Raw genomic sequence first — 115,343 nt, 5'->3', positions numbered from 1 at the left:
GTCAGAGGGCAGACATGATCAATAAGCTACGTCGTATTTTCGCAGAAATCAGTATTGACATGCTCGACCCTGACCTGGTTATCATGGATGAGTTTCAACGCTTCAATTCGTTGCTTGAACAAGGCGATGACGAGCAATCCATGCTGGCCAACAAATTCTTTGACAACAAGCGTTCCAATACGAAGATTCTGTTGCTTTCCGCTACGCCCTACAAACCTTATTCCACCCTTGAAGAGTTAAATACAAATGGGAATGATGAGCACTATCAGGACTTTATGAAAGTAATGGATTTCCTATATGCCACAAATGATAAAATGGACCGGTTCAAATTGATATGGCACACATATTCTGCTGCACTCAAACGTACAAATGTGGTTGATTTAACACCGCTTGTGGTAACCAAGAATGAAGCAGAAGAAGCACTGTATGGGGTGATGTGCCGCACGGAACGGTTTAACAGTGGCATTATAGACGATTCCCGTGTATGTGACGTACAGGTCGTGCCGGAAGATATCCTTTCTTTTGCAGAGGGGCAGTATCTGATGGATTGTCTAAATCAAGAAAATACGAAAGTGCGCTTAGGTAATCTCCCCATGGAATACGTCAAATCTTCACCCTATTTGTTGTCCTTTATGGATAAATACGAACTGAAGAAACGAATTGCTTCGGCATTACAACACTCAGACGTAAAAAGATATGGAAAAATGGACGCATTGCTTCTATCGAAGTATATCATCAATAATTATCGTCCCATTCCTGCTGCTAATGGAAAATTAAAGTATCTCCACGACCTCGTATTTGGTACACGTCACGAGAAGAAAACACAGTTGTTGCTTTGGGTTCCTGCCTCTAATCCATACTATAAAGCCGGAGGTGTATTTGAGAGTAACGAAGCTCGCAACTTCTCCAAGATTATTCTATTCTCTTCATGGGAAATGGTACCGAGAATGATTTCCATCATGATGTCATATTATTCGGAGTTATATACTTTGGGAGAGTTAAAGAAGGTAGAAGCAGAGATACGCTATACTTCTCAAAAGAAGAACCGTTATGGCGAAAATCGTTTAAGAGCCGACGGATTATTAGAGTATCCTTGCCAAACCCTATCCGGTCTTTTCTCTCCTACCACATTTTATGGAGAGAAACTTTCCTCAATCCGGAAAATCATAAAACAGAGAATTCAAGAAGAATTTGCACAGAATACTATCATAAGTAGTATTCCACAACAAGGGCGAAACAACGCCAAACTTATTCTTACTCTCATGAAAATACTGGATGGAAAGCCAGTGGAAGATTTGAACGACTTGTATGTGCCTTCAAATGCATTGGATGTGATGACAGATATTGCCATCGCTTCACCGGCTGTATGTGCTTATCGGCAATCCGGCAATGAAGAAGATGCCCAAATGGTGGCTAAAGCAATCGTCTCAGTATTCAACAAGCCTGAAAGTGCAGCTGTGATAGACCTGATGTATAACAAAAAGAGCGATGATGATTATTACGAATCAGTTCTTGATTACTGTGTGGTAGGTAACCTGCAGGCCGTACTTGATGAATATGCCCACATGACACAAACAAAGATGTTGGGACATACTATTACGGAGGCTATTATTGGCACAAGCAATCTTAGCATAGATACAACCGATTCATTGGGAATGGAAGAAAAGAAACAACTTATGCGTTGTCATTTTGCTATTCCATTCATTGATAAAACGGTCACTGACAAATCTGTCGCTCGTACCACTAATATTCGTAAGGCTTTCAATTCTCCTTTCCGTCCGTTCCTGCTTTCAACAACATCAATAGGTCAGGAAGGCCTTGATTTTCATTGGTATGCCAGAAAGATTGTTCACTGGAATCTACCCTCAAATCCTGTAGATCTAGAACAACGGGAAGGTCGTATCAACCGATTTAAGTGTCTGGCTATTCGCAGAAATGTGGTAAAATTGTATGGCAGTGAAACTTATCATACTTGGGATGAACTGTTTTCTCTGGCTTATTCGAATTTGAAAGGTACACATTCGGATATTGTTCCTTATTGGTGCCTTCCTGTGGCAGAACTGACGGAAGAACAACGGGCAAAATTGGAATACATTGAGCGTATTGTTCCGCTTTATCCACTCAGTCGTGACCGATATAAATACGAACGTCTTATCAAGGTGCTTGCCTTGTATCGTATGACACTGGGGCAGCCACGCCAGGAAGAATTGTTGAACCTTTTGAAAAATATGCATCTTTCGGATGAACAGCTCAAAAAACTGACAATTGATTTGTGTCCATATAATAAAAAAAGTGATTGATTATGGTAAATTCTAAGTTTTAGTAATGAAAAAGTAATATTAATTCATCTTGTCAGTTGGATTGTATTACAGGAAAATCCGCTCTGTTGGTACCGATATAGATTTTCAGGTAATGTGCCTCAAGATTTATTGCAAACGGGAACAGAGAAAATTTGCCAAATCGCATAAAATATTGTTGATTTGGCAAATCATAACCCATTTCGAATCTACTATTTCACCTGCTCTATATCCTGCCATTCTGCAATAGAGACAATCACTTGATATTGCTCCTTGGTCAGCACCGAGTTAGAATCGACCGAACATTCGTATTCCCACGGCAGTTCGTAGACAGAGCCTTCTTCCTGATAGCCCATATAATTATGATAGGAATCGGGAACAAGCCGTACATAATCCTCTTCGAGCAGGATTCTCAGGAGTTTCTCTGCGTCATATATCAGCAGTGGTGTCCCGGCCTTATACAAGGCTGTGGCCACTTCGATGGCCAATCCGGCATTGGCAGAATAACTGTTGGAAACAACAATTTTCCATCCCTGTTGCCGGTCGTGTGAGGCAAAGATATTCAAACGCGAAAGGCCCAGTTCTCCGTAATGGTCAGTTGCGAACCGCATGAAATCCTCCTGACTGTCAATGTCGTACATTTTCGTCACATCCACGAACTTCTTCCGCTTGTAATAGACCACATCACGCAGTTCTTCTGGAACATCCTGCGGATCTGTATGAATACGTCCCCTGAGTCCCCGCTTCTGGTGATAAGCCTCATACACCTCATTGGCAATGCGGTAATATGTGCAATACCTTCGGATGGACATGGTTTCAAAAAGAGGGGCAGAATGCCCGTGCACCGAGTCCTCCAATGCCTTGATGGCCGTTTCCCTATCTTCCACCTCAATTTTGAATTTCGGCACTATGCGATTAAAATCCTTCTGTGCAATCCGTCCTATACGCTGCTGGTACGGAAGGTTATGCGCCACGTAATCGTTGAACCCGTCGGGATTTGCGACAATGACATCAATCATCCGTTCCAGATAATCAAAGAGGCGGGTTAGATTCTCCCTGCACCACGTATCATCTGGCCCTGCATCCGTACACTTAGGGCAATTCGTAATGATAAAACGGGTATGCTTCCGGTCCGTAACACGGATTGACCGGGAATCCCCGTATCGACTTGAAGCGACATGAAACCATCTAGTCTCCACCGGGTTGAATGCAAGCCAATCAGCAAGGAACGCTTCTCGACTGTCATATTCCCCTGAAGTGATCAATTCCTCGGTATACCCCCACTCTTCCGGCGTAGGCCGTGGCACTTCGATATGGAATCCCCGGTACTCATCGTCGCCCATTGCGACCAGCCGCTCGAAACGATGTTGAATTTCAACCAACCGTTCAAACATATCGCCGCCAACGACAATCTCCCATTGACGACTTTCACCTAACGCCTCCAAATACGAGGCATTCAAGCCGACCTCCTTCGCTAAATCAGCAAGGAGCCTTCTGTCTATGATCTTTCTTTCGTTCATTTCTGTATGTCCATTAAATTTCAATAAACCTAGCTGGGTCAAATCCGTTCATCAGGTGTTCATCCTCAAAAACATATCCCATCTGGTTGCAGGCAATTCATTATTTTTCAAGTATCTGCTGTTTTCCTGGAACTTCATGTACAGATCACTCATGTATTGTATCTTAATCTTACTGTTCTCCTTTCTTTGAATGCTCAATCTGTTTCCCTATGATTGTCTTCACCTGCGCAAATGAAACCGGAGTGAAATCGTTGTTGTCCACTCCGACATCATATTGTGTCGGAAGAAGCATACTCAGTCGAGAAGCATCCTTTCCGGTATTGTTCCTACGGGTATGAACGTGTCCGAATAGCTGCCATGTGTCATCATATGAGCCGCCATAGCAGAGGAACGGACAGTGATTCAGATAAATCTTCTGTTTATCCACCTCGATATACATCTGCATCGTTATCTGCTCGAAGTATTTCGTGTAATTCTGCCTCAGGTTCTTGATGTCGTGGTTGCCGGAAATAAGGTATATTTTCCCGTTCAGCCTGCTCAGTACGTTTACCCATTCGGCAGAACCGCCCAGACAGAAATCACCCAGGTGGAACACGATATCCTCCAGACCGACCACTCGATTCCAGTTGGCAATAATCGTTTCATTCATGTGCGATACATCCTTGAAAGGCCTGTTGCAGAACCTGATGATATTGGTGTGGTTGAAGTGGGTGTCGGATGTAAAGAACACCCTGCTTCCGTCAAATTTATAATTCATAATCTTTTCATTCATGCGCATCACTGCGCGGTTAATAATACGTTACAATTCAGCCCGTGGACGGAATTGACGGAGAAGAGCACATCGTGTGAACGTCACCAACAGGCATCAAATAAACTGCAAGCCGAATGCAGATCCGGTTATTGTCCGGAATATGCTGAGGCGCAGCGTTTATTGTAAATCAAAGATCTAAAACAAAAACCGTCGAAAAGTTTGGTAAGGACTCTCCGACGGTTTTCATTTATCATTTCAGCGGGATACCAGCATCATCGTATCCCCGATGTTCTATCAGACGTTCGTCGGAAAATGTCTCCAAAAGTATAGAATGCTCCAATGCCCGAAGTATGGACACACGACAATCTCTCAAGGCATTTTATGCCTCGATCCAATACGATGTTCCAGTTGTTCATTCTTCTTTGCAGCATTGTAAGCTTTATGTTTTTATTCAATTGGCGGCGCAAAATTACGGATTTTCTTGAGGAGCAGCAAATTTCTTTAGAGAAAAGCCGATATAAAGCAAACTGTAGAGCCCATAGTGCAAAAGTGCAAACGTATATTTTGTTTTCGTTACCCTTTTACTGGGAAAGTTCAAAGTATCGCTCCTGAGTGCTAACTTCGGTGATGGTTTAGAGCTTTACATTTTTTCAAGCGAATAATACCTGTTATCTCACACTTTTTCCAACGAATCAGACTCCATTTTACACCTTTTCATCAAAATTGAGACTTGAAATCAGCAACACGCAAAAGATGTTTGAGAAGATCCTGCCGAATATGATATTCTTCTGATTGGTACGACGAATTATAGGTTACAGCGACTTTTCTTAATCTCTGTATTCATGTATGTTCGTAAGTTCAATTACTTATTAGGTAAACTTTTGATTTCTTTTAATATTTTTAAAACAATGTCTATAGGTACGGTATCTTTGTGCTCTTCATTTATTATCGACTCTTCGTTATATTTTCTTGTTTTTTCTCCTAAGGATAAATGATTATTCAACAATTTGTCAATTGCAGAATTAATTCGTTTCATAGACTCATCAATGTTTATTGATAATGAATTAAGAGATAACAATAAGCCTTCGATATACTCAATTTCGTGTATATGTTTAGCTAAAATAACTAATTGCCTCTGAGCTCTATTTAATTGAGATATAAAAACCCATAATAATGCGCCAGAGATAGGTATTGGATGTATTAACATCAAGTAATTTTTCCAGTCAGGGAAAGAATTTTCTGTACAAAATTTAGAACAAATAATATATTCTATGAATGCTACAAATAAAATGGTAATTCCTATTAATATCAAATATCCATAAAATAATTTGTTTAAACGGGCATGTTCATCTTTTATTGGCTTAAGATATTTTTTGAGTTCTGTAAAGGTTGATTTGATTTTCCTGTTCCATTCTTCTATTGCATTTTCTTGCTTTTTCTTCTCGTCTAATTCTTTCTGGAAATTATGTATTTGCTGGTTTGCAAATTGTAGCTGGAGTTCTTTTTCTTGAATTCGCTTTTCCTGAATTTGCTTTTCTTCCCGACTTTTCCCTTGAAGATTTTTGTTTTCCGTTAATATTATATTTAAAGCTTTTTCCAGCTCTTCTTTTTGTTTTTGAATCTCTTCAATTTGTTGTTTATAATAGGATTCTGAATTATAACTGGAAATTTTGTCGATATAGGAACAATCTTGTAGCTTTTTTCTAATTTGCCAAACTCTCATCTGAAGTTCTTCTAATAACTTTTGAACTTTCAGATGAAAATTTTCAGTTCTCTTAGCTTGAGGCATTTCAGATAAATGCATTAGTTGAGAACGAATTTCATAAAAATCGTCCGTTATTATATTATACAACAAATCTATTTTAGATGTTGTTATTAAATCACTTAAGTGAAATATCTGATTTCTAATTGAATGCAAATCTTTTATTAGTTGGGGATCATACATATCATCAAAAATATCAGATGATATTAGTCCTATTATGTCATCGATTATATGAAGTTTTTCTTCTACTTCCATATACATCTTTTTAACTTGTCCCATATTATTTGAATTTCTTGTGCAAAAATACGAAAGATCTTTTTTTATAGCTATAATGAAATCGGCATTTTTCTGTTTCTCCATCGGTAATTCCTCTCCCTTATGCACTCTCCATCTTAGGTGGCCATTTTTTACGGTTCAATGCCTATGTGACTTTTGAACTTTTTGCTATGAAAATTAGGTTTCATAGCAAAATAACATTCCGTTTTTCCGATAGTCGAAAAAATATTTTATCGGAGAAATTTACAAACAAGTCCACTCCTTTCCCGTAACAAACATGCCTACATGAAACGAAAACGGAAGAAACAAAAAAGTCACATTTGCGAGAAAAAGAAAAATAAGTTCAGTGAAATTTCAAGTTCAGTGCCACTCAAATCTGCAAAAAATTACAATAAACACAAAATTGTACCAGCATGTAAAAGTAGACACGGAAAAAATTTATCAGTTAAACATTTTTGCCAAAGTAGACAATCACAATATTTTTGTTTGATTTTACAAAAGTGGGCATATTTTCAATTCATGATTGGATAGTACTTTAAACGTTCTCTCTGTACAAACTTAGGTTCTGTGCTCAGTTCTCTTTTTTCAAACTTCTCTTTACTTTTGATTTCGCCTTTATTTATTATAGCGTTTTCTGTAGTTTGATAGAGTGTCATATACGATTGCGAAGCAAGGCCGTCGTTCATTATAAAACTTGACACAGCCTTCCATAGCTTTCTAGAACTCTTCTCTGCATTTTCTATTCCCAAGCGATTATCAATTCTTTATTACTTAGCCATTCATAGCCTCATTCACGGGATTGTGGGTGGGCTTTTTTCTACCCTTGACATTGAACGGATCACGTTCGTTTCTTTTATCAGTTCATTATATGCCATTAATGCATGGACGGAGCCTAGGTCAGCGTGCATCACAACTTGTTTTGAAGTTCCTTTCAACAGGGATATGAAATCATGAAGTCCGTCGATTTACTGCTCTTTTGTACCCCCTTCTCTCGGTCCCCTTATAAGTTAGAATATCCTTGGTAATAAAAGTCTATATAAAATATACCATATCTTGAAGGCCATCATGGCTGTCACAATGACCTGCCATAGCCTGTTTACCATCTCCTAGGTTGGGGATATGTGGGAACTTTTTCTTTACCTTATGTGGCCTATAATGCTCCTGATGTTTTGTCTCAGACTTGATCTCAAGAAAATGAAGCACTTTGTAGGCATAATTGTCACTGATGTCCATGTACTCGTTTATCTTGATTATGCCACTGTCCACCTATATCCATGCGTCCGGTGGATTTCATGGATCCTCCTCACCAATGTGATTAGCTTGACGAAACTCTGTTCTTCCACTTATAAGATCCTGCATAGCTTGCACTCATTATGTTGCATATTTCTTGATTGAATAGTCTCTAGGTAGCAATTCCACTACTTCGAACTCTTCTCCCTAAAAAGAATACACTTCTGTTCCCCAGCTCCTTTCATTTGAACGACATAGTTTTTTTGCTGTTCTTCTCTATACGCAGTTGCAATATCTCCTGATTGTAGGCCTCATATCTAAATCATTCGATATTTATTTGTATTTCTTCAAATACTTGACGTTCTTTGTATATAAATTATTCGAGCAAATAATTTATAGTTAATTTAAGATTATATTATCAAGATGCAAATGATGAAAAAAATAAATATTTCAAAGCTGACATCAAGAGAGTTCGTGTTGGGTGTATTACGCATTTTACCAAACTGTGAAATAACATTAAGAAAAACTTTAGAAGATGAATTTTATGTGCTCAATAATCGTTGTACTGTTAATACGGATAAAAAAATCGTAGCATTGTCATCTAATGAAAATATGGTTGACTTCTTTGGTAAAGGAATTACGATACAAGCCGTGGTAGGTGTTAATGGTAGTGGTAAATCTTCATTATTTGAGTTAATTTATAGAATTATCAATAATCTTAGCTGCTTGTTAAATAGAGGAAAGAGGAGGAAAGCTTCTGAACAATTGTATTATATTGACGGATTATGGGCAGAATTATATATAGTGATAGATGGGGTACTTTTTTGTATTGCATGTCATGGAGATAATGTTTGCATTAAAAGAAAAGATGAAGAAATAGTCAATATCAACGCTTTTAAAAACGATGAACCAAGTAAAGATACGGTATTGTTGTCGGATATTATAAAATGGGCAAAAGAATGTTTATTCTACACAATTGTATCAAACTATTCAATACAAGCATTTAATGCTCAAGATTATGAATGTGAGCCGTGTTTTTTAATAGATGGTAAAAGAAAGAGACAAAAAATAGAGGATAAAATATGGATTAATAGTCTGTTTCATAAGAATGATGGATATTTGACACCGATTGTGTTAAATCCATACAGGGATAATGGCCATATTGATATGAATAAAGAACATTGGTTAACTCTTTATCGTCTATCATCTGCAATGATATATGCAGAAAAGCATAATAAAGAATTTATGAAGGATTATAAACTTCACAATATATATTACACATATTCTGATAGCTTCCTAAAGGATAAATATGTAAATACATATGATGTAAAGGATGAGATTTATTGGAATTATAAACCTGGGGGAAATATTCAGCCAGATTATGGAACAATAATTCTTAGTGAATATCAAGTTGTAAATAAATTGAATTATAATGATCCTATTCAGCATGCTGCTGCGATGTATCTTATATATAAGACATATGCTATTGCTAATGCTTATCCAAATTATGATGAATTCTCTAGTATTGGTCAATTAAAGAACTTTAATACTCCAACAAATTCTGAAACTGCCGATTTAACAAATCGGCTGGTAAAAAAAATACGAAAAGATAAATCTCATATATCTTTGAAGGTGCGTCAGATGCTACATTTTATTGATTCATTTACTGCAAAAAGATTGGATACTCAATCATTACAATTAGATAAAATTACATATTATGATTATGTGGGTGCTGTTGCAATTAACCGTAAATTAAACTCAATGAGTGAAATACAGGAATATCTTCCACCGTCATTATTTCGAATAGATATAACTTTAGACAAATACGAAAATAATAAAAAAAAGAACGCAGAGCCCATATCTATTAACAGACTTAGTTCTGGAGAACGTCAGTATCTATATACATTTAGTACTTATATTTATCATATTTTGAATTTACTTAGCATACAAGATAGTCATAGAGTACGTTATCGTCGAATGAGTTTAATATTTGATGAAGTTGAAATATGCTTTCATCCAGAGTTTCAACGTAGATTTATCGATGAACTACTAGGGTATATTAAGAGGCTGGGTATGAATCGTCATGCAACATTTTGTATTACAATTGCGACTCATTCTCCTTTCATATTATCAGATATACCACAGAGTAATATTTTATATTTAGATAATGGTAAAACAGCAGATTTTTCTGAGTTTAAAAATCCTTTTGCAGCAAATATCTGTGATGTGTTATTTCAAAGTTTCTTTTTAAAGAATGGGTTTACTGGTGAGTATGCTAGGAAGAAAGTAAATAATTTATTGAAATATTTACATGAACCGCATAAACGAATTTCCAAAAATAAAAGTAATGAGATAAATTTTTTAAAAAGAATAATAGGAGACCCTTTTATAAATATGCATATTGAACAATTAATGTCTCTAAACCATGAGAAAGATAATTATTGATGATAATATTAGAGGATTTGCTAATAAATACCTTAAAGAAATGGAGAATGAATGTCCAAATGTTATTAAAGATTTGGAAAATCTAAGAGATAATGTGATTAAATATAATCCTGGAATTGACAAAAAAATAATAGAGAATTATATTAATGAAATCATTTCAGACTATCCCAATCTTTTAATAACAGAACCTAAAGACTGGAATTTTAAAAAATATAATAAGATTCTTGGAGTTAATTCAGATATTCTAATAACAGAAGTTAAATATAACACTAAAAGAAAAGTTTCTGCGGGTAAACCTATAGAATATCGATCTGCTAAACTTTATGATAGAATTATGTTTTGTTTAAGATATGAAAAAGCTAGAACTATATTAGGTGAAATCCATCAAGAAATGGGATTAAAAGCATGTATTTATTGTAATACACAACCTGCAAGAAGTGCAAATAGAAATGTTTTCTATGAAATGGATCATTTGAAACCACAAAGTAAATATCCATTTTTAGGAACATGCTTCTATAATCTTCAACCATCGGATGGTTCTTGTAATAAAAGAAAATCTGATAACCCTTGTGATTTTCAACTTTATATTAATGATTCAAAAGAAGAATTATCTCCATTTAGGTTTTTACCGCGGATAACTGGTATTGAGCCTAATACAAAATGTATCGAAATAAAATTTGTTGGAAAAAATGGGAACACAACCACAGAGAGTAAACAATATAATACTACATTTCATTTAGAAGACTTATATGCTGCATACAAAGATGTGGTCGATGATATTTATTGGCAAAATTACAAAATGTGTGGAAGTATGGTTGCTGCATATAAGGCAACATTTGGACATGATGTAACAAGAGCTGAACTTACAAAACATTTATTACATTGTCCTTACGATGAATCAAAAATTCATGAAGATGTTTTACGAAAGCTAAAAGTTGATACAATGAAGCAACTTGATGATGCAGGTTTATTATTAAAAGATTAATGAAAACATAGTAAATTGAGAACAAATTCTTTGATCATATAATAAAATAATTATTGATTATACTTATCAAATGACATTTATAAAGACAAAAATTATTTATAAACGTCCATTATAGTATTCAATCAGAGTAAAATGAAGCTTGATAAGGTAAAATCAGCTTTATCTTTGTCATACACTATAAGACGTAACCTAAAGTGTTTCAACTAAAGAAATTATTAACTACTTTAATTATTAGCAATTTACTTGTTCAAGGCACAAGAGATTGAAAGCTTTAGTACCCCTATCCAGTAAGGATGGGGTATTGGTGCTACTGTTAGTGAATCTGCAAAATAGTGTCTAGGTAGGTTAAATTGGCAAGAGAGGTATACGTTAGTTCTACAAATGCTGAAGCGACCATATGAGCAAGCAGGTTGGTATTAATGCGTGGAGTGCATATCCTCCTAATTTTTGGGGAACTTTCGACTCTAAGATTATCTGAAAACGCAAAATATTCTTATATATTCTCTTGCTAATCGAATCACAATAAGCAAATAACATATGAGATATCCTTGCCGAATTATTCTACAAGTTGTCATACCTTTACTTTATACCCATATCCATAAATACGTTCGATTATTTTTGCAAACACAAGTAATTTTTTGAAGCCCCGCCTTTTAAATCACAAACTATTGACAATCAACAAATACTATATCGCGTTAATTTAACAGATAAATTGATATATAGACAGAGGATTCCGTATGAGAAAAATAGGCATTTTTAAACTTTAAAAAGCACTTTTAATTTATAGAAGCAGATTTATGATTGAGAGGGGGCATTGAAATACACCATATTCAAAGAAATGAGAAGGACTGGCTCATCAATCATTTTCCTAGTGGGCCTACAGATTCTGATTTTGTACTTTTGCATGTTGTAGGAAAAGAAGCCACATTCTGGATCAATGGAGAGTATGCGCATGAAAAACTGGAATAAAGATTTAAGTGGCGATGGAAATACATAATCTTCTGGATATCAAACCAAGCTCCGAACTACGTGAATGGCTGATGCAGAAACATAAAACGGAAAAAGAATGCTGGGTGATTGTCAAGTTTGGAAGGCTAACAGACGATAAGACTTTCTGGTATATTGATGCCGTAGAAGAAGCCCTATGCTTCGGCTGGATAGACAGTACCACAAAGAAAATAGCAGACGGAGTGACAGCCCAGAAACTTTGTCCCAGGAAACCACGAAGCAACTGGTCGGAACTGAACAAGGAAATATGCCGCAGAATGGAACGCATGGGACTGATGCTGGAAGAGCTGTTCTGCCGGATATGTCACCTGATGGTTTCAATATTGATAAGGATATACTGCAAAGACTGCAGTCCGATCCGGTAGTGTGGAACAATTTCTGTCAATTTCCCGATTTATATAAGAGAATCAGAATTGATACGATTCAAATAAAACGGAAAGATCCAGATACTTACGAAAGTCGGTTGGTCAAATTCATTGAGAATACGCAGAAAGGATTGCTTTATGGAGAATGGAATGACAATGGGAGACTATTAAAATACTGAATAATATTAATATATCACTATTTTTTTACTACCTTTGCTCTCCATTTTAGAAGAAAAACGATTGTTCAACAATATGAAATGGCAAGTTTGCATATAGCTGTGCATAACAGATAGCATTCTCAATTTAAGTTATTTAGACATACAGGCTTCAGATTATAAGTCTGTATGATCTTTTGCCATTATATCAATTCACATTACAGACAAGTAACATCAGCAGCTCACTGAGCTTGCTGTATTTAAACATGTTGAACAATGAACTATACATACAGAAACATTTGGCTCATCAACTTTCCTGTCATGATGAGCATCCTTATCGAACAGCTTATAAATATAACCGATGCTATCTTCCTGGGGCATGTCGGTGAAATAGAATTGGGAGCATCGGCACTTGCCGGAATATGGTATCTGGCCATTTATATGCTCGGCTTCGGATTCAGTCTGGGGCTGCAGGTTGTCATTGCACGGCGTAATGGTGAGCGGAACTATTATGAAACTGGCAAGACTTTCTTTCAGGGACTGCTTTTCCTGTCAGTTCTGGCGATTCTGCTGTGCATCATTTCGAAAATATTTTCCCCCATTGTTCTGGGCAGACTGATTGCCTCGGAGGAAGTATATGCTGCAGTCATCGATTATCTAGACTGGCGCATCTGGGGATTGCTGTTTTCCTTCCCATTCCTTGCATTGCGCTCTTTCCTTGTCGGTACCACACTTACAAAGCCGTTGAACAAGGCCGCACTTGCTGCCGTAATGGTCAATATACCTTGCAACTGGCTATTCATATTCCATTTTGACATGGGTATTGCCGGAGCTGCAATGGCATCGTCTTTTGCTGAATTATGCTCATTGGCAATACTGTCAGTCCATATTTTACGGAAAATGGACCGGCAAGCCTATGGCCTGAAATGGCAATTCGACAGGAAAATATTGCATCATGTCTGCCGTGTTTCTAACTGGAGCATGTTCAACCAGTTCATCGGCGTAGCCTCCTGGTTTGCCTTCTTCGTGGCAGTCGAACATCTGGGTGAGATGGAACTGGCGGCTACAAATGTCATACGCAGCATATCCACCCTGTTTTTCGTCATTGTCAATTCGCTGGCGGCAACCACGGGTTCATTGGTGGGCAATCTGCTGGGAGCAGGACAAAAGAATCTGGTTTTACCGTTATGCAACAGGGTTATCCGTATGGGATACGCCGTGGGAGGCCCGCTGATTATCCTTTCCATCATCTGCTTCAATCCGATTTTCAGCATTTATTCCGGAAACGGGGATCTGATGCGGACAGCTCATCTGCCGTTTGTAGTAGCCCTGCTGAATTACGTTTTCGCCCTGCCCGGTTATGTATACATGAATGCCGTAACCGGAACAGGTGCCACACGTACGACTTTCATCTTTCAGGCTGCAACTATCATAGCCTATCAGATTTATTTATGGTCTGTGAGCTGTTTCAGCACATCCCTTTCCGTATACTGGACAGCTGAATATCTGTACGTGATATTGTTGGGGGTGTTGTCGGTTATCTATCTCAAGAACAAGGGATATTGAATATTCCTATCTGTTCTGTAACTTTTTGGGAGGCAGTATTATCAGACTGGATGATTGCATGTGCCTTGATTATTTCTACACTTTTCCATTTAAATAATCCTTTTGATTACACCCTTTTTTCTTCTATTTGTGTAGAAGTGACTATATAATTTATTCCGCAAAAGATTTAGAAAAAACGTTGGAATACGAAGTTTATCAACTAAATTTGCAATAACATACTCACCCCGCTTCCCACAGGAACAGCGCGCTCAGGGTGAGTCTTTTATTTTATCTATTGGTATAGTGACGTTGTTAGTTACTTTTTATGAATTTAGTTGATGGTTTAGAGTTTTACACTTTTTCAAGCGAATAAATCGGATTCGTCACACTTTTTCAAGCGAATGAGACTTCATTTGTACACTTTTCCATCAAAATTGAGGTTTGAAATCTACACTTTTCCATGAAATCATCAACTTCACTTTATCCCCATAATATATGCGTTGAAAATCTTTTCTCTATCTATTTAAGCCTTCCATTTGTTAATTCACCTTTCAACATTTCATATACATAAGCTGAACTTTCAATATAGAGCCCCGTAGATTCATCAGAGAGTTTTGCAAAGGTTTCTGAGTTATAGAATTCTTTGAGAGCAGTTGGCAAATCGCATCCGTTATCTTCCATAAGATAAGCTATTATATCTTTGGTAATACCTTCTACCAGATATTGCATTCGTTTATTCATAATCTGTGCAAGTATTTAATGGCTTTTGCCGAATGAAACAAATATTGTGATGAAACTTTTTTGTATTTTAGGCCATTCACAAGCATTTGCAAATCAATAATTCCATCATCAAAATTACGGAACAAGGTCGCAATGGTATCATCGGCGACAGGGCCTATGACAATGTCAAAACTATGTGTCGGTTGCAAGTTTTTCCTGCTACGATTAGCCATAACGAACAAGGCCCAGTCTTCACTTGGCTCTTCAAATATCTTGACTGAAAGAGTATCCAAGGCTGTTTCGTCAAATTCGAACTCTGTAACTATTGGCTCTCCACCATAAATAGCAGATGTACGCCTAGCCATTTGTTTCGCCTGTTCCTTAATCTCTGTCAGATAAAAACCTTGTCCAAAATCCTTATAAGGTTTGCATTTTGACAGATCTATCTGATCAATTACTATATTCGAACCATGGTATAGTTTCATCGAATACCTCCTCCATTATTTAGACAAACTTGTGTAAGATCTTGAACACAGTCATCAAATGAAAGTAAATGCTCTGCATCGTAATGCTCTGTAATAAAATCAATACCTTTAAAGCGTATCAAATAATTACTCGCTTCACGGACAGAAAGATGGTGACTCTTGGCAAATTCACTAATAGCAGAAACAATATATGCTATCACGTTTTTATTAATCTTTTGCTCATTTTTCAAAACAACAGAAGCCGACATACCAAGAGCATCTAGTACTCTTGTAACAGTCTTTATTGTGAGTCCCTTCCCACTCTCTATTTTAGAAATTTGGGCTTTCCCGACTCCTACACGTTCACCTAGTTCTTCCTGGGTAAGCCCTTTGCGAAGACGCTCGTTACGAATCATCGGACCTATATTTTCCAAGCTATTTGCCATATGATATAATATTTATACGTCAACAAATATACAGCAAAGTTTCCAAAATAGGAAACAATCATTAATAAATTGTGTTCTACCTTTACTTTATCCCCGTATTCATATATACGTTCATTAAAGTAAAGTCAAAATAAGGGAAGAAAAGAGATGGCTGCGCCATGAAAATGTTTTCAGTCATTTTTCTCTTTTGGCTGCAAATTTTATAAACAATCCGGTTGTAAAGGTCAGTCCCAAACGGCCAGTCCAATCAAGCACCAAACACCTCACTTGGACCCCGAAAATATCCGTGAATCCATCCTCGATTTTGCAGCCCGTTTAGGCGAAATAAACCCCGACATGCCCTATCTTTGCAGACGGGGTCTGTCGGGGTCCAAAAAGGCTGTTTTTGCCTCTTTCCCCTCTGTTCGGAGAGAGTCGATGAAAAAAAACGTTAAATCTTCGATTTTTCGCAAAAAAACAAGTAAATTTTTGAGTAGTTTACCTTTTAAGATGTAAACCACTGATAATCAATGAGAATATGATGATGCATCGGACAAATTAAATATTATAATCAAAACTGCAACAAATTAGAGCCAACCATAATGAAGTCGCTTATTTTCAGCGACTTTTTTTATTTACCAAAAACCTGCTATAATAAGCAGACAAAAAGAGGAATTATCCGAACTGTAAACCACTCATGTAAAGTGATAAAAGGCTGATAAATGTCGGAGGCTACAATCGACGTCGTCGATTGTAGAGTTGCCGTTGTTGGCGGTACAGCCGACGATGTCAAATATACAGCCGACAGCGTCGGCTGAAACAAACGAATAAAAACATGAATCTATGTTCGTATAAAGAATGTCTTTCTCAATCTGAAAAAAGAATGAGACCGTCTCACTTTAGCATCCAGGCTTATAAAAACAGATTGTCAAGAACCCAAGAGAGTACATTCCATTTTGACACACTTCATATCCCACTGCTGAAACTATGTTATAATAAAAATATTATGCCCATCTCTTATAGATCAATAGAAGCAAATCTCTTCAGCAGATCTCTGTCAAAGTAACGCTTTATGATTTCCAAACTTTTCTTTTGTAATCAATACAATTTTCATATCATATAATATTGAAAATAGATAGCTTTTATTATTTTTGCAATAAATTACACAAGAACTATTATTGTACACCTATAACAATACCTAAATGACGAAGAATTCCTACCTGATACCATTCTTTCTAATAATGGCAGCAGTCGTTATCCAATTCTGTGCAGGAAACTTTCCGTTTCATTTTTTTGAATTTCCATTGAATGTTATTCTTGGAGCAATATGGGTTTATTCCATTTATGTGCTCGTTCACGACAATAACAGCGAAAGCAATATATCAAAAGTCATTGTATCTCCCAAAACCACAGCCTTCAGCCTGTTTCTGTTTATTTGCGGTACCTTAGTCATAGGTCTGTTTCCGCAGATGTCTGCAGTAGATGCGGAAAACGAAAGCGGACTATTGGGACGACTTGGATTCTACAATTTCATGTCATCATGGATTTTCGTATCAATACTTTTCATTCTGCTTTCACATCTTGCAGCCATAACCATCAGAGGATTTAAGTCAAGAAAAAAGAAAAGATGGAGATTCCTTCTCAACCATGCTGGAGTATGGATTGCGTTGTTCGGAGGATTCATGGGCAGCAGCGACATTGTGACAGCCAGAATACCAGTATTCTTCGAAAGCGAGAACAATGAGGCACAAACAATGGAAGGCCAGCATTTCTATCTTGACTATAATATGCAGTTAATTGATTTCCATGTCGAACACTATCAGAATGGAATGCCAAAAAGTTATGTCGCAGAAGTAAAGATTTCCGACAGAGAAAACGGAAAATCATCACAAGTAAGTCTGGAGGTAAACCATCCGTATGAATATAATCTGGGCGAAGATATTTATCTCGTAAGTTATGACACACGCTCGGACAAACCACAATACTGTATTCTGCAAATAGTACGCCAGCCTTGGAAATATGTACAGCTGATAGGTATAATAATGACAATAGCTGGAGCTATCGGTATGTTTATCGGAGGACCTCAAAAAAAGACTTCAAAAGAATAATCATAAACCTCAATAATATAAATAAAGATGACAATAAACTGGGACATATTTTATATATTCACCATTGCCTCTGTAATCTTGTGGATTATCAGTGCTGCAACTTCGGCTACAAGGAATGGAATATCAAAAATAGCCGTAACCACCAGTTTGGCAGGCAGTATTGTTTTTCTGGTATTTATCGTAGGGCTATGGATATATCTGCAGAGACCTCCGCTCCGAACCATGGGTGAAACCAGACTATGGTACTCACTTTTCATGGGTATATCAGGACTAATCACATATTTAAGATGGAAATACCGATGGATACTTTCATTCTCTACTCTGCTATCGACTGTGTTCTGTATAATCAACATCCTGAAACCCGAAATACACGACCAGTCACTGATGCCAGCCCTGCAAAGCATTTGGTTTATTCCGCACGTCACTGTATATATGTTCTCATACTCCGTACTTGGCTGTGCATTTATAATAGGGTGTATCGGGCTGAAAAAGCATAAGGAAATATATACAACTACTGCCGACAAGCTGGTATATACCGGAACTGCTTTCCTCACAATAGGAATGCTGACGGGAGCAATATGGGCTAAGGATGCCTGGGGCAACTACTGGAGTTGGGACCCTAAGGAAACTTGGGCTGCCATTACATGGACTGTATATCTGCTGTATATACACATACGCCTGCAGAAAACATACAAGAGCAAGAAACTGCTGTATGGATTGCTCATAGCAGGATTTATATCGCTCCAGATGTGCTGGTACGGAGTAAACTATCTTCCGGCAGCACAAAAGAGTGTACATCTTTATAACAGAGAATAATTAAGAATAGGAAACTAACATTTAAAATTTGAGATTATGAAGAAAAAATTTATCTTGGTAGCATTACTGATTGCAGCAGGTGCTGTAACAGTTTACCGCCTTGTAAACCAAGCTCCTTCTGAATCGCTTGCAGCCAACGAGAGAATGCTTGCAATACTTACCGACGGAGGATGTATGGAATGTCACTCGGCTACCCCGAAACTTCCATTCTATGCCAATTTCCCTGTAGCAGGCAAGTTGGTGAAGGAAGACATCGAGAAAGGCTACAGAGAGTTTGACGTTGAGCCTATGATGACAGCTCTGAAAAACGGTGAAAAAATAAGTGAAGTAGATTTGGCAAAAGTAGAAAAGGTAATCAAAGATGGAACTATGCCATTGGCAAAGTATTACCTCATACACTGGGGGTCATCAATGACTGCCAAGAAAACAGAAATTTCCCTTGACTGGATTAAGAACTACAGAGCACAGGCATATCCTAACCTTCTTGCAGCCGCAGAGTTTGCAAACGAGCCTGTACGTCCTATCCACGACTCTATTCCTGTTGACATCCGCAAGGTTATCCTTGGAGACATGCTGTTCCATGACACACGTCTCTCTGCAGACAATACCGTATCGTGCGCTACATGCCATTCGCTGAATACTGCCGGTGTAGACAACAAGCAGTTTTCTGTAGGTATAAAGGAACAGGTAGGTGGTGTAAATGCTCCTACAGTATTCAATGCTCACTATAATTTTGTCCAGTTCTGGGACGGACGTGCAGCAACACTGGCAGCACAGGCTGGTGGTCCTCCACTCAATCCTATCGAAATGGGACATAAATCTTTCGATGATATCTGTAAGGTTCTTTCCGAAGACAAGGCATTCGAAAAAGTATTCATGGAAGTATATCCTGAAGGATTTACAGAGGCTACAATTACTGATGCTATTCAGGAGTTCGAACGCACACTGATTACTCCTAACTCTAGATTCGACAAATATCTGAAGGGAGACAAAAATATACTTACAGCTGAAGAAATAAACGGTTATGACTTGTTCAAGAAATATAACTGTGCTACATGCCACGTTGGAGAAAATCTTGGAGGACAATCATACGAACTGATGGGTATGAGAGCAGACTACTTCGGGGACAGAGGTACTGAGATAACATTCGAAGATCACGGCCGTAACAAGGAAACTAAAACCGAGCGTGATATGCACAGATTCAAAGTTCCTGGACTTAGAAACATCGAGCTGACAGGTCCCTATTACCACGATGGAACAAAGAAGACACTTGAAGAAGCCGTAATCGACATGGCTAAGTATGAAGTTGGTGTCAACCTTACTGAAAGCGAAACTGCCGATATCGTTAAGTTCCTCAAGACTCTGACTAACGACAATCTGTAATTTTGCATTGATCTTAGATGCAATCTTCTGAAAGAAGTACTGCTTCTAAATAACCATTTCAATTACTGAAAAATAAATTATTTATAACAGTTCAGCAAAGTTAACTTGCTGAACTGTTTGTTTTTGTAGCTGGTTATTTTGATAAATAAAGCATCTGTTAGTTAACGAAATAACGAACAAAGAATTTACATACTGAGAACATATCCCGATATATTGAAAATCTGCAACTAGTGAAAATTGCCGACATTGGGTAAGGTTATTATAAAAGACTTCAGACAAGATTCACACGATTTTTTATAGTTTTGCAGACTAATTCTAATCAAAACTATATACCCATGTGTCAAAAGACAAGAAAAAACAAACTCATCACCATATCTGCATGGATTGCCGCTCACATCACCTTCGTTGTGGTGCTGGTAACAATCCTAGCACTCTTTTTCCCTTCCTCGTTTACCTGGATAGGAACTTCGGCCATTACTCCGATGCTGGGTGTTGTAATGTTCGGTATGGGACTCACACTCCGTCCTTCCGACTTCAGACCAGTTTTGCAACACCCCAAAGACATCCTTGTAGGCGAACTGGCACAATTCCTCATCATGCCCTCCCTAGCATGGTTAATCTGCCAATTGTTGTCATTACCAGCAGAGCTCGCTCTCGGAGTGATTCTCGTAGGATGTTGTCCGGGAGGAACGGCAAGCAATGTCATCTGCTATCTGGCTAAAGGCGATGTACCCCTTAGTGTAGCGATGACCGGAGTTTCTACACTCCTGGCTCCCATACTCACCCCTGCCCTTGTCTGGATGCTTGCCGGAGAGTCGGTGGAAGTAGACATAGCAGGTATGTTTTTAAGTATCGTACAAGTAGTAATTATCCCTATTGTATTGGGTGTTGCCGCCAATCATTACTTCAGACAGACCACTCAACGGATAGTACCATTACTACCTATGATTTCCACTCTGTCTATTGCATTCATCATCGGTATCATTGTAGCGCATAACTCTGCCAGTATCCTTTCGTGTAGTCTGATTGTGGGCATAGCAGTTATTCTCCACAATGTATTCGGACTGACATTAGGCTATGCTCTCGCTACCCTAAGTGGAAGTGAACCATCCAAACGCTCGGCCATCTCCATTGAGGTAGGCATGCAAAACTCTGGCTTGGCTACATCACTTGCTGCTACACACTTTGCCATGTTCCCTTTGGCAGCCGTACCCGGAGCCATGTTTTCGGTATGGCATAACTTTTCAGGAAGTATCGCAGCACAGATTTTCAGAAAACAATCCGACAAAGAAGAAAAAAATAAAGAAGCCTGACACATAACCCCTACAAACAAAACATATCACATTGAAATATGCATGATAAGAACATAAAATAAAAAATGCGACCCAAACTATTTTTGAGCCGCATTTTTTATTATCTCAAATTACGATTATTCAGCTTTTCCAAAAAGGATGTCTTCTCCCTGAACAAATGTAATATCACGCGGAATACCCGCTCCGTTAATTTTATCAAGATCGGCCTGAAGTTCTGGAGTAATTCCACCATTCTCTTCTCTGTACTTCTTGGCAAATTCCACATTACCATCTCCTTGTGTCTGAAGAATCAATGCAGCCCAGCTATTCATTGCTTCTTTTGCCTTTTCAAAATTAATGACATACTGACCTTTGGCATCACGTGCAAATGCACCTGCTTTTTCCATGTAGTTAAAGCACATCATATTAGCCTTACCATGCGAAGAAGCTGCACCAAATCGAACCGAACGCAAGATACCCGCAATATAAGTAGCCATTGCGTCTTCGGCCGTAATATTTGTAATTTCACCCATTTCTATCAGCTTGGTCACCATAAACAAGCCCAAGATATCAGCCTTTGCTTCTTCCCATGAAGTCTTTTCCGTACCCATTACCGCATCTACACTTTCATTGGTACGAATAGTCTGTTTCACACCCAGTCCATGTGCCACTTCGTGGAAAGTCACATTCCAGAAAAATGCATCAAAGTTGAGATACTTCTGTTGTTCGGGAGTAACGACAAGTTGTCCGATAGGCAAGAGAATCTTATCGAATTTTGCTTTCATAGAGTTTCTCAATTGCAAACGGCGTGTACCTTTCAATGCGTGCACTCTTTCATCGTTTGGCAGATTAATGGCAATCGTCTTGCTTCCCGCATTACAATCACCAGCATAATACACCGCATCATACACGTTCAGGTCTGACGATGTACCCGGTACAAATGTTTTATATTCCGGCGGGCAAGGCAACTCTTTTTGAAGAGCCGGAAGCATCGCTACAAACTTGGCAAGGTCTTTGCTTCTGGCTTCATCCTTCAGCAAAATAAACGACTCGTACGATGCTTTGGTTTCACGGAACATATCATCGTAAGTTTCAATAGGTCCTGTCACAAAATCAATCTTGCTATCCTTCATGTCCATCCATGCCAGATCACTCTCCAGATAATCATCCGTCTTAAATGCTTCGATTCGCTTTTCAAGGTAATTCTTTAAACCCGGATCTTCTGCCAGTAAAACCCCCTTTTCCAATAAGGAACAGATACGTTCTATTTCCGGAGCATACTCTTCATGATACCATACACTCTTCAAAGAACCATCTTCATTGCGGCGGATTACGGTATACCATGAGTCTTTATTTGCATCTTCAAACGCGTTAAACTCCGCTTCGGTAATATCGTGAGGATAATAGTTGCACACATCCAGTTTTTCGCCATACCCATCCAGGAAAGGTTTGTTGTTATCCAGACGGTCCCACGCTCCATACTGAATCATGGCAAACTCTTTTGCATAGCTATCGGTAAGAGTGTCAAGCTTACTCTTGTCGCCAAAAGTCTGCTTCCAGAAAAGATCATCAGTAATCTTTCCCACCTGGAAGAATATTCTTACCAGTTCTTTCTCCTTGTCACTCAAATTGTTTACAAGATCCGATTTCAATTCTACAGAGGCATACTCCTCAACTTTTGCTTTCATCGGCGATTCCTTTTGCTGGCTTCCACACGAGAACAAAGTAGAAGCCGCTACGGTAACTCCCAGCAATGTAGCCGAAAGGTTAGTCATTCTTTTTCTCATACTCTATTGATTGTTTTGTTTGTTTGCGAAGATACGAAAACTCCCAAACATCTCAGCCATTAAATAATCTGGTTTTTTAAATGATTATACAAGAAAGGATATCATGGTGCCTGTTTTATTTCATACCACACATCAATATATTCCATTTTATTTATTATCTTGCATTAAAAAGTAAACGTAAGCATGAAAAACAAATCCTTACACTCCTGCCCCGAACTGATTGACTACATCAATGAAACGGGTTTCCTGCCCTTGCTAAGCATGGGCATTGCCGGATGGTCGGCCGAAGAAGTCGTGGACGAAGACTGCCAATACACTCGTTTGCCCGACGGCGGATGGGAATGGCCACTTTGGGAATGGAAAGGCGCCATCCTGCAAGAGAGTGGATGCGCATACGGCAAATTCTTCAAGGACAAAGCCGCATTCATCAGCCGCGAGTGGTGGCCCGACTTCTGCAATTACCGGCGGAGCATTTTTCCTTATCCGGAAGCAGGAAGCATTGAAGAAAGTATTCTTAACATTCTGAAAGGCGAAGGCAGCCTGATTACCCGAGAGCTACGTGCAGCATGTGGATTTACCGGACCAAAGATGCGGAGCCGCTTCGATGCTTATCTCACCCGACTGGAAATGGGCGGCTATATCGTGACGGAAAATTTTATCTATCCCCGCGACCGCCACGGACGAGAGTACGGCTGGGGTTGGTCACTACTCACCACGCCCGAACGTCTCTTTGGACGGGAGGCCTGCCACCCCGACCGCAATCCACAGGAATCACGCGAACGGATACTAGCCCAGTTCCGGAAAATACTACCGTATGAATCAGAAAAAACATACGCAACCCTGCTAAAATAAATCTAAAGAAACATCGTCAGCAACGGAATACTCAGCACAGAAAGTAAAGTGGTAAGGAAGGTACCTTCTGCCATGATGACCTCCCCTTTCTGATACTGGATACAGAACAAAGTACCATACGAAGCCACGGGCATAGCCGCCAGCACGACATTGATATTGGCAATGGTCTCATCTACCCGACAAAGGCGTGAGAGGTACAGAATAAGGAGTGGTACCAGCATCAGGCGCAGAAACGACATCAGGTAGATAGCCGTATTGCCGAACATCCGGCGAATAGGAACCTGAGCAATAGATGAGCCAATGATAAGCAAAGCTGCAGGCACGGTGACATTCCCCAATAGAATAAACGGAGTACTAATGACACGAGGAGGTACCCACCCTGTTACGACAATCAGAATAGAAAGATACGAAGCTATCATAGCCGGGCAATAGAGAGTACGCCAATCAAAGCGCATTTTCCCCTGACCGTCTGAAATAAAGAGAGTTCCAAACACAAATATCAGTAAAGTGCTTGGAAAATTAAGGATACTGGCATAAAATACTGCATTGGCTCCAAAAATAGAAGCAACAATAGGATATCCGATAAAGCCCACATTACCAAATGCCAGCATAAAACTATAAATACCACGATCGGACGATTTGACAGGTAAATAGCGCGGAAGCAAAAAGGCGGCTCCAATGAGAATGACATAGGTAGCAAAACCTACCACAAGTAAGGGTAGAATCAATCCTCTGTCAGGAAGTGTGTCGTCCATCACCGATGAAAGTATCAGACTAGGACACGTCACGTTGATGACCAGTCCAGAAAGTTTGCGGTCGAAATCCGCATCCATCATTTTCTTCTTACTCAAATAATAGCCGATGATTACCAGAATAAACAGAATAATCATCTGAGTAACGATTGCATCCATTGTATTCTTCTTACCTTAAAAAAAGTTGTGCAAAGATACAGATTATCATATTTGAGTGAGCATATTTCTACAGGCTTTCTTCTGAAAACTTCACATTTTCTTCTACGATTATCGAAACCATTTGTCTGCTTTTAGTACATTTGCATTGTTTTTTATAAATCAGATACAAGGCTATTTCTTTCGGGAGGTAGCCTTGCCTATGTCGAACAACCGAAAGCAGAAAACAATGGAAACATTTTATAATGTAGTATCTGGAAATCAGCTTGTATTGGTGGATTTCTTTGCCACTTGGTGCCAACCCTGTAAAATGATGCACCCGATTTTGAAACAAGTTAAAGATATACTGGGAGAACGCATCCAAATTATCAAGATTGATGTAGATACACACAACACATTGTCTCAAAAGTATCAGATTCAGTCCGTCCCTACCCTAATGTTATTTCGCAGGGGTGAAGTGCTTTGGAGAACCAGCGGCGTAATACAAAAGGCAGAGTTGCTGAGTACAATTGATCCTTTTCTGAGATAATCCATAAGCCAAAACATTTGGGAAGAATCTCCCGGACACACATACGTTTGTCATTTAATAATTAATTTTGCATCTTAAACACATAACATCTACCATCACATGAAGAAACTAAGCAAGAATGCCATTATCGGCTATCCGGCAGGAATTATCACCGGCATTACATACGGGTTGAATCCCTTGTTTGCGGTTCCGTTGATGAAAAACGGTGCTGCTACAGAGTCCATACTTTTCTTCCGCTACTCTTTTGCGGTAATACTTTTAGGACTGTTTCTGATACTCCGTAAACAAAGTTTTCAAGTTTCCGGAAAGCAGATTGGTGTGTTGTTTGCCCTCGGCTTACTTTACACTGCAAGCAGTATTTTCCTTTTCGATGCATACGAATACATCGCCTCCGGACTGGCCACCACACTGGTTTTCCTTTACCCTGTTCTTGTGGCCATCATCATGGTGTTTCTGAGGGTCGTCCCCTCATGGCCGGTATGGCTTGCCATTGCCGCTACCTTTGGTGGAGTACTTATCATGACACAAAGCGACGGTTCACAAACCATCAATCCCATCGGTGTATTACTTTCAATTGCCTCGGCACTGGTGTACGCACTTTTCATCGTCATCATCAACCGTAGCAAGGTCATTGCCGGCATATCCAATTCCTTGCTCACCTTTTATGCCCTTACGGTAGGAGCAATTGTATTTCTCGGGAAAATCTTCTGTTCCGATACCGCAATAACCGCTGGAATCACTACCGGAGCAGACTGGCTCAACCTCGTAGGACTTGCTCTTCTGCCCACCATTGTTTCTACGGCTACACTTGCCATCGCTTCGCGCAACATCGGAGCCACCAAAGCTTCGGTACTTGGCGTATTCGAACCCATTACGGCCATCGTGGTCGGAACAGTTATGTTTGGCGAACCACTCACCACAAACATCATTGTGGGAATCTCCATTGCCATAGTGGCCGTTACATTTATGATTACCGTGACCAAACGATAAGATATATAGCAAACGGATACATGAGAGACTTTGCAGCTATCGATTTCGAAACCGCCAACAACCAGCGCTCATCGGTCTGTTCCGTTGGCGTAGTTGTAGTGCGCAACGGTGAGATAACAGATACTTTTTACTCCCTGATCAACCCGGAGCCAAACTATTACAATTACTGGTGCTCAAAGGTACACGGACTCACCCGTGAAGATACCGAAGATGCACCGGTATTTCCCCATGTATGGAGACAGATTGAACCGATTATCGAGGGAGTCCCACTCGTGGCACACAACCGCCCTTTCGATGAGAGTTGCCTGAAGGCGGTCTTCCGGGTCTATCAGATGGACTATCCCGACTACACGTTTTACGATACTCTGTGCGTAGCCCGCAAAGTATTCCCTACACTCCCCAATCACCAGTTGCATACCGTAGCCGCGGCCTGCGGATACCGCCTGGGAAATCATCACCACGCTCTGGCCGATGCCGAAGCTTGCGCGTGGATAGCAAGAGAAATTCTGTAAATGCAGATAGTCTTTTGAAGTACAATGTAATCTATACAAAAAGCCAACCCATTCGTAATTATAAAAACGAATCGGTTGGCTGATTTTTATTTATAGTTCTAAGCCGGAGCTATTATTCTACAACTTGTTCCAGTGAAATCCCCAATGCTTTAGCTACACCCTTACCATAATTTTCATCGGCTTTCAGACAATTCTTAATATGACGGATTTTAATCATATCCGGAATATCTCCCATTGCACGAGCTGTATTTCCGAAGAGAGCCTCCTGTTGCTCAGGACTCATCAAACGGAACAAATCACCGGCCTGTGAATAATAGTCCGAATCATCTTCCCGATAGTCCCACTGGTAAGCCGCTCCATCGAGTTCCAAAGGCGGTTCCTTATACTCGCTCTGTTGTTGCCACTCGCCAAAGCTATTAGGCTCGTATCCCAATGTAGAACCGTGATTGCCATCTACACGCATCTGTCCGTCGCGGTGATACATATTAAGGAAAGGACAACGGCTACGGTTTACCGGAATCTGGTGGTGATTTACACCCAGACGATAGCGCTGAGTATCACCATATGAGAAAAGTCGGCCTTGCAACATACGGTCGGGCGAGAAGCTGATACCAGGCACTACATTAGCCGGATTAAAGGCTGCCTGCTCTACATCGGCAAAATAATTCTCCGGATTACGATTCAGTTCCAGAACTCCCACTTCAATCAGCGGATATTGTTTTTGCGACCAGACCTTGGTCAAGTCGAACGGATTAAACGGACAATTAGCAGCCTGCTCTTCCGTCATCAGCTGGATATACATTGTCCATCGTGGGAAATCACCCCGCTCGATGCTTTCGTACAAATCACGCTGATGGCTCTCGCGGTCTTTTGCGATGATAGCTTCTGCCTCCTGATCGGTAAGGTTCTTGATGCCCTGCTGGGTATGCAAATGGAATTTTACCCATACCCGTTCGCCACGTGCATTAATCAACGAGAAAGTATGGCTACCATACCCATGCATATGACGATAAGAAGCCGGAATACCACGGTCGCTCATGGTAATAGTTACCTGATGCAAGGCTTCCGGGAGCGAAGTCCAGAAATCCCAGTTATTAAGCGGACTACGCATATTGGTACGCGGGTCGCGCTTAACGGCATGATTCAAGTCGGGAAATTTCAGAGGATCGCGCAAAAAGAAGACCGGTGTATTGTTGCCTACCAAATCCCAATTGCCTTCTTCTGTATAAAACTTAATGGCAAAGCCACGGATATCGCGCTCTGCATCGGCCGCGCCACGCTCTCCGGCTACCGTAGAAAAACGGACAAACACTTCCGTTTCCTTACCAATAGCAGAAAATATAGCGGCTTTGGTATATGCCGTAATATCATTAGTTACCGTAAACTTACCAAAAGCTCCAGAACCTTTGGCATGCATACGACGTTCGGGAATCACTTCACGGTCGAAATGAGCCAGTTTTTCCAGGAACCATACATCCTGTAAAAGCATCGGGCCTCGCCGACCTGCGGTTGCTACATTCTGATTGTCGGCAACCGGTGCGCCAGAAGCGCTTGTAAGTTTTTTATTCTCCATAACTACAACATTTTTAATAATTACTGAATAGATGAAATATTTATGAAACCATCCAGCCGTTTTTTATCCGCATCGGTCAAAAAACCGGTTTTCGATTTCAGATAAGGTACTTTCTGTTTACTCTGTATACCCAAAACTTTTTTCATTTTACGGAAAAGGCTGCCAGTCCGGATTTTATAAGTTGTAAAAAGAAGCGTATGCTCTGCAGGTACTCGCCCTGCTATTTTCCGGCTAAAAGTCTTCCAACGCTCATGTGGATGCTGACCCACGACAAACCATCCGCATGTCCAGCATCCCGAAATCAGATAGTCCGTTTCATTGAGCCGTTCCGAATCATAATCCGTAATAGCACTTAAACTGACGTTCAGTCCTTTCGACCAAAGATACATGGCTATTTCGCGGGCATAACCGGCTGTTTTTCCTTTATGGCTATAATATAAAACAACGGCTCGTTTTCCTTTTGTATGTATAGATTGAGTGCTCATTATGTTTTTATTTCATGATCTAAAAACATAACGAAGAAAAACAGAAGTCGGTTCATTTGAAAAAATCTTTTTTTCCGATAAGACTAATCGATAAAAACGATAAGTCAAACTCCCCAAAGAAAGTACGACTCTCCCTGTCAGTAACTTTTATTCCGTATATCGAGTGTCACATCCATGTAGGTCCGTTTCCCTTCAATGTAATCGGCATATAGGGTTTCCGCATCCTTTCCCTTCAGGATGTGACATTTTCCACACGACTCACAATCGTGCAAACATTTCCATGCCTCGATTACAAATGCCTGACGTTCTTCTTTGGTAGACTGATCAATTTTAGGAGGTATCATAAGATTCTATTTTAGAATAAGGGAATATACAAAGTTATCATTTTCTACGGAATAACATTCCATTAGCAGAAAGGTTCAAACGGTATAAAGACATCATCTGACAATGGAGTATATCCAACGACGCCGGACGTAAATTCAACGGCGTTGATGATGGAAACGGCGTCGCCGACCGCATAGCCGACAACGCCGTTTCAAAATCCATTCACGAAACAAAAGGACGTTTTCCAGTTCTCACTCTCATTCCGCTTCTTTTACGACCACTACCCGACTATTGGGCAGATCGGGAATGTAGATACAACCGTCCATCACGGAAATATCTGCCGGTCCTACCAGAGGTTGTGCCAGGTCTACATCAAGAGCCTTCATCTCACGGGTAGCCAAATCAACTCTGCAGATTTGAGCCGGAGCCCAGTTCGTCAAATAAATAGCCTTACCATCCGAAGCCAGTGCCAGTCCGTCGTATTGTCCCGGAGTTTCCACCCACTTCTCCGGCAAAGGATTCTTCATATCGGCTACACGATATACCACATTCCGGTCGGTCGTATTCCCATCGGCAGGATAAGAAGCCACGTAAAGCGCACCTTTGTACAACAACAGGCCGTTGGGTCCCGGTACAGAAAGCCATACCTCGGGAGTTCCCGGCTGAGACGGACGAGTTATGTCTACACGGAAAATGGTATCCGTATTCGTTACAGAAATATACAGATAGTTTCCGTCCACCACCAGATCGTTGGCAAAAAGATGACCTTCGGGCAACTGGATTGTATAAGGCTCTGCACTCTTGTCTTTCAGGTTATAGACCATCACCTTATTCACATCACATACATAGAGAAAGCCTTCGTGCACCCACATACCTTTGGGAGCCGACAAATGTCCGTCGGCCGCTATCAGCACCAGGTTCTTTCCGTCTTTGTGCCACACGATGTATCCTTTTCCTTCGCTATTGAGCGGATTGAGCTGCTCTGTACCAAAGTTAGCTATCAGCATGCCTCCTTCGTAAGGATAAGTGCTTTCGCAATAGCGTATGCCGTCTGTTACCTCTTTTGTTACACTCTGTGCCGATATCGTAAATACCGATATACCGGCAAAAATCATACTCAACAAAGTTTTCATCATTTATTCAGATTTTAGAAATTGATTCGTATCACCTTATCGGTTCATTTATTTTGTGAGGCAAAAATAGAAAGGAGAAAAGAATAATACTATATTTGCAAAACACTATATTTCGATGATATTCATCGATAAAACCGATTGATAAAAGGATGGAATTACGACAATTGAAATACTTTGAGAAAGCCTACGAGTATCAGAATTTCTCGGAGGCATCGCGCCTGTTGTTTATCTCGCAGAGTACACTCTCGCAACAAATCAAGCAACTTGAAGAAGAGCTGGATATTTTGCTATTCGACCGCATCGGAAAGCGGGTAGTACCCACCGAAGCGGGCAAAGCCTTCCTGCCCTATGCCAGAAAAGCCATACAGGATGCAGAAAGCGGAAAACAAATCATCAAAGATTTAAAGGGACTGGAAACGGGAGAGCTGCACATCGGTGCCACGTATAGTCTGAGTACCCTGCTTACCGATGCCCTGATGGCATTTACACAGGCTCATCCCAAGATAAAGATAAACATTACATTTGCTACTTCGGACGAACTCCTGGCACAACTGGCAGAAGGCCGCATGGATTGTGTACTTTCTTTTCTTCCGGAAAAACTGGATGGCAACTTCGATACATTACCCCTGTTTTCCTCCGGTCTGTACTTCATCGCCCACCGGTCGCACCCGCTGGCTTCCATCTCATCCATCACACTGAACAAATTGTCGCAAACCCCTCTTATTCTTCCTGCCAGAGGATTTGCCACACGGCAGAAAATTGAAGAAATTTGCATCAACAAGAAACTCCATCTGCACATCGGCATGGAGGTGAACGACGTACAGACCATCATCCGCCTGCTCGAAGGAGGCAAATGGGCTACCATACTGACCGAAGCCGCCGTACACGAGGAACCTGATTTGGTAAAAATCCCTATTCTATCGGTCGAACGGCTTGCCACGCAAGGCTTTCTTTTCTGGCCGCAGGGCGTCTACCGGAAGAAATCTACACTGGCTTTTGCCAAATTTCTCCAACAGGTTATCGCTCCACATAAACACTGATTATAACCTTACCATTCTATGAATTGATTATGAAAATCGTAATAGCTACCGATTCTTTTAAAGGATGTCTTACTTCGGAAGAGGTAGAAAGCACCCTTGCACAAGCATTAAGCGGAGAAGACACAGAAGTGCTCACCCTGCCCATGTCCGACGGAGGCGAAGGAATGCTCGAAGCATTTGTTTCGGCTCTGCACGGAAGCATTGTAGAAACAGAAGTGCACAATCCGCTCATGCAATGCATCTCTGCCCCTTATGGGATTGCCCCCGACGGTACGGCCGTGATAGAAAGTGCCAGAGCCTGCGGACTGACTCTGATGAAAGAAGACGAACGGAATCCGCTCGTGGCTACCACCTACGGAGTAGGCGAACTCATTGCCGATGCCCTCTGCCGGGGATGCCGCACGTTTATCATAGGTCTGGGCGGAAGCGGAACGAGCGATGCCGGAAAGGGTATGTTGCAGGCACTGGCCGACCGCTTCACCGAGAGCAAGAGCATCGACGAACTGCCCTCAAGCCGCATACCCGCATGCCGTTTTCTCCTGGCCAGCGATGTACGCAATCCGCTTTACGGAGAAAATGGAGCAGCCTTTGTGTTTGGTCCTCAAAAGGGAGCCACTCCCCAGATGGTAGAACAGCTCGACCGGCAGGCACGGCTCTTTGCCCGCCACTCGGCCGCACAACTCGGAAGAGATGCCTCGCAAGTAGCGGGTGCCGGAGCGGCAGGAGGTTTGGGCTATGCCTTCATACAGTACTTCCGGGCAGAAGTAAAATCGGGAGCCGACCTCTTGCTTCGTCTCATCCACTTCGACGAAACAATAAGCAATGCCGACCTTATTATCACCGGCGAAGGACGTGCCGACCGGCAGACACTCATGGGCAAGTTGCCGGAACGTATTCTGAGAAGCGCACAGAAGCAGCACATCCCCGTCTGGCTGGTAGCCGGACAAACCAGCGATACGGAATCACTCCTCAGAGCAGGGTTTGCCCGTGCCGACGGTATTACTCCTGCATACATGCCTATCGAAGAGGCTATGCGCCCCGAAACTGCCCGAAAAAACCTGCAAGCATGGGTCAGCCGGATAAAGCACAGGCTCCCCGCTTTGTGCAGGAAGCCTTATCAGGGGTAGTGGTACTTATTCTTCGCCTGCTTACGGAAAGACAATTAGCTTCTAAAAAATGAGAAAAAAGTGATAAATTTGCACAGAAACCAAATCATCATTAAAAATGGGAAAACAGGAATACATACAGGCCAACAAAGAATGGCTGGCTGCCAAGGCTAAAGAAGAAGGTGTAATGGCTCTGCCAAAAGGGATTTTTTATAAGGTACTGGCTTCGGGAGCAAACGACGGAAAGCATCCTACTCCGCGAAGCATCGTGACCGCACATTATACCGGACGTACCATCAACGGAAAGAAATTCGACAGCAGCCGCGGAGGAACACCCATCGCCTTCCGCCTGAGCGACCTGATAGAGGGATGGATTATCGCCATGCAACGCATGTGTGTGGGCGACAAATGGGAGGTGTACATCCCGGCAGAAATGGGCTACGGGAAATTCTCGCAACCGGGCATTCCGGGAGGGTCTACCCTGATTTTCGAAATCGAGCTGCTGGGCATCGCATAATGTACAGGGCGTGTGCGCACACAAGGAAACTGCCTTAGCGCACACGAAGTTCCCAGAAAGCTACGGCCGAAGCGGCGGCTACATTGAGTGAATCTACTCCGTGGAACATGGGGATGCGTACCACATAATCGGCTCCCTCGATGGCCTGTGCAGGAAGTCCATCGCCCTCGGTTCCCAAGACCAGTGCCAGACGAGGCTCGGCTTTCAGTGCCGGATGGTCGAGCGATACGGAGCGCTGAGTGAGTGCCAGAGCAGCCGTGCGGAATCCTGCCTCTTTAAGGCTCTGGAAAGGATGCTCGCTCCACGCCCAGGGCACCAGAAACACCGAACCCATCGACACACGTACGGCACGACGGTTCAAGGGGTCGCACGAATCGGGCGTGAGCAGAATACCGTCTACACCCAGTGCGGCGGCAGAGCGGAAAATGGCTCCGATGTTGGTCGTATCGGTCACTCCATGAATCACGGCTACACGGCGTGCATCGCGACATACCTCGGCGGCCGTAAGAGGAGCCGGACGACGCATGGCACAAAGCACACCGCGCGTCAGGGTATACCCCGTGAGCCGGGCAAGAAGTTCGCGTTCGCCCGTATATACAGGCAAGTGTGGCATACGTGCCACCAGGTCGGCCGCATCGCCCGCAATATGTTTCCGCTCGCAAAGTAGAGCCACGGGTTCGTAACCGGCATCAAGCGCCACACGAATCACCTTAGGACTCTCGGCAATGAATATTCCGCGAAGCGGGTCGATACGGTTGCGCAACTGAGCTTCGGTAAGCGTACTGAACACTTCTACTCCGGGATGACGGAGCGATTCTATTTCGATAACTGGCATAATTCTTTTCTTTTTCCGCCTTCAAAGATAGTGAAAGGCGAGTGCAGAGGCAAACGGAAAACAAAGTTTTCAAAGTTTGACCTATGCCGAGCCGACTCCTATCTTATCTGTTTTCTCCACATGCTTCAGCTGGCTCAAGATGCCTGTCTACATAACTCCGGAAACGCTCCAGCCCCTCGATAAGCGAAGCACGGGGACAAGCAATATTCCAGCGCATAAAGTCTTCTCCCTCTTCTCCATACATAGTACCGGCATTGAGATGTAAGCTGACTTCCCGAATCAGATGTTCTTCTAAATGAGCAGACGAAACACCCAACTTCCGGCAATCCATCCATACCAGATAAGTTCCTTCCAGCTTCATCAGAGGAAAAAGAGGCAGGAAGGTGGCACAAAACCGTTTCATGCATTGATAATTTTCCCACAGGTAGTCCGTCAGCTGGCAGAGCCACTCCTCGCCTTCCCGATATGCCGCCAGAGTTGCTACTACACCAAAAGGATTTACATCACATACTTCATTGATGTTGATGGCACGATCTATTTTTCTGCGTACATCCTCATTCTGTGCTACAATAGTAGCTATCTGCAATCCGGCTATATTAAAAGCCTTGCTGGGAGAAAAACACGTCACAGAATGCCGGGCAAATTCATCGGACAAAGAAGCAAAAGGTGTGTAGACGTGTCCGGGATACACCAGTTCGCCGTGTATTTCATCGGACACAACGGTTACTCCATGCCGAATGCAGATTGTACCTATACGTTCCAGTTCCTCTTTTGTCCACACACGTCCCACAGGGTTGTGCGGATTGCAAAGAACCATCAGTTTGGCTCCGGTCACTTTCCGCTCCAGGTCTTCGAAATCTATGCGATAAGTGTCACACTCTCTTACCAGGGAACTGGTGACACACTCACACCCGTTATTGCGGATTGAAGAAAAGAAGCAGTTATATACCGGAGTCTGTACTACAACCTTATCGCCCGGAACGGTCAGAGCCTTGATTACCGCCGACAAAGCCGGTACCACCCCCGAAGTATAAATCATCCATTCGCAAGGTATCTTCCATCCGTGTCTCCGTCCGAACCAGTCCGACACGGCTTCATAGTATGCCTCAGGAACACGGGTATACCCGAAGATTCCGTGTGCAACCCGTTCCTGCAAAGCCTGTACAATAGCAGGTGCGGTACGGAAATCCATATCGGCTACCCACATAGGCAACACTTCTTCACCGTTTTCTCCATCCCATTTATAAGAGCAGGTATTACGGCGGGAAATTATCTCATCAAAATCGTACTTCATATTCAATCATCAAAACAGGTTTGTCCGTCCCAAAGTTTCAGTTCACAAGAAGCAGGTTCCTTGATGTGCTCATCGAGAATAATCTCTCCGTAACTCTCGGCGGTGATGCATCCGGACAACGGATTTTTTACCCCGCCAATGGCTCCGCGAATGGTAGCCTGAACACTGCTGTATTCGAAAGCACGATCGCATTCCGGTCCAAAAGTACAGTTCTCCAGTACCAGATTATGAGCATAACAAAGTGGCTGTTCGCCGGTAATATGGCAATTTACCAGACGCAGGTTCCGTGAATGCCATCCTAAATACTCTCCATTCAGCTCGGAATCATAAATGGTCACATTCTCCACCTCCCAAAACGCATCTTTGGTGGTAATCCGTGCATGATGAATCTCTGCATTTTTTACGTATTGAAACACATACTTGCTATCGCTCTCCAATCCGTCGACATATATCTCATTGCTAAACATAAACGGATACGTACCGCCGTGTAGCTTCAAGTCTTTGATACGGATGTTCCGGCAACGCCAGAATACTTCATCGGCATCGTTTATTTCTACATTTTCTATCTCTATATCCGACATCTCACGAAACATCTTCGGCGCATCAATGCGGGTATCTTTCATGACAAGATGATCGGAATACCACAGGGCAGAGCGTCCGCCAACATCGAAAAAACAATTCTCGATGCTAAAGCCATGTACATGCCAGAAAGGATAGTTTCCTTCAAAACGGCAATTAGTAGCCCGGATATTGCTACATTCTTTTATAGCCGACTCTCCTGCACGGATTATTACATGATCCAGGTGGAGATTGTGCGAAGCAAACAGAGGACGTTCTCCTCCAAATTCAGTATTTTTTATCAATTCCATATGCGTTGCCATTTAATTGTTTTTCAACTCAAAAGTTACTTCTACATCGTTATATCCTACCGTCGTTTCCAATCCTTCTGCCTGATCTATTTTCCCTAAACGGGTATAGGAATAAGGAGAAGAAAGACGATCGTAAAATAAAACAACCGTATTGTTTCCCCACAAAAGTAAATCACCCGCATAAATGGTACCCGGGCGATAGGAATCTACCGGCAACGAGTAGGGCAAGGTGTAATATTTCTCATTACCGTTCATTTCGGTCATCGTAACCGTCATAGGAAGACGGGATACAAAGGCGCGTGCCGTTTCATTGTCTTCCAGGGTAGCAGAGAAAACCTTCTCTCCTATCCGAATCTGTATCGTTCTGTTCATTTTATCTTCTTCATTATTGGGATTATTATAATCTTCATTCCCTTCTCCACTTTCTGAAGGAGGTAGCGGTTGTTTTTCTTCCATATACCCCCTCTCATCGGGGCTGCACGACATCATACCAATCATGGCCACAAAAAGCAAAGTCCACATACAGTACCATCCTATCTTCATGTGTAAAATAGTTTTACAAATTACATTTATTTATTTTTTATCCACCGGTTACCACAGAGCCGGCATAAGAAAATACCTCCCCGGAAACAGAGCTCCACACACATCGCAATCCATACTCCCTTCAGCCCCATCGACGGAGCAAGTAGAGCGGCCAACGAAAGACGTACGGCCCAAATACTAAAGAAGTTCATCAGGCAGGGAACAAGTGTATCGGCAACTCCTACAAACACACCATAAGATACAATGGAAGCGGCAAACATGGGTTCTGCAAAGGCTTCAATGCGAAGTGCCATGACTCCTAATTCGCGGACTTCGGGTACGGGAGTCATGAGTCCGATAATGTGGGGAGCCCATACATACATGGCTACTCCCATTATCCCCATAACCGCCATTCCCAATCCTACCGTAATGAAAGCAAACCGACGTGTCAAAGCGAACCGTCCGGCTCCATAGCTCTGCCCTGCCAATGTGGTAGCGGCATCAGCTATCCCATAACCAGGCATATAACAAAGGCTCTCGGCGGTTATGGCAAACGAGTTGGCGGCAATGGCAAAGATACCCAGCGGAGCAACTATGACGGTAGTCATTATTTGGGCTCCGCAAATCACGATATGCTCCAGCCCCATGGGCAACCCGATATGGAGTGCTTTCTTTACGACTTCCATTTTAGGGAGAAAACTTCCACTCTCCGACGTAAGGCGTAACACTGAAGAACGGACAAAAAGATACCATCCCATATATCCCGTAGCAAATGTTTCGGCTAAGGCTGTACCCAATGCTGCTCCTGCTACACCCAGGTCTGCACCCGGAACAAACACAGATATCGTACCTATCTGTATCTCCCTCGAAGGAAATATCAGAAAGAAGTTCAATATGATATCGGCCACACACATCCACACTCCTGTCTGGCTGGGTACACGCATATTACCACTACACCGGAGCATTCCTCCCGCCAGAAAATTCATCTGAAGCACCGGCAAAAAAAGAGAAAAGACAAGAAAATAAAGTGATGCATCGTGCCGTATCGATTCTTCTCCTCCGAGCCATCGGGGAAGTACTCCACTTAAAGCAACTCCAACAAGGGCTAAAAGAATGGAAAAAAAGAGTGCAGCTCCTATGCCTTGCCTCAATACGGCACGGGCTTCTTTCAAATTGCCGCTTCCTATCTGATGAGCAACTTGTACAGAGAAGGCCATACCCATAGCTGTACAAAGTCCCCAGAATAGCCAGGTAGTAGTAGAGACTAATCCGATAGAGGCAGAAGCACCGGCACCCAGACTTCCCACCATCGCGGCATCAATATATTGCATCAGGATATAGGATAACTGGGCTACGATGGCAGGAATACTCAACCTTACTACCAAACGAATCTGTCCGGATCGGGTGATCGCTTTCCCCTCACGTATCAACGCAAGAAGTTCTTCGGTCTTTTCGGTTCCTTTCATTCGTTCATCAGTCTACAGACCGCACCACCTTTGCCGGCACTCCTGCCACCACCGTTCGGGGAGGTACATCTTTCGTCACCACGGCACCGGCCGCTACAATGGCACCTTCGCCTATCGTTACCCCTTGAAGAATAGTGGCATTCGAGCCAATCCATACATTCTTTTCTACCACAATAGGAGCCGGAAACATAGCGGCGCGGTGCTCGGGACGGAAATCGTGGTTCAGTGTAGCAAATACCACATTATGTCCCACCAGGCAACCATCGCCCAGTGTTATCCCACCATGGTCCTGGAAATGACATCCGGCATTCACAAACACATTCCGGCCTACACGGATATTCTTTCCGAAATCGGTATAAAACGGAGGAAACACGCGGAACGTATCGTCTACAGGATGTCCCGTGAGCTGGGAGAATAATACACGAAGCTCCTCCTGTGTATGGTAAGTGTAGTTCATCTGGCAGGTAATACGGCGTGCCTCGTCGTTCACTTCATTCATCAGCCGGTAAATCTCGGGAGTGTCGAGCGGACGGCGTGCCTTGACATGTTGCAAAAAATCGTCGAGTGTCATCTTATAATTATTTTAAATGTTCACGATAAAAAGCCGTTATCTCTCCGAAAGGAATCTTTTCCAGATTATCGTACAAATCGGTATGGCTGGCACCGGGCACGATAAGCAAGCGCTTATTCGCTCCTTTCAGCTTCTTGAAGGCATCTTCGCCAAAGTAGCGTGAGTGGGCCTTTTCTCCATGCACCACAAGTACGGCACTCTGAATCTCGTCGCTATACATCAGGATAGGCATATTGAGGAAAGAAAGCGAAGAGGTTTTGTTCCATCCGCCGTTCGAGTTGAGCGAGCGGGCATGATAGCCGCGCGGAGTCTTGTAATAAGCATAATAATCTTTTACAAATTGAGGAGCATCATCGGGCAGAGGATCAATTACACCTCCGGCCAGGGCATAGGTTCCGTTTCTGTAATCTTCCGTACGCTGGGCATTCAATTGTTTCCGAAGTTCCTGACGTGCATCGGCATCCATCGCATCGAAATACCCCCGGGCCGTTACCCGCGTCATGTCGTACATGGTAGAAGCCACCGTAGCCTTGATACGGGTATCGATAGCCGCCGCATTGAGAGCAAAACCTCCCCATCCGCAGATGCCCAGAATACCGATTCTCTCTGCATCGGCTTCGGGACAGGTAGAAAGATAGTCTACCGCCGCACAGAAGTCTTCTGTGTTGATGTCGGGCGAAGCTACATAGCGGGGTTCACCTCCACTCTCGCCGGTAAACGAGGGATCGAAGGCAAGCGTGAGAAAGCCCTGTTCTGCCAGCGTCTGCGCATAGAGTCCGCTACATTGTTCTTTTACCGCTCCGAAAGGACCACTCACGGCAATGGCGGGCAATTTCCCTTCTGCCTGCTTCGGAATATACAGGTCGGCGGCCAGCGTAATGCCGTAGCGGTTATGAAAGGTTACCTTTCTATGATCTACACGGTTGCTTTTCGGGAATGTCTTATCCCATTCTTCTGTAAGAGTCAGTTTTTGTTCCATCATACTATCTTTATTTAATCCGTTTGTCTGGGCACACATTTTTGTGGTTCCCCACAGGCACAGTACAGCTACCATGCCCCATTTTTTCCATCCCTGTTTCATACTAGAATCTGTTTTTGGTTCGGATACAAAGTTCCGAAGAAGAAGAAGAATAAACTATACCTCGTTTACGGATTGTATTACCCAAATTACAGAAGGCTACTTACAATGACTACAAACATTGATAAAAACGTTTCCGCATGTATTACAAACCGTAATATGGGTAGGCAGAGTTCGGAAGAGAATCGCTAACTTTGCAAATAAAGAACGAATAAAAATATTTCACGCCATGAACACAAGTGACATCATCAACCTGAAAAGTATAGACCAATACAACCGTTTGTACGGACTGGAAACGCTACATCCGCTTGTGGCCGTAGTCGACTTAAAAAACGCAACTACATATCCTACTCATTTTACTCTAAACTATGGCGTATATGCCTTGTTTCTGAAACAAACCCGTTGTGGCGATTTACGTTACGGACGCCAGCCGTACGACTATCAGGAGGGTACCGTAACGAGCTTTGCTCCCGGACAAGTAGTGGAAGTGAAAATGGAAGAAGGAACACGTCCGTTGGCCCAGGGACTGCTTTTTCATCCCGATCTGATTCGGGGGACTTCACTGGGCAGGGAAATCAAACGGTATTCATTCTTTTCTTATGCCTCGAACGAAGCGCTCCACCTTTCGGACGAAGAAAAGCAGATTTATCTGGATTGCCTGTCCAACATACAAGCAGAGCTCCAACATCCTATCGACAAACATAGCCGACGACTCATTGTGCGCAACATCGAACTGCTTCTGGACTATTGCATGCGTTTCTATGAACGCCAGTTCATTACCCGTGCTACGGCCAACAAAGATGTGCTGACAAAATTCGAAGAGGAACTTGACTGGTATTTCCAAAGCCAATTGCCACAAGAGCAAGGACTCCCTACGGTAAAATATTTTGCCGACCGTGCTTGTCTCTCTCCCAATTATTTCGGTGATCTGGTAAAAAAAGAAACCGGACGTACCGCACAGGAATATATTCAGGATAAACTGATCAATATTGCCAAAGAAGAAATCTTGTCTCAAACACGAAATGTAAGTGAAATAGCCTATCGTCTGGGCTTTCAGTATCCCCAGCACTTTACACGGATTTTCAAGAAACGGGTAGGATGTACACCGGGAGAATATCGTAGTCAACATTCAGCATAGAAACAATCAGGAAATGGTAAAAGAATCTCACATAATCGATTTAAAAACCGTATGCGAATGTAACCAGTGTATGGGGTGTAAAACCTGGCATCCACAAGTAAGCCTGGTCAATCTTGAAAATTCTTCATGGGGAGAAAGAATCGTAAAGTTTGAGTTTTATACCATTCTGCTAATAGAATCTGCTTCAGAGCAATCAGCCGGTTTAGGACACACAGAATATGATTACTCCAATGCTACAATGATTTTCCTCTCTCCAGGAGAAGTTTTCCGTCTGAGTGAGTCGGAAAACTCACCCACAAAAGGATACTTACTGGCATTTCACCCTGATTTATTGAAATGTACGCCGCTACAGAATCAACTTTACCAGTATTCTTTTTTCAATTACCGGAAAGAGGAAGCTCTCCATTTGTCGGCACGGGAAACCGAAAAAATTTTATGCTGCTTTGAAAATATAGAGGATGAATTACACCATTCGGTCGATACCCATACGGCTACCCTCTTGTCCGGACACATCAAACTTCTTCTCGATTATTGTACACGTTATTACGAACGGCAATTCATCACCCGGGAAGACATCCATAAAAAGTTATTGGAAAGAGTTAAGAAAACAATTGACAATTACATTCGCTCCGGACAATTAAAAAAAGGTCTGTTTCCTTCTGTAGAAAGCATTGCCGATACACTGGGATTGTCGGCAAACTATTTCACCGATCTTCTGCAATTTGAGACAGGATATACTCCCGAAGAGTTTTTCCAGCTCCAACGTATACAAGCCGCACGTCGCATGCTACTTTGCTCCGAATATACAACGGCCGAAGTATCACACTGGCTGGGTTATCCCAGCGTGCAATACTTCAGCCTTCTTTTTAAGAAACTCACAGGATTCGCTCCCTGCGAATATTGTCACTCACAAAATTAAGGTTTCAGTCCTTGTCTTCTTTCTGAATTTATTTTCTGGCATCTAGTGCGGCATAAGCCTCCTCGTCTACCGGCTCCAACCACTCATTGGAGGTTTCTTCTCCGGGCACTTCAATAGCCAGATGGGCAAACCAGCCGTCTTTTGTGGCTCCATGCCAGTGTTTTACTCCCACAGGGATATTGACCACATCACCCGGTTGAAGCAGACGAGCCTCTTTCCCCCACTCCTGATACCATCCGTTTCCGGCTATGCAAATAAGAATCTGTCCACCTCCTTTTGCGGCATGATGAATATGCCAGTTATTACGGCATCCCGGCTCAAAAGAAACATTGTATATTCCTACTTGTGTGGTAGACAAAGGAGCCAAATAGCTCTGTCCGATAAAGTAGCGCGCAAAGGCATCATTGGGTGCACCAAGCGGGAAAAGCATTTCCTGCTCGAAAGCTTCTTTCGAATCTGAAGGCTCTTTTTCTTCTTTCCATACCTCTTTAGCCTGGCGGAAAGCCGCCCATGCCTTGGGCCATCCGGCATAAAATCCAATCTGAGTCAATATTTCGGCTATCTCGGTACGGGTGATACCATTCTTCTTGGCCGTCTGAAGATGATAAGTAAGTGAAGAATCTGTAATACCCGAACTGATCAAAGCCGTCAGGGTGACCATACTCCGGTCGCGTAAGCCAAGTTTATCGGTCCGGCTCCATACTTCTCCAAAGAGTACATCATCGTTCAGTTCTGCAAACTTAGGCGCAAAATCGCCCAATTGTTCTCTGCCGGCGGTCTGCCGGACTTGAGTCTGTGCTTTTACCATATTGAATGAAATAAATGTAATGAATATCAGTAAACTTGTTCTCATATTATTCTTTGTCTTTCTTACATGAACTATTTGTATATCTCAACCATACTACTCCTTTATCAAGTACTTGCGCTCCTAATAAACTGAACCCTTTAGGATAATCAGTCGTGAGCCCTTCCTTCGTCATGAATAAGGTTTGTGTATCTCTTGCCCCATCAGCGGCAGGTGCAATAACGATACTTAATTCGTCACACTACCCGGCCTGGATAAACGACCAGTTAAGTACACCGCCACCCCCCAACATCAACATATCAATATCAAACAAAGTCTTCAATTTAGTAAGGAGCAGTTCATAATTCAATCCATTCTCATCACCTGCAATCAGATACGAAATACCTAATTTACGAAGAAATGCTCTGTAAGCCGGACTCGACTGAGTACCAAGAACCTCTATTACCTCGGCTGTAGTTTCCTCATAGGTCAGAGTGTGCGATTTCCATCCTAACTTCCCAGAAAGATCAATAGATACATAATACATATTACTTTTACGCGCTATAAAGTCCCCTTCTGGAACATCATGTACCAGTTCATCCAGTGCAGGAGGATTATAGAATGTAAAATTATCGTCAGTTGTCACACGGCCGGACAACCATCCCTGATGAGAATAATGACGATGAGGTCCAAATGCAATCTCATAAAACTCTCGAATTGCATTCTCTCCTTCAGGAATCTCCATATACTTTCCCATGATTTTACCGTCAAGCGAAGTTAGCATATGGCAAAAAATATAAGGTCTTTCCATGATTTGAAATAATTGATAATTTACTTTTCAAAAGTAGCTTTTTCCATCTCGAGCATGCATACCCGCAACACGGATAAAACTACCTTTTTTACTTGTATTTTTTTTAAGTTAGGGGACAAGGTGTGAGTTTGCTCTTGCCCGTGACAAACGTGACAAATGACAATATAAGTTTTTGAGTTTTTAAGTTTGTGAGTTTAGGTTCTCAGTTCTTGAGTTTGATTTTGAGTTGATTGATTACACTCCCAAAACTTACAAACTAAAAACTCAAGCCCACCCACTAAAAACTTAAAAACTTAAAACTTAAAATCAAACTTTTTCCTACTTTTGCATAAACCTAAAAACTCAAACCCACAAACTTAAAAACTCAAAAACTCACAAACTCAAAAACTTAAATGATACATTTTGACACAGACTATATGGCAGGAGCACATCCGGAAGTGATGAAGCGTCTGGTAGAAACCAATCTGGAGCAGACAACCGGATACGGAAGTGATGCGTATACGCAACGGGCGAAAGAAAAGATACGTGAGGCTTGTGCACAAAACGAAGCCGCGGTGTATTTTCTGGTAGGAGGCACACAGACCAACGCTACCGTGATAGACGGCTTACTCAGACATCACGAAGGAGTACTGGCTACGGAAACGGCACACATCAACGTACACGAGTCGGGTGCTATCGAAGCTACAGGGCACAAGGTCCTTACCCTGCCTTCGCACGACGGGAAAATAAAAGCAGAGGAAGTAGATAAATACATCACGGATTTTTATCGTGACGAAACTTACGAACACATGGTGGCTCCGGGAATGGTGTATATTTCGCATCCTACCGAACTGGGCACACTCTATACCCTCGACGAACTGGAAGCATTGAGCCAAGTATGCCGCAAGGCACAGATACCGCTCTATATGGACGGAGCACGACTGGGATACGGACTGGCGGCCGAAAATACCGATGTAACGCTTAAGGATATTGCCCGGCTTTGCGATGTGTTCTACATCGGAGGAACCAAAGTGGGTGCGCTCTTTGGCGAAGCGGTGGTAGCTCCTCGTGCGCAACAGCTTCCGCACTTCTTCCCCCTGGTGAAACAACACGGAGCCTTATTGGCAAAAGGCCGTCTGCTGGGTATCCAGTTTGAAACGCTCTTTACAGACGGGCTTTACGAACGCATCGGAGCACATGCCGTACGCCTTGCCCTGAAGTTGAAAAAGGCTTTCGTGGAAAAGGGATACAAACTTCCTATCGACTCGCCTACCAACCAGCAGTTCGTCTGCCTGCCCAACGAAGAGATGGACCGGCTTTTGTCTCACGCGACCTTCGAACTATGGGGACCGCGTGGAGAAACGGAAACGATGGTACGCTTCGTTACGAGCTGGGCTACACGCGAAGAGGATGTCGATGCCTTTATACGCTTACTATAACCTCTCCAAATAGCAATGCCCGCCGGAAAGGAACCGACTTCCTCCTCCAGCGGGCTGCTATACACAGAACATATTCATGCGAATCAATTTCCACTCACCTGATAGCAATCTTCTTCCGTGCTTTCCGGTTCTGCCTCTTCAATTTTAAATTTATATACAGTGACACCAATACCATATTTTATTTCATCGTCACTGAGTATCATCGATCCGCCGCTTTGGATACACATTCTCACCCCCATGCCGTCGTTGGCCGTCAGGAGATAAGTACCGGCATGCTTTTGTGCATTGACCGTATACCACAAGCCGTTCTGTCCATATTGCACTTCCACATAACTTCCTTCTGTATCATAATCCCACGAAATAAGATATTTGTCAGTACTTCCCCGATGAAATGTAAACACACAAGCCGACTCATCGTAAGCTACGTACGGAAGTGAAGTCACTTCTTCGGCATAGAAATTGAGAGGAATACGACTTACAGAGTCGGTCGACCAGATATTAGCAATTGAATATTCGGTATAGGTCTCTCCCAAATGTTTCTTGCCCATAGGATAATACTCTATTTCTTCTTCGCTACACGATACCAGACACAGAGCCACTATAGCTCCTATGCCCCATCCTTTCTTCCAGTTCATTTTCATTCGCAACAGGTTTCAGAAGAATCGGGGTGAAAGGAAGGTCGTTCATCTTCGCCCGGATGGAAGCCGGAAGGCTTCTTCCCCTTTACAGGCGGCTCGGGTTTCAGAGTGAGCCATATATCATATTGTTCATCGGTAAGAATCTTACGCATCTTTTTCGTTCTCTTCTTTATCCGTTCGGCTTCTTTTTCCGCTCGTTCTTCATCGCCGGTCGGAGGAGGCATCGGAGGGCGTTCTCCCTTGAACCCTTCTCCAAAGCCACCAGGGTGTCCGCCTCCGGCAGGAGGATATCCTCCTCCCATCGGAGGTAATGGACGCTCTGTTCGCATAGACATATATCCTATCCCCTGCTCCAACCTATCTCTCTCTTCTTTTAATAGGAGTTTATAAATTTTCTTATACTGCTTTTTACTAAGATGCAACACTTTATCCAACTCGTCTACCCGTTTGCGGGCGGCCTTTTCCGGATTGGGAATTTCTTTAAAGGATGTTTTTTTCTCCTGAGGTTCATCGTAACGTACATCGCCCGTAGAATACCCGGGAATACTCATCCACATTACCCCACACAAAGCCCATATGGTTCGCTTCATCGTTCTCATATTCTGTCTATTTTGTTTGAGGGCAAATGTAAAAAGGAGAAAAACAATCCGAAAATAGAATCAGTAAACGCCTCTATTCTATCGGCCAATGCTGAATATCATCAGACTTAATCCGGTAAAAGCGTTTTTTTATAAAACTGAAAATAAAAGTGGTTGGTCTGTAAAATCAGCCCATTGGCCGATTTTAGTTGCAACACCGCTCATTGTATTTCTATTTTTGTTTCCGAAAAACAATTGTATGTCATGATGAAAAGCCAACACAAGCATCTTTTATTAGAACAAATTATTTACGCCTTCATATGGATTTTAATTTTAGGAACTCCATTCGTAAACTTTTTACTCAACGAGAAGACCTTTCATCCCAATGAATTATGGAAGGAAGTATCGGGCGTATGGCTCATTATGTGTCCGTTCTTCCTGTTATTTCTCATTCACAATTATTTATTAATTCCCCGTCTTCTTCTGAAGAAATATTACATGGGATACATTGTATCACTCGTTTTTACAATCGGGTTCTTGTTTGTTGTTTTACCGGAAGGCTTCAAAGTATTCTCTCCTAATCCCGACATCCAAGAGCACAATATATCCTTGAAGAAATCAACTCCTCAAATCCGCTCTTATTGTGATTATCCCCCTCCACTTACCCACAAAAGAAGTGAAATGCATCCGGCTCCACTCATACGCCCTCCCTTTCTGCTTATTCACATCATTGTAGCAATTCTATTGGTGGGATTCAACCTTACGATCCGGTTATTTCTCAAATCACTACATGATGAGGAGATATTAAAAGAGCTCGAGCACCAGCATCTGGAATCAGAGCTCCAGTATCTGAAGTATCAGCTTAATCCGCACTTTTTCATGAATACCTTGAATAATATTCATGCACTGGTAGACATCGACGGAGAAAAAGCAAAGCAGACCATTCTCGAATTGTCAAAGCTGATGCGTTATGTGCTGTACGAAGCCAACAAAAGCCGTATCTCGCTGGAACGGGAGATTCAGTTTCTCGAAAACTACATCGCCCTGATGCGGTTAAGATATACAGAACAGCTCACTATAAAGACCAATTTTCCAGTGATTGTTCCCGATATCCAGATTCCACCTTTGCTTTTTATCACTTTGTTGGAAAATGCATTCAAACATGGAGTCAGCTATCAGGAAAGCTCGTATATCGAAGTGAGTATTACCCGTACCGACGAGGGAATTGCCTTTGCATGCCACAATAGCAAGCATACCTGTACAGCCCACGAACATCACGGTATCGGGATAGAGAATATAAAGAAACGCTTGCATCTGCTTTATGGAAACAATTATACGTTTACCCTTACGGAAGATGCATCCTCGTATCATGTTTTACTTATCATACCTCCACTATCATGAAATGTCTGATTATCGACGATGAGCCTTTGGCTCTTGCTCAACTGGAAGGATACATCGACCGTATTCCTTTTCTTACCCGAACGGCTTCCTGCCAGAATGCCATCCAGGCTTCGGAAGTACTGGCACATTCACAGGTAGATCTTATTTTTGCCGATATCAATATGCCCGATATGAATGGAGTGGACTTTATACGTTCGCTGGTTCATCCGCCTATGGTGATTTTTACTACGGCTTATACCGAATATGCCATCGAAGGTTTCCGCCTCAATGCCATCGACTATCTGACCAAACCGTTCGGATTTGCCGAGTGTCTGAAAGCAGCTGAAAAGGCACGCAAAATCTATGAGATGAACCATAACTCGCCTAAAGAAGAAGAGGAAGGGCAAACTTTATTCGTGAAAAGCGAATACAAGATGGTGCGCATAGAGAAAGAAAAAATTCTGTATATAGAAGGAATGAGCGAGTATGTATGTATCTATCTGGAAGACCGCCCCAAACCGGTCATCACTCTGAACAGCTTACAAAAACTTTCTTCATTGCTGCCCTCGCATTTCATGAGGGTACACCGGTCGTACATCGTAAATCTGAAAAAGATAAGGGAGATTTCACGCTTCCGCATTTTGTTCGGCAAAGACGTGTATATACCGATAAGCGAAAACTACAGGGAGCAGTTTATGGAGTATATCCATAGTCAAGGTTTACTCTGACGGCTAAATGCTTTTTCTCGGGAAATGCGTATCTTTGCCATACCGAAACCATTTATAACGCTTTATGGAAAAAGAACACGAAACGCATACCTGTGTAGATTGCGGTACACAGAATTGTAAATATAAAGACCGTACGTATCCGGATTTCTGCCTTACCACAAACCTGAAGGAGGAAGACCGCCAATGGGCACTGGAGCGCTACGAGGAGGGAGATAACCGGCGCATCATGATAGCGAGTGCCGAAGTGGAATACGAAGGATATTGCCAATGGACGCGCGTGCAGGAAATCATGGAGTTTGCCCGCAAAATAGGTGCCCGCCGTATCGGAATTGCCAATTGCATCGGCCTGATAAACGAGGCGCGTATCTTTGCACGGATTCTGAGAGCAAACGGCTTTGAGGCGTACTCGGTGATATGCAAAGTGGCCGGACAAGCCAAATCGTCGGTAGGAATTCCTGCCAAGTGCGAAGAGATTGGAGCCGCCATGTGCAATCCTATCCTCCAGGCACGTCTGCTCAACGAAGCGAAGACGGATTTGAATGTAGTCATCGGTCTGTGTGTAGGCCACGATAGCTTGTTTTACAAGTACTCCGATGCATATGTCACCACACTGGTCACCAAAGACCGGGTAACGGGAAACAATCCCGTGGCGGCGCTGTATACGGCTCAATCGTATTACCGGAAGAAGTTCTTCGAGGGGAAAAACACATCAAAAGAATAATATAAAAAAACTTCAAAATAAAGCGAACTTAAAAAATAGAGAAAAACTGTTTCGCTTTATTTTGAAGGTCCTCAGCAAAAGGTTGTCTGCTCTAAATAAAAACTTCACCTTCCCCGTTATGTTTACTTTTAAAAAGATTCAGTTTTCTATTCCAGTCATCAATAGTAAAACGGTGCATATCTGTTTCCTCATTGAACAATAAATCCAAAATATAACGAGGCTTTTTTCCTCCCACCATCATACTTACAATACACGAAGAACAATAAACTACTACATTCTCGCAAGGCATTTCATTTGCTCTCTTCCGCATTAAATCCTCTACCTTAGAAGTATCTATCTTACCATAGAAAGTCTGACCACAACATTTGGAATGTGAGCAAGTGGCCTGCGGCTCAACGATACGAATATTCATACGCTCCAGCAATAAACGAATGGCTTGATGAACATCCGGTCTTTTACGGGCATAGCAAGTATCCTGAATACTCATTGTCATACCACCATAATCCGGAAAAGGAAAATCATTGCTCCGGGCTATATCGGAAAGGAGAAACTCTACCGTATATCCCCGTTTCTCATACACATCCATACAAGCCACACACGGAGTAAGAATCCGGGTATCGGGCGAAATATCAGGTTTTTGAAAACAACAGGTATAAAAAGATTCAGGTCTACCGTATCGGGTTTCAAGAAACTGTATCAGTTTATCAGCTAAATATGGTTTGTACGACATCAGCGCACAACCTGGAACATAAAGATTATTCATATAACGTAATACCATAGAGGCTATCCCAAATCATTTTGAGATAACCTCTATTTTAAGAAGTAATAAATGTGATTATTTTATTTTTTCTGTCATATCGAAATCAAAGAATAAAGGAACAAAGCCTTCGATTTCTGCCATATCTGTATCCTTACTACCTATAAGAATTTCTCTCACAATAAATTTGAAATTCAGATTCATTGATTCAACTATATAAGAATCGTTTGTACCAGTAGCCTCTATTTTTACTCTAACCAGCAATGGAGTTATTTCACCTTCGTTACCGATAGGAATATTAACTGAGAGGTCCAAAGGCTTAGGGTCCAACGTCAGACTAACAAGATCTTTCTGTTCAGACAATTCAGGTTCATAACCAATTTTATAATTGATCTTTCCGACAAGTTCAACTATTTCATTGGCAGTCTCTTCATCCTTGACAATAGAAAGTACAATATCCTTTATAGGAAAATCATCAAAAATTATTGTATCATTCTCTACTTTTGCCGTAATGGTAAGCCCTTCATTACCCTCTTCCTTTTCTATAGGAGTCATAAGAACATTGCCAGTAAAGTCTCCCCACACTACATCGGTAGTAATTTCTTCAGGAGGATTTAGCATGCCGTTATTATCATCATTATCACATGAAATCATTCCAAACGAAGCCACTGCAATCAGCAGTAATGAATAAATGTTTTTTAAAGTTCTCATATACGATAAAATTTAATATTAACAATTTTACAAGAACCAGTTCTTTTGGAATTCCACATAGAAAATGAATAAAATCAGCTTATACTGCATCCCAAATATAAAAATCACCAATTACTATGAATCTTTTCGCGAATATATTTATTATATATTTGCTTAACTATATCCATTTCTCCATCAGAAAATGCCGGCAATTCTGAAGCTCTCGCATTAGCCTCTATCTGTTCTGGAGAACTTGCACCTGGTATCACAGTACTCACTTCAGGGTACATCAAAATATAACGAAGAGCTCTTGATGCCAAATCTTCAGTAGCAAGCAGTCTTTTCAATTCACGAGCTGCTTCGATACCAATGTTAAAGTCTACACCCGAAAATGTTTCTCCTTTATCGAAAAAATCTCCGTTTCTATTGTATGAACGGTGATCTTTATCACTAAATATAGTAGATTCAGTATATTTGCCAGTCAGCAGCCCACTGGCAAGAGGAACGCGTACTATAATCCCCACATTGCGTTCTTTCGCTTTTGCGAATAAGTTCTCGGACGGTTTTAATCTGAACATATTGAAAATGATTTCAATAGCAGAAATATTATAGTTCAAAGCGGTCAATGCTTCATCAACACGCTCAACACTTACCCCATAATGGCTTATGTCACCTTGCTTTCTAAGTTTATCCAAACATGAAAAAAGCTCCTCATTATGATACACTTCAGAAGGTGGACAATGTAGCAATACCATATCCAGCTTATCTACATTCATGTTACGAATGGAATCATGTATAAATCCAGTAATATTCTTTTCATTATAAGCGGAAGCGATATGAGGGTTCAATTTACGACCACATTTGGTAACTACAAATATTTTATCTTTTTTGGTCTTAAGAAATTTACCAATAATATTTTCACTCATACCATCCTGATAGATGTCAGCAGTGTCAATTAAATTAACTCCATTATCATAAGCAGACTCAAGTGTATCTAAAGCTACTTTTTCATTAAATATTTCACCCCATTTAGAACCAAGCTGCCATGTACCAAGTGAAATTTCACTTGCTTTAAATCCAGTATTTCCAAAATCTCTATAATTCATATAAAACCTATTAAAGTGATAAACCTATATTTTTAATCTGTTGCATCAAACCATCTTGTCGCTCAATATCATCTGGATTATAGGCAGAGACCGGTATATATTTGGTAAAATTCCAGTTCAGATATTTTGCTATTGAATTGAACTGCTTGCCAATAAGCTCATATTGAACATCATCTAAGGAATTGGCACCACATGCCACTACAAGCATTCTTTTAGGAGACTCTGACAGCAATGAATTAACTGCATAAAACTTGTCTATAAAAAGTTTCATCTGAGCAGAAATTCCCCAATAATAAACAGGAGTACCCAATACTACAATATCCGAATCAACAAGAAACTGTAACAATTTATTACTGTCATCTTTCTGTGTACAATAACCTCCTTTTTTATGGCAGGCGTCACAATTTCTACAACCCGATATGAAATAATCGTATAAATTAAAACTACTTACTTCATAAGAGGAATTCAGTGAATGAGCAATCAAACTAAGAGCTCTCCAGGTATTTCCTTTTCTGGGACTACCATTTACAATCATTACTTTCATACGAATATTTTTTTGCAAAAATAGATTATGCTACAATCGGATACAATACATGAAAAAAGAATCATATACTGATAAAATTTTCATATATTGATTACCAATACAATTAAAAGTCTTAATTTTGCAGCCTACCAAATTTCATTTAAGGTATGTACAAGCGTAAAACTCCTTTAGACCTATCCTGCGGCATTCGTATCACTATGGAAGTAATGGGTTCCAAATGGAAACCATGTCTTATAGATGCATTAAGAGATGAACCTAAAAGACCCAGCCAGTTACATAAAGAAATATCTGAAGCCACCTCACGTGTATTGGATCATGATATACGGGAACTGGAAATACATGGTATCGTAAAAAAGAAGATATTTGCTGAACTACCGCCACATAGTGAATATTCATTAACTGAATTAGGTAAAAGTTTATTACCTATAATAGACAGTATGGAAGAATGGGGAGAGAAGCACAGAGGTATTTTGGAAGATATCATATAAGATCAACTTGATCATAACAAGAACTTCAATACCTCTTTTTATATCCCCAAAGTTCTTATAAATTCATTGTTTTTCATTGAGTTTAACACATAAATCTACTCCTACCGGATAATGGTCTGAAAGAAAATCATTATCTTCTCCATTATATACAAAAGCATCCACAACGCTCGAAACAAGTGTTGGAGTAACAAAAATATAGTCCAATCGTTCTCCTATCCGTTTACGGACCGTATCTTTTCTGGAAAGATACATTAAAACAGGAGTCGGAAAAGAGACTCTTTCGGAAACATCGGTAAACTTTTGACAAACATCTATAAGAGGGTATGAAAGGAAACGGGATATAACAGAATAGTCAAAATGCCCGTCTAATAAATTAGGACTGTCCTTACCACCATATTTCATCAATAAATCGGTTGAAGTCATCTCCATATAATCCGCATCAAACGGAGAATGAGCGTTCATATCTCCCATCAGCAGACAGGTATCCAATTGGTGTTCTTTGATGTACGTCGTAATTGTCTCAGCCTCCAACCTACGCTGATTGGTATTATTAGGATTCAAATGTGTCACCAGCACATCAAACCCATATGTCTTTACATGAAGCAAGCCATGTCCGCAATTTTCCAGCATCTTTTTTTTCACATCAATCGGTTTCTTCGAAGTAATCCCTACCGGATAACCATTTTCCTTTACAATCACGGCATACGGATGCCCCCATTGTTTTGCCAAAGCAGACAAACTTTCTTGTGTAAAGCCACACAATTCTTGCAAGGCCAGAATTTCCGGATCTTGTTGCCTGATCCAATCTACAAACCGATTCTGACGATCGATATCTTTTCCCCAGTCAAATCCATTAAATATATTATAAGAAATAATTCGCACCTTCTCGTATCCCGATTCCCAATGACGTTCGTATTTCTCATTCAACACATTCTGAGCTCTTAAAAAAGAAGAACTAAATATCATAATATAAATAATAGAAAACAAAAATTTCCCCATAGCTGCTATATCTTTAAAACTATACCTGATAATGGAATTTACTTCAGTGCACGTCCGTCGGAAAAAGCCTTTCCTACTTTCTCGCCCATTGCCCGATAGTCGTGACGGATGGGATCGTACAGAATAGGATTGAGCTTTGCTACATCAATCTTTCCGTCCTCGCCCAGGATATGCTCGTCGGCCGAGATGTTCACGATACGTCCTACCAGATAGCAGGTTTCCGCATCGTACGATACCAGCTCACACTCCAGTGTCATAGGCAATTCTTCGATAACCGGAGCATGGACAAACTCCGACTTCACTACATGAAAGCCCGCCTTTGCCAATTTATCTGGCTCGTCGTTGCCCGATACGATACCCACATAGTCGCATGCCACATGCTGCTCTACGGTGCCCATACTCACGGTAAATGCTTTTGTAGAGAGAATATTCTGTGTGGTTTTATGCTCTTCGGCCAGGCAGATTCCTACCATATTGTCTGTATAAATTCCTCCCCATGCCGCGTTCATGGCATTGGGTTTTCCTTCTGCATCGTATGCCGCTACGATAAATACCGGCATCGGATACAGCCATGTTTTTGTTCCAAAATTCTTTCTCATATTCTTTGTCTTTATCGAATGAATGGGTTTATTTGTTTTTTTCAGAAGTCTGGTCTACAAAGATGAGCTTCGAGGTATCGTATCCCCGGCGCGCTATCTTGTCTGTCCACTCACGAAGCACCGCTTCGGGCATCACCGGCTCACGGCTCATCAGCCACAAGTAATCGTCGCTACTGCTTCCTACCAGCACATAGCGGTAATCTTCGTCTATGTCGAGTACATAATAGTCGGCATAAAACCATAGAAAGAACGATACCTTGAGTTTGCCCGGCTCGGAAGGATCGGGCAGTTTCCCACGTCCTTTGGCCTGCTTTCGTTCTCCGTTTTTCAGCCCTTCGTTCAACACCTGTATCTTTCCGTCATCAAGCAGGGTATATGTAGCGGTAACGTGTGTCATTCCCCGCTCAAACCGATGGTCGTAACGTGCAATCTCATACCACGTTCCCATGAAACGCTCCAAGTCTAACGACGATACTACACGATGGTCTGCCTTTCCGGTTTCGGCTTCGCTCCGGCAAGCCCCCAAACTTATACACATGCACAAGAACATCAATAACTTTTTCATCGCATTTCCTCCTTATTTAGGCCCTTCTATTGCAATCTTAATCACTCCATCCAGCCGATTCTCAAAGATACGGTATGCCTCTTCTATTTCCCCGAGCGGAAAACGGTGAGTGATGAGAGGAGTCGTATCAATCTCTCCTCCGGCTATGAGACGAAGTATCTCGTCGCAATCGCATCCGTCTACCCCACCGGTCTTGAACGTCAGGTTCTTGCCATACATCTCCGGCAAAGGAAGTATCTGAGGGGCATCGTAAAGTGCTACCACGGTAACAATGGCATTGGGACGGGCACACTCCCAGGCCAGACGGAAGGTATCATCGGTTCCGGCAACTTCCATCACCACATCGGCTCCTCCATGGGCACTGTGCGCCAGTACCGCTTCTTTGCACTCGTCGGGATGTACCACCCATACGTCGGGATAATGCTCGCGCACAAAGCGGGCACGTTCTTCCGATTTTTCGCATACGATGATGCGGCGCGGACGCTTCCATCTCACACACAAAAGGGTACAGATGCCCGTAGGACCAGCTCCAATAATCAGCACCGTATCGTCGGGGGTGATTTCCGAAATACGGGTTGCCCAGAAGCCTGTGGCCAGAATATCGCCTACGAACAAAGCCTGCTCGTCGGTCACACCATCGGGAATACGGCTCAGCCCCTGATTGGCATGAGGAACCCGCACGTATTCGGCCTGTCCTCCGTCGATACGGCATCCCAACGCCCATCCTCCGTCAGGGTCTTCACAATTGTTGACATAGCCGTGCCGGCAAAAGAAACACTCTCCGCAAAACGTCTCTACGTTGACCGCTACCCGGTCGCCCGGTTTTACCGAAGTGACTTCCTCGCCTACCTGCTCTACTACTCCCACCATTTCATGGCCTACGGTAATACCGGGTACAGCCCGGGGTACGCTACCATGCTTGATGTGCAAATCGCTGGTACAAATACTGCTCAGCGTGACGCGTACCAGTGCATCGTGCGAAGTTTCTATACAAGGAACCGGTTTTTCACGCAACTCGAAACGGCCTTTTTCTACATAAGTATACGCTAACATAAGCTATTTCTGTTTTTCAAGATTCTGCCTTCTATCCTCATAGGCATCCTCCCACAAAGATAAAAGATTCCCCGATTCGGCCGATAAAAATTACCTGATATTTTACCTTTCTTCCTTCTATTCCGCGAAGAGCCGACACTCTTTCTGCAATCTGCCGAGAAAGTCTCCGCCATCGGAAGAAATCTATATCCGACGACGTCGTACGTAAATACGACGTCGATGTTTAGAGAGCCGGCGACGTGGGCCATACAGACTACGACGACGATTATAGTATTGTTTTAGAACCGGATTCCCATGAAATACTATCTTTGCAAAAGAAATAATATTCAAACAGACATGAACCATTCCGACCTTCTGAAAAGACTAAGCGAAAGAATACACGAAAACGATATCCGGGAAATAATATCCCTGCTCTCGCTCCAGGAAAACGAGAGTGGAATACATGCGCTATACACATGGGTCTATCATACCGACCTCCGTGTATCGGCCAATGCCGCATGGATACTCACCCATCTTGATGCCTGCCATACCCCATGGCTTTACTCCAGACAAAAGGAGCTGATAGAGGAAGCCATGCAGACTACAAATACCGGGAAACGCCGTTTGATACTTACTATTCTGCTCGAACAACCTTTTGATAAAGAGGAAATAAACGGCACTTTCCTCGAGTTTTGCTTGAAGCATATGATTTCGGTACAGGAGTCTATCGGAGTAAAATCACTCTGCATGAAACTGGCCTATAAGCAATGCGTTCATTTCCCGGAATTGCTGGAGGAACTACGCATGCATCTGGAAGTCATGGAACCGGATCTTTTGTCGCCCGGCTTAAAGGTGGCAAGAAAAAAAATACTGAACCACATCAGCCGGAGCGCCAGGCACTCCTGACCGAATGGTTCAGTATCGTTCTATCGGGTAAGCAGTCCATCAGAAGAGCCTGTCCGGATTCTTCTCTGCCTGCCATTGTTCTATCGACATGCTATAAAGCCATGAAGTCTTCTCTTCCTTACGCTCTACAAAGTACACAAACGAAATATCGTTTTCTACGATATGAATGTTGTCGTTCGGCGTTACCACCAGAAGCTGGAGATGAAGCTGCTTGCACAAGTTTATCAGATAGCGTGCCTTGTCTTCGTCCTGCGCCTTGAAAGCCTCATCGATGGCAATAAAGCGGAAGGAATTTTCCTGCATTCCACTTTTGGTAAGCCCGAACTGATAAGCGATGGCAGAACCCAATATGGTATAAGTGAGCTGTGCCTTCTCTCCTCCCGAGAGGTGCCCCATGTTTTCGTAAGTAGTTTCCTTGAGCTTGGTTTCACGGTTGAACTCCTCTGCCTTGTACGAGAACCAGGAACGGACATCCATCACCCTCTTGCGCCAATCCTCGTCTTCCAAACGCGACATCAAGGGCTCTATATGGTCGCGGAAATGAATCTTCCGTCCGTCTACCGTAGCATTCATCTGCTGGATATTGGGCATAGCCTCATCCATAAGCTTACGGAACTCGCGCGCCTCCTCGTGAGCCCGACTTTGTGCCACAAGCTGGATATAAGTGACCGGACGCGAACGGTAATCAATGCCCTGCAACGATTCGTTGAGCATCTTGATATTCTCGTCGATGGCATCTTTCCAGTGCATGAAAAACATACGGAACTCGCCCACCTTGTCTATCAGTGTCTTTTGCAGGTAGTTGTCGAATTGCTTTTCGTACTTGGGCAAGTTCTCCTTCTGAAGACGTGCCAGTAAGTGCCGGTATTCCTCTATCAGCTCGATGTGTTCGGCTTCGGGCAAAGCGTCTACATCCGAGCGCCAGTCCTTGAACTTCTCCGTAATGTACTCCGACGGATACTTGAAGGTGCGTATGTGGTTCTTAGCCTCATCTTCGAACTCCCGTTTTCCGTTGGCCAGCTTCCCTCTCTCGCGGTCGTTGCGGTTCATGAACGAGGTATACTCCTGCTTCAGCTTTTCGTAGGTACAATCCTTCAAGTCTTTGTAAGCCTGTTCAAAGTCGGTAAGCATCATCGAGCGGAGCGAAGCAATGCGCTTCTGTGCCTCCTCCATATCGGTCTGAGTCTCTTCTATCTTCCGTTCTACACCGAAAATCTGCTTCAGTTTATGGGCAATATCTTCCTTGGATATCTTCTGGAGCGCATTTTTCACCTCTTCCAATTGCTTCTGTAAAGCCTGGATGGTGTTGTTGTTCTGTTCCAGTTCGGTCTTGTTTGCTTGTTTCTCCTGAAGACGAAACGCATACTCTTTCCAGTCGAGCGCATCGTAGTCGGCAAAAGCGTCGACCAGCTTCTTGCTCAAATCGTAGATATATTGCACTTTCTGACGCTCGGCACCGATGGTATTTATCTGCGAAAGGAGTTCGATGTCTTTCTCCTGGAGTTTTTTCACCTCGTGCTGAAGAAGCGCAATCTTCTCCTGATTGTCCCAGCCCAAAATGTAATTTTCCTTACGGGCAACGTGTGCACGGTCGTCTTTCTCGTGTCTCTCGTGCGAGAACTTCACCAGTCCTTCGCGCGTCACCGCCTTCTCGGTATAGCGTTCGAATTCCTCCAATGAGCCTACGCAGGAATAATTATACTTTTCGAAGATGGTATCGCGAATCCAGTCTTCGTACACGGAGTCGGAACGTATTTCTATCTTGTCTAAAACCCGGTTTTCTGTGTCCGCAAACGTATCGATACCCGCCAGCGAATTATACGTACGATAGCGGTAATACGTGATACGTCCGTTCAGATTGGTTTCATTGATAAACTGGTTCACCTGATGGTAGTATTCTTCGGGAACGAGCAGATGCAAGGCAAAATGATGAAGAATCTTTTCGATGGCACCTTCCCATTTCAGATGGTCTTCGGATACCCGAATCAACTCGCCGATGAAAGGAATTTCCTTTTTGGTAGCTCCCGTATGCGCCAGAATCAGGTCGCGTATTTCCGATTCGCGCACAGGAATGTTGTTCTTGTTCTTCTTCAAAGCCTCGATGGTAGCCAGATGGCTTTCTATCTCTGCTCCGATGGCATTGCGTTCGTTTTCCAGCGACACGGCCTCGCGGATATGGTTTTCTATCTCGCCGGAGAGTTGTTCAAGGCGTTTTTCCGTCTCCTCACGTTGCTTCCGGAACGTATCTTTCTCGGGGTTGGCCACAAGCGATAATTGGGAAGCCACCTCGTTGTACTCGTCCATCTTGCGCATACGTTCGTCGCGAAGTTCTCCCAAGTGAAGAATCTCCTGCTCCATCTCCTTTACTTTGCGTCCCACCTCGTCGTTTTCAATGGAAAGAGCCAGCGTACGTTCTTCCGCTTTCAGACGCTCTTCCTCCTGACGGAGCTTATCTTCTTCCTTGTGCAAGAGTTTCTTTTCCTTCTGAGCCTGGTCGATACGCGCTTCACCCAGTTCGATGGTTTTCCGCGCAAACCAGTATTCAGCCGTTTCCCGGTCTACTCCAAGTTGCTTGATACGATCTGTAGCCTCCTGTATCTTCCCCGCCAGTTCGGCAATAGGGGTAAGCATGGCAATCTGCTCGCGTGCCTTCTCGATATTGGTCTTGGCATCCATGAGCGTCTTGAAGCTATCTTTCAGCATGATGTATTGCGACTCGGCATTCTGCTCTTCGAGCATATTGGTTCGGATAAAGTCATCCAGGTCGTCGAGTACCTTTACACCCACAATCTGGTTGAACAATCCCAGCGCCTTGACGGAGCGCATTCCGAAAAGCTGAGTCATACGTTCGGCATAGCCCACCGGTCCTTCGAAAAACTCCACCATATTCCGGCTTCCCTTGTATGCACTCTCCAGACGGCGGCGCCATACTCCCTTGCCGTCGAAAGGCTGGAAATCACGCTTAATCTCGAGTGCACAATGTGCCAGTCCGAAGGTACGGCGCAATTCTCCACCAGAAAACCATCGTACCTGGAAAATCGTCACTACACGCTGCTCCGTATTGGTAAACGTAGCAAGCAGCACGGAGTAAGCCGACTGGTCGCGCAGGGCCTGTGTAGTGGCACCCTTCTCTCCCTCGCGCTGGATGTTTCCATAATGCCCCAGCACGTAGGTTTCCTCCGTACGGTTTCCTTTCTTCTCTACCCCCGACGACTGGTTGTAAAACCGGTCCTTCTTGGCCGGCACCATGAGGGTGAGCAAGGCATCGATAATGGTACTCTTTCCCGAAGCGTTGGCTCCGGTAAGCAGGGCATTGTTTCCCTGGGGTTCCATGCGGAAAATCTTCTCGTGAAAGGTTCCCCAGTTGTATATCTCCATATATTGCAAACGGAATCCCGATGCATCGGAACCGGTACTAAACAGACTCAACATATTCCTGAAGTTTATTCTTAAAATCCTGTAGTTTATCCAATGTTACTTTCTCCTTGATAATGCGGTGTATCTGATACGTATCTACATTATCGCGCTTGATGACCTTGAGATAGCCCAGACTCACGATGCGGTTGATGTACGAATCGATTTCGTTGAGCAACTTTACGCGGTTGAAGCGTTCGGGAAGGAACATTTCGATGCGTTCCTTCAGCTCGTCGGCACTCACAAACCGCTCTGTAGCGTAAAGCTCGTCGATGTTGCTATCGAACTCCTCCAGCATCTGACGCAGGATAATGAGAATCACCGATACTTCGAAGCCCAGCTGCTGGCGGGCAATGAGTCCGATGGTCTTTCCCTCGTCGTCTACTATCTGCTTGATATAAGCAAAACCTTCATCGCGCTTGATGATGAGTTCCAGCCCGATGTGCGACAGGTATTTCTGAATCTCCGTCTGATAGTTCAGGATATTCTCCCACAAGGCCTTATCGGTACACTCCACCGGTCCTTTCAGCAATCGTACTACCACTCGGCCGTAGGGAGCTATAATTGTATCTAAGTTCATCGTAATATAATAATTTCGGGTATGACAATTGATTTCTGTTGTTCCGCATTGAAAAGGATGGTCTGCGTACGCTCCGGATGAATATGATGACGGAACTTCCGTACCACACTGATGTATCCGAAGAGTTCGGACAAGCCTTTCTCCAGTCCTCCGTTTTCTTCAATTACTTCCGACAGGGAGATTTGCTTACGGCGCTTCAGTGCACCGGCAATCCTCAATCGGAGTACCTCACGGTCTATCGTACGATTTGCAAACAGGCTTTCGGCATGTTGTGCCTCGGCTATATCTCCTTCGGCTACCTCCAGCACCTTGTCGTAGGTTATCTCTACGGCTTTTTCCAGAGTAAGTTTTCGTTCGATAGGAAGTGCAATCTCCGGTTCTGTCTCCAGTTCAATGGAGATATCCGGCCTTATGTTCTTTGCGGCCAGTTGCAACAAGAGTGCCTGAATATCCTGAGTCACTCTTTGGGATGCCATAATCTGCGATTTTCCACTCTCACAAATAATACGGCTCAGTTTTTCGGCCATCTTGTCGTTGGCCTGATACACCTTCTTCCCGCTATTGTACAGGTATCCCTTCATATTGCGCAGGAACAAGTCTTCCTGGCGGATTTGTTTCGAATCAATCGAACTGTACAAATCGTTTACCATCTCGTCCCACTTCTCCTGCAAGGAAGGTGTCATAAGAAACTCCCAAAAGGCATAGAAACTCTTTCCTTGCGAACTATGCTGGAGATTCTCGAGTGCATCGAAGGTAAAACCAAGAATCTCTCCTTTCGACACATCTCCTTCGGCATGTTTCTGATAAATGGATTTGGTAATGGCCTTGAAGTTATCTTCCACCTCCTTAAAGTCGGACAACAACTCCTTTGCCGTCTGGGTAATGTAGCGGAAACGGGGCAAAACCTGATACTCTTCGTACACCACGGCACTCTCTCCGGCCTGGATACTCTGAATCTGATGTTCGATTTCCATCTTCTTCTGTTCCAGCATACGGATTCGTTCCGAAGCATCTTCGTTGGTAAATTCCACCAGTTCCTTGATCTGTCCGAAGAGGTTCATGAATTTCGACTCTGTACCTACAAACTCTTCCCGTTTCAGACTGATAAGCCAGTCGATGGCTTTGCTGGTATACGAGGACAGTTCATAGAACACTTCTCCACTCTCCTCCTGATAATTGCGAAGAAAACCTTTGTCGGTCCATCGCTGGATATATTTGTATGCTTTTTCCTCATACGAATCGAATACGGAAATATCGTTTTCTTCGTCGTTCTCCAGATTAGCCGAAGTAAGATAGTCTACCAGATTGCGGCGTAACACCTCGTAAGACACCGGCTCGCGGTGACGATAGAAAGTCTTGTAAAGAAATAAAACTATAATCTCCCTGTTTCTTTGCTTGAGAAGCTCCACACTTGGAGAGTTATTCAATATATCGGATAATAAATTTTCTTCTGACACCATACATTTGTTCAAAATGGGGCGTGAAATTAGTGATTTTTTTCATTATGGACAAGCAGAACAGAAGGAAACAAAAACAAAAGCGCATGAAAACGAAAAAACCATTTTCATACGCTTTTCTTAATTATAATCTCATTACAGGCTTACATTACAAAATGCTCTGGCGTACGCGCACAAGCCGTACAAGCAAATCTTCCAGCAAGTCCAGTTTAAGCATGTTTGCTCCATCGCTTTTTGCCACCGACGGATCTTCGTGTGTTTCCATAAAAAGCCCATCTACGCCAACAGCTACTCCCGCCTTGGCTACGGTTTCGATGAGCTGAGGCATTCCACCGGTCACTCCCGAAGTCTGGTTAGGCTGTTGCAAAGAATGAGTCACATCCAATATTACAGGATGCCCGAAGCGTTGCATTTCCGGGATACCGCGATAATCCACAATCAAGTCCTGATAGCCGAAAGTCGTTCCACGTTCGGTAAGCATCACCTGTGGATTTCCGGCTTCTACAACTTTATCGGCCGCAAATCTCATGGCACCGGGCGAAAGGAACTGGCCTTTCTTGATATTTACAATCTTACCGGTCTTGGCAGCAGCTACCAGCAAATCGGTCTGACGGCACAAGAACGCCGGAATCTGAAGTACATCTACATACTCGGCAGCCATAGCAGCCTCATCTGCGGCATGAATATCAGTCACGACGGGGACACCGAATGTTTCGCGCACCTTAGCCAGCACCTTCAACGCTTTCTCATCACCAATACCGGTAAATGAGTCCAAACGCGAACGGTTAGCCTTACGGTATGAACCCTTGAATACATAAGGAATATTCAACTTATCCGTAATTTTTACAATACGTTCTGCAATGCGCAACGCCATATCTTCACCTTCTATCACACAGGGCCCTGCCAATAGAAAGAAATTCTCACTATTCTTTAAATCTGAAATTGTATGTATCATAATCTTAATTAGGAATTATCAATGTTAATGCTTCCGGAGCAATAGTTACATCGACCGGGAAATGACGGTCAAATACAATTCGCCCATCGATACTGATTTCTGCGTTCTGCGCACGTAATATTTTCACTTTTCGTGTCCGATAAGGCTTCACAATCTTATGATTCAGCAAACGTCCCTGCTGAAGCATCCACAAACCGGAAATCAGTTGTCTCAACTCCGGACGATATACCAAAGAGACATCCAGCCAACCATTGTAGGGTACTGCACTTGGAGTCAATCCATATCCTCTGCCACTTCCAATAGCAACAGCCATCAAACGTCCCCGTATGTGTTCTCCATTTACTTTCAAGTGCATACGGTACAATTTACGCTCGAAGGCCACCAGAAACAAAGAAGCCAGATAAGAAATCAAAGGTATTCCCCAAAAACGACGAGTTTCATTGGTAATACGTACAATACGTGCTCCCAAACCGATATATACCGCATTCAGGAAATAACGTGATACATGTTTCTCCCCGTCAAAAGAACAAAATACGCCTAAATCGACCTTACGCAAACGACGGTTAATCAATACATCTACCGCTCCTTTGTAATCATCCGAATCAAGTCCCCAATACTTAGCAAAATCATTCCCTATTCCATTGGGGATGATTCCAAGTGCTATCTGATGCTTATCTGCAGCATCCGACAGCATGATACCATTAACCGCATCGTTCAATGCACCGTCACCACCTACGATGACAATCGTCTGATAACCGTTATTTGCCAGTGTACGGGCCAGTCTTTCCACCGAACCAAACCCTTCAGACTGTACATAATCAAACTGCACATTTTTGCTTTCCATATAGGCACGAATATCTCTCCAGCGCTTTTGCGCTTTTCTGCTTCCTGCTTTCGGATTATATATCACTCCCCAACGGGTTGGTTCTACTGCCATATTCTATTTGTTTTAATGAGTTGCAACTAACGATAATATCTTATTTACCTTTTCCTCCATGGGCAAGGTTGCATCAATCCAATGAATGGTGAACCCTCTTCGTTCCATCCCCCGGAACCACGTCATCTGCCGCTTGGCAAACTGATGAATCGCAATCTCAAGTTGATGATACATTTCCTCATAAGTCAGTTCACCGGTCACGTAAAGAGTCAGATATTTATACTCCAAACCATAATAAATCAGGTCTTCAGGAGCAATGCCACTTTCCAGTAAAGCCCGCACTTCTTCTATCATTCCCTCATCAAGCCTTTGCTTCAAACGTCTGGAAATCTTTTCACGACGCAGTTCACGGTCAATATCCACTCCGATAATAAGGCTACGGATTTCAGGAAAAGCCCGCTCTTCCACATTCTGATGAAGATAATACTCTTCTATTTCAATAGCCCGAATAGCTCTCTTTACAGTATCTACATCTGTAGAATTATGTAACTTCTTGTAAGTAGCCAATATATCTGTCAACTCTTTCAACGATTTATCGGCCAGTTTTGTTCGGAGTTCGGGATTTTCCGGTACAGGAAGTAACTTGTATCCTTTCAGCACAGACTCAATGTACATCCCGGTACCTCCACACAATATAGGCAACAAGCCCCGTTTCCGCATATCTTCGTAAGCAGAAAGGAAATCACGCTGAAATTCGAATACATTATATTTATATCCAGGTTCGGCTATGTCAATAAGATGATAAGGAACCGGATGCCCGTCTACTACATAGTCGGCAAGATCCTTTCCCGTTCCCAAATCCATACGCCGATAAATCTGACGACTATCTCCGCTTATAATTTCCGTACCCATACGGGCAGCCAGAGAAGCCGCCAATGGTGTCTTTCCAGAGGCTGTGGGACCAAGTATCGTGATTAAATCGTAATTCATATTTCTTTTTAAGTATTCAATGGACAAAGATAACTTTTTTCTGCACATGCATCACAGATATGCGCAAAAAACTCACTTTTGCATTGAAACAAAAGCTTTCTTCCTACCTCACGTTACAAAAGACGAAAGACCTTTAAAAATTTGCAAACCACAACACATCCTCAATCTATTTTCGTACTTTTGTTTAAAAATGATAACAAGACATGGCAATACACATTATAAATAAGACGAAACGTTACTGGAACATTACATTTTGTTGCATTGGGTCTGTATTGCCTACCACTTTACAAGCACAACAGAAAGAAGAAGAGCTCAAGCTCAATATGGATGCGGTGAAAATGATTCAGTTCAATTTCAACCGTGGTACTCAAGAGGTGATAGAACAACCCATTGATGCTCCTCTTGAAAAAAAATGGATGAAGTTCCGTAGTGATTTATCTATGCCACGAAGTTTAACCGACACGACTAAGGTGAAAAAGATAGAATATTACGTACGGCCTGAGCCTTATACAATATGGGTTCGTTTTGGAGAAAACCCCGTTTACGACGTAATACCAAGCCTTAAAAAACAATGGAAAATTCATTGGACACTGAATCCCTTTAAAAATTATCAAGAAGAATATGGGAAAAGCATTAAACCTGGAACCGGGGAAATGTATAGTAGCATCAATACTCCCGCAGGACCGTCGGTTGCGGTTGTCTTCGATGCCGATAAGTTATTATATGAATCGCTGACTAAACGAGGTCGTGCCATCAGACACAACCGTAAGCATGCCAACGCTTGGAAAACCTACAAGGAATACCAGCCTACTGCTGCCGATAGTGCCAAGTTTCCTCATTTTATACCTTTTCTTCCTATATACCAGACACAGGCAGATAGTTTGTCAACCCCTCAACAGGCACAAAAAAATGTAACACCGAACTCACAAAAGCTGCGTACACAGCCAGAAGAAGGGGAATCACGTTTCTCTACCTATATCAAACAACGAATGGCAGAAGATTCTATTCGCCGACAAGAGTTTTTGCGGAAAGACAAGATTAAACACAATGCCTACGAAACAGAAAAGCAAATCCGAAGATTAAAAGAACAACAAGACTGAAGATATACGCAACATTTTATATTTCCAATAAAGCTGACAGGAACTCTCCAAACGACATTATTGCAATCATTACAAATTAATAATATACTTATTTTTAGGTATTGTAAAAATTAACCTAAATTCGTATCTTTGCCACGGTTTTAAAAGTTGAACCATAAAACACATTAATTTATTTACTATGGCAATGAATTTTAAAGAAGGTCGTTGGAACCATGAAATCAATGTAACAGATTTCGTAAAGACAAACATCACCCCTTATGAAGGCGATGCCTCATTCTTGGTAGGTCCTACAGAACGTACAAAAGCAGTATGGAACAAATGTTTGGAAGCTTTGGCTGAAGAACGTGCTAACAACGGTGTACGCTCACTCGACCCATCGACAGTTTCAACCATTACATCATTCGCTGCCGGATATATTGATAAGGATAACGAGGTTATTGTCGGCTTGCAAACAGATGAAGTATTGCGCCGCGCTATCAAACCGTTCGGAGGTATTAAGGTTGTAGAAAAAGCATGTCGTGAAAACGGAGTGGAAGTAGATCCTAGAGTTAAAGATATCTTCACTCACTACCGCAAAACACATAATGATGGCGTTTTCGATGCATATACAGAAGAAATTCGTTCTTTCCGCTCTTTGGGATTCCTGACTGGTCTTCCAGACAACTATGCACGCGGACGTATCATCGGTGACTACCGCCGTCTGGCATTGTACGGTATCGATCGCTTGATCGAAGCAAAACAAGACGACTTGCGTCATTTGACTGGTCCTATGACAGACGAACGCATCCGTTTGCGTGAAGAAGTAGCAGAGCAAATCAAAGCTCTGAAGGAAATCAAGGTTATGGGTCAGCAGTATGGTCTTGATTTGAGCCGCCCTGCTTTGAACGCACAGGAAGCCGTTCAGTGGGTATATATGGCTTATCTGGCTGCTGTAAAAGAACAGGATGGTGCTGCCATGTCTTTAGGTAATGTATCATCATTCCTTGATATTTATATTGAATACGATTTGGCTCACGGAAACATCGATGAAGCACATGCACAGGAATTAATCGACCAGTTTGTTATCAAACTGCGTATGGTTCGCCATCTGCGTATGCAAGCTTACACTGATATTTTTGCCGGTGACCCGACATGGGTAACCGAAGCTATCGGCGGACGCTTCAACGATGGACGTACAAAAGTTACCAAAACTTCATTCCGTTTCTTGCAGACACTGTACAACCTCGGTCCTTCTCCAGAACCAAACTTGACAGTTCTGTGGAGCCCTGAATTGCCGGAAGGTTTCAAGAACTTCTGTGCACAGGTATCTATCGACACCTCTTCTATCCAGTACGAAAACGACGAGTTGATGCGTGAAGTGCGTAACTCTGATGACTACGGTATCGCTTGTTGTGTATCTTACCAGGATATAGGTCGCCACATCCAGTTCTTCGGTGCACGTTGTAACTTGGCTAAAGCGTTGTTGCTGGCTATCAACGGTGGACGTTGCGAAAATACCGGTACACTGATGGTAAAAGACATCCCTGTATTGAGCGGCGATGTATTGAACTTTGAAGAGGTATTGGCTAACTACAAGAAGGTCTTGAAAGAAATGGCTCGTGTATACAACGAAGCGATGAATATCATCCACTATATGCACGACAAATATTATTACGAAAAAGCACAGATGGCATTTGTCGATACACACCATGCAATCAATCTGGCTTACGGTGTAGCAGGTATGTCTATTGCTGTAGACTCTCTGTCTGCAATCAAATATGCAAAAGTTACTGCAAAACGTAATGATATCGGCTTGACAGAAGGATTCGACATCGAAGGTGAATTCCCATGCTTCGGTAACGATGACGACCGCGTAGACCACTTGGCTGTAGATTTGATCTACTACTTCGACGAAGAATTGAAGAAATTACCTATCTACAAGAACGCAAAACCGACTCTTTCTATCCTGACTATTACTTCTAACGTAATGTATGGTAAGAAGACAGGTGCTACTCCAGACGGTCGTGCCAAAGGTGTAGCTTTTGCTCCGGGTGCAAACCCTATGCACGGACGCGATAAGAATGGAGCTATTGCCTCTTTGAGTTCAGTTGCAAAATTGCGCTACCGCGACTCTCAGGACGGTATCAGTAATACATTCTCTATTGTTCCTAAATCATTGGGTGTAGATATGGAAAACCGTATTGAAAACCTGGTAACGATGATGGACGGTTATTTTGTGAAGGGTGCACACCACTTGAATGTAAACGTATTGAACCGCGAAATGCTGGAAGATGCTATGGAACATCCTGAAAAATATCCACAGCTTACTATCCGTGTATCTGGTTATGCTGTAAACTTTATCAAGTTGAGCCGCGAACACCAGTTGGAAGTAATTTCACGTAGTTTCCACGAACGCATGTAATAGAAAGCTGATTTTATAACTTACATAAGAAATGTCATTTCGGGTAAACCAGTATTCTATGGTACAATACGAATACGTATATGGATACTACTGCCTGAAATGACATTTTTATTTAGAAACTAATTCAGATGATTAGAGTACATTCTTATGAATCATTAGGCACATACGACGGTCCGGGCATTCGTCTGGTAGTTTTCTTACAAGGATGTAATTTCCGTTGCCTGTATTGTGCCAATCCCGATACAATCAATGCCAAAGGAGAAAGCAAAGAAACGGCACCAGAAGATATTCTGAAAATGGCCATCAGCCAAAAGCCATTCTTCGGGAAAAAAGGAGGAATTACCTTTAGTGGAGGAGAACCTACTTTTCAGGCAAAAGCTCTTATTCCTCTATTCCGTATGCTGAAAGAAGCCGGTATACATATTTGTGTAGACACTAATGGAGGAATCTGGAACGAAGACGTAAAAGAATTGCTTTCACTGGCCGACCTCGTATTACTGGATATCAAAGAGTTTAACGATGCTCGTCACAAGATTCTGACCAAACGGAGCAATGCACAGACATTAAAAACAGCAGCATGGCTGGAAGAAAACCAAAAACCCTTCTGGTTACGTTATGTACTGGTTCCAGGATACAGTTTCTTCCGTGAAGATATAGAAGCCTTGGGAGATCACTTTAAAGACTACCAAAGCATACAGCGAATAGAGATTCTTCCATACCATACTTTAGGAGTACATAAATATGAAGCCATGAATATGGAATATAAACTGAAAAATGTCAAACAAAATACTCCTGAACAGCTGGAAGAAGCCAAGGCTTTATTCGAAAAATATTTCAAAACTGTATATGTAAACTAATCCGCATCTTTAAAATCAGGATTAGTTTCATAGTAAACAAAGAAGTGTATCCAGCAAGAACATTCCTGCTGAATACACTTTCTTTTATATTAAGCACAAGTCAATATTATCTCATGGCTTTGAGTACTATCAGGTTACCTTTTATTATATTATCAGAACCGTTACATCCTTGGCACCATGAGCACCAAAGACCAAAGCCTGCTCAATATCTGCAGTTTTCGACGGTCCGGAAATAAACACTCCAAATCCGTACTTTCCTGTATCAATACGTTTATAAGCTTCGTGCATGTTATTTACCAAATCCGTACGATGAAGCAGAATAACCAATGCTTCCGATATAAAATAAACGGCACGCTGTTCTACATCCTGCTGTATCCATACCGCTCCATTCTCACACACTCCTACTTTACCATCTACAATCGCTAAATCCGTTCCATCTAAATCACCAGATTTTTCGACTTCGTCCGGATGAAAAGTAGCACATGTCACCGGGAACACTCTATCCCCCCTATGTACCTCCTTTACTACAGAAGCTATACGTTTGGCATTGGGATACAGAGTCCGAATGACCTGATTCAAATCTTCTTCTTCCTTCAACAGTACAGCATGTCCGCCTACTTGCTCCATTACCCTGCAAAACTGTTCCACCGGCTGATCAAAAGTCAACGCATGCTGTTCCAATTCAGACAAATCCGGTTTTTCATACCGTACGCGTGTATTACGACGTATACTTTGCAATATATCTTCTCTACTGCTCATGTCATTTCACTTTATTGTTTTTCCACATCTCGTTGAAGCTCTCTTTTGCAAATGTCGGCATATCATGCTCCTTGCCCCAGTCATTTAAACTATTATAAACAAACCAATGCGGCAGTTTATTGAGCACAGAGGCATTCTTTACAGCCAAGTTGAATAAACCAGGCCGTTCCATCAAAAACTTCATTCCACCAGACATCATTTTTTTAGAAGAGCTGGCAACTCCAAACGAATCCAGTTTCTGGCGCCAGCGATAAATCTGGTCAGCAAGATCCACTTTAGCGGGACATACGTTCTGACAAGAATGGCATAATGAACAAGCCGATACATTATCAGAATAATGCAACGGAGCTTTCAGCATACCCAAGTTAATTCCAATAGGTCCAGGAATGAAATACGTATAAGAATACCCTCCCGAGCGACGATACACAGGACACGTATTCATACAAGCCCCACAGCGTAGACAATTCAGCGTTTTAACATGATCTGGTTCAGCAAGAATACGGCTTCTGCCATTATCTACAATAATTATATGAAGTTCGCCACCAGGACGCGGTTTCCGATAATGAGAAGTATAAGTAGTAATAGGCTGTCCGGTTCCCGAGCGGGCCAACAAACGGGTAAAGACTCCCAATGCCTCACGGTCGGGTACAATCTTCTCCAAACCGAAAGCTGTAATCTGCAATTTAGGCTGCGAAGTACCCATATCAGCATTACCCTCATTGGTGCATACCACACACTCTCCTGTAGAAGCAACCGCAAAGTTAGCTCCCGTCATAGCCGCTTCGGCCTCTATAAATTTATGTCGCAAATTCTTACGAGCAGCATGAGTCAGATAAGTTTGATCATTATTTCCGGGTTCAGTACCCATCTCCTTCACAAACAGCTCTCCGATTTCTTCTTTCTTTACATGAATAGCCGGCAATACGATATGACTGGGACGCTTATGCATCAATTGCAAAATGCGTTCGCCCAAATCACTTTCCACCACTTCTACGCCTTTTTCCTCCAGATATTCATTCAGCCCGCACTCTTCTGCCAGCATCGATTTACTCTTGATAAAATGCTTAACCTGATGCCCTTGCAGAATATTATACACAATAGAACAATACTCTTCAGCATCTTTTGCCCAGTACACATGCGCTCCATTTGCCTGCGCATTCTTTTCAAACTCCTGCAAAAGCTGATCAAGGTGACTGTTGCTATACATTTTCAGTGCACAAGCCATATCGCGCAACTGTTCCCACTCGGGCACTTCTTTGCTTATTTTATCTCTTTTGGCACGAACCATCCACAACGTCTCATCGTGCCATGCAGCCATATCCTTGTTCTCAAGGAATCTTCCTGCTGCTTTCGAATGTTTCGTACTCATAGTCCTGCTGCTAAAATTTCTACCACATGAATCGTTTTGATGGGAAGTCCTTCTCTTGATATGATACCATTCTGATGCATCAGACATGAACTGTCGGCTCCTGCAATATATTCAGCTCCGGTCTTCATATGACGCATCACTTTATCTCGTCCCATCTGTCCGGAAACCGCATGCTCTTCTACCGCAAACATTCCTCCAAATCCGCAACACTCATCCGGACGTTCTGGTTCCACGATTTCAATATCATGTACCAGCGAAAGCAAATCACGCAACTTATTATAATAAGGAATGTTCAATTCACTGGGAGAAGACAGATGCATTAACCGCACTCCATGACAACTATTCTGTATACTTACTTTGTGAGGAAAAGAAGAGGGCAAGGAAGAAGGCCTGATTTTATCGTGAATAAACTCACAGATATCATAAATCTTACCTTCACTTGCACAACGATGTGGTTCTTTTGCGAGCAGTCTTCCGTAATTGTCACGGACAAAAACCACACAACTGGCAGAAGGTCCTACTATATAGTCATATTTCTCAAACAACTTATCAAAGCGCTTGGCAAGCTCTACCGATTCATCTTCAAATCCGGCATTTGCCATTGGTTGTCCGCAACAAGTTTGATCCAACGGATAATCAACGTCCACGTTCAGACTTTTCAGAAGCTTGTAGGATGCCACCCCTACCTGAGGGTACACAGCATTGATATAACAAGGAATAAATAATCCTACTTTCATATCTTACTTCATTTATTCAATTTTTCAGCAGCAAATGTAAAAGATATTATTGAATACACAGAATAGTGTAACATCTTTTATTGGTTCAAATTTATTTTTTTATCGAAAGTATCCTCCCATTCTATCCATATCATTTTTCTTCCATACCGTCGTTTTACGATAGAAAAAGCTTCGGATAAAGATTATGCAACCTTCATACCAAAGGCTATAAAACAGACTTATAAACAAGCAGATAAGAGAGTGGAACGAAAAGAAATTACTCATTGTTACCGACCATCCCAGTCTACCATTCAAAAAAATCTATCAGAAAAATGCTGTATTTTATAGGATATAAAAAACTTTCTCTCTATATTTGCCGACAAGAAACAACAAGCAAATAAACAATTATGAATAATAAGATGACAAATACATTCTTCTGGTGGCGCTACTTACAACTCACAAGGTCGTAAGGGCATCAGTCGTGTGTATATACCATCTTCAGATATAGCAAAAACGGGCTGTCGTACTTTACGACAGCCCGTTTTGTTTTTATTCCCTTTTTCCTTTATCCGAAACAACAAAAAAAACAGATTAATATGAAAACTTATCAAGTAGACAACGAAGGCTTTTATGGAGAATTTGGCGGTGCATACATTCCGGAAATACTGCACCGGTGTGTAACCGAACTGAGAGAATCTTATCTGCAAGTACTGGAAAGCGAAAGCTTCCGCCAGGAGTTTTCTTCCCTATTGCGCGATTACGTAGGACGACCTTCACCTTTATACCTGTCCAGACGATTATCCGAAAAATATGGCTGTAAAATCTATCTGAAACGTGAAGATCTCAATCACACAGGAGCCCATAAAATAAACAATGCCATCGGCCAGGTGTTATTAGCAAAGAGAATGGGTAAGAAACGCATCATTGCCGAAACCGGTGCCGGACAACATGGAGTAGCAACAGCTACAGTCTGCGCCTTGCTGGGTATGGAATGTGTAGTCTATATGGGCAAAACCGATGTAGAACGCCAACACGTCAATGTAGAACGTATGAAAATGCTGGGAGCCAAAGTACATCCGGTCACTTCCGGTAACATGACCTTGAAAGATGCAACCAACGAAGCCATACGAGACTGGTGCTGTCATCCGGCCGATACATATTACGTAATTGGTTCTACCGTCGGACCACATCCCTACCCCGACATGGTAGCACGCCTGCAATCCGTCATCAGCGAAGAAATCAAAAAACAGCTTATGGAGCACGAAGGACGTGACTATCCCGACTACCTGATGGCTTGCGTAGGTGGAGGAAGCAATGCAGCCGGTACTATTTATCACTATTTAGACGATGAACGGGTAAAGATTGTATTGGCCGAAGCCGGAGGAAAAGGTATAGATACTCCTTTCTCAGCCGCAACCATCCATCTAGGACGCTTAGGAATTATCCACGGTTCCAAGACATTGGTCATGCAAGACGAAGACGGACAGATTATGGAACCCTACTCCATTTCTGCCGGACTGGATTATCCGGGCATTGGTCCGATGCATGCCAATCTGGCTGCACAACGTCGCGCTACCGTACTGGCTGTAAACGATGACGAAGCCATACGTGCAGCCTACGAACTGACTCGTCTCGAAGGAATTATTCCGGCGCTCGAATCGGCACATGTATTGGGAGCCCTCCCCAAAATGTCCTTTAAGCCAACCGACATCGTAGTGCTCACCGTATCAGGACGTGGCGATAAAGATTTAAATACTTACTTAAACTATAACCTACAGTAATCCGCTTTATGAAACAATATACTTACATTACCAACCATAAAAGCTTATTGGGCGATTTGCATACCCCTGTAAGCACTTACCTGAAAGTACGCGACCTGTTTCCACAGAGTGTGCTGATGGAAAGTTCCGATTATCACGGTGTAGAAAACAACCGCTCGTTCATCGGTCTGAATCCCATCGCCAGCATCCGCATCAATCATGGAGTTGCCACCTTTGTCTTTCCCGATGGTCAACAAGAAGAACGGAACATCAGCGACGATTACCAGGTAGAACAAGCCATCCGTGAATTTATCTCCCATTTTCAGGTCGAAGGAGAATATGCCGGATACTGCGGTTTGTACGGTTACACCACATTCAATGCAGTACGCTATTTCGAAAAGATTCAGGTAAAAGACAGCACTGATGCCAAAAACGATGCACCGGAAATTCTTTACATCCTATACAAATACCTGATTGTATTCAATGACTATAAAAGCGAAATGGTCTTGATTGAGATGTTGGGAGAAGGAGAATCGGCACACCTCAGCGAAGTGGAAAAAGCCATCCACAACCGCAACTATACCACCTACGACTTCCGTGCCGTAGGTCCTGCTACCAGCACACTGACCGACGAAGAGCACAAGGCCAACATCCGGCAGGGCATTGCTCATTGCATGCGGGGAGATGTTTTCCAGATTGTATTATCACGCCGCTTTATCCAGCGATACGAAGGCGATGACTTCAAGCTCTACCGTGCATTACGCAGCATCAATCCGTCTCCATATCTTTTCTATTTCGACTTTGGCGGATTCCGCATTTTCGGTTCCTCACCCGAAACGCACTGCAAGATAGAAGACGGAAAAGCAACCATAGACCCAATAGCTGGCACCACCCGGCGAAGCGGCGATAAAGAAACAGACAAGCAACTGACCAAGGCACTGCTGGCCGATCCAAAGGAAAATGCAGAACACGTCATGCTGGTAGATCTTGCCAGAAACGACCTCAGCCGCAACTGTCATAATGCACGGGTAGAATTCTATAAAGAACCGCAATACTACAGCCACGTCATCCATCTGGTAAGCAGAGTAAGTGGAGATATGGACGAAGACAGCAATCCCATCCGCACATTTATCGACACCTTCCCGGCTGGTACCCTGAGCGGTGCACCCAAGGTACGCGCCATGCAACTCATCAGCGAACTCGAGCCACACAGCCGGGGAGCTTATGGAGGATGTATCGGATTCATCGGACTGAACGGCACATTAAACCAAGCCATTACCATCCGTACATTTGTCAGCCGCAACAACGAACTCTGGTTCCAGGCCGGAGGCGGTATTGTGGCACAAAGCAACGAAGAAAACGAGTTACAGGAAGTAAACAACAAGCTGGGAGCTTTGAAAAAAGCCATCCAGCTGGCAGAACAACTTTAACCAATCACCAAACGATATGAAAATAGTAATTATAGACAACTACGATTCTTTTACCTACAATCTGAGTCATCTGGTCAAAGAGCTGGGTGCAGAAGTAACAGTATTGCGAAACGACTGCTTTGCATTGGAAGACCTTGAAGCCTTCGACAAGATTCTGCTTTCCCCCGGACCAGGCATTCCTTCCGAAGCCGGTCTGCTGCTGGATGTCATCCGTACATATGCCGGACGGAAGCCCATTCTGGGAGTCTGCTTAGGAGAACAAGCCATCGGCGAAGCATTCGGAGGAAAACTCAGCAATCTGAACGAAGTCTTCCACGGCATCCAAAGTCCGGTAAAAATTATAGCTTCAGACTATCTGTTCGAAGGCTTACCACAGGAAATTCCCGTAGGACGATACCACTCGTGGGTAGTAGACCGAGAAGGATTTCCCGAATCACTGGAAATCACAGCCATCAGTCAGGAAGGCTACATCATGGCACTACGCCACAAAAAACTGGATATCCACGGTATTCAGTTTCATCCCGAATCGGTACTCACCCCCAATGGAAAACAAATGATAAGCAACTGGATTCACCATTAATCGGACAGACGTATGAAAGAACTATTGAAACGCCTCTTCAACCATGAAGAGCTAAGCCGCGAAGAAGCCTGCCAGCTTTTGCAGGACATCACCGCCGGCCGCTACAACGAAATACAGATTGCCTCTCTGCTCACCGTCTTTCAGATGCGTGGCATTAAGGTAGAAGAACTGATAGGCTTCCGCAACGCCTTACTCAGCACCCGCATTCCAGTCGACCTCTCGGCATACCGTCCCATCGACATTGTAGGCACAGGAGGCGACGGTAAAAACACCTTCAATATTTCCACCTGCGCCTGCTTCATTGTAGCCGGAGCAGGATACCCAGTAGCCAAACATGGAAATTACGGAGCCACTTCCATCAGCGGAGCCAGCAACGTCATGGAGTGTTACGGTATCCGGTTCACCAACGAACAGGATAAACTCCTCCGCTCCATGGAAAAATGCGGCATGGTCTATATGCACGCCCCCCTTTTCAATCCCGCCATGAAGACCGTTGCCCCAGTACGCAAGGCCATGGAAGTCAGAACCCTGTTCAATCTGTTGGGCCCGCTGGTCAACCCCTGCTTGCCGGCTTACCAGCTGCTGGGAGTAGCAGACCTCACCCAGATGAGGCTTTACACCAACACCTTACAAAGACTGGGCGTTGGCTTCGCAGTAGTCAACAACCTCGACGGATACGATGAAATCTCGCTGACCGATGAGTTTAAAGTCATGACCAACCGGTATGAAACCATCTACAAACCATCCGAATTGGGATTTGACATCGTTCGCCAAGAAGAACTGTTCGGAGGAAACACCCCTCAGGAAGCCGCCCGCATCTTCGACAATGTATTACACAACTGTGCCACTAAGGCACAAACCGAGTGCGTACTGATTAACGCCTCCTTTGCCATACAGGCCATGGAACCACTAAAACCAATAGAAGAATGTGTAGCTATCGCCCGCGAGTCACTGCAAAGCGGAAAAGCATTACGCACCTTAAAGAAATTCATCGAACTAAACAGCTAAACGTATGAAAGAAGACATCTTACAGACCATTATCGCCCATAAGCGCCGCGAGATAGAAGCCCAGGAACAAGCCGTATCACTCTCCGCACTAGAAGCATTGCTGGATACTCCCATGCCCGGCATCAGTATGAAACAGGCATTAAGACAATCCCCCTTCGGCATTATCGCCGAGTTCAAACGACGCTCTCCTTCCAAAGACTGGATACACAGAAATGCCCAGACCGAAGTAATAGCCCCTGCCTATCAGCAAGCCGGTGCCTCCGCCCTCTCGGTCCTCACCGACGAACCGTTCTTTGGCGGTAGCCTGAAAGATCTTCAATCCTGCCGTTCACTCGTACAGCTCCCCCTGCTGCGCAAGGACTTCATCATCAGCCCCTATCAGCTTTTTCAGGCCAAACTAAAAGGAGCCGATGCCGTGCTGCTGATTGCAGCCTGCCTCACCACCGGCCAGTGCAAAGAACTGGCCCATCTGGCCCATGAGTTACAGATGGAAGTCCTGCTCGAGATACACGAAGAAAGTGAGCTGGACCACCTTAATCCCCATATCGACATGGTCGGAGTAAACAACCGCCATCTGGGTACCTTCCACACAGACGTGAGCACTTCGTTTCAGTTGGCCAAGCTGCTGCCCGAAGAACTTACCCGAGTATCAGAAAGCGGCCTTTCACAACCCGAGACAGTAAAACAACTCCGCGAGGCCGGATTCCACGGTTTCCTCATGGGAGAAGCCTTTATGAAATCCCCCCGTCCGGGAGAAGCATTGTACAACTTCATTCAAGCATTACAAGTATGATAGTCAAAGTCTGTGGGATGCGCGACCCCGACAACATCCGCCAAACAGAAGCAGCCGGAGCAGACTGGATAGGATTCATTTGCTACCACAAGTCGCCACGCTACGTTTCCCATACTCCGGCCTACCTCCCTCAAAAGGCCAAACGCGTCGGAGTATTTGTCAACGCCCCTTTCGATGAAATCATCCGCCGGGCCAAAGAGCTGCAGTTAGATTACGTGCAGTTACACGGCAACGAATCACCCGCGCTTTGCAAGTTACTGCACAACGAAGGTCTGGGAGTCATCAAAGTCTTCGCCGTTCATAGCCTGTCCGATTTTAAGCAGACCGAAGCCTATGAAAGCTGTTGCGATTACTACCTCTTCGACACCCCCTGTCCACAATACGGAGGTTCGGGAAAACAGTTCGACTGGAGTCTGTTGTCACACTATCAGGGAAGCATCCCTTTCCTACTGAGTGGCGGACTCCGACCGGACAGTCTGGCAGCCCTCTCCCACTTCCGGCACTCCCAATGGGCCGGTATCGATCTGAACAGCGGTTTCGAAATTCAACCCGCCATGAAAGATACCACACTACTACAAAACTTTATTTCACAATTTAAACAGAATATACCATGAACCGTATCCATCAATTATTCAGCAACAAGAAGCAAGACATTCTGTCTATCTATTTCTGTGCAGGAACTCCCCGCCTGGAACAGACCACTGAAGTAATCCGCACACTGGCACAAAAAGGTATCGACATGATAGAAATCGGCATCCCTTTCAGCGACCCGATGGCCGACGGCCCCGTCATACAGGCAGCAGCCACACAAGCCCTCCGCAACGGAATGACACTGAAAAAACTCTTCGCCCAGTTGGCCGACATACGCAGTGAAGTACAGATACCTCTCATTCTGATGGGCTACCTCAATCCCATCATGCAATATGGCTTCGAAGCCTTTTGTCAAAGCTGCCAGACCTGTGGTATCGATGGGATGATTATCCCCGACCTGCCGTTTAAAGACTACCTGAACACCTACAAGCCCATAGCCGACCGCTATCAGCTGAAAGTAATCATGCTTATTACACCGGAAACAAGCGAAGAACGCATCCGCCTGATAGATGAACATACCGACGGCTTTATCTACATGGTTTCCTCGGCAGCTACTACCGGAGCACAGCAAGACTTCGATGCACAGAAACAAGCCTATTTCCAATCCATAGAAGCAATGAACCTGAGAAATCCCCGCATGATTGGTTTTGGCATATCCAACCGTCAGACCTACCGGGCAGCAGCAGCCCATGCAGCCGGATGCATCATCGGAAGCAAGTTTGTCACCCTGCTGGAAGAAGAACAGGGAAATGCAGCAAAAGCAGCCGACCGCCTAATGGAGTGCCTGCAACAAGACTGACACAGCCTACTGCACACCCATCCCAACCTATCCCCCTAAAGCAGTTGTAGCCCGCGAATCACTTCGCAGGCTACAACTAACTAATAACTAACTTTTTACTTTGTGGTTTACGTAATTTTATGACTAACACTGCAAAGGTAGGAACTATTGCCGACTGCATCAATACCTATTTGTTGGTATTTTCCGTTCCTCCCCGGATTGCAATACACTATAACTTCATTTTCACTTCACTCAGTTCCACCAGTTTATTGACAATCGCATAAATAGTCAGACCGGCAGCCGAGTGTATCTGCAGCTTTCGGGTAATGTTACGCCGGTGCGTAATAACCGTATGTATAGAAATAAACAGCTTTTCCGCTATCTCCTTATTGGTCATTCCTCTCACTACACACCCTACAATTTCTTTCTCACGCTGACTCAAAGGATTCTGATCATTTTCCTCTTCCTCCAGATTCATCAGTTCTGCAATCTTCGCATTCAGCGAATCCATATCATCGAAAAGGTTCACCGTGCCGTCGTACCCCTTCAGCTGATTGGCATCCACCACATTATATATCAACGAAATCAGTTTGATGCCTGTATTTCCGTATTCCGACTTAAAAGCCTCTACATCAAACCATCCGTCAAACTGAGGATTAATAATCAGTACCTCAGGACTATGAGCCTCCATGCAGTGTTGCAGTCCCTCCTTCGAGGTAATTTCAATAGTCTGCACATTCAGGTCGGGCAAATGTTTCAGCAACACCACCAGACCATGACGCACAATCATCGACGATTCTGCAACCGCTACAGTTATCACTTCTCTTGGTTTCATCTGACCTCCTTCTCCAATTCCATGATGGCAGGAACAAACAGATAGTCTTCTACCCGGTTATGCGATGCCAAATCTTCTTCACAACTAAAAATATCGAACAGCGTAGCGTTCAACAGTTGGTTATCTCCATTGGCCGGATAGTATTTTATAATGATATTCTTCAATTCGGTCAATTTTGCATTTATCTGATCATGATGACGGGCAAACACACTGATATTATACTCGCCGGAACGTTCTCCACGCAACAATGCATTGACATAGGTAAAAACTCTTTCGTTCTCGTATTCCATGTGCTTGCGAACCTCGCTCACATAATCATCAAAAAACTGTATAATGAGAAAAGCAATCTCGTTCTGTGTAGAACAATCTATTGCCTCAATCAGTTTCTTACGTATAGTAGGAAGCTGGAAGTCAAGAAAATAGGAATGAGCCTGCTTCAGGTAGTTCATCAAGGCTACCAGAGAAATATCCTTCAGATGATCCTGCATGCGGTTATTCTCCTCCGTCAGGAAGTTGACTACAGCGAGAAAGGTAGTACAGTCCACATCGTTCATCTCGCACACCTCCTGTACAGTCTTGTCTCCAAAGCCCAGCGATACACCAAAACGACTCAGCACCTGCAGCAAGGTATAGTTCTCGCAAATCAGGTCACTCATTTTATCCGTCGGCTTATATATCTTGGTTCTACACATATTAATTACTGTATTCATATTTTTTCCGTTGCAAAATAAGACAAATTATCTACGACACACAATCCCTATTTATTGGTATATTCAGGAAGTAAAGACAGACTGATGAACTTTTATAAAGGAATCGAGCCTCCATTAATTCTTTCTATATTAAATATCATTTAAATCATCTTGGATTTTAGCTTCCATATTCTGAGAGTCACGGTAACGTATAACTATCATACCCCTAAAAACCCCAGTAGCCTTCTCAATTGACAGCTGTATATCTCCACCAGTAACCTCCCATGTGCTGACATACTCAACTCTTCCTTGATGTACCTCTGCCATTAAAGCTGTATTAGAATCCGACAGAGCTGGATTATTCTCTTTTGAGCTTGTTGGTTCACCATACTTACGGGTGTACAAATCCTTGTAATAATCATAGCTGGTGACAAGTGCGTCCCATTCACCGCTTGAGTCAAAAAAAACAACGACTCCAAATACATTCTTTCCATCATCTGTAGCAATTATTCCAACCATCGCATTACGATCTGTGAAGTCACCCGAAAACAATGTAATATTATTCTCCTTACCAACTGAAGTAAATCCTTTAGCTTCCATCTTTTGACAAAATTCTACCATACTTCCTTCAATTGGAATACCCTTAAATGAAAGGTGCTCCTCTGCCATGAGGCTAAGAGTAACAAAAAATACAGTTAAAATAGAAATAATTTTTTTCATAAGTATCATATTATTAGTAAACCAACACGAATTTACGAATTAAATTCAGACAATTCACCTCTGTAATATTTTCTAACAAGGAAGTTGTAAAGGCAGATTTGAACATTCCTCAAAAAATCACTTACTGCTATCAATGTGTTAAAAAGTTTCAGAGAATCCGTCATCACTTTGCTTTCAATTATCTCTTCCTGTCGTGATTGATATAATTTCTCTGAGTCAAGATGGGTTTCATAGTTACGTTCATCTTTCCACCAGGCCGAAGTACGGGATTGTTTTTCGAGGAGAGATGTCAAATCCTGGTATTGACGATTGATTGCTTCCGAGAAGTACTTCATTATGGGCAAGAGTCTGTCCCATTCTGATTTCTTATGAGACTTCTCATTAAAGCCATAGAGTCTTTTGAAACCCTCATTGAAAATTACAAACATTTTTCCGCGCATAAACCTCCGATCATAATCGCGGTCAGCAAGAATGAAATATTTACCTGCTACCATACAGTCAATCATCGTAATAAAGATAAATAAGTAGACAGAGGCAACTGTTCGGTATATTTTGTGGAATTCATCATGTTGTTCCTTTGTGCATTCCAAAATACTTGTCATCAACGAAAGTCCCTCGGAGTGTTGTGCTATAATTTTATCTACAAAAGAAATAAATTCTTTACGCTCTGATTCCGAAAGTGTTTTTCCGTTGTATTGTCCCTCTTCAAAATATTGGGCATACTTGTAGTCTCTGATTTGTGCGTATTGTATGTCTGCAAATTCTTCGTTCATCATGCTATGAGTTTAATAAAAACAGTGATAACCATTTTAATACCAAATGCTATTTGCCTATAGCAAAATTCAGGCTTTTCATATTCTGAAAAACAACCCAAAGATACATTGTGGAAACTATGTGAATGGCAGAATTAAGTTCCTGCAACGAAGCATCAGGAGCATTGTGCGACTCGCTGTTTCTCCATTGCTTCACCAGTTCCAGATAATCATAGAACTTATGATACCTTTCATCCGTATTGTTTTTCAAACCTCTCAGACAACTGAGCGACAAAATACAATTAATAAATGTAGGCATACTGTTTTCATCCTTGTCATTCACCATTTCCTTGCCGTTCAGCAAGTAATACACTTTCTTCAGGAATACCTCATATTTTGTCACAATGGTATTGAAATGCCTTCTTTTGTCAACCAGCTTCATTCCTTCCAGACAGTAAAGCCTGTTGAACGAATCAAGTAACAGTTCATTAGCTCCATCTATAGAAGATGTGGTTTGAACTTTCAACACATCAATAAAGCACGATGCTGCAGAATTGAAGTCAGGAAGGAACTGCTTCAGTTCGGCAAACTCTCCTTCTACATCTGACAGCAACTTCTGCTTGAACAGTTCCGGTATAAACGGAATTTCGTCTTCCTTTTTCTTGTAGTTTTCATACATCACCTTTGCCATCTGAGTCATGACATTACGGTAAAAATCACTGTTCTCAAACAACTTAGCAAAAGAATCCATTTGTTCCACATAGCAGCCCCTTGCCACTTCATCGAATATCTGGGGGAAGATACTTTCCTCAAACTGTTTTTCGTCGGTATTGTTCGCCTGTTTGGTCAGTTTCTTTTTGGCAGTAGTGACCATCTTGTCGTAAATAGATTCCACGATAACACGGTCTGCCTCAGAGAACTGTCCCTGATACATCACATTCACTTTGTCAATAATACGGCTCAACAAATCCTCATTGTCGTTCTTCGGCTTTCCTGCTTTTGGATTTTCACCTTTTATCGGTTTATTGTCGTCACCCAAACGAATAGATACTGTTTCTCCTTCCGATATTCTGGAGTTTACCAGCATAATCTGCTTGTTCAAATCGATTCTTTCCTTGGCGTTTTTAGGCAACAGTCTATACAGATAGTCAGCATATACGTATGCTTTGTACAGTTCCTTGTCGTATGTTCTTGCTATCTGAGCCATGTAAGAGTAGAAACGGACAAAGTTCTTGATCTTCGATCTTACCTCAAACTGTTTCTCCTCATCCAATGCCCCGTACCTGTCTATAGTTCCTTTGAACGCATTCGACAAAGCTCCCAGACGATCTTTCTGCTTGTTTATATTCTGCAACAGATCAAAGAATTTCTGTTCGTCACCTTCTGTCCAAAGCTGAAACATCTGTATATCTTTTCTGAAAGTATAGACATAATTCACATCCACAGGCTTTATCAGCTCGGTTCCTTTATAGAACGGTTCGAACGATTTCTTAATGTCCTCCGGCTTATTGCAGAAATCGAGTACATATGTATCTTTCTTGTCTTTCTGCCATCTGTTCAGACGCGAAAGAGTCTGTACCGCTTTTACATTTTTCAGCTTCTTGTCCACAAACATGGTATGCAGCAGAGGTTCATCGAATCCCGTCTGATACTTGTCGGCAACCACCAGCATATTATATAAGTCTGATGCAAAATACAGCGGCAACTTAGCTTCCGAAATATTCCGTCCGTCAGTAGAGTTCAACTTCGTCTCGGTATATTCCACTCCCTCATACGATACCGTACCGGAGAAAGCCACCATTGGTTTTACATCTGTAATGTTGTTTTCCTGACAATACTTCTTGATTTCCAGAAAATAACGTACCGCATGAGCACGAGAGGAACATACCACCATCGCTTTTGCCTTTCCAAGCATGGCGTTCAGTGTCACCTCTCTGAATTTCTCCACAATGATAGCCGTTTTCTGCGCTATCACATGCTGATGATTATCATGAAAAGCCTTTATGGCACGTGTAGCAGGAGTTTCCTCGTACGAAGGATCAGCCTCGATACGCTTTGCTATCTCGTAAGTAGTGTCGTACGTGGTATAATATTTCAGCACATCCTTAATGAATCCCTCCTCTATAGCCTGCAGCATGGAATAGTTATGATAAGCCACATATTTGTTGTCTTCCGGATTTTCTCCTTCCTCAGCCAGCTCGCCGAAAGTCTGCAGCGTCTTGGGCTTTGGAGTTGCCGTAAAAGCATAGAAATACAGATTGTTGTGCTGTCCCTGAGCCAACAAATCCTCCATCAGGGCATCCTTCTTCTTTTCCAGTTCTTCGGCCTCAATCTCTTCTATTTCCGCATATTCGCGCAAAGCCTCATCCGTATCGGCAAGTGCAGCTTTCAGTTTCTCCGCACTTTTGCCCGACTGTGAAGAATGAGCCTCATCTACTATGATGGCATATCTCTTGCCGCTGCGGCTTGTCAGTTCCTTATAGATAACCGGAAAGCGGTGTAGCGTAGTGATCACAATCCTTGTATTATCATCGTTGATGATTCTTGCCAGTTTCTCCGAATTGTCAGCATCGGTAATGGTTTCTATCTGCCCGTCTATATGGTCGAATCCGAGGATTGTGCTCTGAAGCTGCTTGTTCAATACACGTCTGTCGGTAATGACAAACACACTGTTGAACATATTCTTCATCTCCGCATTCTGGAGTCCTGCAAGGCGATAAGTGAGCCATGCGATAGAGTTCGATTTTCCCGAACCGGCCGAGTGCTGGATAAGGTAATTATTTCCATGCGGTTGCTTCAGAGAATAGTATTTGGGTGCTTCATTTGCAGCTATACCATACCCTGCTTCTTCTTCACCGCTACGCATTTGCGATACATTTGAAAAATAAGTATCAGCCACCAACTTTTCCACCACATCCAACTGATGATAACGAGGGAAAATAATCTTCACCGAAGTTTCCGTAATCTCTTTCTCCCTGCCATGTTTGTCTATGATAATCTTCAATTTTTCCTCCTCCTGGCGCGAGATATAACGCTGAAGGATGGAAAGCAGCATATCTCTTTGCAGCACCTTTTCCCACAGATAGGCAGTGACATATCCTCCGTCCTCACGTTCCGGATTTCCTGCACCTCCCACTTCACCTGCTCCGTTTGAGCCCTGATTGAAAGGGATAAAGAAAGTCTTTTCCCGCTTCAGTTCGGTAGTAAGAGCCACTTCATACAAGTCAACTCCAAAATATGCAAGGATACGGTTGTTGAAATGAAACAGCGGTTCTTTCGGGTCTCTGTCCGTGCACCACTGACGTTTGGAGTCCTCCACATTCTGACCCGTAATCTGGTTTTTCAGTTCGAGTGCCACCACCGGAATACCGTTCAGCGAGAGCACCATATCGATGGTATTCTTGTTCAGCTTGGAATAAGCAAACTGGCGTGTCACTGTGAGAATGTTCGCCTCGTAATTTGCCACCAGTTCATCATTCAGCAACGAAGCCGGAGCAAAATAGCAGAACTTGATATTAATACCCACATCGCTTATACCCTTGCGCAGCACATAAATCAGTCCGTAGCGCGACACATCATCCTGAAACACGCGGTACAGCTGTTTCTCAGCCTTGTCGCCATACTTGGTTACATATCGTTTCCACTGCTTAGGTTGTGTCTTTTCTATAAAGGAGATAAGCACAGGCATATCAATAGCCCTGTCCTTGTCGTATGTATCCTGATTGCCTTTGATATAGCCTCCCTCTGTGATAAGGTATCGTTCTATATCGGCTTCAAAGTTCTTTTCCTTTAATTCTGTGGTATTCATGGTTCTATCTATCTTTAATCTTATATTTTCAGTTCAAAGTGCCATCCAAAGTGCCATTTTGGCTCTTTGACTCCTTTTCTTTGGCACTTTGAGATTAGCTTACTTTTCTTTTTCCGGTTACGCACTCGAAAATCAATGATTTCTTGTAGTCTTTCAGTTTCTCTATCTTTTGTTGCTTGATGGAGATTAGTGCGTCTATCTCGCTGCATTTCTGGTCGAGGTAATCGGCGATGGATTGTTGCTCGGGGAGAGGTGGAGTTATTATAATAAGACTAGATAATGTACTTAAATAAATTCCACTTTGTGCACTTGTTCTTGCTGACATTAGGAATTGTGTTGTACAAATCTGACTTCTTAATAAATATAACAAGAAACGATTAGATGTATTTTTATTTGTCCTTAAAAAAGATACACTCCTTTGAAAGGCATAAATTCTATCGTAATTATATATACAGCATCTGCCTATTGTTCCAACACAACATAGTAAAATGTCTCCTTTTTGAGGATAACCATTTGATATTATAGTTTTATAATCATTTTCTGAAATAGTTCTTTCTATATCAGAAAATTGAAGTCCGTTATCTGTTATATTTTTAGCACTTAATAGTAAATAATCTGATATTACATTTTTAAATGTACCATGAGTTCCATCTTGTATACCTGAAAGCATCGTTTTTAGAGTTCTTATTTCCCAATGCTCCGGAATCTCCCCAATCCATTCAATACCGCTATCTTTTAGAGGAATATTTTTATCCAAACCTTTGGTTACAGCTTCGGTAATGACAGATTGCTTGTAGCTTTGCAGTTTGGTTATCATTTCCTCTTGCAAAGTTATCAGTTCGTCTATTTCGCTACATTTTTGGTCAAGGTAGGTGGCGATGGATTGCTGCTCTTCTTTAGGAATACATGTTAATATAATATTTTTCAAGGTGTCACTATAAATAACGTCTATTGTTGTAGAGTTACTATTGTACTTAACTTGATTAATTACTAAATCAGAATCATTAAAAATATATTTTAAGATGTCGTATTTTAAAATACTCTCGTTAATATTAAAACGTATAATACATGGATGGATAACTCCTTCATTAAAGGTAGTAGGAACCCTGCTAATTTTTCCTATTGTTCCTCTTGTTGTTAATAAAATATCACCCGCATTTACTTTAAATCCTATTAAATCATTATATTTTTCGTGTGTTATAAATGAATTACAGGAACTAAAATTATTGTCTAATACAGTTCTTTGATTATAAATCCAATACTTACCATCTGACAAGATATCAGAACCAGACAATTGGCTGCCAAAAGGACCTACTTTTAAAGAATTGTTTTTTAGTAGTTGTTTTATCTTAATAACCTCCCAATGCTCCGGAATCTCCCCAATCCAAGCAATCCCACTATCTTTATATTTATCGTATCTATTTTCCATAATCCTCAATCTTCCTGTTCGTAATAATATGAGTAATCAATACCTTTCATAAAGGTTTCACGGTCATTAATCTTGTCGGTAAGTGCAGGACGCAGAAGTGCTTTCAGTTCATCAGCATTAGCCACACTGTGAGTCATTGCATCAAGGTAAGATTTCTTGTTTACATTACTCCAGTCCACACAGACTTTAAGATTTTTCTTCAGCATCAGGTCAAGCCAAATACGTGTGGCACGCCCGTTGCCTTCACGGAAAGGGTGGGCTATGTTCATCTCCACATACTTGTCTATTATCTCATCGAAACTGGTTTCGGGCATACGTTCTATCTGTTCCAATGTAGCTTGAAGATATTGAACCATTGCAAACTGGAATCCTCCTTTGGCTATGTTTACCGTGCGTATCTGTCCGGCAAAGTTGTATAGTCCGCCAAACAAATAGGCATGAATCTGCTGCAAACCTTTTATAGTTCCTACTTCTATGCTGTCAATCAGACTGCTTTCAAACAGAGCGTATGCTTTCGATTTACTTCGTCCGTCTATGGTTTCATCGCTGTTGGTAAACCATTCCACAAACCGTGCTGCTTTAGTATTAGGGAAACATGCTGCGAGAGCAAGGACTCCTGTGTTATCAAGGACATCTGTCATATAATGCTTTCCGTCCGAAGCCATTAGTTTCAGTTGGTTAGTGACACTAACCAACTCATTATTCTCTTTCTTCAGCTTGTTTTTCAGATACTTCCAGTAGTTTCTGTTCTTGGTATAATCATCCTGAGCATTTAGAACGCCAACAATATCGAGTACAGAAAACCACCATTTGGAATTCTCGTCATCCCAAATGGCACGTACTTCTCTGTCGTCAAAGAAACGTATGGATATTTTGTTTATCTTGGTCATAATATAAATCTTTTATCTGCCTTTAAGCTTCTTCTGCTCCTTTTCAAAGTTTTCAAGAAAATGAATTTCTACAGGTGAAAGGTTGTAAACTGTCCTTTCCTTGAACTTGTCGTACTCCGTATCCGCTTTCTGCTTTGCAAGTTCGGCAGAAATCTTTCCGGCATGGCTTAACAGTTCTTTTCCCGAAAGTTTCAAGAAATCATCCAATTTCTGAATCCAGTCTTTCATGTACATTGGCTTATGCGATTTGGCTTGAAGTTCCGCAAAATCCAAATACAGACTGACTATTCTGTTGAGTGTATCCAATTCATCTGAAGAAAGATAGTTCTTTGCTATTTCTGCATCAGTACGTTTGGGCAATGCTCCTGTCCATGAAGTAAGTCCCATAAAATCTTTTTCAGCGTCTGCACGTTCGTAAATGATTTCAGCTGCCGTATGACCATGTACAGAGAAATGCATTTTGTTCTGTACTGTCTTGAAAAACTGCATGGTAGCTTCTGTACGCGGATCATAATCAATGCTTAAGGCGTATATCTCAAGTATCTTGCGGTAGAATACCTTTTCCGAGGAACGGATGTCGCGGATACGGCTTAACAGTTCGTCGAAATAGTTTCCTCCGCCGGCTCTTTTCAGCAATTCATCGTTCATGGCAAATCCTTTTACAAGATATTCACGAAGGATATTTGTGGCCCATATTCTGAACTGTACTCCACGGTGTGACTTGACACGATAACCTACGCTGATTATCATGTCAAGGTTATAGTATGCCACCTGATGAGTCTGGTTTTTCCCTTTGATGGCACCATGCTGAGTGGTTGTTGCAAAAAATGCAACAACCTTATTTGCCTGTAACTCTCCGTCCTCGAATACATTCTTTATATGTCGGGAAATGGTAGATTTGTTTCGCTGGAACAGCTCTGCCATCTGGTCGGCAGTAAGCCAAACCGTATCATTGCATAGAGTTACTTCTATATTTGATTTGCCATCCTCTGTCTGGTAGAGGATTATATTTCCGTTGTTTTGCTGTTCGCTCATGGTCTATTATCATGCGGATTTATATCTGCTTACCCTAATATCTTGGACATCAGTTCCGATTCTTTTTCTTCCAACTTTTTCAGTTCATCAAATATTACAGCACTTGGTGTAAGCGGAGTGTATTTATAGAACTCGCGGGTGAGAGGTATTTCATAACCAATCTTGCTTTCCGATTCGTTGTACCAGAAGTCGGGAGCATACGGACGGACGTTCTTGTCGAGATATTCCGCAATATCCTCTTTCCACGGAATAATCTCGCTGTCCTTCAGTTCTGGGTCGGGTGCAAATCCGCTTTCCCTGTCAACAGGTTTTACGTATGCCTCCATCGTATCGGGATTACGCTTACCGAAATAGTTTCTCAATAGAGCGACCTTTCCCTGAGGAACTTTTATCTTGGCTTTCTTCAACTCAAGGAAGAAATCAATGTCGGTGAAGACAACATGACAAGGCATATTATTTTCCCAATATGTAGCAACCTCTTTCAATAAAGCCCTATCCGCTTCCTTATAATTGGCAGCAGTATCTTCGTTGAAATGAATGTCCTTATACTCTAAACGCAAAGGACGGTTGATGATAAGTTTTGTAAACTTGAAGTCCTCTACATCTTTCACCTTGCTTTCCACTTTCAGTTCCGGATTAACTTCAGACGTATACTCCCAGTCGGTAAAATCGTGATAAGCCTGCATAATCAGTTCGCGGCATACTGTGGTAATTTCCACGCGCTTGTTGCCAAGCGGCTTGCGCAATTTTTCAAAACACTTGCTTGCGTCGATAAGCTGAACCTTTCCTGTACGTTCTTCCGATTTGTTCTTGCTCACTACCCATATATAGGTAGCGATACCGGTATTATAAAACAAATCGTTAGGCAATTGGATAATGGCCTCCAGCCAGTCGTGTTCGAGCAGATAGCCTCGTATTTCGCTTTCACCGCTTCCTGCATCACCTTTAAACAAAGGAGAACCGTTCTGGATAATGGCCATACGTCCGTCTTCCTTCAGTTTGGCCACCCCATTGAGCATGAACAACATCTGTCCGTCGCCCTTTGCCGGCAGTCCCGGAGCAAAACGTCCTGCTTCGCCCAACTCATTTTCAGCTTTCACACGTTTTTCGGATGCTTCCCAGTCGATACCGAAAGGAGGATTAGAAATGATATAGTCGAACTGATACCCCTTGAACTGGTCATCGCCAAGCGTATCACCCAGACGCATATTGTCGGCATTACCGCCTTTGATAAGCATATCGGCCTTGGCAATACCGTATGTCTGCGGATTAAGTTCCTGACCGTAGCATGTAATTTCTGCTTCAGGATCTATCTTACGGAACCGTTCGTCAAGGCAGGCCAGCATCTGGCTGGTTCCCATTGCCATATCGTATATGGATGCCACTATACCCTCATCCTCCATTTCCTGCTCATTGTCGCCCACGAGCAACTCGCTCATCAGGTAGATGATGTCGCGTGCGGTAAAGTGCGCTCCAGCCTGGTCGTTATACGATTCGGAGAACTTTCTGACCAGTTCTTCAAAGATATACCCCATATCTACAGCCGAAACGACATCGGCTCCCAGATAAGCTTTAGCCGAACAGAACTCCTTGATGACGAGATAAAGACGGTTATTGTCGTCCATCTTCTTGATTTCATTGTAGAAGTCCATGCGGTTGATGATATCAATCACATTCTCCGAGAAATGATTGAGGTAATTCTCAAAGTTGTCTTTGATGTTATCCGCATCGGCAAGCAATATATCGAAAGTAAACTTGCTGGTGTTGTAGAACTTCTGCCTGGCTGCTGCTTCAAGGAAACCTTTCTTTACGGCTATGCCTTTGGCATCAAGTTCTTCATTCATCTTGATTACAGCATCCTTTGTAGGTGCAAGAGTATCTTCGAAACGCTTGATTACGCACATTGGAAGAATCACCTTTCCGTATTCGTGAGGTTTGTATAAGCCTACTAACTTATCGGCAATAGCCCAAATGAGGTTTGCTTTTTCCTGTATATTGATAGAGGTTTGTCTCTGTAAGTCTTCTCCGCTCATAAACTAATATTTATTATTTCTTATGTAAAGATACGGAAAGGTAAGAGGAGAGACAAACGAAAAACAAAGTTTTTCAAATCTGGCTATATCGGATTGTATTCTATTCTTTTTAAATTCATTTAAAAACTTATCAACCCGCAGGCAGAAACACATTTTTCCCGGGTGAAAGATGAAAGATGGTGAAAGATTGATTTTGCGTCTATCTTTCACCCATATTCCCCTGTCTATCTGTCGGTTAAAAGGCCGGTGAAAGATGTGAAGGATATTTATGCTATGTTGCAGCAAGTGTGCAAAGTGTGTCACCTTTAAAGGTGGCGTTTTTAGTGCATTTACAGAAATATTATACAAAACACGCTTCACATCTTTCATCTTTCACCATAACTCACTGATAAACAGACATGCCGTTTTTACACGTACAGACTTTCCCTTCATCTTGCAATGTGAAGAACAAGCATATTTCCTCCCAATTCACCTGATTTTTGCATCAAATCTGCATTTTTCATTCGCATAAATTCACGGCAATAACTGCAAGCCATAGATGAAAGACATTTCCCATTGGCTGTATCGGTTCTTTTTATTACCTTTGTGTATGCTATTTTAAAACGAACAATAATCTATGAATAATTTTAGTTTTCAGAATCCCACTAAACTGATAATGGGAAAAGGCATGATTGCCCAACTGAGCCAAGAAATACCAGCCGATAAAAAAGTAATGATTACTTTCGGAGGAGGAAGTGTAAAAAAGAACGGTGTATACGACCAGGTGAAGCAGGCTTTGAGCCAGCACCAGACTGTGGAATTCTGGGGAATTGAACCCAATCCGGCTATCGAAACGCTGCGTAAAGCTATCGAACTGGGTAAGCAGGAAAAAGTGGACTTTCTGCTGGCCGTAGGTGGTGGTTCGGTGATAGACGGTACCAAGTTGATTTCGGCCGGTCTGCTTTACGAAGGCGATGCATGGGATTTGGTTAAGAAAGGTCAGGCACACGATACTGTTCCTTTGGGTACCGTACTGACATTGCCTGCTACCGGTTCTGAAATGAACAACGGAGCGGTTATTTCTTGCCATGAAACCAAAGAAAAATATGCTTTCTATGCCAACTATCCGGTATTCTCTATTCTCGATCCTGAAGTAACCTTCTCATTGCCGGCACATCAGGTAGCATGTGGTATTTCGGATACGTTCGTACATGTATTGGAACAGTATCTGACTAAGACCGGAGAATCGCGCATCATGGACCGCTGGGCAGAAGGTATTCTGCAGACTTTGGTAGAGATTGCACCGAAAATCCGCGAAAACCAGCACGACTATCAGCTGATGGCCGACTTTATGATGGCAGCTACAATGGGGCTGAACGGTTTCATCGCGATGGGAGTAAGTCAGGACTGGTCTACACACATGATTGGTCATGAACTGACTGCGCTCTGTGGACTGACTCACGGACATACACTGGCTATTGTAATGCCGGGTACAATGGATGTGCTGCGCAAGGAAAAAGGTGCAAAGATCATGCAGCTGGGTGAACGTATTTTTGGCGTATCATCGGGTACACACGACAGACGTATCGACGAAACCATACGCAAGACTGAAGAGTTCTTCCGTTCTTTGGGTCTGACTACCCGCCTGAGCGAAGAAGGTATCGGTATGGATGTGATTGACGAAATTGAAAAACGTTTCAACGAACGAGGTGTACACTTCGGCGAAGACGGTTTGGTAGACGGAGCTACAGCCAAAGCTATTTTGACTCGCGTACTCTAATTTCCATTGACGACAATAGAAAAGAGTTCTTACGGTAGAAGATTTCTTCCATAAGAACTCTTTTTCTGTTTATCAAGGTTTTGTATCATGGCTGGGTTTATCTGTAAAACCATTGCCCGCCGTTACGAATCACAGACTGTATCCGACGTCGTCGGCTATAAAGCCAACGGCGCTGAACAACGGACCAACGACGCCATTTGTACATCCGACGACGTCGATTATAAAAAAATACAAGTATGATATACCGCTCTCTTTATTCCGAAGGTTCTACCGACAAGACAAGTACGGCGGTAGTTGCATCAGTCACACGATAGCGGTTGTCTGTCCGTTCATTGACCAGCCACACGATGTCTTCTCCAGCACAGACTACGTATTGTTCTTCTTTCTGATAGAGAGAGAATTTCCGGTCGCACAGATAGTCGCGTACCCGCTTGAATCCCTTCATGCCAAAAGGAATGAAACGGTCGCCTGCCTGCCATTTTCGGAGCACCAGCGGACCATGTACTTTGCTCCTGTCCAGACAAGCTACATTTTTGTGGTGCAGCAAAGTTTTTGCCGTAGCCAAATCGACTACTTTCTGATGAAGAGTCATACAGGCTGTACGGTTCTCCAGTTTCTGAATCAGCAGGTTATTGCGGTCTTTCAGCAAACGGTGCGTTTTGGAATAGAAAAGACGTCCGGACTCGGCAGAAAGACTTCGGTAGACATCTTTTTGCTGAGCGGCATTGAAGCCCAGCGGGTACAGGAGTTCGAACAACACTGCCTGAGGAGAAGGTTCTTCCAGCAGACGGGGTATGCTGATACTGTTTTCATTTTCCATCACCCGTTTACACGATTCGAGCACAGATTTTCTATATACCGTTTCCACATCGGCCAGACGGTGTGCGGTTTCCATTATCGACTCGTCGACAGAGGGATTGATTTCGCGCAGCAGCGGGAGTATATTCAAGCGCAACTTGTTTCGCGTATAGGCATCCTCCAGATTGGTACTGTCTGTCACATAGTCCTGCCCCAGCTCTGCCAGATAATCGAGAATCTCACTTCGTCCGGCACCAAGCAGCGGACGTATAATCTTTCCGTTGACTGCAGCAATACCGGTCAGTCCGGCAATGCCGGTTCCACGAATCAGATTGAGCAGGAAGGTTTCCACACTGTCGTCACGATGATGGGCCACAGCGATGAAATCGGCATGTATTTCCTTTCTTGTATTCTCGAACCATTCGTAACGGAGCTCTCTGGCAGCCATCTCAATGGACAGCCCTTTCTGTGCGGCATAAGCCTGCGTGTCGAAATGAATAACAGACAAGGGTACACCGAACTTCTGGCACAGACCACGCACAAAAGCCTCATCGCGGTCCGACTCGGCTCCGCGCAAATGAAAATTACAATGGGCAGCTGCACAGGAATATCCCAACTGAAGCAGCACACGCAGCAAGGCTACAGAGTCTGCTCCCCCACTCAAGGCAACCAAGATTTTCGCTCCGGGGAAAAACAGTTGCCTGTCTTCTATATACTGACTGATTTTACGGATAAACATGATACAAACTTATAAATTTTAAATGAAATATCCCAACCGGAGCAAACCAATCACCTTGCTTTCATGACTATTTCTGATAAGATGCAAAGTGGGCTGCAGGTATCCGTGTTTCAGGCAGGGAACTTTCCAGGTCAGTTCGGCAGCCCATTCGTGTTCGGAAGAAAAATCGGCATAATCGGCAAATGCACCTCCTTCTGTCTTTCCGCAGTGCCAGACCAGTCCGGCACCTGCATAGCTGCGGCATCCGTTTTTTTCTGTAGGATTGAAGGAATACTGACACAGTGCATACACACGGGAAGAAAGACGCTGCTCTGCATACGTCCAGATTACGGTGTTCAGTTGTCTTTGCGTTTCCGGTGCCGATGCCTGTGTTTTGTTTCCATTCTCATCGCCCACAGGCAGGCCGCTGCGTAAAGCAAACCCCATATAATAGTTGCTGCCATTTTTCCGATAGTTTATTGATGTCACACTGAGTATTCCGTCTGTAGCCGGACACACACGGAATACATTTTCTCTTCCGGCCCACATGCGGTAACCGGTACCGTTGTAGAGCGAAGTTTCCACCTCCCAATGTTCCAGCGTCAGCTTGTAGTCTATGCCTACCGATGCCAACGGATAGTTGGCAATAGGATAATTGGCCGACAAGGTTGGGAAGATACCGCAGGAGCTGTTTGTAAACAAAGAGGTACAGGGAGAGGCGAAGTAGTCTTCATTCAAATTACGTATTCCTACAAAGAACGTTGATTTTCCGGTATGCCACTCTGCCCCACATACAGCCAGTGCAAGCGGAATGTTTTCTTCCTCTATATTCGAAAAAGTCTGCAAATCGTCTGCCAGACGCTCCTCTCTTGTCCGTGCCACGCTGATTGTAGCGGCTTTCAGTTCCATCTGCCGGGTTATCGGAAAAGAGAAATCGCTCCGCAACAAATTTACCCAGTTGCTTCCTTTACGAAAATCGGTCTGCAGTTCGGTAGTATAAGTCAGTCCGAATTCCTGCGCTTCGAGGCGGTGGTTGCCCGTCGCAACCACCATCATCACCCCAAGCATAATCTGTTTCTTTATCTGCATGATTTAAAGCCATTTTACAAATCGTTTGATATACCAGTTCTTTACAAGTTGTGTCAGTACGCAATAAGAAAGCAGGATACCTGCCAGCCACGGGAAATACTCCAAAGGCAGTGGCTGCAACCCGATAGAGGTGCCGAAAGGAGTAAAAGGTATCAGAATACCAATGGCCATGATAAGGAAGGTAAGACCGGTGACCTGCCAGGAAGCGCAACTCTGGATGAACGGTATCTTACGCGTACGGATCATGTGCACAATCAGTGTCTGCGACAACAGTCCTTCGATGAACCATCCGGACTGGAACAGAGTCTGATGTTCCAGCGAATTGCAGCTGAAGACATACCACATCACCAGATAGGTCACAATATCGAAAATGGAACTGATGGGGCCCACGAAAATCATGAAACGGCTCAAGTCCGAGGCATCCCACTTGCGGGGTTTCCGCAAATATTCCGCATCCATACGGTCGAAGGGAATGGTGGTTTGCGACACGTCATACAACAGATTCTGGATAAGCAGGTGAATGGGCAGCATGGGCAAGAAAGGCAGGAATGCACTGGCAGCCATCACACTGAACATGTTTCCGAAATTGGAGCTTGCCGTCATCTTGATGTATTTGGTGATGTTTCCAAAGGTCTTCCGTCCTTCCAGTACTCCGTCTTCCAGTACCATCAGGTCTTTTTCCAGCAGAATGATATCGGCACTTTCTTTTGCGATATCGACTGCAGAATCGACAGAGATTCCGATATCCGACTGACGAAGAGCTGCGGCATCATTGATACCGTCGCCCAGGAAACCGACTGTATTCTGCTGTTCCTGAAGCAAGGTAATAATCTGGGTCTTCTGGATAGGAGTCAGTTTGGAGAAGACATTCGATTCGCGTACCGCTTTCTGCTGTTCTTCCTCACTCATTGCAGCCAGTTCCATACCGGTCACCGCATGGCGGGTATCAATACCTACCTGGCGGGCAATCGTACGTACTACTGCATCATTATCGCCGGAAAGAATCTTTACTTCGATGCCATGTTCATGCAATTGCTTGATGGCACTTGCAGCTGACTGCTTGGGAGGATCGAGAAAAGCCAGATAGCCAATCAGTACCATATCGCTCTCGTCTTTCACTTCAAAGCAGCAGTCTTTGTCAAGATAACTTTTGTGCGCCACGGCGATGACTCTCATGCCTTGCTTATTCATTTGTTCGCTTATCTCCTTTGCCTTGCTTTTCAGGGACGGAGTAAAAGCCTGTACCTTTCCGTCGAACTCGGCATGCGAACAGATTTCAAGCATCTCTTCTACCGCTCCCTTGGTAATAATCTGGCGTTTTCCCTGGTTGTCTTCCACCACGACCGACATGCGGCGGCGTGTAAAGTCGAAAGGTATTTCGTCTACTTTCCTGTAATTGTCTTTCAGATGCTCAAGAGACAATTCCTTTACGTGCGACAGGATGGCCTTATCCATCAGATTCTTCAGTCCGGTCTGAAAGAAACTGTTGAAATAGGCATGGCGCAGTATACGCTTGTCGTTATCGCTGCTTCCGTCTGCATTGATGTATTTTTCCAATACAATCTGGTCGCAGGTCAATGTACCGGTTTTGTCGGTGCAGAGGATATTCATGGCTCCGAAGTTCTGTATTGCATTCAGGTCTTTTACAATCGTCTTTTTCTTCGACATGGCCACTGCGCCTTTCGACAGATTGGCGGTAACAATCATTGGGAGCATTTCGGGGGTCAGACCGACTGCCACAGAAACTGCGAAGATGAATGCTTCGAGCCAGTCGCCTTTGGTCAATCCGTTTACCAGAAATACAAAGGGAATCATGACAAGCATAAAACGGATGAGCAGGAAGCTGACTTTGCTGATACCCTTGTCGAAAGCTGTAGCGGCACGGTGTCCGGCAATGCTCTTTGCAATAGTACCCAGATAGGTATGATTTCCGGTAGCAAAAACAATTCCGGTGGCCGACCCGCTGACTACGTTAGAACCCATATAGCAGATATTGTCCAGTTCGACGACACTTCCCTTGCTGTACTTGTGGTCTTTCTGTTCCGGACATTTCTCTATGGGGTCCGACTCTCCTGTGAGGGAAGACTGACTGACGAAAAGGTCTTTGGCCTCGATGATGCGGATATCTGCGGGAATCATATCGCCTGCTGCAATCATGACAATGTCGCCCGGTACCAGTTCTGCGATGCTGATTTCCTCGTCGTGACAACCCACACGCTTTACATAGCAAGTGTTGGTTACCATCTTCAGCAAAGCCTCGCTCGACATGTTGGCTTTCCATTCCTGACGAAAACGGAGAATGGCACTGAATATCACCATGCTGGAAATAATGACAATGGCTGTCCAGTCTTGCTCTCCAGGTTCGGCAAGTAACACATCCAGTACAAACGAAATGACAACCAAAGCGGTAAGTACACCTATAAAGGGATTGATGAACGCCTTGACGAACGACGATATGGGGTTTTTCTTCTTTTCATGCTCTACTTCATTCTTACCATACAAAGACTGACGGCTCTCTACTTCCTGCAAGTCAAGACCGGAACGGGTGGTCTGAAAATAACTGAATACGGATTCGAGTGGTTGTGCTGCTGCCAAAAATACTTTCTCTGCATTAAAAGCAAATTGAGAGGTACGTTTCTTTTTCTTCCACATGATACTTTGGTTTACAAGTTAGTATTTGTTTTGTCTTATCACGCCGCAAAAGTATACCGTACTTGCCAAAGCAGCCGTTAGAAAAGTATTAGAGTGGTATTAGAAAACCATTAGAAAAATTCCAGTGAATTCTAATACCACTCTTACACAAAGGGTTATGTTCGTTTTAATATCAGATATGAGGTAGTTCAACCACAAAGGTAGTGCCCTTGCCTTCCTCCGAATGTACAGAAATTGTACCCTGATGCAGATGAATGATTTTCTGCGACAAGGCCATACCGATGCCGTGTCCTTCTGTGACATTCTCTTGTGTTCCCCGGTAAAACAGGGTAAAAAGATGTGCTTTGTCTGTATCCGACATGCCAATGCCACTGTCGGAAAGACGAATGACGGTATGCTTGTCCCAATAAGAGATTTGTATAAACGAAGATTTGTTGTCCGAGTACTTACAGTTGTTCTCTATCAGATTGGAGAAAGCGATGTTCAGCAGATAAAGGTTTCCCATGACGGTAATCAGACGGTCGTCATCGGCTTCTTCCTGCTCGAACAGAAGATCGATATGATACTCGGGGTGTGCCCTGAGAATGAATTCTCTTACATCGAGCAGCAATTCGTCCAGACGGATTTCCTGCATCTTGATCTGTTCTTTCTGGTAATCGGCCTTTGCCAGATTGAGCAGTCCGTCGATCAGCTTGTTCATCCGGCGGGCATCCTGCAAGACATTCTGCATGGCTTGCCTGTATTGTTCTCCTGTTCTTTCTTTCTGCAAGGCCAGGTCTAATTCTGCCATCAGGGCAGCCAGTGGGGTACGCATTTCATGCGATACATTGCTGACGAACATTTTCTGGGAATTGAACGATATTTCCAGACGCTCCAGCAGGGCATTGAACGTGGTACTGAGTTCGCCCAATTCATCTTTCTCATTCTTCACGGGAAGGCGTTTGTGGATATGCTGCGCCGTAATGCTCTCTGCTTCTTTTACAATGTCGCGAATAGGCTTCAAGGATGCACGGGCAAGAAAATAGCCGGCAAGAAACAGCAAGGTCAGACCCACCACAAAAAGTATCAGAAGGGTTTGCTGCAGCTCATACAGATTGTTATATCCGTATCCGTCGTAAGCTGCTGCGGTCACAATATAATCTTTTCCCCCGAACGAATAGAGCATGCCGATTCCCTGATAGCGGCCTATATAGAACTCGATTTCTTTGCGCCTCAGAATATCGTTTATCATGTTCCGGTCTTCCTTTATGATATCACTTTGTATGGCGTCGTGATAAAGCATACGGAAGTCGGTGGTATAGACCGCCACTTCTACCTCGTTGATAAATTTCCTGTTGTTGAGGTAAATGGACTGCATGGTTTGGGCATCTACCTGATTCTGAAGATACAGGTGTGCCTTAGTTAAAGCCTCGCTCTTCAAATCGTGGAAAAACGTACGGCTGCGTGCCTGTTCGCTCAACAGATAAATCAGGCACATGCAAAACAAAAATACAGCTGCAGTAACGCCGGTATTCTGCCAGGTCAGTTTTGTACGTATCTTCATAATTTGTCTGTTAAAATGAATCCAACTCCCGGCTTGGTATGAATAAGCTTGACATCGAACTCCTTGTCAATTTTCTTGCGCAGGTAATTAATGTACACATCTATAAAGTTAGTACCTGTATCGAAGTGGGTATTCCATACCTTTTCTGCTATTTCTACTCTGCTGATTACCTTCTCTGCATGCTCTACCATATAGAGGAGCAGATTGTATTCTTTTGGAGAGAGCTTGATGGGAATATTCCGCCGCGTCACTTCATGCCGGTTCCGGTTGATGACCAGGTCTGCATACACTACTTCTTCAGGCGGGGCAACTACCGCCTCTCCGTTTCTCCGCAACAGAACCTTTACCCGGGCTATCAGTTCTCTGAAATCGAACGGCTTCACCATATAATCGTCGGCACCGGCATCAAAGCCTTCCAGCTTGTCGCCGGCAGAGCCCAAAGCAGTGAGCATCAGAATTGGAATCCGCTCATTCTGCTTACGAATCTCCTTGCATAACTCAAAGCCGTCCAGTTTGGGCAAAATAATATCGGATATAACCAGCTGAAACGAGTAAGCCTGAAACAGCCTCAACCCCATGGCACCATCGTAGGCCACCATGGTCTGGTAACCGTTCTCCTCCAAGCCGGCCTTCAGCAAATCGGCTACCCGTTTCTCGTCTTCTATAATTAAAATAGTCTGCATAATTGTCTTAAATAATACAAAGATAAGATTTATACTTGAATATTACTTTGTATTAGTACCGTTTCCGACCTTATCCCAAAATACAAAAAGGAGTCTGTAGTTTCTTCTCTGCCTACAAACTCCTTCTCTTCTATCGTTTTACAAATAATCAGACTTCTATTACTAAGCGTTCACCTTCCGGTAATCTTCCAGAAATTTTGCTAATCCGGAATCGGTCAGCGGATGATTCAGCAGACCTTTTATCGCAGCCAGCGGACAGGTAGCCACATCGGCTCCGACTTCCAGACACTGAATGATATGCTGTGTGGTACGGATGGAAGCAGCCAATACTTGAGTAGAGAAACCATAGTAACGGTACATGGACACAATCTTTTCTACCAGTTCGATACCGTCGCTGGAAATATCATCCAGACGTCCGACAAAAGGAGAAACATAGGTTGCTCCGGCCTTGGCAGCCAGAAGAGCCTGTCCCGGAGAGAAGACAAGTGTACAATTTGTACGGATACCTTTTTTCGTAAAATACTTGATTGCTTTAATACCATCGGCAATGCAAGGCACTTTTACTACAATATGGGGATGCAAGGCAGCCAGTTCCTCTCCTTCCTTTATCATTCCTTCATAATCGGTAGCAATTACTTCAGCACTCACATCGCCTTCTACAATATTACAGATATCCACGTAATGCTTTTTGCAGTTTTCCACTCCCTTTATTCCTTCTTTGGCCATCAGTGAAGGATTGGTGGTAACGCCGTCTAAAACTCCCATGTCGTTGGCTTCCTGTATCTGAGCCAGGTTGGCCGTGTCGATAAAAAATTTCATAGTTTTATTTATAAAAGGTTTATCACTTCCACAAATTTACAAAAAACAAATCCATTGGTACTATAAAAAAGGACTTTTAAATCAATGAAAATATCGTCTTACAAACATTGTCCGGAAACACACGGAGACATGTCCTCCGAAAAGGATATATAAAGCATAAAAATACCGTTATTTAAAAACAATCTAAATAGTTTGCACAGCATTTTTCTATTATTTATCTTTGCGATGCAAAAGATTATAAGCATGAGACTATCAGAATTAAAGACTGGAGAAAAAGGAGTCATTGTCAAAGTATTAGGTCACGGAGGATTCCGCCGTCGTATCATCGAAATGGGATTCATCAAAGGAAAAACCGTAGAAGTACTGCTGAATGCTCCATTAAAAGACCCTATCAAGTATAAGGTAATGGGATACGAGATATCCTTACGTCGGCAAGAGGCTGACATGATTGAAATTATCAGCGAAGAAGAAGCGCGCTCTACCATCAACGAATTCAGCTTTCATGAACCGATTTCCGAAAGTATTCCTGTACCAGACGAGAAAATGAAGGCCATTGCACAAGGAAAACGCCGTACAATCAATGTAGCACTGGTCGGGAATCCGAACTGCGGAAAGACCTCTCTCTTCAATGTGGCATCGGGATCACACGAACATGTAGGCAACTATAGTGGAGTAACCGTGGATGCCAAAGAGGGACATTTCGATTTTCAGGGCTATCACTTCCGGCTGATAGACCTTCCGGGTACTTATTCTTTGTCGGCATACAGCCCTGAAGAATTGTATGTGCGCAAACACATCATCGAAGAAACACCGGACGTCATTATCAATGTGGTAGATGCAGGGAATCTGGAACGTAACCTATATCTTACCACACAACTTATCGACATGAATGTACGAATGGTTATCGCACTCAACATGTACGATGCCTTACAGCATAGCGGCAACAAGCTGGATCACAAAAAGCTAAGCCAGTTGTTGGGAGTCCCCATTGTTCCAACCATCAGCAGAAACGGCAAAGGTATAGAGGAGTTGTTCCATGTCATTATCGGACTGTATGAAGGGGCAGACTTTAAAGGACAGAAAGAAGAAATAGAAACCGAAGCTTTACGGGAGTTCCGCACCTGGCACGATGAATATGTACCGGACCATAAATACGGAAGTACATCGGGGGAAGAGGAAGGGATTGAAACCCAGAACTACATCCGCCACATCCACATCAACCACGGACCTAAACTGGAAAGAGCCATCGATGCTGTAAAAAAGGAAATAGGCAAGAACGAAAATATCCGCAGTAAATATTCTACCCGTTTTCTGGCTATCAAGCTACTGGAGAATGATAAAGACATCGAAACCAGTGTAATCAATAATCTTCCCAACCGGGACGAAATTCTCACTACACTGCATAAAGAAGAGCAACGGATAAAACTGTCGCTGAACGAGGATTGTGAACAGGCAATTACAGATGCAAAATATGGATTTATTTCCGGAGCACTGAAAGAAACTTTCATCGACAAGCATCAGAACAACGAGATGTTTACCCGCATTGTAGACAGCATCGTTACACATAAAATCTGGGGCTTCCCTATCTTCTTTATCTTCCTCTATCTGATGTTTGAATGTACCTTCATTTTCGGAGAATACCCTAAAGCAGGGATAGAATGGATTGTAGAACAAATTGCAGCTTTGGTAGAGGCATTCATGCCGGCCGGTCCACTGAAGGATCTGATTACAGATGGTATCATAGGAGGCGTAGGAGGTGTCATTGTATTTCTGCCTAATATCTTATTGCTGTATCTGTTCATCTCTTTCATGGAAGATTCCGGATACATGGCAAGAGCCGCTTTCATTATGGATAAGATTATGCACAAGATGGGACTGCACGGCAAATCGTTTATTCCTCTGATTATGGGATTCGGATGTAATGTGCCGGCTATCATGTCATCGCGTATTATCGAAAGCCGCAAATCGAGACTGGTCACGATATTGATTAACCCGCTGATATCCTGCAGTGCACGTCTACCTATTTATCTGGTACTGGTGGGTGCCTTCTTCCCTCATCAGGCAGGACTTATGCTGCTGATAATCTACGCAACCGGTATTCTGCTGGCTGTATTGATGGCCCGTCTGTTTACCAAATTCCTGATAAAGGGTGACGATACGCCTTTTGTAATGGAGCTTCCTCCTTACCGTATGCCGACCAGCAAAGCTGTCTTACGACATACATGGGAAAAGGGTGCACAGTATCTGAAAAAGATGGGTGGCATTATCATGATTGCATCTATCATTATCTGGTTCTTAGGATATTACCCGAATCACGATAAATATGATACAATAGCAGAGCAACAGGAAAACTCATACATCGGACAGGTAGGAAAAGCCATCGAGCCTGCAATCAAACCTTTGGGATTCGACTGGAAAATGGGGATTGGTATTCTGTCGGGTATTGGAGCCAAAGAATTAGTGGTCAGTACACTGGGAGTCTTGTATACCAACGACGGAAATCTGGACGACGACACACTGCCTACCCGTATTGCACAGCAATCGCAAATTACACCACTGGTAGCCTTTGCCTATATGCTGTTTACCCTGCTTTACTTCCCGTGTATAGCTACCATTGCAGCCATCAGGCAGGAGTCGGGCAGTTGGAAATGGGCTGCCTTTGCTGCGGGATACACCACTATACTGGCATGGATTGTATCTTTCCTTGTATTCCAGATAGGCAGTCTGATTGTATAATTTAAAGTCAAAACAACCTGTTTATGCAAAACATCATTGTATATATTATTGTGTTTCTCTGCGTTGCTTACGCGGGGAAACACATTCTCGGATTTTTTAAGAAAAAAAGTGCAAGCAAAGGAAATGGCTGTGGTTGTGGATGTTCCGGGTGTCAACTGTCTCAGAAAGCCAACTCATGCAAAGATAAAATTTAAAAAAATTAAGCATAGCTATTGCAAATTACAAAAATAGTCGTACCTTTGCATCGCAATTGAGAAAACAAGCAACGGTTCCTTGGATGAGTGGCTTAGTCAGCGGTCTGCAAAACCGTGTACGGCGGTTCGAATCCGCCAGGAACCTCCCTAAAAACGGATGCACTCTTAGCTCAGTTGGTAGAGCAACTGACTCTTAATCAGTGGGTCCAGGGTTCGAATCCCTGAGGGTGTACAATTAAAAAGACCTTTAAGAATTTCTTAAAGGTCTTTTCTTTTTCTACCCACTATCATTCTTTCTGTATTTTCAGAACAACAGCTCAGCCGACACTACTGCCGTTCAAGAAACTTTCATTCTTCTTTCCAGCAAATCTCTTAATTCATACTCCAGCTTTTTCACAACTTCTTCTATAGAAACTTCACATCCGGTTTCCCGGGCAATAGAAGTAACTCCTTTGTCCACAAATCCACAAGGGTGTATATAGCTGAAGTATCGTAAATCTGTATTTACGTTTAGTGCCAGTCCGTGCATCGTCACATAATGACTGCTGCGCACTCCTATGGCACAAATCTTACGTTCTCTTGAAGTTCCCACCTCAATCCATACTCCCGTAGCTCCGGCAACCCGTTGCCCTTGTATCCCATAGGCTGCACATACTCTGATTACAGCTTCTTCCAGCAAGTTAATATAATCCTTCAAGCCCAGATGAAAATCCTCCAAATTTAAAATAGGATAACAAACCACTTGTCCCGGTCCGTGATACGTGATGTCCCCTCCTCTGTCTGTCTGAAACAGCTCCGCATGAACTGCCAGCAACTGCTCTTTATTAAGCAGCATATTGGCCGGCTTTCCATGACGGCCTAAAGTATATACATGCGGATGCTCGCAAAAAATCAGACGATTACAATACGGCAGATGCTGCTGTTTTGCCGCAACCAATTCTTCGAACAGCTCTGCCTGCCGATGCCATGCATCTGCATAAGCAATCCGTCCCCAATATTCTGTTTTCATAATATCCATTCCATTTAAAGTAGCATATTGACAAAAATAAAAAGAAATATTAACTCATGCACACGAAAGAAGTCGTTTTTTAAGTGGTCAATTCGAGAAGAAATACTATATTTGTCAAAATAGAGACTGAAAACATAGAATAACCTCAAAAGAATAAAGGCAATGAGAAAAACTTACCTTTTACTATCTACTTTCTTTTGTTTCCTTGCATCCGGCATTTTGATGCAAAGCTGTATCGAACAGAAACAAAAGCCACAGGCTGAAATAACCAGTTCCGTAATTGATACAACTGTTTACCTGAAGTCCGATGTGAAGTCATCCCCTTCCTGTAAAATTCACATAGAATATATGTATCTTACTCCGGCTTCAGCCGAAGATTCACTGTCTATGCTTATCAACAGCGAAATACAAAAGAATTTATTCGAAGGAAAATACATCGGAGTAGCGCCCGAATCTGTTTCTACCCAAATGGCCGACAACTACATACGTTCGTATAGAACAGATGTGCTGAAACTTTACGAGGCTGATGTATATAACGGCATGGACGAACAGGATATTCCGGGATGGTACAACTATGAATACGACATCCAGGCCAATCTGGAAAATGGAAGAGACAGCATCTGGAACTATACAGTCACTACATTTGAGTCGACAGGAGGGGCACATCCCAATACTTATTCCAAATGGTTGAACATTGACGCCGTTTCCGGGAAAGTTCTGACTGCAGAAGATGCTTTCAAAAAAGAAGCAGAAAAGAAAATATGTGACCTTATTCTACAGGCTCTGATAGAAGAAGTCAATACACGAATGAAAACTGATACCATTCGCACAATAGACAATCTGCGTTCGATAGGAATTCTGCTGGAATCCGATCCTTATATTCCGGAAAACTTCCTTTTGAGCAAAGACGGAGTCAGTTTCTTATACAACCGATATGAAATTGCTCCTTATGCCAGCGGAGATTTCAAACTGACCATTCCTTACAACGAAATAGAAACTTATTTGAACAAATAATACAATATGGACATCATCCTCAAGTATTTTCCCAACCTTACAGAAACACAGAAACAGCAGTTCGCTGCATTATATGACCTATATACAGACTGGAACAGTAAAATCAACGTGATTTCACGCAAAGATATTACCAACCTGTACGAACATCATATCCTGCATTCTTTGGGAATAGCTAAAATTATCCAATTCAAACCGGGAACAACCATCATGGACTTAGGTACAGGAGGAGGTTTTCCGGGAATACCATTGGCAATTCTTTTCCCAGACACTCACTTTCATTTAGTAGACAGTATAGGAAAGAAGGTGAAAGTCGCCACAGAAATAGCCCACGCTATCGGACTAACCAATGTAACGACACGACACTGCCGGGCTGAAGAAGAAAAGGAACTGTTCGATTTTGTGGTCAGCCGCGCCGTAATGCCGCTTACCGACCTATTGAAAATAGTCAGAAAAAACATCAAAAAAGAGCAGCAGAATGCTCTTCCCAATGGACTGATCTGCCTGAAAGGAGGAGAATTGGAAAAGGAAATTCTTCCGGTGAAACACCAGACTGTAATTTCTGACTTGAAAGACTTTTTCAGTGAAGAGTTTTTCGAAACTAAAAAAGTAGTATATGTGACTATCAACCGATAAGAACTGATTGCATCTATGAAAATTAAACGATTTGAATTCAATATGTTTCCGGTAAACTGCTATGTATTATCGGACGACACCAAGGAAGCGGTAATCATTGATGCCGGATGCTTTTACCCTGACGAACAGCAGGAATTGAAAAGATACATCACAGACAACAATCTGAAAGTAACTCACTTGCTGAACACTCACCTGCATTTGGACCATGTGTTTGGCAATCCGTTTGTCAAACGTGAATTCGGATTACAGGCCGAAGCACATAAAGCTGATGAATTCCTGCTCAATCAAGTAGCCGACCAATGCCGCATGTTTGGTTTCGAAATCAACGAACCTGCCGTACCTTTAGGCCGATACATCGAAGATAAAGAGCTTATTCGTTTTGGCAATACGACTTTAGAAGCGATTCACGTGCCCGGACATTCTCCCGGCGGCCTCGTATTCTACGCAGCTTCTGCACAATGTATGTTCAGCGGGGATGTGCTTTTTAATGGAAGTATAGGACGTTCCGATCTGAGCGGAGGTGATTTTACAGCACTCCGGAACGGAATCATCAACCGTCTCTTTGTGCTTCCAGACGAAACGACAGTATACCCGGGACATGGTGACGCCACTACTATCGGACGGGAAAAAATATCCAATCCTTTCTTCCGGTAATCCTTATAAAAAAGGATTACCGCATTACCACCTTTATAAAACCTTAAAAACATGAAAACAGATGTCTTTGCCGACAGACACATCGGCATTACAGAAGAAAATCTTTCCACCATGCTGGAAAAAATTGGAGTGAATAGCCTTGAAGAATTAATCAGCAAAACAATTCCTGAGAATATTCTTCTGAAAGAACCGCTTGCACTTCCACCGGCCATGACAGAACATCAATTTGCGACTCACATTACTCAACTGGCCTCTCATAACAAGATTTACAAATCTTACATAGGATGCGGATGGTACGACACCTTTACTCCTCCTGTCATTCAAAGAAATGTATTTGAAAATCCGGTTTGGTATACTTCATATACCCCGTATCAAGCCGAGATTTCACAAGGAAGACTGGAAGCCTTGATTAATTTCCAGACTATGATCAGCGACCTGACAGCTATGCCATTGGCTAACTGCTCGCTCTTGGACGAGGCCACTGCAGCAGCAGAAGCTGCTACCATGATGCATAATCTCCGCTCTCGTGCCCAACAGAAAAGTGGCGCCAATACCCTATTCGTAGACGAAGAAATATTTCCTCAGAACCTAGCTGTTATCCAGACACGTGCTATCCCTCAAGGTATTACTGTCCGCGTAGGAAACTATAAGGAATTGGAGTTTACTCCGGATATCTTCGGATGCATTATCCAATACCCGAACAACAGTGGTAATATTGAGGACTATCGAGAATTTACAGCACGTGCGCACGAAGCAGGATGTAAAGTGGCTGTGGACGCAGATATTCTCAGCCTCACCTTGCTGGTACCTCCCGGAGAATGGGGAGCAGATATTGTATTTGGTAGTACACAAAGACTGGGTATTCCAATGTTCTATGGAGGACCTTCTGCAGCCTACTTCGCAACACGCGACGAATTCAAGAGAAGCATGCCCGGACGTATCATCGGTCTGTCTAAAGACAAATACGGACACTTATGCTACCGTATGGCACTACAAACGCGTGAACAGCATATCAAACGTGAAAAAGCGACCTCAAACATTTGCACAGCACAGGCCTTATTGGCTACAATGGCTGGCTTCTATGCAATATATCATGGACCTGAGGGCTTAAAGGAGATTGCCACACGCATTCATCACATGACTACCTGGCTCGGCAATCAGCTTACTCATTTAGGATACACACAAAAGAACATTTCTTTCTTCGATACACTCCGTTTAGGGCTTCCTGCACATGTTTCTCCTCAGAAACTACGCACCATTGCACTAAGCAAAGAAATCAATCTCCGCTATTTCGACAACGGAGAAGTCGGCATCAGTCTGAATGAGACTACCACTCCGGCAGACTGCCATCAGTTATTGTCTGTATTCGGAATTGCTGCCGAAGAGTCTGTACACGAAGTATACGATATACCACAGCAAGATTCTATCCCGCAGGAACTGTGCCGTACCAGCAGCTATCTTTCCCATGAAATATTCCAGAAATATCACACAGAGACAGAAATGATGCGCTACATCAAACGACTGGAAAGGAAAGATATTTCACTCGCCCATTCTATGATTTCACTGGGTTCTTGTACCATGAAACTGAATGCAGCAGCCGAAATGCTTCCATTGAGTAACGCATCATGGATGAATATCCACCCTCTTGTACCTGAAGATCAGGCAGTAGGATATACTGAATTAATAACCAATCTTTCCGAACAGCTGAAAATTGTCACCGGATTTGCAGGAGTAACTTTACAGCCCAACTCTGGAGCAGCCGGAGAATATACCGGACTCCGCATCATACGCAGCTATCTGGAAAGTATAGGTCAAGGACATCGCCATCTCATTCTCATACCGGCATCGGCCCATGGAACCAACCCTGCATCTGCTGTACAAGCCGGTTACGAGACTCTGACTTGTGCCTGCGACGAACATGGAAATGTTGATTTGGAAGATTTGCGCACAAAAGCGGAAGAACACAAAGACCAGTTGGCTGCTCTGATGATTACTTACCCGTCTACTCATGGTATTTTTGAGACAGACATCAAGGAAATCTGTGAGATTATCCATAAATGTGGAGCACAAGTCTATATGGACGGGGCCAATATGAATGCTCAGGTAGGACTGACAAATCCCGGAACAATCGGTGCCGATGTCTGTCATCTGAACTTACACAAAACATTTGCTATACCTCATGGAGGTGGTGGTCCGGGTGTAGGTCCTGTATGCGTAGCCGAACATTTGATTCCATTCTTACCCGGACACGTACATTTTGGACATCCGCAGAATGAAGTTTCAGCAGCACCTTACGGTAGTGCCGGTATTTTCCCGATTACCTATGCATACATCTGTATGATGGGAGCTGAAGGATTAAAACGTGCAACTGAAACAGCCATTTTAAATGCCAATTATCTGGCAGCTTCCTTAAAAGATACTTATGGAGTTGTATATCAGGGAAAGAATGGCTTTGTCGGTCATGAGATGATACTGGAATGCCGCAAAATACATGAAGAAAGCGGAATTACCGAAAACGATATAGCAAAACGACTCATGGATTATGGTTATCATGCTCCTACACTTTCCTTCCCCGTTCATGGTACATTGATGATTGAACCGACAGAAAGTGAAAGTTTAAATGAGTTGAATAACTTTATTCACTCCATGCAACAGATTTGGAAAGAAATAGAAGAAGTCAGACAAGGAAATGCATCTCGCGAAGACAATGTGCTAATCAACGCTCCTCACCCGGAATACGAAGCAGTAGGCAGCCAGTGGACACACACATACAGCCGTGAAAAAGCAGTCTACCCTATAGAAAGTGTCCGAGAGAATAAATTCTGGATAAATGTAGCACGAATAGACAATACTTTGGGAGACAGAACCCTCTTGCCTACACGCTACGGAAAGTTTGAATCCTGAGATAAAGCTTAGATATAAAAAAGACAGACCATACACTGGAAAGAACTGAATCCAGTATAAGGTCTGTCTTTTTTACTATACAACAACCTATATATAAATTTTCATATCTTCAAACTTATCGTCCTTTCCAAAAACTTGGAGCAAACATAAGCAGAATACCAAATAATTCCAAACGGCCAATAAGCATCAGGAAAGACAAAATCCATTTTGCGGCATCAGGTAAAGCGCTCCATGAAAAGGCCGGACCAAATGCCCCCAGTCCCGGTCCTACATTTCCCAAACTGGAAATGACCGTTCCAAAAGATTCTGTCAACCCCAAGCCAAGGAACATCAATGCAACCCATCCTACAAAAGCGCAAATAAAAAATGTCAATACAAACGTCATTACTGTAGAAATAGTAGAAGGGGAAACTGTCTGAGAATTGATCTTTACAGATAACACAGCCCGAGGGTGAATCAACCGACTGAATTCATTTTTGATATTACGCAATACAATCAACAAACGCATGCTTTTTATACCTCCAGCTGTAGAACCGGTACATCCTCCTGCCACCATTGTATAAATAAACAACATCCAGGTAAATGGTGCCCAGGTATTATAGTCATCAGTAGCAAATCCACAAGATGTATGCACCGAAGCCACTTGGAACAACGCTTTACGAAAAGCATTCTCCACACCATAATTGTTATAGCTAATGAGAGAAAAGGTTATGATTAGAGTAACAACTCCTATTGAAATCAGGAAGCCTTTGAACTCATCGTCTTTGAGCAAGTGAGCAAATTTTCCTTTCAAACACATAAAATACAAGGAAAAATTCACACTGGAAAGAATCATAAAGATAGCTATTACATACTCTATAAAAGGTGAATTCCAATGAGCTACACTATCCTGCTTCGTAGAATATCCGCCAGTCGCAGTAGTAGAAAACGAATGACATACCGCATCAAAAAGATTCATTCCCCCACACATCAGCAAAATTGCCTCTACTACGGTCAGAATAACATATACTGTCCAAAGCCATTTTGCCATCATACTGATTTTAGGATGTATTTTATCATGAGTCACTCCTGTAGCCTCCGCCGAGAACAAAACCTGATTGCCTACTCCAAAAATAGGCAAAACTGCAATGGTAAAGAATACAATCCCTAATCCACCAATCCACTGAGTAAAGCTTCTCCAAAACAACATTCCATACGGAAGTGCTTCTATGTCATCCAAAATAGTAGCTCCCGTCGTAGTAAAACCTGACATTGTTTCAAAAAAAGCATCAGCTACAGAAGGAATTTCACCGCTAATATAAAAAGGCAACATTCCAAAACCAGAAAACAATAACCATGTAAACGCTACAATACAATATCCATCTCTACGGGTAACCGTATTTTCTGCATTTTTTCCTAAGAACAAAAACAAACTTCCTACTGCAGCTACAATCAGGGTTGAATATATAAAATAAATATAATCAGCTTCACGATAACACAGCGATACTCCGGCACACACAAGAAACATTATTCCTTCCAGGAACAATAAAATGCCTAAAATACGGAATATCATTTTCTTATTTATCAAACTATTGTTTTTGTTTCTCCCTACATAAAGATTTGAAGTAATCTTATTTTCCATATTAATCTATCATTATCGCGTACAAATCTAATGAAAAGAGAGCATTTTTAGTGAATTTTCATTCATAAATATTAATTTAAATTGAGAAATACTCTTGTACTCTCAAGAATATTTCCGTAATTTGCGCCAAATTTAAATCATCTATCTTTCTGATTATTATGAATAAACTTACACTTCACCTGATAAAAGGACTTACAGGTATTGACATAGAAGAACTGGAAAACAGCATTGATGTATTACAAACTAAAAACCAACAATTGTCTTTCCTCATCAAGGATGCCAATAAGGAGGTTTCATACAAACGTACACAGCTCTCCGATGCCCAAAAGCAACTGTCTAAATCAGAAGATAAAATTAAAGAACAATTGATAGCTATTGCTGCCCAACAACAGGAAATTGCTATCTTACAAAAAGACTCAAGTGGTCTGCTGAAAACGGTAGCGTCTTTACAGACTAAATTGGAGCAGCAACTTCATACCAGCGGTCTGCAGGAGAAAGAAATCACTGATCAGAAAGGAATAATCGACCGGTTGTCCGAACAAATTCTGTCTGTACGCCAACAGGCACAAAAGGCAGAAGAAGAGAATCAGTTGCTTGCTGTACAGTTGGAACAGCTAAGGGGAAAATATGCCTTGCTGGAAACCACCAAAGAGGAACAAGCCAAGCAAATCACTACTCTTACCCATACAGCTTCAGAACACAGTCAGCTTAAACAAGTATTACAGGCTACAGAACAAGAAAGTGAAGGCCATAAGGCTACTATTCATGCCCAACAACAGGAAAACCAAAGTTTACAGAACGAACTGGAAGCATTGCGCACGCAGTTGACTCAAGTAGAAAGCAAAAAACAAGAGGCATTGAAAGAGATACAGGAGTGGCAACGCAAGTATACAAACACTCAACAGAGTCTGGCTCAATCAGAGCAAGAAAACACGACATTGGAAAAAGCTCTTGATGAGTTGAGAAAAGAACTCCAGCTGCTCAAGGAAGAAAAAGAAAAAACAACTCAAACATTATCGGAGAACTTGAGTAAGGAAGAAATGAGCCGTAACAAGGAAGTGACACAGCTCAAAGAGAACATTTTTGTACAACAACAGCAAAACCAGAACCTGCAACAGGAAAACGAACTGCTTCAAGCACAACTTTCTCAAGCAAAAGACAGAGAGCAGAAAACACAGAAAGAAGTACAAGAGTGGCAGAACAAATATACGGATTCGCAGGAAAGCCTGGCTCAATCGGAGCAGGAAAAAACTGTACTGAAAAAGAACGTAGCGTCTTTAAAAGAAGAATTCCAACAACTTAAACAAGAAAAAGAAGAGAAAGTTAAAGCATTGTCGGAGAGTCTTGAAAAAGAAGAGACAAACCGCAACAAAGAGATTGCACAGCTCGAAGAAAACCTTACTGCACAGCAACAGGAAAACCAAAAATTGCAGCAGGAAGTAGAATTGCTTCATACACAACTTTCTCAGGTAGAAAAGGAACATAATCGAACTACAGAAGAAGTACAACAGTGGCAAAAACAATATACAGACATCTTGCAGACTCTCAACCAAAGCGTTGAAGATAAAGCTGTATTGGAAAAGAATATAGCCAATCTGAAAGAAGAGCTCCAACAGTCCAAACAAGAGCAGATAAATACGGAAAGTAACTTAAACCAGGCTATACAAGATAAAACAGCACTGGAAAAAGACTGTGCCGAACTTCAAGAGAAACTTCAGCAACTTAAACAGGAAAAAGAGGAAACTGTAAAAGCCTTGCAGGAAAACCTGAATAAGGAAAATGAAAGCCAAAAGAAGGAGGATACACAAACAGAAGGAAACGACATAGAAGATACAGCCGAACAGAATCAGCCAGAAGATACAACCTCTGCAGGTACAGAAAACGAGACAGAGGAAGCACCTATTGATGAACAGACTGAAGGACAGAATGAATTAACGGATAATAGCAAAAAAATTGAATGTAAAGAAGAGGCTGTTCAACCAGAAATAAATGCACCCGAAGAAAACCGTGATTTACTGCAGGCCTATCAAGATATGAAAGCAAAACTTGAGAAAAGTACCCTGCATTATCCGTACACCCGTGTCACCACAATGCCTAATGGTTCTCAATATATTTATGAGTCAAAAAATCTTCAGGTCAAGACAGAATTATTCACTTGGGGAATAGAAGGAAAAGAAGTCATTCTCGATGAGCCACATTTCATTGCACACGATGAAATAAGCCGTATAGAAGGACTGGAAACTCCCTACCTGACCGACAGTATGATCTGCGATTTTTCGGACGAAGGAAATGGCAGTGAAATAGCAGAAACCTTACTGATGGCTATCTGCAGTTACCATCCGCTGCACATCACCTACCGCGACAAGAACGGCCGCTCGTCCGAACGTAATCTTTATTGGGTCTGCTTCCAGCCCCAGAATAAAAACAGAATCAGCCTGCCTTACGAAGGTCTGTTCAATGACATGCTGGAGGGAGAAATAGACAGTGAACACATTCTGGCTATGCACGCACATCATCAGGAAGCACGGGCTTTCACCATTACCCAAATACAAAGCATACAGATATTTGACGCTTTTGTGACGACTCAAAAAGGTATTGATACTTTAATAAATGGCTTATACATTTCTTTATTGGCATCACAACCCGAAGCTGCCGAAATGATTTACCAGTGTCTTCCTTCACAATTTAAGGAAAAGCCTCAGGTAATCAGCCGATGGGCTCATTACAATATACTTACGGGAGATTATGAAAAAGCAATGGAATTGTATCTATCCATCGCCCCCGATGCTCATATTGACTCCCATTTTACCTGGCAACAGTTCAATGGCAATGCTTTCGATGAGTTCATAGAGAAAGGAGTAGAAAACGAAAGTTTTGAGCAACTGAAAGAGGCTTTACGTGAAGAAGGTTGGGAAATTTAAGCATTATTGCTACTTTCGCACGTTATTTTTAAAAGACCCAATTATGCATATTCAGAATCAAGTAAAAAAAGTAGTAGCCGTACACGACCTCTCAGGGGTAGGACGCGTATCACTTATGGCAGTCATTCCCATCCTTTCATCAATGGGATTTCAAGTCTGTCCCCTACCCACAGCGGTTTTATCAACACATACCCAATATCCTACTTTCTCTTTTCTCGACCTTACCGATGAAATGACACGCATCATCGAGA

Annotated in this window: 102 protein-coding genes, 2 tRNA genes and 1 pseudogene (2 of these 105 cut by a window edge); 46 read left to right on the top strand and 59 right to left on the bottom strand. The window is 42.9% G+C overall.

Going from position 1 to position 115,343, the window contains the following annotated elements; translation table 11 throughout:
• Positions 1-2,300, top strand: partial view of a helicase C-terminal domain-containing protein gene (locus O6P32_RS00765; RefSeq protein WP_269876319.1) — the 3' portion only. Its footprint begins 661 nt before the window's first position; 2,300 of the gene's 2,961 nt are visible here — the last part of the coding sequence; its start codon lies off the left edge, out of view; its stop codon occupies positions 2,298-2,300.
• Positions 2,301-2,509: 209 nt separating this feature from the next.
• On the opposite strand, the gene O6P32_RS00760 is transcribed toward O6P32_RS00765, so the two are convergent.
• From O6P32_RS00760 to O6P32_RS00745, 4 genes are all read right to left on the bottom strand, one after another.
• Complete coding sequence (locus O6P32_RS00760; protein WP_269876318.1) at positions 2,510-3,817, bottom strand: hypothetical protein; 1,308 nt, start codon at positions 3,815-3,817, stop codon at positions 2,510-2,512.
• Between the two features lie 169 nt (positions 3,818-3,986).
• Positions 3,987-4,574 (bottom strand): metallophosphoesterase, encoded by a 588-nt coding sequence (locus tag O6P32_RS00755; protein WP_269876317.1) that lies wholly within the window; start codon positions 4,572-4,574, stop codon positions 3,987-3,989.
• Positions 4,575-4,818: 244 nt separating this feature from the next.
• Positions 4,819-4,941, bottom strand: coding sequence for a hypothetical protein (locus O6P32_RS00750; RefSeq protein ID WP_269876316.1), 123 nt, complete (start codon positions 4,939-4,941; stop codon positions 4,819-4,821).
• Positions 4,942-5,430: 489 nt separating this feature from the next.
• Complete coding sequence (locus O6P32_RS00745) at positions 5,431-6,585, bottom strand: hypothetical protein (RefSeq protein ID WP_269876315.1); 1,155 nt, start codon at positions 6,583-6,585, stop codon at positions 5,431-5,433.
• 1,680 nt (positions 6,586-8,265) lie between these two features.
• Between O6P32_RS00745 and O6P32_RS00740 the strand changes: the two genes are divergently transcribed.
• The 5 genes from O6P32_RS00740 to O6P32_RS00720 all read left to right on the top strand — a co-directional run bounded on the left by O6P32_RS00740 (position 8,266) and on the right by O6P32_RS00720 (position 14,360).
• Positions 8,266-10,281 (top strand): AAA family ATPase, encoded by a 2,016-nt coding sequence (locus tag O6P32_RS00740; protein ID WP_269876314.1) that lies wholly within the window; start codon positions 8,266-8,268, stop codon positions 10,279-10,281.
• Positions 10,262-11,266 (top strand): hypothetical protein, encoded by a 1,005-nt coding sequence (locus O6P32_RS00735; RefSeq protein ID WP_269876313.1) that lies wholly within the window; start codon positions 10,262-10,264, stop codon positions 11,264-11,266. Before O6P32_RS00740 ends, O6P32_RS00735 begins: the two co-directional genes overlap by 20 nt.
• Before the next feature lie 983 nt (positions 11,267-12,249).
• Positions 12,250-12,639 (top strand): YdeI/OmpD-associated family protein, encoded by a 390-nt coding sequence (locus O6P32_RS00730; protein WP_269876312.1) that lies wholly within the window; start codon positions 12,250-12,252, stop codon positions 12,637-12,639.
• The gene (locus O6P32_RS00725) at positions 12,522-12,818 is read left to right on the top strand and encodes a YdeI/OmpD-associated family protein (RefSeq protein WP_332909931.1); all 297 of its coding nucleotides are present in this window, start codon (positions 12,522-12,524) and stop codon (positions 12,816-12,818) included. Before O6P32_RS00730 ends, O6P32_RS00725 begins: the two co-directional genes overlap by 118 nt.
• A 252-nt stretch (positions 12,819-13,070) precedes the next feature.
• Complete coding sequence (locus O6P32_RS00720; RefSeq protein WP_269876310.1) at positions 13,071-14,360, top strand: MATE family efflux transporter; 1,290 nt, start codon at positions 13,071-13,073, stop codon at positions 14,358-14,360.
• Between the two features lie 498 nt (positions 14,361-14,858).
• Here O6P32_RS00720 and O6P32_RS00715 read toward each other — a convergent pair whose 3' ends face one another.
• The 3 genes from O6P32_RS00715 to O6P32_RS00705 are packed head-to-tail and all read right to left on the bottom strand — an operon-like array spanning position 14,859 to position 15,969.
• Entirely contained in the window at positions 14,859-15,080 is a 222-nt protein-coding gene (locus O6P32_RS00715; protein ID WP_269876309.1) for a hypothetical protein, read from the bottom strand.
• The gene (locus tag O6P32_RS00710) at positions 15,077-15,544 is read right to left on the bottom strand and encodes a DUF3990 domain-containing protein (protein ID WP_269876308.1); all 468 of its coding nucleotides are present in this window, start codon (positions 15,542-15,544) and stop codon (positions 15,077-15,079) included. The genes O6P32_RS00715 and O6P32_RS00710 overlap by 4 nt, the downstream gene beginning before the upstream one ends.
• Positions 15,541-15,969, bottom strand: coding sequence for a DUF3791 domain-containing protein (locus tag O6P32_RS00705; protein WP_021892629.1), 429 nt, complete (start codon positions 15,967-15,969; stop codon positions 15,541-15,543). The genes O6P32_RS00710 and O6P32_RS00705 overlap by 4 nt, the downstream gene beginning before the upstream one ends.
• Before the next feature lie 1,181 nt (positions 15,970-17,150).
• On the opposite strand from O6P32_RS00705, the gene O6P32_RS00700 reads away from it, so the two are divergent.
• The 4 genes from O6P32_RS00700 (at position 17,151) to O6P32_RS00685 (ending at position 21,568) form a co-directional block, all read left to right on the top strand.
• On the top strand, positions 17,151-18,056 hold the full coding sequence (locus O6P32_RS00700) for a cytochrome c biogenesis protein ResB (protein ID WP_269876307.1): 906 nt from the start codon (positions 17,151-17,153) through the stop codon (positions 18,054-18,056).
• 33 nt (positions 18,057-18,089) lie between these two features.
• A complete protein-coding gene (gene ccsA, locus O6P32_RS00695) occupies positions 18,090-18,872 on the top strand; it encodes a cytochrome c biogenesis protein CcsA (protein ID WP_408636034.1) in 783 nt (260 codons plus the stop codon).
• Positions 18,873-18,908: 36 nt separating this feature from the next.
• Positions 18,909-20,255, top strand: a complete 1,347-nt coding sequence (locus tag O6P32_RS00690) for a cytochrome-c peroxidase (protein WP_269876305.1) — start codon at positions 18,909-18,911, stop codon at positions 20,253-20,255.
• A gap of 335 nt (positions 20,256-20,590) precedes the next feature.
• Positions 20,591-21,568 (top strand): bile acid:sodium symporter family protein, encoded by a 978-nt coding sequence (locus O6P32_RS00685; RefSeq protein ID WP_269876304.1) that lies wholly within the window; start codon positions 20,591-20,593, stop codon positions 21,566-21,568.
• A gap of 116 nt (positions 21,569-21,684) precedes the next feature.
• Here the strand turns inward: O6P32_RS00685 and O6P32_RS00680 are convergent, their stop codons facing one another.
• Entirely contained in the window at positions 21,685-23,334 is a 1,650-nt protein-coding gene (locus O6P32_RS00680) for a dipeptidyl-peptidase 3 family protein (protein WP_269876303.1), read from the bottom strand.
• A 183-nt stretch (positions 23,335-23,517) separates the two neighbouring features.
• Here O6P32_RS00680 and O6P32_RS00675 point away from each other — a divergent pair, with 183 nt between their 5' ends.
• A complete protein-coding gene (locus O6P32_RS00675) occupies positions 23,518-24,186 on the top strand; it encodes an AlkZ-related protein (RefSeq protein WP_269876302.1) in 669 nt (222 codons plus the stop codon).
• 2 nt (positions 24,187-24,188) lie between these two features.
• Here O6P32_RS00675 and O6P32_RS00670 read toward each other — a convergent pair whose 3' ends face one another.
• The gene (locus O6P32_RS00670) at positions 24,189-25,097 is read right to left on the bottom strand and encodes an AEC family transporter (RefSeq protein WP_269876301.1); all 909 of its coding nucleotides are present in this window, start codon (positions 25,095-25,097) and stop codon (positions 24,189-24,191) included.
• A 226-nt stretch (positions 25,098-25,323) separates the two neighbouring features.
• Between O6P32_RS00670 and trxA the strand changes: the two genes are divergently transcribed.
• From trxA to O6P32_RS00655, 3 genes are all read left to right on the top strand, one after another.
• On the top strand, positions 25,324-25,623 hold the full coding sequence (gene trxA / locus O6P32_RS00665; protein WP_269876300.1) for a thioredoxin: 300 nt from the start codon (positions 25,324-25,326) through the stop codon (positions 25,621-25,623).
• 99 nt (positions 25,624-25,722) lie between these two features.
• Positions 25,723-26,613: an EamA family transporter gene (locus tag O6P32_RS00660; protein ID WP_269876299.1), complete on the top strand. Its 891-nt coding sequence runs from the start codon at positions 25,723-25,725 to the stop codon at positions 26,611-26,613.
• 20 nt (positions 26,614-26,633) lie between these two features.
• A complete protein-coding gene (locus O6P32_RS00655; RefSeq protein WP_269876298.1) occupies positions 26,634-27,125 on the top strand; it encodes a 3'-5' exonuclease in 492 nt (163 codons plus the stop codon).
• 112 nt (positions 27,126-27,237) lie between these two features.
• Here O6P32_RS00655 and O6P32_RS00650 read toward each other — a convergent pair whose 3' ends face one another.
• From O6P32_RS00650 to O6P32_RS00635, 4 genes are all read right to left on the bottom strand, one after another.
• Positions 27,238-28,698: a catalase gene (locus tag O6P32_RS00650; protein ID WP_269876297.1), complete on the bottom strand. Its 1,461-nt coding sequence runs from the start codon at positions 28,696-28,698 to the stop codon at positions 27,238-27,240.
• Between the two features lie 20 nt (positions 28,699-28,718).
• Positions 28,719-29,183 carry an NADPH-dependent FMN reductase family protein gene (locus O6P32_RS00645; RefSeq protein WP_269876296.1) on the bottom strand — a complete coding sequence of 155 codons (465 nt, stop codon included), beginning with the start codon at positions 29,181-29,183 and terminating at the stop codon, positions 28,719-28,721.
• 137 nt (positions 29,184-29,320) lie between these two features.
• Positions 29,321-29,527, bottom strand: a complete 207-nt coding sequence (locus O6P32_RS00640; RefSeq protein WP_269876295.1) for a hypothetical protein — start codon at positions 29,525-29,527, stop codon at positions 29,321-29,323.
• A 237-nt stretch (positions 29,528-29,764) separates the two neighbouring features.
• Positions 29,765-30,643: an SMP-30/gluconolactonase/LRE family protein gene (locus O6P32_RS00635; protein WP_269876294.1), complete on the bottom strand. Its 879-nt coding sequence runs from the start codon at positions 30,641-30,643 to the stop codon at positions 29,765-29,767.
• A gap of 146 nt (positions 30,644-30,789) precedes the next feature.
• Between O6P32_RS00635 and O6P32_RS00630 the strand changes: the two genes are divergently transcribed.
• From O6P32_RS00630 to O6P32_RS00620, 3 genes are all read left to right on the top strand, one after another.
• Positions 30,790-31,680: a LysR substrate-binding domain-containing protein gene (locus O6P32_RS00630; RefSeq protein WP_269876293.1), complete on the top strand. Its 891-nt coding sequence runs from the start codon at positions 30,790-30,792 to the stop codon at positions 31,678-31,680.
• 29 nt (positions 31,681-31,709) lie between these two features.
• Entirely contained in the window at positions 31,710-32,807 is a 1,098-nt protein-coding gene (locus O6P32_RS00625; RefSeq protein ID WP_269876292.1) for a glycerate kinase family protein, read from the top strand.
• A gap of 97 nt (positions 32,808-32,904) precedes the next feature.
• On the top strand, positions 32,905-33,303 hold the full coding sequence (locus O6P32_RS00620; RefSeq protein WP_269876291.1) for an FKBP-type peptidyl-prolyl cis-trans isomerase: 399 nt from the start codon (positions 32,905-32,907) through the stop codon (positions 33,301-33,303).
• 34 nt (positions 33,304-33,337) lie between these two features.
• Here O6P32_RS00620 and O6P32_RS00615 read toward each other — a convergent pair whose 3' ends face one another.
• From O6P32_RS00615 to O6P32_RS00585, 7 genes are all read right to left on the bottom strand, one after another.
• A complete protein-coding gene (locus O6P32_RS00615; RefSeq protein WP_269876290.1) occupies positions 33,338-34,138 on the bottom strand; it encodes a TrmH family RNA methyltransferase in 801 nt (266 codons plus the stop codon).
• A gap of 103 nt (positions 34,139-34,241) precedes the next feature.
• On the bottom strand, positions 34,242-35,432 hold the full coding sequence (locus O6P32_RS00610) for a MalY/PatB family protein (protein ID WP_269876289.1): 1,191 nt from the start codon (positions 35,430-35,432) through the stop codon (positions 34,242-34,244).
• Positions 35,433-35,434: 2 nt separating this feature from the next.
• Positions 35,435-36,301 (bottom strand): DUF3737 family protein, encoded by an 867-nt coding sequence (locus O6P32_RS00605; RefSeq protein WP_269876288.1) that lies wholly within the window; start codon positions 36,299-36,301, stop codon positions 35,435-35,437.
• 12 nt (positions 36,302-36,313) lie between these two features.
• The gene (locus tag O6P32_RS00600; RefSeq protein ID WP_269876287.1) at positions 36,314-36,844 is read right to left on the bottom strand and encodes a cyclophilin-like fold protein; all 531 of its coding nucleotides are present in this window, start codon (positions 36,842-36,844) and stop codon (positions 36,314-36,316) included.
• A gap of 26 nt (positions 36,845-36,870) precedes the next feature.
• The gene (locus O6P32_RS00595; RefSeq protein ID WP_269876286.1) at positions 36,871-38,289 is read right to left on the bottom strand and encodes an MATE family efflux transporter; all 1,419 of its coding nucleotides are present in this window, start codon (positions 38,287-38,289) and stop codon (positions 36,871-36,873) included.
• A 7-nt stretch (positions 38,290-38,296) separates the two neighbouring features.
• Complete coding sequence (locus O6P32_RS00590) at positions 38,297-38,860, bottom strand: sugar O-acetyltransferase (protein ID WP_269876285.1); 564 nt, start codon at positions 38,858-38,860, stop codon at positions 38,297-38,299.
• A gap of 7 nt (positions 38,861-38,867) precedes the next feature.
• Positions 38,868-39,878 carry an alpha/beta hydrolase gene (locus O6P32_RS00585; protein ID WP_269876625.1) on the bottom strand — a complete coding sequence of 337 codons (1,011 nt, stop codon included), beginning with the start codon at positions 39,876-39,878 and terminating at the stop codon, positions 38,868-38,870.
• Between the two features lie 289 nt (positions 39,879-40,167).
• Between O6P32_RS00585 and O6P32_RS00580 the strand changes: the two genes are divergently transcribed.
• A complete protein-coding gene (locus tag O6P32_RS00580; protein ID WP_269876284.1) occupies positions 40,168-41,076 on the top strand; it encodes a helix-turn-helix domain-containing protein in 909 nt (302 codons plus the stop codon).
• 31 nt (positions 41,077-41,107) lie between these two features.
• Positions 41,108-41,995, top strand: a complete 888-nt coding sequence (locus O6P32_RS00575; protein WP_269876623.1) for a helix-turn-helix domain-containing protein — start codon at positions 41,108-41,110, stop codon at positions 41,993-41,995.
• 28 nt (positions 41,996-42,023) lie between these two features.
• On the opposite strand, the gene O6P32_RS00570 is transcribed toward O6P32_RS00575, so the two are convergent.
• From O6P32_RS00570 to O6P32_RS00560, 3 genes are all read right to left on the bottom strand, one after another.
• Entirely contained in the window at positions 42,024-42,803 is a 780-nt protein-coding gene (locus O6P32_RS00570; protein ID WP_408636033.1) for a carboxymuconolactone decarboxylase family protein, read from the bottom strand.
• A gap of 46 nt (positions 42,804-42,849) precedes the next feature.
• On the bottom strand, positions 42,850-42,975 hold the full coding sequence (locus O6P32_RS00565; RefSeq protein ID WP_269876282.1) for a hypothetical protein: 126 nt from the start codon (positions 42,973-42,975) through the stop codon (positions 42,850-42,852).
• Between the two features lie 66 nt (positions 42,976-43,041).
• Positions 43,042-43,536 carry a hypothetical protein gene (locus O6P32_RS00560; protein ID WP_269876281.1) on the bottom strand — a complete coding sequence of 165 codons (495 nt, stop codon included), beginning with the start codon at positions 43,534-43,536 and terminating at the stop codon, positions 43,042-43,044.
• A 446-nt stretch (positions 43,537-43,982) separates the two neighbouring features.
• Here O6P32_RS00560 and O6P32_RS00555 point away from each other — a divergent pair, with 446 nt between their 5' ends.
• Complete coding sequence (locus tag O6P32_RS00555) at positions 43,983-45,008, top strand: threonine aldolase family protein (RefSeq protein ID WP_269876280.1); 1,026 nt, start codon at positions 43,983-43,985, stop codon at positions 45,006-45,008.
• 83 nt (positions 45,009-45,091) lie between these two features.
• Here O6P32_RS00555 and O6P32_RS00550 read toward each other — a convergent pair whose 3' ends face one another.
• Complete coding sequence (locus O6P32_RS00550) at positions 45,092-45,649, bottom strand: hypothetical protein (protein WP_269876279.1); 558 nt, start codon at positions 45,647-45,649, stop codon at positions 45,092-45,094.
• A complete protein-coding gene (locus O6P32_RS00545) occupies positions 45,646-46,245 on the bottom strand; it encodes a hypothetical protein (protein ID WP_269876278.1) in 600 nt (199 codons plus the stop codon). Before O6P32_RS00545 ends, O6P32_RS00550 begins: the two co-directional genes overlap by 4 nt.
• Before the next feature lie 246 nt (positions 46,246-46,491).
• On the opposite strand from O6P32_RS00545, the gene O6P32_RS00540 reads away from it, so the two are divergent.
• The 3 genes from O6P32_RS00540 to O6P32_RS00530 all read left to right on the top strand — a co-directional run bounded on the left by O6P32_RS00540 (position 46,492) and on the right by O6P32_RS00530 (position 49,053).
• A complete protein-coding gene (locus O6P32_RS00540; RefSeq protein WP_269876622.1) occupies positions 46,492-47,625 on the top strand; it encodes a sensor histidine kinase in 1,134 nt (377 codons plus the stop codon).
• On the top strand, positions 47,622-48,332 hold the full coding sequence (locus tag O6P32_RS00535) for a LytR/AlgR family response regulator transcription factor (RefSeq protein ID WP_269876277.1): 711 nt from the start codon (positions 47,622-47,624) through the stop codon (positions 48,330-48,332). The genes O6P32_RS00540 and O6P32_RS00535 overlap by 4 nt, the downstream gene beginning before the upstream one ends.
• Positions 48,333-48,396: 64 nt before the next feature.
• A complete protein-coding gene (locus O6P32_RS00530; protein ID WP_269876276.1) occupies positions 48,397-49,053 on the top strand; it encodes a DUF1847 domain-containing protein in 657 nt (218 codons plus the stop codon).
• Positions 49,054-49,144: 91 nt separating this feature from the next.
• Here the strand turns inward: O6P32_RS00530 and O6P32_RS00525 are convergent, their stop codons facing one another.
• The 4 genes from O6P32_RS00525 to O6P32_RS00510 form a co-directional block, all read right to left on the bottom strand.
• Positions 49,145-49,816 carry a heterodisulfide reductase-related iron-sulfur binding cluster gene (locus O6P32_RS00525; RefSeq protein WP_269876275.1) on the bottom strand — a complete coding sequence of 224 codons (672 nt, stop codon included), beginning with the start codon at positions 49,814-49,816 and terminating at the stop codon, positions 49,145-49,147.
• A 72-nt stretch (positions 49,817-49,888) separates the two neighbouring features.
• Positions 49,889-50,521 carry a DUF4840 domain-containing protein gene (locus O6P32_RS00520; RefSeq protein ID WP_269876274.1) on the bottom strand — a complete coding sequence of 211 codons (633 nt, stop codon included), beginning with the start codon at positions 50,519-50,521 and terminating at the stop codon, positions 49,889-49,891.
• Positions 50,522-50,625: 104 nt separating this feature from the next.
• Positions 50,626-51,606, bottom strand: coding sequence for an aldo/keto reductase (locus O6P32_RS00515; RefSeq protein WP_269876273.1), 981 nt, complete (start codon positions 51,604-51,606; stop codon positions 50,626-50,628).
• A 10-nt stretch (positions 51,607-51,616) separates the two neighbouring features.
• Complete coding sequence (locus tag O6P32_RS00510; protein ID WP_269876272.1) at positions 51,617-52,150, bottom strand: flavodoxin family protein; 534 nt, start codon at positions 52,148-52,150, stop codon at positions 51,617-51,619.
• Between the two features lie 146 nt (positions 52,151-52,296).
• Between O6P32_RS00510 and O6P32_RS00505 the strand changes: the two genes are divergently transcribed.
• Positions 52,297-52,638 carry a winged helix-turn-helix transcriptional regulator gene (locus O6P32_RS00505; protein WP_269876271.1) on the top strand — a complete coding sequence of 114 codons (342 nt, stop codon included), beginning with the start codon at positions 52,297-52,299 and terminating at the stop codon, positions 52,636-52,638.
• A 63-nt stretch (positions 52,639-52,701) separates the two neighbouring features.
• Here the strand turns inward: O6P32_RS00505 and O6P32_RS00500 are convergent, their stop codons facing one another.
• The 4 genes and pseudogenes from O6P32_RS00500 to O6P32_RS00485 all read right to left on the bottom strand — a co-directional run bounded on the left by O6P32_RS00500 (position 52,702) and on the right by O6P32_RS00485 (position 55,854).
• The gene (locus O6P32_RS00500; RefSeq protein ID WP_269876270.1) at positions 52,702-53,637 is read right to left on the bottom strand and encodes an endonuclease/exonuclease/phosphatase family protein; all 936 of its coding nucleotides are present in this window, start codon (positions 53,635-53,637) and stop codon (positions 52,702-52,704) included.
• 38 nt (positions 53,638-53,675) lie between these two features.
• Complete coding sequence (locus O6P32_RS00495) at positions 53,676-54,236, bottom strand: flavin reductase family protein (RefSeq protein WP_269876269.1); 561 nt, start codon at positions 54,234-54,236, stop codon at positions 53,676-53,678.
• A 28-nt stretch (positions 54,237-54,264) separates the two neighbouring features.
• A pseudogene (locus O6P32_RS00490) lies at positions 54,265-54,723 on the bottom strand (lipocalin family protein); the annotation flags it as partial.
• Positions 54,724-54,813: 90 nt separating this feature from the next.
• The gene (locus tag O6P32_RS00485; RefSeq protein WP_269876267.1) at positions 54,814-55,854 is read right to left on the bottom strand and encodes an alcohol dehydrogenase; all 1,041 of its coding nucleotides are present in this window, start codon (positions 55,852-55,854) and stop codon (positions 54,814-54,816) included.
• Positions 55,855-56,190: 336 nt separating this feature from the next.
• On the opposite strand from O6P32_RS00485, the gene O6P32_RS00480 reads away from it, so the two are divergent.
• A complete protein-coding gene (locus O6P32_RS00480; protein ID WP_269876266.1) occupies positions 56,191-56,739 on the top strand; it encodes a hypothetical protein in 549 nt (182 codons plus the stop codon).
• Between the two features lie 39 nt (positions 56,740-56,778).
• Here O6P32_RS00480 and O6P32_RS00475 read toward each other — a convergent pair whose 3' ends face one another.
• From O6P32_RS00475 to miaA, 6 genes are all read right to left on the bottom strand, one after another.
• Positions 56,779-60,171, bottom strand: coding sequence for an ATP-binding protein (locus O6P32_RS00475; RefSeq protein ID WP_269876265.1), 3,393 nt, complete (start codon positions 60,169-60,171; stop codon positions 56,779-56,781).
• Entirely contained in the window at positions 60,155-60,733 is a 579-nt protein-coding gene (locus O6P32_RS00470; RefSeq protein ID WP_269876264.1) for a DUF4194 domain-containing protein, read from the bottom strand. The genes O6P32_RS00475 and O6P32_RS00470 overlap by 17 nt, the downstream gene beginning before the upstream one ends.
• Positions 60,730-62,193, bottom strand: coding sequence for a DUF3375 domain-containing protein (locus tag O6P32_RS00465; RefSeq protein ID WP_269876263.1), 1,464 nt, complete (start codon positions 62,191-62,193; stop codon positions 60,730-60,732). The genes O6P32_RS00470 and O6P32_RS00465 overlap by 4 nt, the downstream gene beginning before the upstream one ends.
• Positions 62,194-62,338: 145 nt before the next feature.
• The gene (gene kdsA / locus O6P32_RS00460) at positions 62,339-63,133 is read right to left on the bottom strand and encodes a 3-deoxy-8-phosphooctulonate synthase (protein ID WP_178267305.1); all 795 of its coding nucleotides are present in this window, start codon (positions 63,131-63,133) and stop codon (positions 62,339-62,341) included.
• A 16-nt stretch (positions 63,134-63,149) separates the two neighbouring features.
• Positions 63,150-64,082 carry a diacylglycerol/lipid kinase family protein gene (locus tag O6P32_RS00455; RefSeq protein ID WP_178267259.1) on the bottom strand — a complete coding sequence of 311 codons (933 nt, stop codon included), beginning with the start codon at positions 64,080-64,082 and terminating at the stop codon, positions 63,150-63,152.
• Positions 64,083-64,094: 12 nt separating this feature from the next.
• On the bottom strand, positions 64,095-65,012 hold the full coding sequence (gene miaA, locus O6P32_RS00450; protein ID WP_269876262.1) for a tRNA (adenosine(37)-N6)-dimethylallyltransferase MiaA: 918 nt from the start codon (positions 65,010-65,012) through the stop codon (positions 64,095-64,097).
• 203 nt (positions 65,013-65,215) lie between these two features.
• On the opposite strand from miaA, the gene O6P32_RS00445 reads away from it, so the two are divergent.
• The 3 genes from O6P32_RS00445 to pflA all read left to right on the top strand — a co-directional run bounded on the left by O6P32_RS00445 (position 65,216) and on the right by pflA (position 69,370).
• On the top strand, positions 65,216-66,112 hold the full coding sequence (locus tag O6P32_RS00445) for a DUF4858 domain-containing protein (RefSeq protein ID WP_269876261.1): 897 nt from the start codon (positions 65,216-65,218) through the stop codon (positions 66,110-66,112).
• A 178-nt stretch (positions 66,113-66,290) separates the two neighbouring features.
• Complete coding sequence (pflB, locus tag O6P32_RS00440) at positions 66,291-68,513, top strand: formate C-acetyltransferase (protein WP_178267262.1); 2,223 nt, start codon at positions 66,291-66,293, stop codon at positions 68,511-68,513.
• Positions 68,514-68,641: 128 nt separating this feature from the next.
• Positions 68,642-69,370: a pyruvate formate-lyase-activating protein gene (pflA, locus tag O6P32_RS00435; protein WP_269876260.1), complete on the top strand. Its 729-nt coding sequence runs from the start codon at positions 68,642-68,644 to the stop codon at positions 69,368-69,370.
• A 144-nt stretch (positions 69,371-69,514) separates the two neighbouring features.
• On the opposite strand, the gene O6P32_RS00430 is transcribed toward pflA, so the two are convergent.
• The 3 genes from O6P32_RS00430 to O6P32_RS00420 are packed head-to-tail and all read right to left on the bottom strand — an operon-like array spanning position 69,515 to position 72,235.
• Positions 69,515-70,129, bottom strand: coding sequence for a LutC/YkgG family protein (locus O6P32_RS00430; RefSeq protein WP_178267264.1), 615 nt, complete (start codon positions 70,127-70,129; stop codon positions 69,515-69,517).
• 1 nt (position 70,130) lies between these two features.
• Positions 70,131-71,498, bottom strand: coding sequence for a lactate utilization protein B (locus O6P32_RS00425; RefSeq protein WP_178267265.1), 1,368 nt, complete (start codon positions 71,496-71,498; stop codon positions 70,131-70,133).
• Entirely contained in the window at positions 71,495-72,235 is a 741-nt protein-coding gene (locus O6P32_RS00420; protein ID WP_269876259.1) for a (Fe-S)-binding protein, read from the bottom strand. The genes O6P32_RS00425 and O6P32_RS00420 overlap by 4 nt, the downstream gene beginning before the upstream one ends.
• A gap of 575 nt (positions 72,236-72,810) precedes the next feature.
• Here O6P32_RS00420 and trpB point away from each other — a divergent pair.
• The 7 genes from trpB to trpA are packed head-to-tail and all read left to right on the top strand — an operon-like array spanning position 72,811 to position 79,175.
• Positions 72,811-73,995 (top strand): tryptophan synthase subunit beta, encoded by a 1,185-nt coding sequence (trpB, locus tag O6P32_RS00415; RefSeq protein WP_269876258.1) that lies wholly within the window; start codon positions 72,811-72,813, stop codon positions 73,993-73,995.
• A gap of 8 nt (positions 73,996-74,003) precedes the next feature.
• On the top strand, positions 74,004-75,404 hold the full coding sequence (locus O6P32_RS00410) for an anthranilate synthase component I family protein (protein ID WP_269876257.1): 1,401 nt from the start codon (positions 74,004-74,006) through the stop codon (positions 75,402-75,404).
• Positions 75,405-75,420: 16 nt separating this feature from the next.
• Entirely contained in the window at positions 75,421-75,984 is a 564-nt protein-coding gene (locus O6P32_RS00405; RefSeq protein ID WP_269876256.1) for an anthranilate synthase component II, read from the top strand.
• Between the two features lie 12 nt (positions 75,985-75,996).
• Entirely contained in the window at positions 75,997-76,992 is a 996-nt protein-coding gene (gene trpD, locus O6P32_RS00400; protein WP_178267270.1) for an anthranilate phosphoribosyltransferase, read from the top strand.
• A gap of 4 nt (positions 76,993-76,996) precedes the next feature.
• Positions 76,997-77,785, top strand: a complete 789-nt coding sequence (gene trpC, locus O6P32_RS00395; RefSeq protein ID WP_269876255.1) for an indole-3-glycerol phosphate synthase TrpC — start codon at positions 76,997-76,999, stop codon at positions 77,783-77,785.
• Positions 77,782-78,399: a phosphoribosylanthranilate isomerase gene (locus O6P32_RS00390; protein ID WP_269876254.1), complete on the top strand. Its 618-nt coding sequence runs from the start codon at positions 77,782-77,784 to the stop codon at positions 78,397-78,399. Before trpC ends, O6P32_RS00390 begins: the two co-directional genes overlap by 4 nt.
• Positions 78,396-79,175 (top strand): tryptophan synthase subunit alpha, encoded by a 780-nt coding sequence (gene trpA / locus O6P32_RS00385; protein ID WP_269876253.1) that lies wholly within the window; start codon positions 78,396-78,398, stop codon positions 79,173-79,175. Before O6P32_RS00390 ends, trpA begins: the two co-directional genes overlap by 4 nt.
• A 208-nt stretch (positions 79,176-79,383) precedes the next feature.
• On the opposite strand, the gene O6P32_RS00380 is transcribed toward trpA, so the two are convergent.
• From O6P32_RS00380 to O6P32_RS00340, 9 genes are all read right to left on the bottom strand, one after another.
• A complete protein-coding gene (locus O6P32_RS00380) occupies positions 79,384-79,989 on the bottom strand; it encodes a response regulator transcription factor (protein WP_269876252.1) in 606 nt (201 codons plus the stop codon).
• Positions 79,986-80,699, bottom strand: a complete 714-nt coding sequence (locus O6P32_RS00375; protein WP_405371002.1) for a hemerythrin domain-containing protein — start codon at positions 80,697-80,699, stop codon at positions 79,986-79,988. The genes O6P32_RS00380 and O6P32_RS00375 overlap by 4 nt, the downstream gene beginning before the upstream one ends.
• A gap of 129 nt (positions 80,700-80,828) precedes the next feature.
• A complete protein-coding gene (locus O6P32_RS00370; RefSeq protein WP_269876251.1) occupies positions 80,829-81,398 on the bottom strand; it encodes a hypothetical protein in 570 nt (189 codons plus the stop codon).
• 32 nt (positions 81,399-81,430) lie between these two features.
• On the bottom strand, positions 81,431-82,174 hold the full coding sequence (locus tag O6P32_RS00365; RefSeq protein WP_269876250.1) for a hypothetical protein: 744 nt from the start codon (positions 82,172-82,174) through the stop codon (positions 81,431-81,433).
• 46 nt (positions 82,175-82,220) lie between these two features.
• Positions 82,221-85,958, bottom strand: coding sequence for a type I restriction endonuclease subunit R (locus tag O6P32_RS00360; protein ID WP_269876249.1), 3,738 nt, complete (start codon positions 85,956-85,958; stop codon positions 82,221-82,223).
• A 94-nt stretch (positions 85,959-86,052) separates the two neighbouring features.
• Complete coding sequence (locus O6P32_RS00355) at positions 86,053-87,387, bottom strand: restriction endonuclease subunit S (protein WP_269876248.1); 1,335 nt, start codon at positions 87,385-87,387, stop codon at positions 86,053-86,055.
• 5 nt (positions 87,388-87,392) lie between these two features.
• Positions 87,393-88,277 (bottom strand): protein adenylyltransferase Fic, encoded by an 885-nt coding sequence (gene fic / locus O6P32_RS00350; protein ID WP_269876247.1) that lies wholly within the window; start codon positions 88,275-88,277, stop codon positions 87,393-87,395.
• Between the two features lie 12 nt (positions 88,278-88,289).
• Complete coding sequence (locus O6P32_RS00345) at positions 88,290-89,312, bottom strand: virulence RhuM family protein (protein ID WP_269876246.1); 1,023 nt, start codon at positions 89,310-89,312, stop codon at positions 88,290-88,292.
• A 29-nt stretch (positions 89,313-89,341) separates the two neighbouring features.
• Positions 89,342-91,345: a type I restriction-modification system subunit M gene (locus tag O6P32_RS00340; RefSeq protein WP_269876245.1), complete on the bottom strand. Its 2,004-nt coding sequence runs from the start codon at positions 91,343-91,345 to the stop codon at positions 89,342-89,344.
• Positions 91,346-91,961: 616 nt separating this feature from the next.
• Here O6P32_RS00340 and O6P32_RS00335 point away from each other — a divergent pair.
• Complete coding sequence (locus O6P32_RS00335; RefSeq protein ID WP_269876244.1) at positions 91,962-93,104, top strand: iron-containing alcohol dehydrogenase; 1,143 nt, start codon at positions 91,962-91,964, stop codon at positions 93,102-93,104.
• 253 nt (positions 93,105-93,357) lie between these two features.
• On the opposite strand, the gene tilS is transcribed toward O6P32_RS00335, so the two are convergent.
• From tilS to fsa, 6 genes are all read right to left on the bottom strand, one after another.
• Positions 93,358-94,641: a tRNA lysidine(34) synthetase TilS gene (tilS, locus tag O6P32_RS00330; protein ID WP_269876243.1), complete on the bottom strand. Its 1,284-nt coding sequence runs from the start codon at positions 94,639-94,641 to the stop codon at positions 93,358-93,360.
• A gap of 18 nt (positions 94,642-94,659) precedes the next feature.
• Positions 94,660-95,709 (bottom strand): hypothetical protein, encoded by a 1,050-nt coding sequence (locus O6P32_RS00325; protein ID WP_269876242.1) that lies wholly within the window; start codon positions 95,707-95,709, stop codon positions 94,660-94,662.
• Positions 95,710-95,712: 3 nt separating this feature from the next.
• Positions 95,713-98,364 (bottom strand): magnesium-translocating P-type ATPase, encoded by a 2,652-nt coding sequence (gene mgtA, locus O6P32_RS00320; RefSeq protein WP_269876619.1) that lies wholly within the window; start codon positions 98,362-98,364, stop codon positions 95,713-95,715.
• Positions 98,365-98,533: 169 nt separating this feature from the next.
• Positions 98,534-99,904 (bottom strand): HAMP domain-containing sensor histidine kinase, encoded by a 1,371-nt coding sequence (locus O6P32_RS00315; protein WP_178267285.1) that lies wholly within the window; start codon positions 99,902-99,904, stop codon positions 98,534-98,536.
• Complete coding sequence (locus O6P32_RS00310; RefSeq protein ID WP_269876241.1) at positions 99,901-100,587, bottom strand: response regulator transcription factor; 687 nt, start codon at positions 100,585-100,587, stop codon at positions 99,901-99,903. The genes O6P32_RS00315 and O6P32_RS00310 overlap by 4 nt, the downstream gene beginning before the upstream one ends.
• Before the next feature lie 162 nt (positions 100,588-100,749).
• Positions 100,750-101,406: a fructose-6-phosphate aldolase gene (fsa, locus tag O6P32_RS00305; protein WP_269876240.1), complete on the bottom strand. Its 657-nt coding sequence runs from the start codon at positions 101,404-101,406 to the stop codon at positions 100,750-100,752.
• Between the two features lie 243 nt (positions 101,407-101,649).
• On the opposite strand from fsa, the gene feoB reads away from it, so the two are divergent.
• The 4 genes from feoB (at position 101,650) to O6P32_RS00285 (ending at position 104,568) form a co-directional block, all read left to right on the top strand.
• Entirely contained in the window at positions 101,650-104,142 is a 2,493-nt protein-coding gene (gene feoB / locus O6P32_RS00300) for a ferrous iron transport protein B (RefSeq protein WP_269876239.1), read from the top strand.
• Positions 104,143-104,165: 23 nt separating this feature from the next.
• Entirely contained in the window at positions 104,166-104,336 is a 171-nt protein-coding gene (locus O6P32_RS00295; protein ID WP_269876238.1) for a FeoB-associated Cys-rich membrane protein, read from the top strand.
• Positions 104,337-104,409: 73 nt separating this feature from the next.
• Positions 104,410-104,481: transfer RNA gene (locus O6P32_RS00290), tRNA-Cys, on the top strand.
• A gap of 14 nt (positions 104,482-104,495) precedes the next feature.
• A tRNA-Lys gene (locus O6P32_RS00285) sits at positions 104,496-104,568 on the top strand.
• 105 nt (positions 104,569-104,673) lie between these two features.
• On the opposite strand, the gene lipB is transcribed toward O6P32_RS00285, so the two are convergent.
• Positions 104,674-105,345 (bottom strand): lipoyl(octanoyl) transferase LipB, encoded by a 672-nt coding sequence (gene lipB, locus O6P32_RS00280; RefSeq protein ID WP_178267290.1) that lies wholly within the window; start codon positions 105,343-105,345, stop codon positions 104,674-104,676.
• A 162-nt stretch (positions 105,346-105,507) separates the two neighbouring features.
• Here lipB and O6P32_RS00275 point away from each other — a divergent pair, with 162 nt between their 5' ends.
• From O6P32_RS00275 to gcvP, 4 genes are read left to right on the top strand one after another with little or no spacing between them, the layout of a single operon-like run.
• On the top strand, positions 105,508-106,359 hold the full coding sequence (locus tag O6P32_RS00275; RefSeq protein ID WP_269876237.1) for an RsiV family protein: 852 nt from the start codon (positions 105,508-105,510) through the stop codon (positions 106,357-106,359).
• 6 nt (positions 106,360-106,365) lie between these two features.
• Positions 106,366-106,992 carry a 16S rRNA (guanine(527)-N(7))-methyltransferase RsmG gene (gene rsmG / locus O6P32_RS00270; protein ID WP_178267292.1) on the top strand — a complete coding sequence of 209 codons (627 nt, stop codon included), beginning with the start codon at positions 106,366-106,368 and terminating at the stop codon, positions 106,990-106,992.
• A gap of 15 nt (positions 106,993-107,007) precedes the next feature.
• Positions 107,008-107,646: an MBL fold metallo-hydrolase gene (locus tag O6P32_RS00265; protein WP_269876236.1), complete on the top strand. Its 639-nt coding sequence runs from the start codon at positions 107,008-107,010 to the stop codon at positions 107,644-107,646.
• A gap of 51 nt (positions 107,647-107,697) precedes the next feature.
• On the top strand, positions 107,698-110,550 hold the full coding sequence (gene gcvP / locus O6P32_RS00260; RefSeq protein WP_269876235.1) for an aminomethyl-transferring glycine dehydrogenase: 2,853 nt from the start codon (positions 107,698-107,700) through the stop codon (positions 110,548-110,550).
• A gap of 115 nt (positions 110,551-110,665) precedes the next feature.
• Here gcvP and O6P32_RS00255 read toward each other — a convergent pair whose 3' ends face one another.
• Entirely contained in the window at positions 110,666-112,171 is a 1,506-nt protein-coding gene (locus O6P32_RS00255) for a TrkH family potassium uptake protein (RefSeq protein WP_178267295.1), read from the bottom strand.
• A gap of 158 nt (positions 112,172-112,329) precedes the next feature.
• On the opposite strand from O6P32_RS00255, the gene O6P32_RS00250 reads away from it, so the two are divergent.
• Entirely contained in the window at positions 112,330-115,092 is a 2,763-nt protein-coding gene (locus tag O6P32_RS00250; protein WP_269876234.1) for a coiled-coil domain-containing protein, read from the top strand.
• Positions 115,093-115,135: 43 nt separating this feature from the next.
• Positions 115,136-115,343 carry the 5' end (the start) of a pyridoxamine kinase gene (locus O6P32_RS00245; protein ID WP_178267297.1) on the top strand. The gene runs 674 nt beyond the window's last position, so only the first 208 of its 882 coding nucleotides appear in the window; its start codon is at positions 115,136-115,138; the stop codon falls past the right edge of the window.

Source organism: Phocaeicola acetigenes (assembly GCF_027529745.1).
GTDB classification, from domain to species: domain Bacteria; phylum Bacteroidota; class Bacteroidia; order Bacteroidales; family Bacteroidaceae; genus Phocaeicola; species Phocaeicola acetigenes.
Note: the sequence above shows the minus strand (reverse complement) of the source record. Positions and strands in the feature narration are given on the sequence as shown.

Bases quoted from the DNA above. Each gene is read 5' to 3' on its own strand.
- O6P32_RS00640 (WP_269876295.1), bottom strand. From the start codon at position 29,527: ATGATACCTCCTAAAATTGATCAGTCTACCAAAGAAGAACGTCAGGCA.
- O6P32_RS00715 (WP_269876309.1), bottom strand. From the start codon at position 15,080: ATGAATAAACGAATGCAATATCTGGTAGAAGGTATTACCAAAGATATA.
- O6P32_RS00730 (WP_269876312.1), top strand. From the start codon at position 12,250: ATGGAAATACATAATCTTCTGGATATCAAACCAAGCTCCGAACTACGT.
- O6P32_RS00570 (WP_408636033.1), bottom strand. From the start codon at position 42,803: ATGGTAAAAGCACAGACTCAAGTCCGGCAGACCGCCGGCAGAGAACAA.
- O6P32_RS00540 (WP_269876622.1), top strand. From the start codon at position 46,492: ATGAAAAGCCAACACAAGCATCTTTTATTAGAACAAATTATTTACGCC.
- O6P32_RS00545 (WP_269876278.1), bottom strand. From the start codon at position 46,245: ATGAGAACGATGAAGCGAACCATATGGGCTTTGTGTGGGGTAATGTGG.
- O6P32_RS00745 (WP_269876315.1), bottom strand. From the start codon at position 6,585: ATGGAAGTAGAAGAAAAACTTCATATAATCGATGACATAATAGGACTA.
- O6P32_RS00445 (WP_269876261.1), top strand. From the start codon at position 65,216: ATGGCAATACACATTATAAATAAGACGAAACGTTACTGGAACATTACA.
- pflB (WP_178267262.1), top strand. From the start codon at position 66,291: ATGGCAATGAATTTTAAAGAAGGTCGTTGGAACCATGAAATCAATGTA.
- trpD (WP_178267270.1), top strand. From the start codon at position 75,997: ATGAAAGAACTATTGAAACGCCTCTTCAACCATGAAGAGCTAAGCCGC.
- rsmG (WP_178267292.1), top strand. From the start codon at position 106,366: ATGGACATCATCCTCAAGTATTTTCCCAACCTTACAGAAACACAGAAA.
- trpB (WP_269876258.1), top strand. From the start codon at position 72,811: ATGAAAACTTATCAAGTAGACAACGAAGGCTTTTATGGAGAATTTGGC.
- O6P32_RS00515 (WP_269876273.1), bottom strand. From the start codon at position 51,606: ATGAATTATAGAGATTTTGGAAATACTGGATTTAAAGCAAGTGAAATT.
- O6P32_RS00250 (WP_269876234.1), top strand. From the start codon at position 112,330: ATGAATAAACTTACACTTCACCTGATAAAAGGACTTACAGGTATTGAC.
- O6P32_RS00565 (WP_269876282.1), bottom strand. From the start codon at position 42,975: ATGACGAAGGAAGGGCTCACGACTGATTATCCTAAAGGGTTCAGTTTA.
- pflA (WP_269876260.1), top strand. From the start codon at position 68,642: ATGATTAGAGTACATTCTTATGAATCATTAGGCACATACGACGGTCCG.
- O6P32_RS00255 (WP_178267295.1), bottom strand. From the start codon at position 112,171: ATGGAAAATAAGATTACTTCAAATCTTTATGTAGGGAGAAACAAAAAC.
- O6P32_RS00645 (WP_269876296.1), bottom strand. From the start codon at position 29,183: ATGAGCACTCAATCTATACATACAAAAGGAAAACGAGCCGTTGTTTTA.
- O6P32_RS00605 (WP_269876288.1), bottom strand. From the start codon at position 36,301: ATGGAATTGATAAAAAATACTGAATTTGGAGGAGAACGTCCTCTGTTT.
- O6P32_RS00590 (WP_269876285.1), bottom strand. From the start codon at position 38,860: ATGACACTCGACGATTTTTTGCAACATGTCAAGGCACGCCGTCCGCTC.
- O6P32_RS00710 (WP_269876308.1), bottom strand. From the start codon at position 15,544: ATGAAACTATACCATGGTTCGAATATAGTAATTGATCAGATAGATCTG.
- O6P32_RS00520 (WP_269876274.1), bottom strand. From the start codon at position 50,521: ATGAGAACTTTAAAAAACATTTATTCATTACTGCTGATTGCAGTGGCT.
- O6P32_RS00675 (WP_269876302.1), top strand. From the start codon at position 23,518: ATGAAAAACAAATCCTTACACTCCTGCCCCGAACTGATTGACTACATC.
- O6P32_RS00380 (WP_269876252.1), bottom strand. From the start codon at position 79,989: ATGAAACCAAGAGAAGTGATAACTGTAGCGGTTGCAGAATCGTCGATG.
- O6P32_RS00340 (WP_269876245.1), bottom strand. From the start codon at position 91,345: ATGAGCGGAGAAGACTTACAGAGACAAACCTCTATCAATATACAGGAA.
- trxA (WP_269876300.1), top strand. From the start codon at position 25,324: ATGGAAACATTTTATAATGTAGTATCTGGAAATCAGCTTGTATTGGTG.
- O6P32_RS00470 (WP_269876264.1), bottom strand. From the start codon at position 60,733: ATGAACTTAGATACAATTATAGCTCCCTACGGCCGAGTGGTAGTACGA.
- O6P32_RS00325 (WP_269876242.1), bottom strand. From the start codon at position 95,709: ATGCAGATAAAGAAACAGATTATGCTTGGGGTGATGATGGTGGTTGCG.
- O6P32_RS00465 (WP_269876263.1), bottom strand. From the start codon at position 62,193: ATGGTGTCAGAAGAAAATTTATTATCCGATATATTGAATAACTCTCCA.
- O6P32_RS00755 (WP_269876317.1), bottom strand. From the start codon at position 4,574: ATGAATTATAAATTTGACGGAAGCAGGGTGTTCTTTACATCCGACACC.
- O6P32_RS00580 (WP_269876284.1), top strand. From the start codon at position 40,168: ATGAACACAAGTGACATCATCAACCTGAAAAGTATAGACCAATACAAC.
- O6P32_RS00455 (WP_178267259.1), bottom strand. From the start codon at position 64,082: ATGGCAGTAGAACCAACCCGTTGGGGAGTGATATATAATCCGAAAGCA.
- O6P32_RS00670 (WP_269876301.1), bottom strand. From the start codon at position 25,097: ATGGATGCAATCGTTACTCAGATGATTATTCTGTTTATTCTGGTAATC.
- O6P32_RS00370 (WP_269876251.1), bottom strand. From the start codon at position 81,398: ATGAAAAAAATTATTTCTATTTTAACTGTATTTTTTGTTACTCTTAGC.
- tilS (WP_269876243.1), bottom strand. From the start codon at position 94,641: ATGTTTATCCGTAAAATCAGTCAGTATATAGAAGACAGGCAACTGTTT.
- O6P32_RS00505 (WP_269876271.1), top strand. From the start codon at position 52,297: ATGTACAAGCGTAAAACTCCTTTAGACCTATCCTGCGGCATTCGTATC.
- O6P32_RS00660 (WP_269876299.1), top strand. From the start codon at position 25,723: ATGAAGAAACTAAGCAAGAATGCCATTATCGGCTATCCGGCAGGAATT.
- O6P32_RS00355 (WP_269876248.1), bottom strand. From the start codon at position 87,387: ATGGAAAATAGATACGATAAATATAAAGATAGTGGGATTGCTTGGATT.
- O6P32_RS00360 (WP_269876249.1), bottom strand. From the start codon at position 85,958: ATGAATACCACAGAATTAAAGGAAAAGAACTTTGAAGCCGATATAGAA.
- O6P32_RS00295 (WP_269876238.1), top strand. From the start codon at position 104,166: ATGCAAAACATCATTGTATATATTATTGTGTTTCTCTGCGTTGCTTAC.
- O6P32_RS00650 (WP_269876297.1), bottom strand. From the start codon at position 28,698: ATGGAGAATAAAAAACTTACAAGCGCTTCTGGCGCACCGGTTGCCGAC.
- O6P32_RS00600 (WP_269876287.1), bottom strand. From the start codon at position 36,844: ATGAAGATAGGATGGTACTGTATGTGGACTTTGCTTTTTGTGGCCATG.
- O6P32_RS00315 (WP_178267285.1), bottom strand. From the start codon at position 99,904: ATGAAGATACGTACAAAACTGACCTGGCAGAATACCGGCGTTACTGCA.
- lipB (WP_178267290.1), bottom strand. From the start codon at position 105,345: ATGAAAACAGAATATTGGGGACGGATTGCTTATGCAGATGCATGGCAT.
- O6P32_RS00365 (WP_269876250.1), bottom strand. From the start codon at position 82,174: ATGATGAACGAAGAATTTGCAGACATACAATACGCACAAATCAGAGAC.
- O6P32_RS00620 (WP_269876291.1), top strand. From the start codon at position 32,905: ATGGGAAAACAGGAATACATACAGGCCAACAAAGAATGGCTGGCTGCC.
- O6P32_RS00705 (WP_021892629.1), bottom strand. From the start codon at position 15,969: ATGGCAAATAGCTTGGAAAATATAGGTCCGATGATTCGTAACGAGCGT.
- O6P32_RS00485 (WP_269876267.1), bottom strand. From the start codon at position 55,854: ATGTTAGCGTATACTTATGTAGAAAAAGGCCGTTTCGAGTTGCGTGAA.
- O6P32_RS00685 (WP_269876304.1), top strand. From the start codon at position 20,591: ATGTGTCAAAAGACAAGAAAAAACAAACTCATCACCATATCTGCATGG.
- O6P32_RS00740 (WP_269876314.1), top strand. From the start codon at position 8,266: ATGATGAAAAAAATAAATATTTCAAAGCTGACATCAAGAGAGTTCGTG.
- O6P32_RS00375 (WP_405371002.1), bottom strand. From the start codon at position 80,699: ATGAATACAGTAATTAATATGTGTAGAACCAAGATATATAAGCCGACG.
- O6P32_RS00265 (WP_269876236.1), top strand. From the start codon at position 107,008: ATGAAAATTAAACGATTTGAATTCAATATGTTTCCGGTAAACTGCTAT.
- O6P32_RS00630 (WP_269876293.1), top strand. From the start codon at position 30,790: ATGGAATTACGACAATTGAAATACTTTGAGAAAGCCTACGAGTATCAG.
- gcvP (WP_269876235.1), top strand. From the start codon at position 107,698: ATGAAAACAGATGTCTTTGCCGACAGACACATCGGCATTACAGAAGAA.
- O6P32_RS00655 (WP_269876298.1), top strand. From the start codon at position 26,634: ATGAGAGACTTTGCAGCTATCGATTTCGAAACCGCCAACAACCAGCGC.
- O6P32_RS00555 (WP_269876280.1), top strand. From the start codon at position 43,983: ATGATACATTTTGACACAGACTATATGGCAGGAGCACATCCGGAAGTG.
- fsa (WP_269876240.1), bottom strand. From the start codon at position 101,406: ATGAAATTTTTTATCGACACGGCCAACCTGGCTCAGATACAGGAAGCC.
- O6P32_RS00500 (WP_269876270.1), bottom strand. From the start codon at position 53,637: ATGGGGAAATTTTTGTTTTCTATTATTTATATTATGATATTTAGTTCT.
- O6P32_RS00615 (WP_269876290.1), bottom strand. From the start codon at position 34,138: ATGCCAGTTATCGAAATAGAATCGCTCCGTCATCCCGGAGTAGAAGTG.
- O6P32_RS00760 (WP_269876318.1), bottom strand. From the start codon at position 3,817: ATGAACGAAAGAAAGATCATAGACAGAAGGCTCCTTGCTGATTTAGCG.
- O6P32_RS00480 (WP_269876266.1), top strand. From the start codon at position 56,191: ATGAACCATTCCGACCTTCTGAAAAGACTAAGCGAAAGAATACACGAA.
- O6P32_RS00585 (WP_269876625.1), bottom strand. From the start codon at position 39,878: ATGTGTGCCCAGACAAACGGATTAAATAAAGATAGTATGATGGAACAA.
- O6P32_RS00495 (WP_269876269.1), bottom strand. From the start codon at position 54,236: ATGAGAAAGAATTTTGGAACAAAAACATGGCTGTATCCGATGCCGGTA.
- O6P32_RS00690 (WP_269876305.1), top strand. From the start codon at position 18,909: ATGAAGAAAAAATTTATCTTGGTAGCATTACTGATTGCAGCAGGTGCT.
- O6P32_RS00430 (WP_178267264.1), bottom strand. From the start codon at position 70,129: ATGAGCAGTAGAGAAGATATATTGCAAAGTATACGTCGTAATACACGC.
- O6P32_RS00310 (WP_269876241.1), bottom strand. From the start codon at position 100,587: ATGCAGACTATTTTAATTATAGAAGACGAGAAACGGGTAGCCGATTTG.
- O6P32_RS00625 (WP_269876292.1), top strand. From the start codon at position 31,710: ATGAAAATCGTAATAGCTACCGATTCTTTTAAAGGATGTCTTACTTCG.
- trpA (WP_269876253.1), top strand. From the start codon at position 78,396: ATGAACCGTATCCATCAATTATTCAGCAACAAGAAGCAAGACATTCTG.
- O6P32_RS00725 (WP_332909931.1), top strand. From the start codon at position 12,522: ATGCCGCAGAATGGAACGCATGGGACTGATGCTGGAAGAGCTGTTCTG.
- O6P32_RS00550 (WP_269876279.1), bottom strand. From the start codon at position 45,649: ATGAAAATGAACTGGAAGAAAGGATGGGGCATAGGAGCTATAGTGGCT.
- O6P32_RS00425 (WP_178267265.1), bottom strand. From the start codon at position 71,498: ATGAGTACGAAACATTCGAAAGCAGCAGGAAGATTCCTTGAGAACAAG.
- O6P32_RS00735 (WP_269876313.1), top strand. From the start codon at position 10,262: ATGAGAAAGATAATTATTGATGATAATATTAGAGGATTTGCTAATAAA.
- O6P32_RS00535 (WP_269876277.1), top strand. From the start codon at position 47,622: ATGAAATGTCTGATTATCGACGATGAGCCTTTGGCTCTTGCTCAACTG.
- O6P32_RS00560 (WP_269876281.1), bottom strand. From the start codon at position 43,536: ATGGGAAAGTATATGGAGATTCCTGAAGGAGAGAATGCAATTCGAGAG.
- O6P32_RS00635 (WP_269876294.1), bottom strand. From the start codon at position 30,643: ATGATGAAAACTTTGTTGAGTATGATTTTTGCCGGTATATCGGTATTT.
- O6P32_RS00680 (WP_269876303.1), bottom strand. From the start codon at position 23,334: ATGAGAAAAAGAATGACTAACCTTTCGGCTACATTGCTGGGAGTTACC.
- O6P32_RS00475 (WP_269876265.1), bottom strand. From the start codon at position 60,171: ATGTTGAGTCTGTTTAGTACCGGTTCCGATGCATCGGGATTCCGTTTG.
- O6P32_RS00530 (WP_269876276.1), top strand. From the start codon at position 48,397: ATGGAAAAAGAACACGAAACGCATACCTGTGTAGATTGCGGTACACAG.
- O6P32_RS00410 (WP_269876257.1), top strand. From the start codon at position 74,004: ATGAAACAATATACTTACATTACCAACCATAAAAGCTTATTGGGCGAT.
- O6P32_RS00595 (WP_269876286.1), bottom strand. From the start codon at position 38,289: ATGAAAGGAACCGAAAAGACCGAAGAACTTCTTGCGTTGATACGTGAG.
- O6P32_RS00405 (WP_269876256.1), top strand. From the start codon at position 75,421: ATGAAAATAGTAATTATAGACAACTACGATTCTTTTACCTACAATCTG.
- O6P32_RS00720 (WP_269876310.1), top strand. From the start codon at position 13,071: ATGAACTATACATACAGAAACATTTGGCTCATCAACTTTCCTGTCATG.
- O6P32_RS00610 (WP_269876289.1), bottom strand. From the start codon at position 35,432: ATGAAGTACGATTTTGATGAGATAATTTCCCGCCGTAATACCTGCTCT.
- fic (WP_269876247.1), bottom strand. From the start codon at position 88,277: ATGACCAAGATAAACAAAATATCCATACGTTTCTTTGACGACAGAGAA.
- O6P32_RS00335 (WP_269876244.1), top strand. From the start codon at position 91,962: ATGAATAATTTTAGTTTTCAGAATCCCACTAAACTGATAATGGGAAAA.
- O6P32_RS00390 (WP_269876254.1), top strand. From the start codon at position 77,782: ATGATAGTCAAAGTCTGTGGGATGCGCGACCCCGACAACATCCGCCAA.
- trpC (WP_269876255.1), top strand. From the start codon at position 76,997: ATGAAAGAAGACATCTTACAGACCATTATCGCCCATAAGCGCCGCGAG.
- O6P32_RS00420 (WP_269876259.1), bottom strand. From the start codon at position 72,235: ATGAAAGTAGGATTATTTATTCCTTGTTATATCAATGCTGTGTACCCT.
- miaA (WP_269876262.1), bottom strand. From the start codon at position 65,012: ATGAATTACGATTTAATCACGATACTTGGTCCCACAGCCTCTGGAAAG.
- O6P32_RS00345 (WP_269876246.1), bottom strand. From the start codon at position 89,312: ATGAGCGAACAGCAAAACAACGGAAATATAATCCTCTACCAGACAGAG.
- feoB (WP_269876239.1), top strand. From the start codon at position 101,650: ATGAGACTATCAGAATTAAAGACTGGAGAAAAAGGAGTCATTGTCAAA.
- O6P32_RS00525 (WP_269876275.1), bottom strand. From the start codon at position 49,816: ATGAATAATCTTTATGTTCCAGGTTGTGCGCTGATGTCGTACAAACCA.
- O6P32_RS00700 (WP_269876307.1), top strand. From the start codon at position 17,151: ATGACGAAGAATTCCTACCTGATACCATTCTTTCTAATAATGGCAGCA.
- O6P32_RS00510 (WP_269876272.1), bottom strand. From the start codon at position 52,150: ATGAAAGTAATGATTGTAAATGGTAGTCCCAGAAAAGGAAATACCTGG.
- O6P32_RS00275 (WP_269876237.1), top strand. From the start codon at position 105,508: ATGAGAAAAACTTACCTTTTACTATCTACTTTCTTTTGTTTCCTTGCA.